The sequence below is a fragment of the Parasphingorhabdus sp. genome, from assembly GCF_048269915.1.
Lineage (GTDB): Bacteria > Pseudomonadota > Alphaproteobacteria > Sphingomonadales > Sphingomonadaceae > Parasphingorhabdus.
Window position 1 is genome coordinate 701,355 of record NZ_JBLWTY010000001.1, and the last position, 113,150, is coordinate 814,504.

Sequence of the window (113,150 nt, forward strand, 5' to 3'; positions counted from 1 at the left end):
GAGCGACGTGTCGGATGAACTGTCCAGCCGGGCGACGGTGCAGATCATCGAGGCCAATCCTGAAATCCGGGCTCGCCAGGCTGCTGCTGCTGCCGCACGATTGCGCCGCTTGCCGTTAATTGAGGAGGTCCGCCTATTGCCGCCCGAGGAGATTGAGGCGCTCATCGAGCCCTGGCTTGGCGCGCAGAATCTGTCGGAGGATATTCCGCTTCCCGCGCTGATCGATCTGAAACTCGCCCGCGCTGCTACCGAATCCGAATATCAATCAATGCGCAGCACGCTGCAAACCATTGCGCCGGCCGCGCGGGTCGAGCCGAGCAGCGGCTATATCGCACCGGTCATTTCGCTGGTGCGCAGCTTTCAATGGATTGCCTTTGGTCTGGTTGCCCTGCTGGCCCTGGCGACCGCCTCTGCGGTTATCATTTCGGCGCGTTCGGCGCTCAACACCCACGCTGAAACCATAGCGGTCGTCCATCTGCTCGGCGGCACGGACCAGCAAATCAGCCGTTTGCTCCAGCGGCGCATTGCCTTGGATGCGTTGCTCGGCGGTCTGATCGGACTGGTCGGGGGTGTTGTGATTATCTGGCTGATCAGCACACAACTCACCGCTCTGGGGTCGGGTCTGGTACAATCGGTCGGCCTCAACTGGTGGAGCTGGTTGATAATTGCTGCCATTCCGATATTGGGAATGTTCCTTGCCATGATGACTGCCAAATTCACGGTTATCGGCACCTTGAAAAAGATATTATAGCCACGCTGAATGATTTTGCGCCTGTTCTCTTTCCTGCTCCTGTTGTGGATCATCGGTTTTGCCTGGTTCGCTATCGATTTGCCGCGTCCGGCAGATGATGATGCTCATACCGGTTCGGTCGTCGTGTTGACCGGCGGAGCGGGTCGCATTGGTCGCGCGCTCGACATGCTCGAAGCGAAAGCGGCGGGCAGATTGTTGATCTCTGGAGTTGACCGGGATGTGAAGCCGGCGGAACTTGCCGCCGAATATGACCGTCCGGACGCCTTGTTCGATTGCTGTATCGATCTCGGGTTTCAGGCGGTGGATACACGCTCCAACGCCCTTGAAATTGCGCGCTGGGCGGCGCGTCGGGGTGACAAGTCGGTGCGTCTGGTGACCTCCGACTGGCACATGCGCCGTGCCCGGCTGGAGCTGGAACGAGCAATGCCGCCGGAAGTCCGAATCCTGTCCGACGCGGTGCAGACACGTCCGTCGCTGGGGACTTTGTTCACGGAGTATAATAAATATCTGATGCGCCGGTTGGCCGCTTTGGCGGGTGTCTGAGATGCTGGCTGTTATCCGGTCCCTGATCTTCATGCTGGTCTTTTATCTCGGCTCTGTGCCGATCATCATTGCGACGTTCATCGGCGCATTTTTCTGGCCCAAGACAATCTATCACATGGCCCAATATTGGAGCCGCTATCATTATCTGTGCGCGCGGCTCATTCTGGGTATCCGCGTCGAGGTCAAAGGTGAAATCCGCAACGAGCCTTTGCTTTATGTCTTCAAGCATGAAAGCATGTTTGAAACAATTGATCTGCTGAGGCTGTTCGACAGGCCTGTGGTCATTGCCAAACAGGAGCTTCTGGTCATTCCTCTATGGGGATGGATTGCGACAAAACATGGCTTGCTGGGCATTGACCGTGATGGCGGCGGGGCAGCGATGCGGCAGATTATCAAGCAGGCGAAAAAAGCCGTCGCGGAAGGGCGCCCGATCGTCATCTTTGCCGAAGGCAGTCGCGCCCATCATGGAGAGCGCCCCGAACTGCAAACCGGTTTTGCCGGTATTTACAAGCTGATGGGTATACCGCTGGTGCCAGTGGCCCTCAACAGCGGGATTGTCTCCCCCCGTGATACCTTTGTTCAGCAAAGCGGCGTTATTACCTACGAGGTGCAACCGGAGATTGAACCGGGCCTCGATCGCGATGATATTCGTGACCGGGTTCATGCCGCGATTAATGTGCTGAACGACTAGGCGTCACAGGTGGCGGAAATCTCCGCGACCTTCTGCCAGGGATAGCGGCCGGATTGATCTTCCGCCCACTGGTTCGGTTTGCCGGAATAATTGCATCGCACAGCCTGGAGCAAAACTACGGGAGATTACTTGGTTATTCTCGACCAGTGGCGGGTTATGTGAGTTCCGGATGATTTCGAACAGACGGGGATTATAATAGATGTCACACTATACTGGCTCTGCCGACACGAAAATCCGGCTGGCCCTGACCTCTTCGACAAGGGCTGATCGCAGGGACACCGGCATATTCCGGACCATCAATGCGCAGCAAATGCGTGGGTAACATGCGCCAACGCCGCCAACAAGGAAACAGAGGCGAGAACGAGGGTTGCAGGGCTCATGCAACCGTGCGATCCGACCATGCAGGGCCTGTTGCATCCGTTCCGGAAAGCGTCGTAGCGGCGATGGATGCTGCATTGGCAGATGAGCGCAACGCGGTCTTGAATTACCAGACGGTCCTCGACCGCTTTGGTCCGGTGCGGCCATTCGTCAATATTGCCGAAGCGGAGAAACGGCATATCAACGCGTTGCTCGCCCTCTATACAGCCTATAATATTCCGGTGCCGAAAAACGACACCATGGTCGATCCAATATTTGAAACTGCCGATCTGCAAACCCTGTGCGAACTGGGTGTGAAGGGCGAAATAGACAATGTACGGCTATATGATGAAGACCTGCTTCCAGCGGTTGCTGGCCATTCCAACATTATGACCGTGATGACGCGACTGAGAGATGCATCGGCGCAGCGACACAAACCAGCATTTGAACGCTGTTTGGCGCGCTTTGCCCAAGGCTGAAAAATTACAATGGAGGCGTGTTTTGCCTCCTTCACATGAAATCTGGAGAATCTGTCATGGCTGAGCAAAACATCCCCACCATCCGCGAAGCGGTTGGCGTCTTTCAATCTGAAGATACGCTGCAGGCTGCCGTTGACGATTTGCTGTGCCACGGATTTGACCAGTCCGAACTCAGTCTGCTCGCTCCGCTATCGGCGATCGAAAAGGAACTGGGCCATAGTTTCACTTCGGTGAAGGATCTGGAAGATGATGCGGCCGTCCCGACCACCGCCTATGTCTCGACGGAAACCATTGGTGATGCCGAAGGCAGTGTTTTCGGCGGGCTTATTTATGTTGGTGCGCTGTCCACATTGATGGCCGTGGTTGCGTCGGGCGGTGCAATTGGTGCTGCGATAATAGCGGCGGCTACTGGCGGCATTGGCGGCGGGGCGATTGGCGCTCTTCTGGCCAAGACGATCGGCCAGCATCATGCGGACTATATAGAAGATCAGCTGGAGCGCGGCGGCTTGCTTCTATGGGTTCGCACTTGGAATGCCGCAGACGAACAGCGCGCGGTCGAAATTCTGGCTGATCATTCCGGGTCCGATGTCCACGTGCATGATCTTCCCGTGACTCATGATGTTCTGGACAGGCGCTACAATGGCGAGAATTTTGACGGCGAACTGCTGAGTTATCGCGATGTGCCCTATTCTCATATCGCGGATAACGAATATTATGTCGCGGGAGAGCTTCTGCCCAGTGAACGTGACGTAAAAGCAAGGATTGACCGGGATATTTATGTGCAAATATTGCGATCCGAAGCGAGAGCACAAGGATGGGATGTCGAGACGCTGCTGGGCAATCCCGCTGGTCAATTTCAGACGCCGGCAAAGCTGCTGGCGACGAACCTGCCGGACAGCATCAAGGCGGATATTCTCAAGCGCTGGGCCTATGGAGAAAAGCAACTGGAAATTGCGTCTGATGATGGCATGGCCCCGAACAACAAGGGGGATCGTCTTCAGGAAATCAATCTGGCGCTCGAACGACTGCAAGCGGGCTGACAGTGGTTTCCGGACCGGATTAGTGGAAAATACGTACTTACACCGGCCGATTCATATTGTTTAGTCGGCGCATCGCTGCTGATGGACAGATGCCATGTTCCAACGATTCGTAGACATTATTTTGGAGTCCATATCATGAAAAAGACAATATCCACCCTTGGTCCTGTACTGGCCGTCATTCTAGCGGTTCAAGGCTGTAGCCCGAAAACAGAAACCGGAGACACGGCAGAATGCGGCACATCCGAAAATGAAGCGATGGATGACGCCAGACAAACTATGGATGATGCGAAACATGCTGCCGCCAGAGCCGCGCTGGAAGCGCAAAACGCCGCAAAAATGTCCGTGATAGCAGCCAAGCTGGCAGTCTGTTCTGAAGCGCAGAAGGATAAAGAGGCTGCAGCCCAAATGGCGGCGAAGGCGGAGGCCGCCGCCAAACAGGCACAAGTCAGGATCATCGAAGCCAATGCTGAAGTCGATATGGCAGCGAATGAAAATGCGCAGAAAGCGCAGAATTTGGTGAAAGCCGCGGTTGCCGCGACGGGTGAAGCCGTCCGCGAAACCAACGCGTCGCTCAGGGCAGGGCTGGAATCCGATACCATTTCAGCAAAAAATGCAGCGGAATCGGCGCAAAAAGCTGTCATCAAGGCTGCTGCTGCCGCTGCCGACGCTAGCAAGGCGGCCCAGATTGCGGCAAAGGAAACATGGGAAAAAGAAATGGCTGAAAGCGGCGAAGACGAATAGAAGGCGAATAAGCGCCTGACCAAGCAGGCTGATGGATAAATTGAAAGGAGCCGACCAAATGCAGGGGTTTGTCGACAATATCGAAGCTTTGACGGAGCAGAATGATGATTTTCGCCGGGTGCTTTACACGGGTCATAATTTACAGCTTGTGCTGATGACGCTTCAACCGGGTGACGAGATCGGCGAGGAAGTGCACGATGACCGGGATCAGTTTTTCCGTATTGAAGAGGGAAGCGGCGAAATCTGGATCGACGGCAAGGCCAATAACGTGAAATCCGATGACGGCATCATCGTGCCGCAGGGTGCCAGCCATAATGTCGTCAACACCGGCAAGGAACCGCTTCGGCTATACACCATCTATGGTCCGCCGGAACATATTGACGGTACGGTTCATGCGACAGCCGCCGATGCCCAGAAGGAACATGAACATTTTGACGGCAAGACAACCGAATAGCAGTCGAATTTGACTGCAACCTGGCTATTCGTGTGTCCGTCCGAAATCGGCGGCGGCGTCGTCCTGGCCTTCTTCAATAATCCGGCGGCGAATGGCGCGGGTCTTGCTGAACAGATCGAACAGTTCGTCGCCCTTGTCCCAGCGGATAGCGCGTTGCAGCGCGGTGAGATCCTCTGAGAATCGCTGGAGCATTTCCAGCACGGCTTCCTTGTTGGACAGGAAGACATCGCGCCACATCGTCGGGTCGGACGCCGCGATACGCGTGAAATCGCGGAAGCCGCCAGCGGAATATTTAATCACTTCGCCGCGGGTGACATCTTCCAGATCGGATGCCGTGCCGACAATCGTATAGGCAATCAGATGCGGCAAATGGCTGGTTACCGCGAGAACCAGGTCATGGTGCTTGGCATCCATGATCTCGACATTGGCGCCCAGCTTTTCCCAAAAGGCCTTGACCCGTTCGATATCGCCTTCCGCAGCGTCTTCGGGTGGTGTCAGGATGCACCAGCGCTCGTGGAACAAAGTCGCAAATCCGGCGTCGGGGCCGCTATTTTCTGTTCCGGCGACGGGATGGGCGGGGATGACCCGGGCACCGGGAAGAGCCGTCGTCAAGGCGGCCAGCACATTTTCTTTCGACGATCCGACATCGCTGATGATTGCATCGTCCGGCAGATCTGGTGCGATTTCAGTGGCAACATCGGCGATTACGCCGACCGGGACGCAGAGGATCACAAGATCGGAATCGATTACTGCAGCGCCGGCGCTGTCGCTGACATCGTCGCAAAAGCCGAGCTCAACGACCCGTGCCCGCACCGCCGGATCACTGTCGTAGCCGGTGATCCGCGCGCTGGGCATGGTGGCCCGCACTGCATGGGCGATCGAGGAACCGATCAGTCCCATTCCGATGATCGTGATATGGGAAAAAGGCAGCATCAGTTCGCGGCTTCCAGTATCTCGCGCAAGGCCCGGGCCAGTCCGCGTGTTTCTTCCTCGGTGCCGATGGTCATGCGCAGGCCGTTGACCAGCCCCTGTCCCGGAAGCCAGCGCACGGCATAGCCCTTGTCCATCAGCGCCGCATTGACCTGTTCTGCGGTAATTTTGCCCTCGAACAGCACCAGCAGGAAGTTGGTCTGGCTCGGGATGACCCTGAGGCCGTAATTGCCCAGCGCACCGATCTCGTCGCTCAGCCACTGCCGCCATTGGGCGTTATGTTCACGGCTGGTGGCGACAAAATCATCGGCGGCCAGCGCAGCGAGCGCGGCTTCCTGACCCGCTGTCGTCACATTGAACGGCAGTCTGATCCGGTTCATCGCATCGATGATCTCCGCCGAGGCATAGCCCCAGCCAATGCGTTCGGCGGCGAGCCCGTGGATTTTGGAAAAGGTCCGGGTGACCAGAACATTGGCCCTGGTTTCGGCCAGTTCCAGTGCGCCGTCGTCGGCGCCGGTCTCGAGATATTCGGCATAGGCACCGTCGAGCACCAGCAGCACATGGCCCGGCAGTGCGGCCTGCAGGCGGGCGATTTCTGCCCGGCTGGAGAATGTGCCGGTCGGGTTGTTGGGATTGGCGATGAAGATCACCCGGGTCCTGTCATTGACCTTGGCGAGGATCGCATCGACATCGGTGCCATAATCCCTGTCGTCGGCAATCACCGGGGTACCGCCATAGCGCCGCGCGGCGATGTCGTAGACGGCAAAACCGTAGCGCACATAAATAATCTCGTCGCCCGGCCCGCTGAACGCATTGGCAGCAAGGTGGAGGACGTCGTCGGAGCCGGTGCCGCAGATGATCCGCGCCGGATCAAGATGATATTTGGCGGCAATCGCCTCGCGCAATCTGGTCGAGCCCGGATCGGGATAGCGATCGACCAGGGCGGAAGCCGCGGTCAGGGCCTCGGTCGCAGCGGGACTGCAACCCAGCGGGTTCTCATTGGCCGACAGCTTGACCAGCTTGCGCCCGTCATCGCCGCTCGATTTTCCGGGGACATAAGGGGCGATGCCCATGATCCAGTCTTTTGGTTTTGGTGCGCTCATTGCCTTGACCCGCTTGTGAGGAGTGTATCTGTGTCGCCGGACTAGCCCTTGCGGCCTGTCAGTCAACAGCATTATCATTTGACGGTCGGGATTTCGCCGCTTAGCTCCCTTTCATCATGAATGAAGATACGCGATTTGGATTGGACAGGAGTGTTCGCCTGCTCGGACCGCTGCCGCTGGACAGCGGGGCAGAGCTTGCCCCTGTCGATCTCGCCTATGAAACTTACGGAACGCTCAACGCCGACGCGTCCAATGCGATCCTGATCTGCCATGCGCTGACCGGCGACCAATATGTCGCCTCGCAACATCCGATCACCGGCAAACCGGGCTGGTGGGTACGGATGGTCGGTCCGGGCAAGCCGGTCGACACGGACCGCCATTTTGTCATCTGCGCCAATGTCATCGGCAGCTGTCTCGGCAGTTCGGGTCCAGCGACGATCAACCCCGCCACAGAACAGCCCTGGGGCATGGATTTCCCGGTGCTGACCATCGCCGATATGGTCCGGGCACAGGCAATGTTGCTCGACCATCTCGGGATCGAACGGCTTCATGCCGTCGTCGGCGGTTCGATGGGCGGAATGCAGGCGGTCAGCTGGGCCGCGCTTTATCCGAAACGCGTCGGCTCGGCGGTCATCATCGCTTCGGCGGCCCGGCACAGCGCCCAGAATATCGCCTTTCATGAAGTCGGGCGGCAGGCGATCATGGCCGACCCGCGCTGGCGCGGCGGGGCCTATTATGCCGATGACGATCCGCCGAGCAGCGGCCTCGCCGTCGCCCGCATGGCGGCGCATATCACCTATCTCTCGGAAGCCGGCCTGACCGAGAAATTCGGCCGCCGGCTGCAGGATCGTGACGCCAAGACCTTCGGATTCGACGCGGATTTCCAGGTCGAATCCTATCTTCGCCACCAGGGGATCAGCTTTGTCGACCGCTTCGACGCCAACAGCTATCTCTACATTACCCGCGCAATGGACTATTTTGATCTCGCCGAATCCCATGGCGGCTCGCTGGCCAGCGCGTTCAAGGGGTCAAAAACCCGTTTCTGCCTGATCAGCTTCGACAGTGACTGGCTCTACCCGACGAGCGAATCGCGCGCGATTGTCCACGCGCTTAACGCAGCGGGTGCCGCGGTCAGCTTCATGGAATTGTCGAGCCCGTTCGGTCATGACAGTTTCCTGCTCGAAAACCCGGAAATGAACCGGATTGTCGACGGCTTTCTGAAGGCGGGAGAGGGGCGATGAGCAAGACCTCAGTCCTCGTCATGCTGAACTTGTTTCAGCATCCATTCCTCCGCTCGCACCGACAGTCAATTGACGCACCATGGACCCTGAAACGAGTTCAGGGTGACGAAGTGGGAGTGGCAGCATGACCAAACTCCGCCCCGACCTGCAGATCATCGCCGACAATATCGCCCCCGGCAGCCGGGTGCTTGATATCGGTTGCGGCGACGGCGCGCTGATGGCAGCGCTGCGCGATGAAAAGCGCTGCGACGCGCGCGGGCTGGAGATCAACCCGGTCAATGTTTCCAAGGCGGTCGCCAGAGGCCTGTCGGTGGTGCAGGGCGATGCCGACACCGACCTCAGCACCTATCCCGACAGCAGCTTCGATTATGCGGTGCTCAGCCAGACTCTGCAGACCACCCACCGCCCCGACATCATGCTCGACCAGCTGCTGCGCATCGGCAAACAGGCCTTTGTCAGCTTCCCCAATTTCGCCCACTGGCGTGTGCGCATGGCGCTGTTCTTTGGCGGGCAGATGCCGGTCACCCGGTTGCTCCCGCAACGCTGGTACGACACGCCCAATATCCACCATGTCACGATCGACGATTTCCGGGCGCTGGTGCAGGATGGTCGCTATACGCAGGAAGGCCAGTGGTTCCTGAGCGGAGACAAGCAGACCGGGCGCGGCATGGCGAACCTGCTGGCGGAACATGCGGTGTTCTTGCTCAAGAGGTGAGTCGCTTCACTCTTGGGTCCGCTGGACCTCTGCCAGGCCCCAAGCCGCCGATATCGCCAGCCCGCTCATCCCGGCCATGATCGCCAGCACCATTTCCCCGCCAAACCAGTTCGCCACCAGACTGAAAAGCCCGCCGGCGAGCAACAGCAGGCCGATAATCGTATTCGACAGCGCAGTATAGGCCGCACGCGTATCCTTGTCGGCCATATCGACGAGATGCGTCGACCGGCCGAGGCGCACGCCCTGATAGGCGATCATCAGCCCGAACAGCAGCACCGGCAAAATATAGCCGCCGCCCAATGTTCCGGCGAAGGCGAGCCAGCTGGTCGCCGCCAATATGATCGCCGCGACCGTCGCCGCAAATATCAGCACCTTGCGGCTGGACCGGTCGGACAGCCGCCCCCAGACAAAGCTGCTCAGCAGGCTGGCGAGGGCCGAGGCAAGCACCAGAAAGCCGAGCCTGCCATAGCCTTCCCCGGCCTGGCTCCCGACCGCGATCATGAAGGGCGGGGCCAGCGCGGTGGCGGTCAATAGTCCGCGGGTCAGGATGAAGCGGCGCAGCTGGTGATCGTCCCGGAGATAGGAAAAATTCTTCCACGCTTCCCGCAGCGCCGACTTGCCGCCCTCGGTGGCGCCGGCCTGTTCCTGCAAGGTTGCGAACAGCAGGGCACTGGCGATCCACGCCGCGCCGGCCAGAAACAGGCCGCCGGTCACCAATGTCATGCGGTCGAACAAGCTGGCGGACAGGGCGAGCGCGTAGATGATCACCGTCACCGAGGCGATCGATCCGGCCAGACCGGTGGCGGTGCCGCGGCGCGACTTGTCGATCGTCTTGCCGAGTACATCCTTGTAGCAAACCGAACAAATGCTGCGCGCCAGTGCCAATATCGCCAGCGCAATCACAATGGCCCAGCCCGCCGCGGCACCGGTCATGGTGATTGCGACAAGCCCGATGGTGGCAGCCGCCAGGCCTTGAACAAGGGAGCCGACCGCCCAGGCCCATTTGCGCCGCTGTAGCCGCCGTAGAAATCCGGCGGTCAGAAGCTGCGGCAGCAAAGCGCCTGCTTCCCTGACCGGGACCAGCAACCCGATCAGCGCCACCGGCGCGCCCAGCGATGTCATCAGCCAGCTGAGCACCAGCTTCGGATCAATCAGCCCGTCGGCGCTTTTGGTCAGCGCCAGCGCACCGACATGTTTGAAGAAATTACCTGGTTCCTGTTTGCACGCACTCTCGGGAATATCGGCGCAGGCGCGGCCTTCGTCGTCGATGATGATCGACTGGAAGGCTTTCTCGGTGGTGGATCGGGTGGTGGTGGATTGGGCGGTGTTGGATTTGCTGGCCATGACCCGATGCTAACCGATCACCGCTCCCGTGTCGCGCTGAACTTAAGGTCAGGATTGCGCTCTTCCTGATAGCCGACATCCCAGGCTGATTTGGCCATGAACACCAGATTGCCGTCGCGATCTTTTGCCAGCGAACTCTGGTTGATATTGGCAAAGGCGTTGAGCGTCGCGTCGTCGCCGCTGATCCAGCGGGCGGTTTCAAACGGTGCGGCCTCGAGATAGGCGTCGACCTTATATTCCGCTTCCAGTCGCGACACCAGCACCTCCAGCTGCAGCTGGCCGACGACGCCGATGATCCAGTTGGCGCCCAGTTCGGGATAGAAGACCTGTACGACGCCTTCCTCGCTGAGATCATCCAGCGCCTTGCGCAATTGCTTGGTCTTGGTCGGGTCGCGCAGGATCACTCGGCGCAGGATTTCCGGGGCGAAATTGGGCAGGCCGGTGATCCGTACCTGGTTTTTTTCCGACAAGGTGTCGCCGACCCTGAGCGTCCCGTGATTGGGGATGCCGATGATATCACCCGGCTCGGCGGTGTCGGCAATTTCGCGGTCCTGCGCGAAAAACAGGATTGGCGAGTGGATTGCAATCGGTTTGCCGAGCCCCGAAGGGATCAGCTTCATGCCGCGTTTGAACTCGCCCGAGCAGAGCCGCATGAAGGCGATCCGGTCGCGGTGCTGCGGGTCCATATTGGCTTGGATCTTGAAAATGAAACCGGTGACATCGTCGCTTTCGGGGTCGATCGGAGCCGGCTCGGCCGGTTGCGGGCGCGGCGGCGGTGCATAGTCCGCGATCGCCTCGATCAGCTCCTCGACACCAAATTGCTTGAGCGCCGAACCGAAATAGACCGGTGTCAGGTCCCCGCCCCGATAGGCCTCGAGATCAAACTGGCTATAGCCGCCCTGCGCTAGCTCGCCTTCGCTGGTTAGCCGCTCGAGCGCGCCTTCGCTGAGCACATCGGCCAGTTTCGGATCGTCGAGCCCGGTAAATTGCCGGACGACGCCATCATAGTTCTTGCTGTCGCCGGTTGGCTGGTGCAGCTGGTTCTTGACCAGATCATAGACGCCTTCAAACTGCCCGCCCATGCCGGTCGGCCAGCTCATCGGACAGACGTCCAGCGCCAGCTTGTCGGCCACCTCGTCGAGCAGTTCGAAGGGATCGCGGCCTTCGCGGTCGACCTTGTTGATGAAGGTGATGATCGGCACGCTGCGCATCCGGCAGACTTCGAACAGCTTCAGCGTCTGCGCCTCGATCCCGCTCGCCGCATCGATCACCATGATCGCGCTGTCGACCGCGGTCAGCGTGCGATAGGTATCTTCGGAAAAATCCTCATGGCCCGGTGTGTCGAGCAGATTGAAGACAATGCCGTTGCGTTCGAAGGTCATGACGCTGGAGGTCACCGAAATCCCGCGCTGCTGCTCGATCTTCATCCAGTCGGATCGCGCGCGTCTATTGTCGCCCCGGGCCTTGACCTCGCCCGCGAGGTGGATAGCGCCGCCTTTCAAAAGCAGCTTCTCGGTCAGCGTCGTCTTACCCGCATCGGGGTGGGAGATAATCGCGAATGTCCGGCGTGCTTTGGTCATATTAATATCTAACTCTCGTCATGCTGAACTTGTTTCAGCATCTCCATGTACTCGCTTGTCTCGAAAGATCCTGAAACGAGTTCAGGATGACGAATATTCTATCCTCTCAATTCAGCGCCCAATTTTGCCGCGTTTGTCACAACCTTGTCGGAGAGTGCTTTGAGGTCCTCTTCGGTCAACGTCGCTTCTTGCGGTTGCAACGTTATCTCTATCGCCAGCGACTTCTTGCCTTCGCCCACGCTCGGTCCCTCGAACAGATCGAAAATCCGCGCGTCGGTGATCAGCTTCTTGTCCGCACCCTTGACCGCGCGCACCAGATCGCCCGCTGGCAAATCTGCATCGACGATGAAGGCGAAATCGCGAGTCACCGCCTGTAGCGCAGGCGGGGCAAAGGCTTCGCGCATATGGCCCGACTTCTTCTTCAGCGGAATCGCATCGAGGAATATCTCGGCGGCAACGGCCGAGCCTTTGAAACCCATCGCCTTGATCGTTGAGGGGTGGAGCACACCATAAGCCGCCAATATTTTCTTTGGCCCGAGGCGCAACGTGCCCGACTGGCCGGGGTGATAATGATCGCCCGCCTCGCCAAAATCCATCAGCTTGTCGGTCGGAGCGCCGGCGGCCGCCAGGATCGCAAGCACTTCCGCCTTGGCGTCATAGGCATCGAACCGGGTCGCCCCGCCGCTCTGCCAGCTGCGCGCGCGATTTTCGCCCGCCAGCACCAGGCCGATGGTCGGATGCTCGCTGCTTTCCAGATAGCGGCGGCCGACTTCGAACAGGCGGATAGACGAAGCGCCGCGCGCGGCGTTGCGCTGGGCCGCGGCGATCAGACCGGGCAGCAGCGAGGGCCGCATCACCTTGAGGTCTTCGCTGATCGGGTTGGCGAGGCTCCATGAACCACCGCCGAAAGGCGCGGCTTCCTTGTCGGAAATGAAGCTCCAGTTGACGACTTCGTTGAGGCCGCGTGCCGCCGCTGCCCGCCGCGCCTTGCGCTCGGACATCTGTTCCGGCGAGGCCGTCGGTTTGGCCACGTCCGGTGCGCGCGGAAGCGGTGTCGACAAGACCTTGTCCAGCCCCTCGATGCGGACGACTTCCTCGACCAGATCCTGCCAGCCGGCGATGTCACGCCGCCATGTCGGCACGGTGACGGTCCATGTTCCCCGGCGAAGGCCGGGGTCCATCTCCCGCTCGTTATTCTTGGCGCCATCAGGAGATGGATCCCCGCCTTCGCGGGGACACAAGATCTCGAAACCGAGCGATTCGAGAATGGACTTCTGCCGATCCGCAGCAACATCTAGCCCACCGAGAGAGGCGCATTGGTTGGGATCATAGCTGATCACGCGCTGGTCCGTCGGCGCTTCGCCGGCGCGGGTGATTTCACTCGCCCTGCCGCCGCAGAGTTCCTGCACCAGCGCCGTGGCAATCGCGATTCCCTCTTCGAGGAACGCGGGATCGACGCCGCGCTCGAACCTTTGCCGGGCGTCGCTGGTCAGCATCAGCTTCTGCCCCGTACGCGCGATATGGGCGGGATCGAAATAGGCGCATTCGATCAGCACGTCCTGGGTGTTTGCGTCGGTGCCGTTGGTCGCGCCGCCCATGATGCCGCCAATCCCATGCGCGCCCGCCTGATCGGCGATCACGGTCATGGTTGCGTCGAGTATATATTCCTTGTCATTCAGCGCCATCAGCTTCTCGCCGGCCCGCGCCTTGCGCGCGACCAGACCGCCCTGCAACTTGGCCACGTCATAGACGTGCAGCGGGCGGCCGTGATCGAGCGTGACATAGTTGGTGATGTCGACCAGCGCCGAGATCGGTTTCTGTCCGGCCGACTTCAGCCGGGCCTGCATCCAGGCAGGGGACGCGCCATTGGTGACACCGCTGACGGTACAGCCATAGAAGGCGGGGCAACCTTCTGCATCCTCTATGGCAACTTCCGGACCACTTCCGCTGCGCTGCGCTGTCGGAATTTCGAGCGGCCGGAGCGTGCCCAGCCCGCTGGCGGCGAGATCGCGCGCAATGCCGCGGACACCCATGCAATCCTGACGATTGGGGGTGATCGCAACGTCGATCACCGGATCGTCGAGCCGGGCATAGTCGGCGTAGCTTTGTCCAACAGAATCCGCGGCGCTTTCCGGCAGCTCGATAATACCGTCATGGTCCTCGCCCAGTTCCAGCTCGCGCGCGCTGCACATCATGCCGAAACTCTCAACGTCCCGGATTTTCGCGGGTTTCAGCGTGAAATCGCTGCCCGGAATATAGGTGCCCGGAGGGCCGAAAACGCCGATCATCCCTGCCTTGGCATTGGGTGCGCCACAAACCACCTGCCAACGCTCGTCGCTGCCGTCGTCAACCTTTAGCAATTGCAGCTTGTCGGCATTGGGATGCGGTTCGGCTTCGATGACCTTGGCGACGCGAAATGGGCGCAGGGCATCGGCGGGGTTTTCCACCCCTTCCAGCTCCAGGCCGATAGCCGTCAGCTTGTCGGTGATTTCGGTCAGGCTTGCGTTGGTATCGAGATGGGCCTTGAGCCAGCTTAGGGAAAATTTCATGCGCCGACTCCTCCGCTCAATGTGGGGACGTCGAGCGCATTAAAGCCATAATGGTCGGCCCATCGCAAATCGCCGTCGAAAAAGGCGCGCAGGTCGTCCATGCCATATTTCAGCATCGCCAGCCGGTCGATGCCGCAGCCAAAGGCAAAGCCCTGCCAGACGTCGGGATCCAGCCCGCAATTGCGGATGACATTGGGGTGAACCATGCCGGAACCGAGTATCTCCATCCAGCCGCCCTCATTGCTGCGGGAATCGCCGCCGATAATCCGGCGGCCCTTTTCGACCGAGAAGCCGACATCGACTTCGGCGCTGGGTTCGGTGAACGGGAAATAGCTCGGGCGCAGGCGCAGTTCGATATCGTCGCGTTCGAAAAAGGCGCGGACAAACGTCTCCAGCGTCCATTTGAGATGCCCCATATGAATGCCCTTGTCGATCACCAGGCCTTCGACCTGATGAAACATCGGCGTATGGGTGGCGTCGCTGTCGCTGCGATAGGTGCGGCCCGGTGCGATCAGGTAAATCGGTTCGCCCGTTCCGCTGGTCCGCTTCGCAACATCCATCATCGTCCGAATCTGCACTGGCGACGTATGGGTGCGCAGCAATTTCGGCATGCCGTTTTCATCGGTCTGCGGGAAATAGAAAGTGTCGTGCATCGCCCGCGCCGGATGGGTGTCGGGGATGTTGAGCGCGGTGAAATTATGCCAGTCGTCCTCGATCTCGGGGCCGGTAGCGACCGAAAATCCGAGGTCGGCAAATATCTCGGCCAATTCGTCCATCACTTGTGAAACCGGATGGATGCTGCCTTTTGGTGCGGCAGGCGGCGGCAAGGTCAGGTCCAGCTTCTCAGTGGCGAGCTTGGCGTCGAGCGCGGCGGCTTCCATCGCCTCCTTGCGCGCGGCCAGCGCGTCGGCGACGGCCTGCCGCGCGCCGTTGATCATCGGTCCCTGTTCCTGTCGCTCTTCCGGCGTCATCTTGCCAAGGGTTTTCAGCAGCAGCGAAATCTCGCCCTTTTTGCCGAGCGCCGCGACACGGATCGCTTCCAGTGCATCGCCATCGGCAGCAGCGCCAATCTGCTCCAGATATTTGTCCCTGATCGCTTCGATGTTGCTCATCGCTCTATCCTGTTTTCCTGTGCCGCCCGTCTAGCAAGCCTTGCAAAAAACCCAATAAAAAAGCGCCGAGAGATTGCTCTCCGGCGCTTCTTTGAAAATCTGTAAACGCTTAGGCCTTGGCCAGTGCGTCCTGCGCCTGTTTGATGACGCCTTTAAACACGTCCGGCTCGTTCATTGCCAGATCAGCCATGACTTTGCGGTCGAGTTCGATGCCCGCCAGCTTGGTGCCGTGAATGAATGTGCCATAGGTCAGGCCTTCGGCGCGAACCGCAGCGTTGATCCGCTGGATCCAGAGGGCGCGGAACGCCCGTTTCTTAACCTTGCGGTCGCGATAGGCATATTGGCCAGCTTTCTCGACAGCCTGCCGCGCGATGCGGATGGTGTTTTTGCGGCGACCGTAATAGCCTTTTGCCTGCACCAGTAATCTTTTATGTTTCGTACGAGTGGTCGTACCCCGTTTTACACGTGCCATATTCTATATATCCTGTAAGTTTGAATGTCGCTGCGGCGGGATTAACCCAGGCCGTATGGCGCCCATTTCTTGACTGTCCGCGCATCCGCATCACACAATTTCTTGGTGCCGCGCTGCTGACGGATATATTTGCTGTTATGGCTCATCAAACGGTGGCGCTTGCCGGCTACGCCGTGCTTCACCTTGCCGGTTGCGGTGATCTTGAAGCGTTTCTTCACACCACTTTTGGTCTTCAACTTGGGCATTTTGGTCTCCTCTAGATGGTACCGTTACGGACACATGTGGCAGCCCAACACTGGCCAGTGCGTCACTTCGGAAGGGCGGCTTTAGCTAGATTCGCCCGAAATGCAAGCGTTATCGCGACAGAAAAGCCATCAATGATGGCAGGCAATAGCCTCCAGCACGTCGTCCACCCGTGCATGATCACCGATCGCCAGCACATGGCCGTCTGATTCCGCGTGGAGCGGTTCGCCGTTCCAGTCGCACATCATGCCGCCGGCACCGTCGACAATCGGGGCAAGGGCAGCGAAATCGTGGAGCATCAGGCCCGCTTCGCAAACCACATCGACATGGCCGCTGGCGACTAGGCCGTAATTGTAACAATCGCCGCCATAGATGATTTTGCGGGTTGCGACCTTGCCGGCCAGACCCATGAAATGGTCGGCGTCATGCTCGTCAAAAAGATGCGGCGACGTGGTGGCAAGGACGGCGTCGTTCAGATCGCGGCAGCGTGCCGCCTTGGCCGGTTCGCCGTTAAACAGGGTCTTGCGGCCGACAACCCCGACCCAGCGTTCGCGGGATATCGGCTGGTCGATAATCCCGATCAGGGGAAAGCCGTCCTGCATCAGCGCGATCAGGGTGCCGAAAATCGGTCGGCCGGCGATAAAGCTCGTCGTGCCGTCGATTGGATCGAGCACCCATTGCCGAGAAGCGCCTTCATTGCGGGGGCCATATTCCTCGCCGATAATCCCGTCATCAGGCCGCTCGGCTTCGATAATCGCCCGCATCGCCGCTTCTGCCGCCCGGTCCGCCTCGGTAACAAAGGTCGAATCGCTCTTTGCTTCCTGATCAAATTTGGCGCGAAAGAAAGGGCGGATGGCTTCGCCAGCAGCTTCTGCAAGCTTTTGCGCGAGATCGATATCTTTGGGTGTCATGCTTCTTCCGTCGACGGTTGGACAGGCCGCCAGGCCCATAGGTATAAAATCAGTCCGGTGATGATGAAAAGCGCGCAGCCGGACAGCACCCATGCGTTGGCATACCAATAGTCTCCCCAGGTAAATTCGCCGGCCATGATCTTTTTCCAGCCGTTGAAATGCTGCATCCCGGCGACGACCAGACCCAGCACCGCGAGGGTTGATGCTATCCAGCGGTTCAGCCAGTGCAGGGGGTTGGCGAGGAGCAGCAAGCCGAGGAGTCCGATGACGGTTCTTTGCGCGCGACAATAAGGGCAGACATACACCAACTCCGCCCATTCGGTGGCCCAGGCAAATAGCGAGATCAGAATCGCCAATATTGCGATATGGATACGATATTTCAGCAGAAGTTCGAAACCGGGCATTGACGTCTCCCCTGGGCGATGGCGACCGAATATCAGTCGAACAGGCTGCTGACCGAGCTTTCATCCGCGATCCGGCTGATCGCTTCGCCGAGCAATGGCGCAATGGGCAGGATACGGATTTTCGGCGAATCCAGTGCGGTTTGTGGAGCCCGAATGGTATCCGTAATGATCAGCTTGCGCAGCGAGGAATTGTTGACCCGCTCCACTGCCTTTCCGGAGAGTACCCCGTGGGTGATATAGGCCGCAACATCGGTCGCTCCTGCTGCAATCAGAGCGTCGGCAGCGTTGCACAAGGTGCCGGCGCTGTCGGCAATATCGTCGATCATGACACAGAAACGGCCTTCGACATCGCCGATGATATTCATGACTTCCGACACACCCGCCCGCTCGCGACGTTTGTCGACAATGGCTAGCGGGGCATTGTCCAGCCGCTTCGCTAGTGCGCGGGCGCGAACTACGCCTCCGACATCGGGGGAAACGACCATGATGTTCTTGTCCGCGTGGCGGGATTTGATATCTTCGCTAATCACCGGCGCGCCATAGAGATTATCGGTCGGAATATCGAAAAACCCCTGTATCTGTCCGGCGTGCAGATCGACCGTCAGCACCCGGTCCGCTCCCGCTTCGGTAATCAGATTGGCGACAAGCTTGGCCGAAATCGGTGTGCGTGGCCCTGGTTTCCGATCCTGCCGAGCATAGCCAAAGTACGGAATGACTGCCGTGATCCGTTTGGCCGAGGCGCGGCGCAGGGCGTCGATACTGATCAGCAATTCCATCAGATTGTCATTGGCAGGATGGCTGGTCGACTGGACGACAAACACATCCTCTCCGCGCACATTTTCATGGATTTCTATGAAAATCTCGTCATCGGCAAAACGCTTGACGCTCGCGTCGGTGAGCGGAATATCAAGATATTTGGCAATTTCTGCAGCAAGCGGCAGATTGCTGTTGCCCGACATGAGTTTCATTATTGCGTCCCCCGATCCAGTGGCCCGCTAGAATCGCCAGCGGCACCTCATGACAATTTCGTGACCCTGTTAGACAGATGGCGGTGGAATCAAAAGTCCGTATTTGCGTTAATTTCGATTGCTCCGCACAGTGGCCCTTTCTATCAGGGCGCGATGACGGAAAAGCTTACCATCACAATGGCGCAACTCACCCAGAGCGTGGGCGATCTGCGCGGCAATGCCGATGCAATGATTGCGGTGCACGGGACCAGGCCTGACAGCGACCTGATCGTATTCCCGGAGTTACAGCTGATCGGCTACCCACCGGAGGATCTGGTGCTGAAGCCGGCGGTCTGGGAGCGAGCCGAGGCGGAGCTCAACCGGCTGGCCGCTGCCACTGCGGGGCCGGGGCCGGCGATGCTCGTCGGGTCCGTCTTTCGCGAGGATGGCAAGCTCTTCAACGGAATCGCGCTACTTGCCGGCGGCCATATCCGGGAGATTCGTTACAAGGTCGAGCTGCCCAATTACGGGACGTTCGACGAAAAGCGGCTCTTTACCTCTGGTCCTTTGCCGGAACCGATTGAGTTCAAGGGCTGCAAAATCGGTTTGCCGATCTGCGAAGATGTCTGGTTCCCGACCGTGTGTGAACATCTGAAATCACGCGGCACGGAACTATTTATTTCGGTGCACGGCAGCCCTTATGAGATAGAGAAAGATGACGCGCGTTTGGGGCAGGTTGCCACCAGGCGGGTCAAGGAAACGGAAATACCGCTGTTGTTTCTGAACCGCGTGGGCGGGCAGGACGAGATTGTTTTCGATGGCGCCAGTTTCGTGCTCAATGGCGACGCCAGCGTGATGCACCAGCTGCCCGACTGGGACGAAACGATCGTCGATACTTATTGGTCACGAGAAGGCGGCAAATGGACTTGCGCACCTGGCGAAATCCATCAACTCGATGACCATCCAGCCGATATCTACAATGCCATGATTGTTGGCTTGCGCGACTATGTGAACCGCAACCGGTTTCCCGGGGTGTTGCTGGGTCTGTCCGGAGGTATCGACAGCGCCCTGTCAGCGGCCGTTGCAGTGGATGCGCTTGGCGCGGACCGGGTCTGGAATGTGATGATGCCGTCGCGTTTCACTTCGCAGGAAAGTCTCGACGATGCCGAGGGCTGTGCGCAAATGCTGGGCACAAGGCTGGACACGATCCCGATCAATCCGGCGGTCGAGGGCTTTGATGCGATGCTGGAAGACAGTTTTGCCGACAGCAATGTCGATATTACCGAGGAAAATATCCAGTCGCGGATTCGCGGAGTGACACTGATGGCGCTGTCCAACAAGTTCGGCCATATGCTGCTGACCACCGGCAACAAGAGCGAGATGAGCGTCGGCTATGCGACCATCTATGGCGATATGGCGGGTGGCTATTCGGTGTTGAAGGATGCCTATAAGCTGACCGTTTTCAAACTGTCCGCCTGGCGTAACCATAACAAGCCGAGCCTTGGTCTGGGCCCGGACGGTCCGGTCATGCCGGAGCGAGTGATTACCAAGCCACCCAGTGCGGAACTGCGAGAGGACCAGAAAGACAGCGACAGCCTGCCGGACTACGAGATTCTCGATCCCTTGCTGCACGGGCTGATCGAGGAAGAATTGTCGGTCAATGATATGGTCGCGCGCGGCTTTGACCGGGAAACCGTGGTGCGGATCGAACGGCTGCTCTATATCGCCGAGTATAAGCGTCGGCAGGCCCCGCCCGGCGTGAAGCTCGGCACAAGAAATTTCGGCCGTGACCGGCGCTATCCCATTACCAACGCATTCAGGACTGTATGACCATCAAAACCCGCTTTGCTCCGTCACCCACCGGCCATCTGCATGTCGGCAATATCCGGACTGCACTTCACAACTGGATGTTCGCCAGGAAATCCGGCGGTCGCTTCCTGCTGCGCTTCGATGATACTGATGCCGAGCGATCGAAAGACGAATATGTGGAGGCGATCCGGGCGGATCTGGCCTGGCTCGGACTGTCTGCCGATGAAGAGCAAAGACAGTCGACGCGCTTTGATCGCTACGAAGAGCAATTTGCCCGGCTGAAGGCAGAGAGCCGCGTATATCCCGCCTATGAGACCGCACAGGAACTGGACCTCAAACGAAAAATCCAGTTGGGCCGGGGCAAACCCCCAATCTATGATCGCGCGGCGCTGGAACTGACTCCGGAACAGATCGCTGCCTTTGAAGCGGAAGGCCGCAAACCGCATTGGCGCTTCAAGCTGGATCATGCCGCACCGATTACCTGGACCGACAAGATCCGGGGCGAGCAGCATTTTGATCCCGCATTGCTGTCGGATCCTGTCATCCGGCGCGAAGACGGCAGCTGGTTGTATATGCTCCCATCTGCCATCGATGATATTGATATGGGCATCACCCATGTGGTGCGCGGGGAAGATCATGTCGCCAATACGGCTGTGCAGATTCAGATGTTTCATGCTCTGGGCGCCGAACCGCCGGAATTTGCCCATGAAGCCTTGCTCGTCGGCACCGAAGGCAAGCTTTCCAAGCGGTTGGGGTCACTGGGCGTCAGCAGCTTTCGCGAGAAAAATATCGAACCGCAAGCCATTGTCGCCTTGCTGGCCCGGATCGGGACGAGCGACCCGGTGGAGCCAGTGGCTGATGTGCAGCCACTGATCGCTGGTTTCGACTTTGCCCGCTTCGGCCGTGCGCCGGCGCGGTTTGACGAGGAAGAGCTGGCCCAGCTCAACCAGAAGATCGTCCATTTGCTTGCCTATGCAGACGTGAAGGACCGTCTGCCGCAAGCCATGGATGCTGCGGCGTGGGAGGTTATTCGCCCGAACCTGCATGACATGGGTGATGTCGAACAATGGTGGCAAGTGGTGACGGGGCCAGTTTCGACACCCGAAATGTCTTTAGAAGATCAGGAGTTTCTATCCGTTGCTCATGGCAAATTGGAAGAATTGGAAACATCTTCCGAGCTCTGGAAAGAGTTGACCGGAGCGCTCAAGGAGGCGACGGGGCGCAAGGGCAAGCCGTTGTTCATGCCGCTGCGTCAGGCTCTGACCGGGCTTGACCATGGTCCGGACATGAACGCCTTGCTGCCCTTGATCGGGCGGGACGTCGCGCTGGCCAGACTGGCCAAAGCCGCCGCCTAACACCCGTTGGGCCGCCGACTTCTGGCCAGGGCACAGCCGCATTTGCAATGTTTAATGTTATAGTATAACATAACAAAGGACGGTGCGACCAGATAGTCAAACAGGCACGGGGCCGCTCCGCCATATCTGAGGATGGTTGAGAGGATAGGATCATGAGCTATGTTTCCGTTTACGAGAATAAGACACCGCGCTCAAAAGGTGTGATATTGGCCGGCGTCGTGCATGCGGCAATTGTCGCCGGGGTGATCGCGATGCCTGGGATCGAAATTCCGGATAAGTTTCCCGGTACCGTTATCGCCATTCCGATGCTGGCTCAGCAGCCCCCCGAACCGGTGATTGAAGAGACGCCGGAAATCAAAATTGCGGTGCAAACCCGTCAAAAGGTGCCGGATAAGCCGGTCATCGACCTGCCCCCGGCACCTCCGGTTCCGGTAGACAATTATTCCCACCTCAACCTCGGGGCGGGATCACTGGGCGAAGGGACCGCTATCCCGTTTGAAACCATTGAAGTTGGACCGGCTCCGGTGATTGTCGAGCCGCGCCTGAACCAGCGCTTCGCGCGCGACTTCCAGCCCGACTATCCCGCCGGACAATTGCGTCTCGAACAGGAAGCGGTGGTGAGCGTGCGCGTGCTGGTCGGCACGGATGGCCGGGTCAAGCGCATCACCCTGATCGATTCTCCGCACAGGGATTTCTGGGAAGCCACCCGCAAACAGGCGCTGAACAAGTGGCGTTTCATGCCCGGGAGCGAAGATGGCAAGCCGGTGGAAACCTGGATGACGCTGAAAGTCCGCTTTGAAATCAAGGGTTAATCAGCGCCTCGGATGATCTCCCCGGACCATGTTCATGCTATTTGACGGGAAGGGCTGGTCATCCGCCCGCGCGGAGACTATTTGGGCGCGATGGGAATGTTAAAAGATGTATCCGTGAGCGGCGGCTTTGGTGATCTGGTCGCCGTCTTTCGCCAGAGTGAACCGGGAGAGCGACTGCTTCCTGCGACACTGGCGATTGCCTGTACCGCATTCATTCTGCTCCTTTTCTATCTCGATCCCAAGGTTAACACGTACACTTATGTGCCGCAGGAGGTCATTTATGTCGAAAACTGGACAACTGACCGGACCGACGAGGAAATCCTCCAGGATCGCTGGCAGGTCCAGTGCCTCAAGGACAAGCTGGAAACGAAACGACGCGACGCGATGAAAGAATTGGGGCGGATGTCCGGCATGGATGTCGAGGAGATCGAACGCGAAGCCGAAGCGGACCGTCTGGCGCGCGGCATCGTCGAGGTCGAACGACCGGCTGGACTGCAATGTTAAATCCACACGGCGACGCGCAATTTATGGCTGCTGCTCTGGCGCTCTCGGAGCGCGGGCGCGGGCAGACGGGTGCCAATCCCAATGTCGGTTGCGTGATTGTGAAAAATGGCATGGTCATCGGCCGCGGCTGGACTCAGCCTGGCGGACGACCGCATGCCGAGGAAATGGCGCTCGCACAGGCCGGCCCATCGGCCAAGGGTGCGGACATATATGTGACCATGGAGCCCTGCGCCCATGAAAGTAGCCGGGGCCCGACCTGCAGCAACGCGATCATTGATGCAAAACCCAAGCGGGTGATCGTCGCCACGCTTGATGCCGATGAACGCACCCGGCGTCGCGGTATTGACCGGCTGGGTGATGCCGGAATTCCGGTTTCGGTTGGCATCCGCGAACCGGAAGCCCGCCGCGCAATGGCGGGCTTTTTGAGCCGTGTTGAAAAACAACGGCCCTTTGTCACCCTGAAACTGGCGATGTCGCTCGATGGTTGTATCGCTATGGCCGACGGCACGAGCCAGTGGATCACCGGCGAACGGGCGCGGGCGCACGCCCATCTCGAGCGCGCGCGCAGCGATGCGATATTGGTGGGAGCGGGAACGGCGAAGGCCGACCGGCCAGGGCTGGATGTCCGGCTTGACGGATTGACCGACCGTTCACCGCAGCCCGTATTGCTGGGCAATGATCCCGATATGCCCGCCCACTGGCTGCAGATTGCCGAGCCCGAAGCAATTGCCGGACTGGCCGATATCAACTGGCTGATGATTGAAGGGGGAGCACAAACCGCGGCGTCCTTTCTGCGGGCCGGTCTGGTAGACAGGCTTTTGCTCTATCGTGCGCCAATCATCATCGGTGGCGGAATGCCGGGCATTGCTGATATCGGACTGGAAAAGCTGGGCGATGCCCATGGCCATTGGCAGCGCATTGATCAGCGCGAATATGGGCAGGATATGCTTGAGATATACGAGCACGCCGCCTAGGTTCCGGTCATCGCACAATAAATAGGATCGCCCATGTTCACAGGCATTGTTTCAGATATCGGCACGATCGTCTCGCTCGATCAGCGGGGCGATCTGCGCGCGAAAATTTCCTGCAGCTATGCCATGGACCGTGTCGATATGGGGGCCTCGATTGCATGTGCAGGCATATGCCTGACGGTGGTTGACAAGGGGCCTGACTGGTTTGCGGTTGATGTGTCCGGTGAAACAATTGCATGCACTGCCCCCGGACAGTTTACCGAGGGGCGCCGAATCAATCTTGAGCGAGCCCTTAAAGTCGGTGACGAGCTTGGCGGCCATATCGTGACCGGCCATGTCGACGGTGTCGGCGAAGTGGTCTCGAGCCACGCGACTGGCGATTCCATGGAGGTAATCATTCGGGTTGGGAAAGACCTGGCGCCTTATATCGCGGCCAAGGGTTCGATCACCGTGGACGGTGTTTCACTTACCGTCAATGCGGTGTCGGATGGCGAAGCCGGGACTGACTTCACCCTCAACATCATTCCTCACACCGCCAAGGTGACCACTTTGGGCGAGCTGCAAGCGGGACGTCCGGTCAATTTGGAGATTGACGTTCTGGCGCGTTATCTGGCGCGCATGGAAAAGGTCCGTTCGGCGGCCTGAGCTGAAGGCGACCGACCGATAACCGGTCGGTCAGTTCGTCAGAATGGAAGCCACTTCTGCTTCTTGCTGAATTTCATATAACCGAGATTGGCGCCGAGCCGCAGGCCGGCACCCAGCCGCACAGGGATAAGCACCTTGTCGCCGCTGCGCAGATAGCTCACGTGGAAGCCGCCGATGAAATAGGCGGCAGCTTCGCCAGCGGGGAAACGCTGAAATAATTCCTCGGTATCATAGAGATTATAGACCAGTACGAAGGTGTTCGCCGCGTTGCCGCCAACATCAAACCCGATGGACGGCCCGGTCCAGTAGACCGGGCGTTCACCCTCTATCTTGTGGTAAAGCCTGCCCGAGCCATAGCGCAACCCGACAATAAACGCCCCACTGGCTTCGCGTCCGGCGATATAGGCGTTGGGCCGACCTTGCTTCTTCAATATATCCTCGATGACTTCGGCGAGGCCTTTTGCGCCCTTGCCGAAAACGCCTTCGGCCGCTCCAATCAGATCATCATCCTGATAGGTGGCGCTGTCATCGGCGGGATTGACCGCACCGGCAGTCTGGGCGGTGTCAGTGGTGGTTCCGTCGGGAGCCACAATATCCGCGTCAATATTACTGTCCATCGGCGCGTCCTCGACCATTGTCGGGCGCGCGCTGCTCGATTCAAAATTTCCGTCATAGTCGGGGGCCGCCAGATCCGCGTCGATCGCATCATTGGGATCGACGGTTTCAACCTGGGCAAATGCCGGCGACAGCGCTGGCGCAGTGGCAAGGGCCAAAACAGCAAAAAGGCCCAATGATTTTTTCATGCACAACCGTAACATGGGTAAGCTCCTTCCCGTTACCAGCCATTTGAGGCTCTCGGCCGACGGGCATGACCACGCAATGAACGGACGACGAAAGGAGTCGATTCTGCGGCAGTTCGAGTCCCCTCGCCGAAATTCGGCAATTTCCCGATTTGCTGGTGGCTTTTTAAGAGGTCCACTTTACCCGTTGCAGCAAGCGCTTTGCATGGTTATAGCGCCACCTCTGGCCAAGCTGCGTGGACACGTGGGTGAGCGGCTGAAACCACCTCCCTGCTAAGGAGGCAAGGGCCTCACGGTCCTTCGAGGGTTCGAATCCCTCCGTGTCCGCCATTTTTCTGCTATCCCGAAACGTCCCCCCTCATTCCGCATGGCGTGTCTTCATCGGCCAGGGGGGGAGTCATGCGATTTCTAGATATTCTTGATATGGACCTGTTCTCACGATCTGTATGGACTCTCTCGTGACAAATAGCGGGGACAAGCAATGCACAGAGAGACAGGATAAATTCGACAGCCGCGAAGATTCACTAATTAAAGGGGGCGCAATAAATTTTCGTGAGGAAGACGGATTCGCGACTGGTATCTCGGTGCCCGGCAACGCGACGGGGCTTTATGTGTGATGATCATGGTAAAATCTGTAATATCGCTACCGGCCCAATTGGGATTGTATAGCCAGAATCATCGTTTAATTCAAAGAACTTAGCTTTCAATCGAGCGCTGCTATACTATCGATAGCGATCCTATTTAGCGATTCAAAATCTTACTGAGATATCGTCCATAGTCATTTTTTTTGAACATCTCGATACGGGTTCTTAGCTGTTCGTCATCAATCCAACCATTGCCATGGGCAATTTCATCCGGAGAGCCGGCTTGCAGCCCTTGTCGGCTTTCGAGCGTACGAACAAAATTTCCGGCGTCAAGCAAACTACCGTGTGTGCCTGTGTCCAGCCATGCGAAACCCCGACCCATTAATTTTACATCCAGCTCTCCGGCATGAAGATAGTCTTCCAATAATGTGGTTATTTCCAGTTCTCCGCGATCCGAGGGTTTAACCGCGCGCGCTCTTTCCGACGCCTTGGAATCCAGAAAATATAATCCGGTGACCGCATAGTTGGACGGCGGATTGGCCGGTTTTTCGATGATTTGTACTGCGTTTCCGTCGTTATCCATATCCACGACTCCGTAACGCTCCGGATCGGAAACATGGTATCCGAACACCGTCCCGCCAGATTCACGGGCATCGGCTTCAGCCATTAATTTGGACAGGCCATGGCCATAAAAGATATTATCACCGAGAATCATCGCTGACGGAGCGCCGTCTAGAAACTCTTCGGTGAGCGTGTAGGCCTGGGCCAGTCCTTCGGGGGCTGGTTGAACAATATAACTGAGGGAAATTCCCCATTGCGATCCATCACCCAGCAAACCAATAAACTGGGCTTGATCTTCGGGAGTGGTGATAATAGCGATTTCCCTTATTCCTGCCAGCATAAGCACGGATAAAGGATAATAGATCATAGGCTTGTCATAAATTGGCAACAGCTGTTTGGAGATGCCAATTGTGATTGGGTAAAGGCGTGTACCTGAACCTCCTGCCAAAATAATACCCTTGCGTTGCTTGGTCATTCAACTGCTCCGATTTCCGTCAGGATTTTTTTAAGGCCCGCGCGCCAGTCTGGCTGCTTGATGTCATAGTCATTTTCAAGATCGCTACAATCCAGCAAAGAATTTAGCGGGCGTTCCGCAGGCGTAGGATATTCACTTGTTGGAATATCGTGCACTTTTATATCACGATTGGCCTGACGAAATATTTCGCGAGCAAAATCAGCCCAGGAACATCCAGGAGTACCGGAATAATGATATGTACCACTGTTCTTTTGTCCTTGTGCCAGTTGCTTTCCGATCGACAAACAGGTTGCTGCAATGTCTGCGGCAGGCGTGGGGCCGCCAATTTGGTCGTTCACCACGGATAGTTGGGACCGGTCTTCTGACAGGCGCAGCATTGTTTTGACGAAATTATTCCCAAATTGAGAGAACACCCAAGAGGTGCGAAGAATGACATGACATCCCCCTGCGTCACGGACGCCCTCTTCCCCCTTTAGTTTCGAAAGCCCGTACACGCCAACTGGATTGGCTGGATCCGATGGTCGGTGTGGGGAATCGCCTTTCCCGTCGAAGACATAGTCAGTGGATATCTGGATAAACGGTATTCCATTCTCGGCTGCTGCCGCTGCCATCGCTGCTGGCGCCGATCCGTTGACTGTCATGGCATCATGATAGTCGTTTTCGGCATTATCGACTGCTGTATAAGCCGCCGCGTTTATAATGAAACTGGCGGATGATTGCGCGATCAATTCCGCGCAATGGTCAGGATTGCGCAAATCGGCTGCGGTACGCGGCAATGATATGACGTCGGCATGTTTTTGAAGCTCGCGTGCAACTTGCCCAGATTGGCCAAATACTAATATTGTCACGCTTTGACGCCTAGCCTCCTACCCACGCCCTCACGGTTCTGTAAAGAACGCCACCACTGTTCATTGTCGAGATACCACTGCACGGTGAGATTAAGTCCCTGCTGCAGGGTAAGCGACGGTTTCCAACCTAATTCTTCGCGAATTCTAGAGGGGTCAATTGAATATCTCAGGTCGTGACCAGGCCGGTCGGTGACGTAGGTGATCTGGTCCTTATACGGCTTTTCTCCCGGGCGCTTTTGATCAAGCAGAGAGCAAATGGATTGCACGATCTCGATATTCTGCGCCTCGTTTTCGCCGCCAATATTATACGTCCGGCCGAGCTTCCCCTGCTTGGCGACAGTCAGAAGGGCGTCAGCATGGTCTTCGACATAAAGCCAATCCCGAACATTTTTTCCTTCCCCGTAAACCGGGATGGGTTCGCCGGCCAAAGCTTTTAAAATAACCACCGGAATGAGCTTCTCCGGAAACTGATATGGCCCGTAATTGTTTGAACAATTGGTAATGAGTACCGGTAATCCATAGGTTTCGTACCAAGCCCTCACCAAATGGTCGCTTGACGCCTTGGACGCCGAATAGGGCGAGCGTGGATCATAGGGCGTGGTTTCCGTAAACTGCCCTGTGTCTCCCAGGGCGCCGTAGACTTCGTCTGTCGAGATATGATGAAAACGAAAACCTTCTGGCTTGCCCGCGTTGACCCAATATGTACGGGCGGCTTCGAGCATATGAAAAGTGCCCATGACGTTGGTATCGATGAAAGTCGCTGGCCCATCGATTGATCGATCGACATGAGATTCCGCGGCCAGATGCATTACCAGGTCCGGCTTATGGTCGCTAAAAACTTCATCCAGCGTCGTTCGGTCACGAATGTCAGCGTTGACAAAATGATAGGAGTCACTTGCTTCCACTTCAGCGACATTGTCCAGGCAAGCGGCATAAGTAAGGGCATCGACGTTGACGACGGAATGACCTGCAGCGATAGCTTGTCTAACCACTGCTGAACCAATGAAACCGGCGCCGCCGGTTATTAGAAGCTTCATATATTATCCCTTAACAAATGAACGGGCTGTCAAATTCCTGAAAACTTTGCGCGTTGGCGTCTTTTTCTGAAATAGTGACATCCGATGCTCTGACACCCCAATCGATACCGATGTCCGGGTCGTCGAATCGCACCGAGCCGTCACATTCCGGAGCGTAATAATCACTGCATTTATACACAACTTCGCAGTTGTCTTCCAACGTCAGGAACCCGTGCAAGAACCCCTTTGGAACCAATAGCTGGCTTCCATTGTCCGCCGATAATTCTATTCCGGTCCACGACCCATAATTTGGTGAATTTTTTCGGACATCGACTGCTACGTCCAGTATCCGGCCACGACTCACCCGTACCAGCTTGTCTTGGGCGTGGGGCGGGGATTGAAAATGGAGTCCCCTGACGGTCCCGGCTTTGGCCGACAGCGAATGGTTGTCCTGAACAAATACTGTATCTATTCCATGCAGTGACAGGGCTGCAGCATTGTAAACTTCAGAAAAAAAGCCGCGAGCATCAGAAAATCGTTTGGGGGTAAGCAGTAGAACGCCCGGAAGAGTTGTTTCGTCAATCTGCACGATGCATTTTCCGCCTTGTTCCTCAATTCAGTGTCTCTGTACAAAGAAGGATATTGCATTACAACCGGGCCGTGCTGGTAAATTGGACGAGTTGCAAATCGTCCATGGTAGGAAAATCAATCTGCACCCAGGTATTTTTGGTTAACTATCTTGACAGATCAGCAGCAATCCTTAAGCGGGCAGTCGTCTTTTGCGAAGGAATATTTATGAACCCGTCACCGGCTGCAGACGCACAAGAAATCGCACGAAAGCTAGAAGAAAAAGAGTTTCACGATTCCCGCGAGCGCGATCGCAAAATCATGTCGGAAGACGAATTTTGGAAGAAATATTCGAATAAGAAATGGTATACAGTTTCTGCTAAAATCAAGGAAGACTTCCTCAATATCATTTCAAAGGCACCCAAGGGTTCAACATTCCTCGATTTGGGCTGCGGGCTTGGTGAGCAATCGCTAACGGCAGCCAAGGCGGGCCTGAAAGTGCATTCAATCGATATCTCGCCGGAAAGCGTGGAAGAAACCCGCGACTTGTTGACGCGTAACGGATTTACTGATTTTGAAGCGCAGGTGATGGATGCAGAGCACCTTACATTTGAAGACAATAAGTTCGACCTGATTGTCTGTTCTGGCGTACTCCACCATATGGATGTCGTTTCCGTGTTTCCTGAACTGGCAAGAGTGTTGAAACCGAGCGGAAAGATTATTGCTCTGGAAGCATTGGGCTATAATCCCTTCATTCAGGCCTACCGGCGGCTTACGCCAAAATTGAGAACCGCATGGGAGGCGGACCACATTATTACGTTCAAAGAACTTAGAATAGCAAAAGAGAGCTTTGAAAAAATCCAAACTAAAAATTATTTTCTTTTGTCTATACTTGCGGCGTGGTTTCATAAGCGTAGTTTCTTCAAGCCTATGCTCAAAACGCTATTGGCTATTGATGACGTAATCCTGAGAATCCCCGGTTTCAAACATATGAGCTGGCAGATTATGATCACGATGTCTGGTCCGAAGAAATAGACAGGACAAATATTTCACAATCGTTTGTTTGGACTGAAACCACTACATCCCGAATATCGCTTCATTAATCCCTGAGTATGGGTGAAAGACTACGGTATCTTGGATGCAGAGCAGGATTAGACAGTGATGACCAAAATTCTAGCTTTCTTTCTCCCGCAATTTCATGACGATCCTCTCAATAGCAAATGGTGGGGCAAGGGCTTCACAGAGTGGGTGAACGTCAAGGCGGCGAAACCTCTGCATGCAGGACACCGGCAGCCGCGGGTTCCTTTAAATGGATATTATGATCTCGAAACCCCGGAAGCGCTAAACGCACAATTCGACGAAGCGTCCGATCATAATATCGATGGTTTTGTTTTCTATCACTATTGGTCAAAAGGCACGCGTCTGCTGCGTAAACCACTGGATTTGCTGCTGGCGAATCCTGAGGTCGGAAAAAATCAGACATTTTCGCTCTGCTGGGCCAATCACGCTTGGACACGTTCTTGGAAAAATCGTTCGGGCGCGCTCGATGTTCTGCTCGAACAGGAATATGAAAGTTCGAAAGAAGAACGTGCAGAGCATATCGATTTTCTCGTCCGTTGTTTTTCAGACCCGCGATATTTGAAGACCAATGGGAAGCCCTTATTGTGCATCTATAGTCCAGAAATCATCCCCCAGCTGGACGCATTTATCGAAGAGCTGCGCGAAAAATGCATTCAGGTAATTGGTGCAGATTGCGAGATTTCGGGTGTTATCAAAAATTGGCAATCGGATTGGAGTTTCTTGTCTTTGCTGGATAGTGTGACTCTGGCCCAGCCCGCGTTGTCTCAGTACGCATCGCCCGACATTTTCGACAAGACCATCTCTGCCCGCAAGCTAATATTCTCTCCATCGGAAATTGCCCGAGGTCTGCCTGCTTGGGCGAAGAAATTGCTTTACCCTATACAAGATCGATTTTTTAATCGGGTGACCTTTATCGATTATGACAGTGCCTGGCAAAAGGGATTGGAGCAGATCAGGAGAGCTGTGGAATCAGACCGAAAAGTCCACGTAAGCACATTTGTAGATTTTGACAATACAGCCCGATATGGTCCGCGAGCCAAAATTTTCACAGGCTTTACGCTGGAGAAGTTTTCCGATTATTTCGAGAAAGCTTACAGATTGGCGCAAAAAAATACCGATTCAGGTTTGTTAATGGTCAACGCCTGGAATGAATGGGCCGAGGGAATGTACCTTCAACCCGATGAAGAATTTGGCAATGCTCGCTTGGAGATTATTCGTGAGATTGTCGCAAAGAACCGGAATGAAAAGTCGGCAGAATAGACGATCCTGGTCTAAATCAACCAGTCCCATCGACGTTGGTATGGCACAAGTCCTCGACCGTCCGCGCAAATTTTGAGTAAATCACTTTTTGCTCGAAATTTTTGTCAAACAGGGCTTTTACCCGTTCCTGCATCTCTTCGCGATCGTCGCGCTGCAATAGCTGATCAATGGCGGCTATGAAACCATGCTCATCACCAACATCGAAGTTGATACCGATCCGGTGCTCCATCAGAAAATCGGCAAATTCTCCTTCAAGTGAGGATATTATCGGCAGAGAGGCTGCCATATATTGGAACGGTTTGTTGGGGAATGTTCCGGAAACTGATTGCAACGGCATCATTCCGACGTCGGAACATCTTAGAAAAGCAGCGGTCTGGCTTGAGTTCAGCCACCCTAAATAAGAAAGATTGGAAAGTCGCTGTGCTGCATCTTCAACCAACGGCCGCTGCTCGCCGTCGCCGGCAACGCAAAAATGTATGTCAGTTTGGCCCAGCTCTTCGTAGTGGCGTGCGGCCTTGACAATAATATCAAGATCGTAGGATTTTCCGAAAGACCCCAAAAACGCGAAGATAGTTTTGCCAGACAGGTTGTCGAAGAGGCTGTTAAGTTCGGAATTCCCGAAATCTTGATCGCTGCTGTTATTTTGAGCGCCGATTGGATAAAATAAAAACTTCTTGTCCCCGCGCAGCTTTGCGGGTGTATTTTCCAAGCCCCACTGTAGATATTTCTGTGAAACAGCGGTGACGGCGGTGGCAACAGACAGTGCCTTTTTCAGATCACGCGTTTGCGCCGCCAGAAAAGGGCTTGCCAGAGAGGATAGAGTTTTGCCCAATTTGTCGATGAATACGTCGGGCCACAAATCCCTGATATCCAGAATGAATGGAATGTCGTTGTCCTTGGCATAGCGGGCCGCGGACGCCGCTGCTCCGGGAATGGGATATGCTGCCAGAATAAGATCTGGCTGGATCTCCAACTGGTTTAACCATGCGGTTATGCGTTTTGCAAACCGGCGATGATGCAGCAGTCGGCTGAACGATATGTTGCGTTGATAAGATCCGCATTCCAGCAAAACGACATCGTAAGCGGCTGAAACGTTGAAAATGCCGGGATTGTCGATTTTCTCTTTGAACTGATGTGACCAGGTTGTCGCCAACCATGTCACATGATGCCCGTCGGATACGAGTTGCGCAGCCAGACTACCGAGTCTTAAACAGGGGCTGTTTTCCTGAATAGGCAGAAGCTCGCCATCCTTGATGACAACGATGTGCTTTTTGCCATTGAGACGACTATCTTTTGCCAAATTTTCGAACCTCCCTGTCAATCTCTGTCCAGTCCATGTCACTGTTTAACAATGCAGCGGCCTGCATTAAGTCGGACAGATGGGTCCTCGATTTGATGCCGACCAGCGGAAGGCCGTTGGGCAGAGTCCTGGCAACCCACGCAGCGGCTATCGAAACCGGGGATATGTTTTCTTTTTGCATCAGCGCGATTAGCGGCCTCGTCAGCGCAATTTTTCTATCGCTGAAATTTGTATAATGTGATTTGGCGCGACGATCATTGTCTCCGAATGATGCGCGGTCGTTGTATTTTCCAGAGAGCAGGCCTTGTGCCAAGACGCCTGTCGCCAGGAACAGACAGGAAGGCACTATATTTACCATCGCATCAATTTGAGCCGCGCAATTTTGATGAACCATACTGAATTCTTCAGAATGGGACTGAAAATTCGGAAAGGATGCAAAAAAAGATTTTGATCGGCCCGACAGGTCAAGATTGGATACACCATAACCACCAATCTTTCCTTTCTCACAGCATCTCTCAAAAAAAGAAAATATGTCCTCGAGCGGGGTTTTTCTGTCCCAGTAATGTAGTTGATAGAGGTCTATAAAATCTGTCTTGAGCCGCCTCAAGCTGGCGTCCATCGCCTGTTCCAGCCAAGGTACAGAACAGTCATAAAAAACTTTCCCCTGACCGTCGAAACGTATGCCTCCTTTGGTGGAGATAAGTATGTTTTTCCGCAAGGGTCCCAGCGCCTGCGCGAGTTGCTCTTCTGATACCCCGCGTCCGTAAGCATCGGATGTATCGAAAAAATTGACCCCTTGTTCGGCGGCCAGGGTGGCAGCCTTGCGACACTCGACTATATCGACGTCGCCGAATCCGTGGACACCGAGAGGGCCACATCCAAAGCCCATGGGAAACAGATCATGGCCGAGCAGGGACATTGGCTGTTTTACCTCCATTATTTCTGGACCATTGCCTTGAGCATCGCGACCGGTGTTCTGACCAAAATCGAGAAATCTTTCAGCATGCTGCGTTCAGACACATATTGCAGACGCAATTGTTTTTTGCGCTCTAGTAATTTTTCAAGAATTTCATTTTCATTTTCCTTTCCGTCTGCGGCTAAGGAGCGCTGCAAGTCGGAAAATGCGAGGGTTCCATAGTCAATAATACCGGGTTTGACGGAAAGAATTATTTTGCGCTCTTCTGCACCATATTGATCAACAAACTCGCGCAATTCGGGGCGCGGGCCAACGATCGAAATCTGGCCCGAGAGAACGGAGAAAAATTGTGGCATTTCATCAATTTTCGTCAGCCGTAACATCCGTCCCAATGGAATGATGCGGCTATCTCCCAATGTTGTCACACCGGAACCGATCTGGTCAGCATTTTTCACCATCGATCGTATTTTCAGGATGGAAATATCCTTTCCATAACGACCTACACGGCGGCTGCTATAAAATGGATTGCCGGGAGAGACTACGAGGACGATGAATATGCCAATGAGCATCAGCGGCATCCAGACGGGAAGCGTCACCAACACAACGAGAAGGTCAAAAATTCGTTTGGCAAAATCGTAAATGGGGGAGGAGTGCATCAGAGCTCCACACCTGGCATTTTGGCGGGTGATATGGTGGCCTGGTGTTTTCGAATATAATATATCCCGAAAATAGGAGCAAGAATACCCAAGAAGAAAATGGTGAAGGCAGCAAAAGAGTATATTGCGGATTCTACATCAAATTTCGACTGCAACACTATTGGAACCGCAAGAATGCCGATCGATGCCAGTACGGATAGCCACCAAAGAGGTTCTTCGCCGCGAGCCCTAAAGTAATAACCCAGCGCGAAAAAAATCTGATTAAAGCAAGCCGCAATTGCATAGACTGTCAGCAGACTCAAACTCGGGAACCTGTCCACTATTGCAACATCGTAAAAATCCAAAACGAATACCCCCGACAAGATCAGCGCGCATGCCATGATCATCAGGGTTACTGTGAACAACAGAACTTTCAGGAAGTCCCGATTAAGTGACGCAAAATCGTTGTTCTTGGCCAAGTTTGTCCAGCTTTTAATATTATAAACCAAAAAAATATTCACTGATGTGTTCAGTGCCTGCAACACTTGCACTGCAATGCCCATTTTCCCTGCCTCAATTGGCCCCGCAAACCGATATAAAAACGGAATTTGCGACTGGAAAATAACATAGCCGGAAAGCCAGGTCATTGCGACTTTTGTTTGAAATGGCAGTATATCTTGAATCCATTTTATATCAGATGTTCGGGCAGCCAGATTTTGAAAGCTGCTCCTGATTTGTCGAGAAGAAGCCAGAAAATAGACGGCAGCGACCAGCAATGCGATAATTGCAGCAAATACCATGCTGATGATACCGAATCCCATGGCCGCAAAGATATAAAGGCTGACGATGTTAACGAAGCTCTGAATCGAGCGGCTTAGCGCCGCTTCGACAACGAAGCCAACGCCTTCGAACATACGAAGAAACAGATGAAATATCATGGTGAATGAGATGAACAGGACATAAACCAGCCAGATATTTGTAAGATAGGCTGCGTCAGGGCCGCCATCCGAGAAAAGCAGATATCCGACGATGCCCAGAATACCAATAAGGACAGTGCCGGCGACAGCAGACCACCGCAAGGCAAAAACAATAACTGGTTTTAGCTTCTCAAATGACTCGACGTGCATGTCGTGGGGGTCATCAGACCCGGCATCCGCCATTTCCCGACCCGCGATATTTGCCAGAACAAACCCTGCTCCTAGATCGAAGAAAAACTGTGCCGCAGCGAGGCTAAGGAACGTATAGAATTGTCCTTGTTCCACTTCGGAAAGAACACTGGCCGCGACGTATACAAGCAAAAGCCCAGAAACCAGACTCCAGACCCTAGCGGCAAAAACAACATGGATTTTGCGATATTTGGCGAAAATAGAAATGGGTTGTTTCTTTCGGACTTCTATTTTTTCAGTGCAGAAAAAATAGTGTGGGGTGGAACGTCTGCACGCACGGTTGTGTTGGCTGCGATGATAGCGCCTTCTCCTATTGTGACGCCGCCCAATATGATGACTGAATCCCCGATCCAGACATTGTCACTAATTATTATGGGGCCTTTTGTCGTCAGCGGCCTGTCTCTGGGAGGTGTTCCGTTTTTTAGCGCAATATCTTTCGAAGGCGATCCGTGATTATGATCGACCAGTAAAATGTTGCTTCCGCCCAGTACGTTTGCCCCGACCGAAATTTTTTCAATTGAACCGGCGTGGAAATAGTCGCCAAAACTGGTGTTTTGTCCAAAAATGATAGTCCCAGTAACATTTGTTTCAGGATTCAAATAGCACTCAATCCGAGGCGCGCGACCAAAGCTTACATTTCGCGAGAAGAAAATGCGTTTTGAGTTGACAAATTTTCCGGAACTTGAGAATCCTATTTTTCTCGACGAACCTTTGGCGAAGAAGCCAGAAAAATAATATATGTTCCCGCGCAATCGCAAAGTTCCCGCGCGGAAGGCACGGATCAAAAAATTCGCTACAGACTCGTTACTGAAATCTCTAGGCACTTATTACACCCTTCCCACAACGTTCTAACCAACGTTCTCAAATTGCATGTTACGACCCAGTCCGGCTAAATTTTCTTCGCGTGGTCCACCAGCATAACGGGAACATTATTGATGATCGGGTAAGCTAATTCTGCTTGTTCGGAAATGTAGGCGCTATCATTTTTTGAGTAGACAAGGTCCGATTTTGTTAACGGACAAACTAGGATGTCATCGAGACGAATTGGTTTCTTGTTCCTGCTACTCTTCCATTTTCTAGCCAAGCCTCCAACCAGACTGTTGGCGTTGCTGCCACCACCATGGCTGTTGTTGTCCATCTCCCCCTGCTCAACAAATCCGGCAGGAGGATCGTTAAACCAATCAAGAGATAAATCCTGATCGACTCGTTCAAAATCTATATGGCCCTGCCATTTAAGACAAACATGGAACGCTTCTGGATGTAGCGAAAAAAACTGTCGCCACTGCTTGTTATCTTGAAAAACATCCAGCGATGACAAGAAGGCGTCATGGACGGCATCTGATTTATTCCGAATAAGCAATTTGTTTTTAGAGAGCGCAACTTCAGTAACATGAACATCAAAAGGGTGAAGCCGCTCGTAAAACACGTTCGGCGTTTCAATATATCCTGCTTTCGAAACTCTCATCAATTCCGAAAGAAATTTTTCTGGTTCCTTGACATGTTCCAGCACATGATAGGCAAGAGAATAGTCAAAGCTCCCTGTTCGAAATGGCATTTGGCATGCATCGGCCAACACCGCTTGACGGTCTAACTTGACGCTGCGAAGGCGATGGCCATTATCAATGAACTTTTCGAGAAGAATATCTGCATAGGGGTGTGGATTCCCACCGGATCCAACTTCAAGCACAGAATCTCCTGCACCAATTGGCAGCCTCAGTTTCCGGGAACTCCAATAAACTCTCTTGGCCAGTTTTCTTATCACCAGTGATGTTCCTCAGACAAAAGTTCGGTCGGCATTTCCCATATGTCTCGTTTGACCATCTTGGGAAACGAAGGCGCCAATAATCGTAGGAGCCATACCTAAAAAAACAATAATAGCAAATGGACCCAGGGAGAATATATTGCCGTAGTAAAGATACATGGCGAGAATTAAAGCAATGAAATTGAGAGGGAGTTTCAAATCCTCAGATACCCTGGAGATGCGATATTCTATCAGGTAAAAAAGCGCCCCGATCAAAATTCCTGCCAAGAATATAAAGCCTGAACCAAGGTTTCTGTAAAGGTCGCCAACCACACCTACCGGCGCTACATATTGAGCAAAAGCATCCCGGCTACTAATATAGTCCCCACCCCACAAAATGCTTATCCGCGAGAATTCAAGATATAATGGCTGCTGCATAATATCGAATATCCATGTTTGAGCCATTTTCACCGGACTTAGGACAATGCGGTTTATTAGAATGGCTTCAACCGTATCCGTTACTTCTGAGAAGCTAAAGTCTGTTTGATTATATTGCAGAAAGGTAAAAACTGCGCCAATAAAGCCTAAGGCGACGATACTAATAGCGCCAACCATCAATTTGAAAAGGTTGCTTGAGCTGCTACTGTACAAGTAAAACGCAACCAATACAATGAACATCAATATAGGGCCACGGTCAAGGTTGACGATCGAAACCGCAAGGAACACGATAATAAGAAATGACAGTACAAGGTGTTTCGGTTGGCTGCTGTAGATATTGAGTGACAAGATCGACAGGATAGCGAAGGGCAAGATCAAACGCCGTGACAGCTCCATCAGCGAAGGAAGAATACCCTCAATATCTTCCATCCCCATATACCGGAAATCGACAGAGTCGATCGCACTTCCCAGCAACATGATTTTTTCATATCCTCCATCCGCGACATAGAGAATTGAAAAAACAGCTGCGACGACGCCCAAGACGCTGATCGCCGTTCGCATCTGATTGATCATGCTCTCAGACAGAGTTTTTATAGGGGGCGCCCTGCTGGCAGGGTCTGATTTTGCAAGAGACTTGAAAAAAACCATCAGTGTTAGTCCGGCAACGCTTAGGCCAGCAACGAACAACAGATAGACTTTGACATGCTCCGTGACACGATAGTCAAAAAACGGATATTCGCCCGACAGAATCAACCAGCTTAAACCAATGCCGTACATGACCATCGGGATAAAAAGGAAATACCGGAATATCATGAGATCGGGCTAACCGCTCTGAACATTGTCTTGCGCAATCTTGAACACATGATCGGCAGACATTTTATACTCGTTCCGGAGAAATTCCTGATCGCCTACTACCGACGGATAAATATCCTTTAGTCCGATCTTCGCGAATTTTGCGGGCCTGACGTCATGTTCCAAACAGATATCGGCAATTGCCGAGCCCAAGCCGCCGACAATATTATGTTCTTCGAGCGTCAGTATCACGCGCGATGACGATAAGGTTGCAGCAATTGCAGATTCATCCAGCGGCTTCAAGCAATTCAGAATAACCACGCTTGATGCAATGCCCGTTTCGGCAAGCCGCTTTTGGGCAACCAATGCTTCGTGGGCAATTGCGCCAATCGTTACAATGGTAATATCTTTGCCTTCGCCCACGACGCGGTGCCTGCCGAGCTGCAGGGAGCCGGTGTCGTCCGGCAAGCCTGCGCAACCCTTGTCGATTCGGAGATATTTCGGCCCGGGCCGATCTGCCATTTGCCGGGTCAGCTCTGCGGCCTCCCAGGGGTCGGCTGGCGCAACAACTTCCATATTGGGCAGCGCACGCATTATTGCCAAATCCTCTGTCGCGAAGTGCGACATACCTAGTGAGCCATAAGAGAATCCGGCACCAACCGAAACAATCGTCACATTGGCATCATGATAGCATATATCGTTTCGAATCTGCTCCAAGCAGCGCAAGGTCGGAAAGTTGGCAATGGAATAGGTGTAGGTTTTGTAACCTTCCAGAGCCATTCCGCACGCTATTGCGGTCATATTTTGTTCGGCCACACCGGCGTTGATATATTGTGATGGAAAACGATCGGCAAAATCTGTCAGCACCCCGAAGCCCAAGTCGCCTGTGATCAGCACGATTGACGGATCGACTTCTGCGAGATCAGTCAATGCTCTGATAAACGCATCACGCATGATCGGTGTGCCTCCCGTTTTCCAATTCTTTGATCGCCGCCTTATACTCATCGCCTTGCGGTGTTCGATAATGCCACAAGACGCTGTTTTCCATGAACGAGACGCCTTTTCCTTTGGTGGTGTGACACAGCACAACCGATGGCTGGTCAGGTGTCGTGCGAGCGGTCTCATATGCAGCCGCCAAGGCGGGGTGATCATGCCCGTCAGCTTCGATCACCTGCCATCCAAAAGCTGCCAATTTATCGACAAAAGGTTCTAAATTTAACGTATCGTGGGTTGAGGCCAAGGATTGAATCTTGTTGTAATCGATGGTTGCCGTAATATTCCCCAACCGATGATGGGCGGCAAACATAAATGCTTCCCAGTTAGAGCCCTCGTCACATTCGCCGTCAGAAAGCAGAACATAAACGCGGTGGCTTTCGTTTTTCAACTTGGCCGCCTTCGCCATACCAACGCCTACTCCGAGGCCATGGCCTAATGAACCAGTCGAAAATTCGACGCCGGGAACACCCTTGTGTGACACATGTCCGGAAAAGATCGATCCGTTCTGATAATGTTGCGTTAGCAATTCCGTGTCGAAAAAACCTGTTTCCGCGAGTGCGGCATAAACGCCTGCTCCGGCATGTCCTTTCGAAAGGATGAACCGATCGCGAGCCGGATGCTTTGGATTTTCAGGATATATATCCATTACTTGGCCGTATAATACGGACAATATATCGGCGATCGACAAGATTGATCCGATATGGGAGCTTTTGCCTCTGGACGTCATGTTTACGGCATGAAGTCTGATACGGGCAGCCAATTCTGCTGTCGAAAGTTTGTTTTCTGGCATTGATCTAGTCTAGCACCGCGAAACCGATATAGGGGTCAAAATCGAGACGTTCGATACGCAGCCGCCGCTGCGCATGTGTTTCGAGCATTGCCAATGTCTCGCCTGGCCACAAAGGATTGTCCAGCTCATCAAATGCGAGAACAGCTCCCTTTGGCATCCGCGGCAGAAAATGTTCAAGAGCGACCTTTGTTGGCTCATAAAGATCGAAATCGAGAAATAGCAACGAGACCACAAGATGTGGATTTTTCTCAATAAAATCAGGTATTGTGTTGGTCGCATCGCCTTTGATGAAGTTGACTTTGTTTACATGCCCAAGAAAGCGCGATGAATCATAAATATCGACCAATGAAGTCAGCTCGCCCAATACGTCGGCTGCCAAATCGCCCTTTTTGACATGGCCGGAATGTTGCGATTTATCGCTTTCACTTACCGATGGAAAGCCTTCGAAAGTATCAAAGCCATAAATGCGTCTGGTAAGGTTAACAGGTTCAAGAATGGCTGAAAACTTCGCCCAGCTCATCGTTCCAAAGCCGTGATTGACGCCGCATTCGACGATTGAGCCTTTAACTGGCTTGATCAGTTTGAAAATTTCGTACAGCGCAAGAAAACGAGTTAGATTCTGGCGGCGTACATATTTGGGGAAATTTTCCATCTTCGTTTCCCACGATTCCGGACTTTGATGGAAGATATCTTCATTCCGCTTTCCCTCCTCGCTTTCTGCCGAAGTACGCAGGCCTCCTGATACATTAACGGTCCCATTGCTCATTTGATGCTCCGTTCAGTTAGACCGAAGGCCTGGATTCAACCTGACGTTCGATAATATTGTGGTTTATTGAAACAAGAAACTAAAGTAAAATATCCTCAAAGCGCAACTAATCGATTGTCCGGGGGTATATCCGCATTTCGAAACAAGCCCTTTAAATCCATGATTACCGGCTTGCCGCTACACAGCTCGGACAGTGCGTTCAACCCCATTTCAGCAAAAGCGGAATGGGCAACGCTTACCAGAACGGCATCATAATTTTCTTTCATCGGTTCGACCAATTCTTTGCCGATCAATTTTTTCGCCTCATTTGCATCTGCCCATGGATCCGCAACATCAACCTTACAGCCAATTTGTTGCAGTTCGGCGATGATATCGACAACCCGCGTGTTCCTGACGTCCGGGCAGTTTTCCTTGAACGTTAGTCCCAATATCAAAATGCGGGCGTCCTTGATCAGAATGTCATTGTCGATCAACGCACGAATCAGCCGGTTGGCGACATAAGCACCCATGCCATCGTTAACCTTGCGTCCCGACATCATCACCTCCGGGTGATAGCCGAGCGATTGAGCCTTGCTCGCCAGATAGTAAGGATCCACACCGATACAGTGGCCGCCGACCAAGCCGGGTCTGAAGGGTAGAAAATTCCATTTGGTGCCGGCCGCTTCCAGAACGTCCAGTGTGTCAATATCCATCAAATCAAACATGACGGCAAATTCATTTACCAGAGCGATGTTTACGTCACGCTGGGTGTTTTCGATAACTTTGGCGGCCTCGGCAACTTTGATTGAGGGAGCCAGATGTGTACCGGCGGTGATTATCTTTCGATAAATATTATCAACTTTTCGTCCAATTTCCGGTGTGGAGCCAGAGGTTATCTTCATTATTGAAGGCAGTCGGCGTTCTTTGTCTCCAGGATTTACACGTTCAGGGCTATATCCGATGAAAAATCCCTCGTTCATCTTTAGGCCAGAGACTTCTTCCAGCACAGGAACACATTCTTCTTCAGTGGCACCGGGGAACACAGTACTCTCATAAATAACCAGATCACCCTCGGACAATAGAGAGCCGACATTGCGCGAGGCTTCTCGAAGCGGGGTAAGGTCGGGTCGTTTATAACTATCAATTGGTGTTGGAACGGTAATGATATAGACGTTACAAGATGCCAGGTCGTCGGCGTTGTTAGTAAATTGCAATAGTTTGGCATCTGCCAGCTCCATCGCGGATGATTCAAGCGTATTATCTATACCGTTACGCAACTCGGATATTCGCTTTTCGTCCAAGTCAAAGCCGACAGTCGGCCAATGTTTGCCAAACTCCAGAGCAAGAGGCAGCCCCACATACCCGATGCCAATAATAGCTATGTGTAAATCCTTCAATTCATTCATATCCATTGAATCATCCTGTGTTCTTTGATTATCGCAAGTGAAGGAAGGGAAGGCAGGGGATGCAATTCACTATATCCAATAACTAGTTTAGTGCAATCAAGCTGTTATGCTCAACTCTTCTTTTGAACGGCAATTTGGCGGATCGACAGATCAATGCCCTCGCCCTGACCATTATCCATGACGCTAACTTCTATCCAGAAAAACTCACATGGGTTCGGAGGTACAGCAAAACTCTCGTCAATATTCGACGTTTGGATGAGCTTTTCAAGCACGACATCCTTTGGCATGAGTTTCTCCGCGCAACGAATAACCACTTTCCAGAGAGGCTTTGTGGGACCTTCCAGATCGGTAGATTTAACAGTTAGGCCATACAAGCCACTGTCCATGCGAAATAGCTGACGAGCTACCAAGCCTTGCGTCTTTGGCAATGCGCTAACAAGAAGGGCACCTGAGCTGTCGTCAATAACCGCGCCATATTCGCCAGATGAAAATATCTCCCAGTCGAAAGGCGGGTATTCTGAAGATTCTCCGAATGACTGATTTTGAAGTGCCGCTTTGGAGTTGGAAGGCCTGGTCGTTGTCAAAGCGGTAAAAAATTTATGTGCTTGCTCCCACTTTCCATTGGCAACCAGCAGCTTGATAATGGCTGCATCATTATCGGCTGGGTTGGCCATGCCATCCTTCTGTTGAGCCATCCTCAGAAGGCTTGCGTTTTCAATTGAATCGGGGCTTCGCGCAAGCCGGTGCCAGAAGTCCGGTGCCCATGGCGGGTTTAGTGATAGCATCTGCTTAAATGGATCGATCGCCTTCTTCTCCGTTAAAGCTTGCGCCATCAACGGAAACAGGAGGTTTGCACTCTCGGCATTTGTGCGTAGCGCCAGATCATAATAATGCAGGACTGATTTCAAATCGCCCTTTTCGCCATAGTCAGTCACGAACCACATGTTCGCGACCCTGTCTCTTTTGGTTAGTCGAACCGTATTTTGCATAAGTTTTCTGGCATCGTTTTCTCGCTCCCTACTCGCGAGGACAAAGGCCATGAAACGGACTGCTTGATAAGCCGTCGGTTCATGCTGGAATGCGGTCTTGGCCAGGGTCAGGCTTGAGGCGTCAAAACTTCCCGGCACAATGCCATTATTTTCAATGATTTCCTGCTGGAGGATAACCTGCGTTTGCGATGCCAAAACCAGACCATTTTGCGAACCCATTGCGATTGCGGCCGCAGGGTTTTTATTTTTGGCGACGCCGCTAACGGCAGAAAAGGCGGCCAGGCCAGCAATCACAAATGAAAGAACCCAAATTATAAGGGACCTCATTAGCTTTTTTCATCCCGCTTTCCATAATGGTATCCGTAGCCATGCCCGTCGTCATAGCCATAAGCACTGTTGCGTGAATCGAGTTTTGTTACAATCGCGCCAAACACCCGTGCGCCTGTTGATTGCACTCGATCCAATGCAGTCTGGATAGTTCGCATTTTCGCCCCATTGGCCTGAACAACATATAGCACTCCTTCTACTGCCCTAGACAGAAGAGGAACGTCCGCAATAGCCAAAACCGGCGGAGCGTCGACAATGACATGATCATATTTGCTATTCAGCTCTGCTATTAGAGCAGAAAATCTATTGCCACTCAGCAACTCTGCGGCATTTGGCGGCGTCGGTCCGGCGGGCATGATCGAGAGGCTCGCATTTTCCGTCGGGAGGATCAGGTCATCCAGATTGTCATAACCCACCAGATAATTGCTCAGTCCTCGCTCGTTGGCTTCTTCAGTTATCATGTGGATGGACGGATTGCGCATATCCGCGTCCAGCAGAAGAACATGCTTGTGGGTTCGGGCCAATGCAGATGCCAGAGCAAAGGCTGAGGTGCTCTTTCCTTCGTTGGGCTGCGTGCTCGTCAGCAGAAAGGATTTTGGTGCGCCATTTTCGGTCAGAAATGATAAATTTGTTGCGATTGAAAAATAGGCCTCGGAAGGCATGGATTTTTTATCTTTCAGCGCGTGAATCAGATCCACATTTTGCGCGTCGGGAACGGACCCTAGTGGGGCGAGACCAAGCACCGTTTTTGCGTCTGAAGGATCTTTCAGACTCTGGTCAAGCTGTTCTCTCAGCAAGACGTAGGCAGCAGCAGATCCAATGCCGAATAATAGGGACAAGGCAAGGTTGAGTGCTAATTTAGGGCTGGATGGATCGCTGGGAAGTTTTGCTTTGTCGACAATCGCAACATTGTTGTTGCCAACGCCCGCAACACCAATTTCTTTATATCGCTGCAACAGGCCGTCATAAAGCTCCCGATTGGTGTCCACTTCACGTTGATAGATGTTATACTGAATTGAATCACTACGCTGACGGCCATATTGCCCTTTCAGTTCAGCAACTTTTTCACGTAAATCCTGCTCCTGCCGGAGAGCACGATTATAATCTTCGCGGGTGGTTGATCTAGCGCGCGCGTCTTCCGAAGCAATGCTGCTATCGAGAGCATTTAATTGGGAGGTAAGGGCTTTGACCGCAGGATATTCCGATTCAAACTGGGTCAACAGCTTGGCCCTTTCCGATGCTATTTCAGCGCGTTTCTGGCGCAGGCCATTCGCAGCCAGGCTCGACAGGTTATTGTTGTTGTCAGCTCGCTGGTTTCCGAGCGCGCTAGCCGCTGCGATTCTCTCAGCTGTCGCTTGCGAAAGGGCTGTGTTCAGGGCCTCGAGGTCAGCAGAAACGAGCGTCCGGCCAGATGTGGTTCGGCCGGATGCATCCTGATTGGAGGACAGTGATACAATCGCCTTTTGCGATGCATAGTTCACAAGCCGTCTTTCGGATTCTTCAAGCCGTTCGCGCAACTGGGCCAACCGTGTCTCCAAGAATTTTCTGGCATCCGCAGTTGAAGCGAAACGTCGATCAAGATTGGATTCAATAAACTGGTCAACCCAGGCATTTGCAACCTTCGCTGACAATGCCGCATCGGGGCTAGTATATTTTATATCGACCAGACTAGAGCCGCGAATAGGGGCAATGGTGATGTTGTCCAACAGGATTTGCGAAGCCAGTTTCAACCGCTGCTCTCGCTCGGCAGCGCTGAGCGTAGCATTTTTTCGTTCGCTGATGATATTATCGCCCTGAACAGAGACGTCGTTAATCTCAAAAAACCTATCATCCGAAGAAAGGCCCAATTTTCGAGCGACGCGCTCGGCCAGAGATTCGACCTGCAGCAATGCATATTGCGTCTGATAAAATTCCAGGGTTTGACCTGCATCATCTGGCTGGACGCCCTCGACATTGGTGACGTTGTCTTGCTTCCGGTTGATCTCGATACGGGATTCGGCGGTGTATAGCGGCGTCGTCAGCAGTGTTACGATGAGACCAGCAATCAAAAATGCTGCGACGATTGCTCCTATGGCGAGCAAATGCGTTTTGAGGGCGTTTGAATATTTTTCAAAAAGGGATATCGTGTTCACCCGTAAACCTTCTTTGGAAATTTGTCCCGCAACGCCGTCGATATTGATCGTCTCACCGGATGTAAACTCTGAGTTCATAGATAAAAACCTAAATATTTATCGGGTGAGAAGGATGAGAGGTGCGGTGATTAAAGCCGAGCCGGCAATAACGTCTTTCAACAGACGTCTTGCCTGCGAATCGCCGACGACTATTACATCGTTCGCGAATACTTCCGGGTCAGAATAATTTCCGCGCCGGACTGCTTTAAGATTATAGACACCGGCCATTTGCTGCCCGTCGACATTCCTGAAAATGATAACATCCTGTAACTTTGCGAATTCCCCTGCGCCGCCGGCAGTCGCAACCGCGCGCATTAACGTCATCCGACCGATCACGGGATAGAGGCCCGGTCGATTCACTTGGCCATCAACCGTGATTACTTGGCTCACCGTCTCTTCCAGATTGACGGTAACTTGAGGATTTCGAACAAACCGGTCACGCAATCGCTGTTCGATTACAGATGCCAGTTCGCCAGGGGTTTTTCCGGAAGCTTCAATGACGCCGATCAGCGGAAAGGACAAGCGGCCACTTGCATCAATCTGAACGCTTTTATTCAACTCTTCGATTCCGAAAACATCTATTTTGAGCTTGTCGAATGGTCCGATCAAATATGGGCGGGTGCTCGCGGCCAGATCGCCGCGCGAGGGGACAGGGAGGTCCTGGGATTCGACGACACTGATATTCGAACCAAGTCCGACAGGGCTGGTTGAAGCACAGGACGATACGGTCGTTAACGCAAACAATGCAAAAACCCACCGACAAAATGTTTTTGTCATATACTCCATCCCGATACTTTTCGAACTCATCCTAGGCGGACTGTCGCTTACAGCATCCCTTTCTGAGGGTAAACCATAAACATATATGAACGAATGGCCTAACTGAGCGACTAAGCTTTCACGCTTCTGGCACCGCTTTTCTTGCGCCTTCCTGCTGCTAGTATGGCGCATGAAACGGAAAACAAAAGCATTACACTCGGGACACGCATGGGATAGTCAACCAAGCTTGCAACAATGCAGGCCAAAATGATAAAAAGAGCCATGACTTCTCTGGCATGAGAATTTCTAGCCCGATTTTTGACCACAAGCGCGGTCTTTCGGGCGAGCCATATTAGAAGAACCAAAACCAGGATTGTGGCCGGCAGGCCTCCTTCAATTACAATTTGCAGCCAATCGTTATGTGCTTGGTTGAGATAACGTGGATTGAGCAGCTCCATTTTTTCGAATTGCGGATAAACACGCTCAAACGACCCAAAACCAGAGCCAAATGGAAAATATGCCCAGCTCATATCAATTAGTACAGGCAGCAATTTTGCACGAAGGCCCTCCAACGGACTTTGCGACACCAGTTGATCAAGGGCTGCAGATCTCGAAAAGACCACCGCCAGGGCAATCATAAAAATTGAACCCATCGCGCCGACCGCCCAAATAACCTTATGAATTCCTTTGCTTCCAATGCGGTGCAAACCGCCTAGCGGTGTCGAAGCTACAGCAATTGATCTGCTGAAAAGATAAAAGACCGTCACCAATGCGGCAGCCCCAAGCAACAGACCGGCTCTTGAACCTGCGACAAATATCAAAGGTATCAATGCCATCAATGATAATATTGATAGCAGTAATTTCCATTTGGTGGACGGATCGTCGAACGGAAGCCGCGACATAAACCATCCCAGCATGACCAATGTACATACCAGCACCAGAGCGTGATGATTCTGGTTTGCAAAAAGGCCGACCGGTTGGCCGACATTGGTTACTTTGTATAAAAAGAATATACTGTCATCCGGTCCGACAACCTGAAGAAAGCCAAAGGCCGCGCTCACCAATCCAGCGCCCATCAAAACAAATATTATAGCCCGCTGATACTTCGCGGATTGGATAGCGAAAAGCAACATTGCAGCGAGAGGCACGAATAGCGAAAACAGGCTATTCCATGTCTTGGACGGTGATAGCGATAATGGCCGCGAAAATTCACCCATTTCGGCTACCTTAGCGATTTCGATATATATTTCACGTTGCGGCAATTGGCTCCACACTGAGAATGGCAAGGGGACCAATTGCGCCAGCATCAGCATCATCAAAAGCACTAGCAAGGCAAAAGGGAGGCCGAGCCTTTTCAGTTGGTCCTTGTTGATTCCCGTCAGCGCATAAGCGCAAAACAGGACTGCAACCGGACGCAAGATAACAAGCGATTCAATATCATCCCGAGAACCGCCACCCATGAAAAAAACCACGAAAATGAATATAGTGAAAGCGGCAAATCGGCCTCTTTCTGAATAAAGATGGTCGGCGAATAATTTACCTTTTGACATCAGTTACCTAACTCAACAAATCATCATAGAGAGAACTTAGAAATTATCTGTCCAGCAGTCCGCCAGATTATATTACATTAATATTGTCGAGGCTTGATCGTATGACAGCGGTATACACAGTTTCGAGGCGTTAGAGAATTATGGTGAGCAATCCAAATAGATATTGCTTGAATTTCCGAATTCTTGCGCCGGATTGTCAAAAATGATCGGCCTCAACATAATGTTGGACTGGAGCCCATGCGACTTGATGATCGGCAAAACGCCTTGTGACCAGAGGAGCTGCGTCAACGACAATACGCCCTAGTCGATACTCGCCGCGATCCCCATCTTTATCGCCAATCACGCCGCTGGCATCGCCTAGCAATGCTAAAAATACCTAGCCGATCACTCTCCGCCGCACACCTTTCGCCGGCGGTGTTTCCGGTGCGCCAGCGAAACATTGGGCGATTTCCATCCATTGGCGGGCGGTATCGCCAGCCGTCTCCAGCGCCGTATCGTCAATATTGCGGGTCTGGGTCACGACCTGGGCAAATTCGACTGCATTGCCGCGCACCAGATTGTCGTCCTGCGGATCATTCCATTCCCAGATTGCACCTGATGGTGCGGTCAGCTGGACGAAGGGTTTCGGTGCGGGCGGTTCAAGGCGGCGGTTGCGGAAGGTCCAGCCATAGGTAGTCACGCCGAGATGCGCGATATTGCGGACGCGGTCACCGTCTTTGCGCTCCTCGCCCAATATGTCGAATATCTCCTGCCCGTGCGACCAGGTTTCCATCTGCCGCGCGATGATCTTTGAGCGCGTGGTCATGTCGGGTCCGGCCCAGGCCACGCGGGCTTCGGGGTCGGCCTCGCCGTAGGCGGCGGCCAGTTTTGGATAATAATCGCAATAGGCGTCAAACAGGGCCCTGCCGCGTATTCCGCCGGCATGTTCGTCAATCCATTCATATTGCGCTTCAACGTGATTTTTCCCGGCCTTGAATGCGCCCATGATGTTGCTGAGGAACCGCTGGAAGGCCTGCGGTTCCTGGAGCGTCATCAGGGCTGCGAGGTTCCAGATATGCAAATGACCGATGACGTCCTCGATCGTCCAGTTCTTGAACTGGGTAACCGTGGACAATAGATCATCATCCGCATGGGCGAGCAGGGTGGCCAGCGTGTCGCTTTCGTCTTTAAAATCCTGGGCTTCCTGCATCATCGAGATTGTCCTTTTTGATCATCTAGCTTTTCCGCCAGTGCAGCCGGTATCAAAACCGGATGGGCGAGCAATATCTGGCCATAGCCCTTGCCCTGAGCATCATTTCTGATGCTCGCCACACCGCCGCCGCCAAGCACCGCATCGATCAGGAAGTTGATCGCGTTGGAGCCAGGCAGAAAATATTCTTCCACTTTAGCGGCATTGGCCCCGCCTTCGATAAAATGGCCGAAACGTTGTGCCACGGATTCAGGCGTCAAAGCCGCCCAGATAAAGGGCAGATAGGCCGGGTCACGCGCGATCACCCCGATATTGGCCTTGTTGCCCTTGTCGCCGGAGCGGGCCCAGGCCAGCTGAACCAAGGGCACCGTGACCCCGCTATCCTGCTCGTCCGGCGCTTGCGGAGGCTGAGGGCGTTCGATGGCGGCGATATCGAACGCCGCGCCTTCCATATCCGCAAATGCGATCTTCTTACCATCGACATCAATCTGGATAGCCAAAGCGTTTTTCGGTGTCAGATAGGAAAACAGCCGCACGACAGGAGAGGGTTTGGCGCGGGCACCGGAAAAACCACTCAGCCCCGGTGGTGTCGCGAGGCCCAGTCCGGTTAGCTCGCGTAACAATATTCCGATTGCCGCCGCCTCGCTATGTTTGGCGGCGATTTTTGCGACCACTTCGCGGGGCTTGCAGTCGGTTGCAAATGCTCCGAACTGGCTTTCCGCACCGATGATCTCGACACTGGTTTCGCTATAGTCTCCGAGATTGTGACCGCGCACGATCCGGCTGGCGCGGGCAAAGACATTGTCACAGAATTTCTGCGCCTTGCGGGCAGCGTCAAAACCGTAAAAACTGACATAGGTTCCGCCCCGATATCCGTCGCCATAGGTCAGGCAGGTTTTATAATGGTCGGATGCCGGATAACCTTTTGCCGGCGAAACCTGCACCGTGTCAGGCCCTGTTTGAACAATTTCGACTTGCGAAAAATCGCAAGCCACGTCGGGCAGGATATAGGCCTGTGGATCCCCGATTTCATAGAGCATTTGCTCCGAAACCGTGCCGACCGTGACACAGCCTCCGGTTCCTTCGGGCTTGGTGACTGTGAACGATCCATCGGCTGAGACCGCGCCGACAGGATAACCGATATTGGCAATATCGCCAGCCTCTTCCCAGTCGGTAAAATTGCCGCCAGTCGCCTGCGGACCGCACTCGAGTATATGTCCTGCCAGACTGCCGCTGGCGAGCAGATCATAGTCGCTCGCGGACCAGCCAAATTCATGGATGCAGGCACCGAGAGTCACCGCGCTGTCGACGCAGCGCCCGGTGATTACGATATCCGCGCCTTCCGCCAGCGCCCGGGCGATTGGAAAGGCCCCGAGATAGGCGTTGATGCTGGCGATTTTATCCTTGTCCGGAAAGGCTGCGCCGGTGAACATTTCGGTCGGGGCCGCGGCGGCGATGGCATCCCTCTCGGCCAGCAGATTGTCGCCGGTAATCACCGCAACCTTGAGGTCCAGCCCCAGCGCCTTGATCAAGGCCTGCGCCGCTTCGCCGCAGGATGCAGGATTGACACCGCCCGCATTGGCAATGACTTTTACCCCTTGCTCGGCAATCGTCCGGGCGTGGGGTTTCAGGACAGCGCTGATGAAATCGCCAGCATAGCCTGCCGCCGGATCTTTTGCGTGAGCCCGAGCCATGATCGACATCGTGATTTCGGCGAGATAGTCATAAACCAGATAATCGACGCCGGCACCGAGCAGCTGCGGCGTAGCCATCGCGCTTTCACCCCAGTATCCGCTGGCACCGCCGATGCGGATAGTCCTGTCTGTCATTTATCTCAATCCATGCGGTGCAGGGCGCACAGCTTGTTGCCGTCGGGATCGCGCAGATAGGCGAGATAGAGATTCATCCCCGGATTCTCTCTGACGCCCGGCGGGTCTTCAATCGCGGTGCCGCCGGCTTCCAGGCCAGCCTTGTGCCATGCATCAGCCTGATCGGGACTTTCCATGGCAAATCCAATGGTCATGCCATTACCACAGGTTGCCTCTGCACCGTCAATCGGTGGTGTGACCATGAAAATTCCGTCATTATGCACGTAAACCAGCCGACCTTTTGGATCGACCATCGCTTCCCTGCCACCGACGCTTTTGAACAAGTTGTCATAGAATTTTTTCGAGCGGTCCATATCATTGGATCCGACCATCATGTGACTGTACATTTTTCTCTCCTTTGTTCCGGGCCAGGCGTTTGGGAGCGCCATGGCCCGCAGGCAATCTTGCCCTTGTTCTAGCCGGTTTGCATCTTTAAGCGAGTGATTAATTTATTCAAGCGGGACAAGATCAAAATGGATTTGAAAGACAAGATTATCGTCATCACCGGCGGCGCCAGCGGCATAGGGGCAGCCATGGCGCGCCGGTTCGCAGCAGAAGGCGCAAAGAAAATCATCTGTGCTGACCGTGATCTTGTCGGCGCACAGGCGGTTGCGGATGAAATTGGTGGTGTTGCGATCAAAACCGATGTGTCGCTGGCAGAGGATATTCGCAATTTAATCGAAACGGTCGAATCCGACATCGGCCCGATCGATCTGTTTGTTTCCAATGCCGGCATCATAACCAGTGGCGGTGTCGAAGTGGATGATGCGGTTTGGCAGAATTTCTGGGAAATCAACGTTCTGTCCCACATTCAGGCTGCAAGGATATTGGTGCCCAAGATGCTGGCGCGTGGCGGTGGCTATTTGCTCAACACAGCATCGGCGGCCGGGCTGCTGGCGCAAATTGGCTCTGCGCCGTATTCGGTGACCAAACATGCTGCGGTGAGCTTTGCCGAATGGCTCGCCATTACCCATGGTGCGGAAGGGTTGAAGGTTTCTGTTCTATGTCCGCAAGGAGTCGACACACCGATGATCGCGGGCGTCGATACGGCCACGGTCGCCAAGGATGGCATCATGAGCGCGGAGCGGGTTGTTGATATTTGTGTCGAGGCGATTGGAGACGAACGCTTCCTGATTCTGCCCCATTCGGAAGTCAGCGAGTATGTCAGGCAAAAGGGGGCCGATCCCGAACGCTGGATTTCCGGTATGCAGCGCTGGCAGGCGATGCTGGCGGATCAGGCTTCCTGAACGCCCAGCGAATTCGCAGACTATCGTGTCGAAGGGGCGCGCGCTTTGCTGCAGTTATCGCTGCAGGGTCGCACTTCCCAACCCGGTTCAGGCAAGCATGCGTTCGATAAACCAGTAGGTTGCGATAATCCCGATGCCATAGGCCGTGGCGGTTTTGGTTGGCCGGACCCAGCTCAACTTGAATTGCCGGAGCCCGTGCAGTATCGCCAGTGCAATCGCTACAATGGTCAGCTGGCCGATTTCGACACCGAGGTTGAATGTCAGCAAAGCCAGGGGAACGTCGCCTTCCGGCAAGCCTATTTCGGCAAGGGCGCCGGCAAAACCGAAGCCGTGGAGCAGGCCGAACAGAAAGGCCACGATCCACGGGAACCGCTCCGAGAGCCGAAGATCATCCGGTCTGGCTTTCACGACCTCGACGGCCAGAAAGACGATCGACAGCGCGATAACGGCTTCAACCGGTTGTGACGGCAGCGATAGCCAGCCGAGCGTCGTTCCAATCAATGTCAGGCTATGTGCGACTGTGAAAGCGGTTACGGTCTTGGCCACGAGCCACCCCCCCTTGAGCAACAAGACAAGCGCCAACACGAAAAACAGATGATCAAACCCCAGCAAGATATGCTCGATGCCAAGGATCGTATAGGTCGCCGCGACATTGGAGATTACCGACGGCGTGGCCAGGATGGCCGAGGGCTGATCCGGGGTCAGGCGGAGAGTCTGCATGGCGCTGTCCATCGGGGCGATGCGAACCAATGCATCGGTGGATGATAACGCCAGGCCCTTGAGCCCTATAGTCTGACCCTGCAATGATCCATTGCATTGCAGCGCGAGACGGGTGAGAATATTGCTGCCAGCGAATTCGCGCTGTCGCTCGCCTTCAATCACGCAATTGTCCGGTATTTTGATTACTCCGCTGCGGCCAAGGCGCGAGTTGGCCGAGGCCTTCCACAGCAGCGACCATTGGCCGGGCGTTTGTTCAGTCATTTCAATATAGGCCGGGCGCAGTTCGTCGGCTCTGGCATTTGTGGGCCACAGAACGAGGCCCAGCAAAATCCACAGGGCGGCGCGCCAGCAGGTCATGGTCGATCAGCAACCGTGATGTCATATTGCGCCCGATATCGGGAAAGGGTTTTTTCCTTCTGTACAGTCTGCCGGGCTGCACGCCAGTCGTTCGTCACCCGTTGTCGTATATCATCGAGCTTGGCCGTTTTGCCGGGAACTTTTGCGGTGATTTTGACTGCATGGTTGCCAAAACCCGAGCGGACCGGACCGCGCCAAGTGCCAGTCTGGAGGCTCTCTAATTGTTCGGCAAAACGATCACCAAACTGGCGCGTAATCTGTGCGGAACTGGCACGCGCGAGAGAGGGGGGAAGAGACAGGGATTGTGCATAAGCGGAGGGTGCAGCCCCCTTATTCAGTCGATCGATCCGGTCGCGGGCCTCTTCCGCGCTGATTTGGCCAAGATAGATTTGGTCGAAATCATAGAGTGGCGACAGGGTATATTTGCCGGGATTCTTGGCCATCCAATCCTGCAGGTTGGCATCTGTTGGTGCGGAATTTTCCGTTTCATCGCCATCGACAAAGCGCATTTTCGTGAAAAGCCTGCGCCGAATGACGGGATCATTCTTGTCCAGCCCCAGCCGTAAGGCTTCGCGATAATAGATTTCCTCGGTAATCTCCTGGTCAATCAGGCCATCGAGTTCAGCCTGGGTTGGTGCGCGGCGAAAATTCTGTATCCAGTCCGAGTTCAGCCTGGCAATATCCGATTCATCGATGCTGATCTGATAGTCCGCCGGGTCACGTCCCGTGCCAGTGGCCCAGAAAAAAGCGAAAATGAGCAGCGCGCCGCCGAGAAAATGGACCAGTGGTTCTCGGAAAAACTTGTTCGACATATGATGTGTAACCCATGATGATCAGCCGCAGCCTGTCAAACCATTGCGGCGATGGTTGGACAATTGGCTCCTGCCGAACGTGAAGACCGAACTACGCTGCCGGCGTATACCAGATCGGCGAGCTATAGGCGCGTTCCTGTTGAATCTTGATGACGGAATCGGGCAGCGTCAGGTTGAATTTCAGCGCATCATAAACCGGCCAGGTCGGAGTCGGAATTTCCAGTACGCGGACATAATAGAAGGCGTGCTGTGTGGCGTCGAAATCCGGATCCTGCCAAAAGGTCACCAGCTCTGGTGCACCGGTGGCGTTATCCCAGGTGCCCTTGGTCAAATCGACCGTATTGGGTACCGGACTCAGTTTGCCATCCGCTCCCAGCTTGCGTGTCTCGGTATCGCTCCAGCTGACATTGTAGATTTTTTCCTGGCTTTCGCCGGTCGCGTCGACCCATCCCTTGACCACCTGAATGCGATCCAGACTGGCGCTTTCCGGATCCATCAGCGCGCTGATCAGGAACTTCGGTGCTGCACCGCCGTCGCCGTTCAGGTCTCCACCCATCGGTACGCCTTTGGCATAGCCGCTTTTGACCAGATCATCGGTGTCGTCCGCGGTAAAATCAAAACCGCCAAAGAAACGGACCTGCATACGCGGACCGGTTGTCGCGTAAACCTCGCGGCGCATCATGGCGTCGAAAATGGCCTCCCGCGTGTTGCTGGTCGCCCAGACGGCCGCATAGCCACTGGAGAGATAATGCCAGCCGAACCGGCCTTCCCGCGTTCCCAGATTTTGTGGTTCCAGCGCGCGATCCTTGTTATTCGCCTCGTTGGCGCTGTGCTTGCCAAAGAAATTATTCTCGTCCGCAGTTGCCAGCGACGTATGGCTGTCGGTCGAACCGATCATGCCGAATTTGAAGGGATTGGCACCCACCGCAAGAGTCAGTTCCAGACCGCGTTTCAGCGCTTCGCGGGCATAGCTGCCAGCGTAGCTTTCGGGCGGCATATCTTTCGTGCAGCTCAAATTGCATTTGTCCCAGCCGGCGACGCCGAAATCAGCGAACTCGTCATTGGGCGAAAGAAATGGATGGGCCTCGCTGTCACCCTTGATCTGGGTAACCTCGACGATCGGTTCGCGCAGCGCCCGGGTTTTTACATAAGCGGCATCAATCGGACTGCCGTCAAATTTGTTCATCGCGAACATCCGGCCGTTGGACACATTGCTATTGTGCGGGATGGCCAGCACCTTGCCGCCGGTTTTTTTCTCATAGGCGTCCATATAGGCCCAGAGCTTTTCCGGGTCCTGTGAACCCAGCGCGCCATAAGGAATAGTATCGCCCATTTTTTTCGGACTGTCGCGGAACATCACAACCCGGTGAAGATTGTCGCCATCCGGCATCGGCGTATATTCAAAACCCATGAAGGCCGTGAATTTTCCCGGCTCGTTATACTGGTCTATGGTTTCTCCGTGTTTTTCCCAGAGGTCCGTGGTGCGTTTTTTCGTTTCCGCGGGGTCGGTCAGCGACTTCGGCAATGTATTTTTTGCCGCGCCGTCGATAAGCTCGGCGGTCACCCGCAACGAGCCCTCATCGCTCTCGTTCATCATGTCATGCCAGCGGAGCAGGAATTTGTTGGTGAGCAGAGCAATACGCGGCGCCTCCATGATCGCTTTGGTCGCGCCCATTGCATCGCTGTGATCGGCAATCACCAGAAAATCGAGCGGGCGCGACAATTTTGCCTTGGCACCTTTGGTTGCGGTGACTTCTTCGCCGCGGGCAAATCTCAGGGCCGCCTGGGCGTCCAGCCTGTTGCCAAAGCCGAATGCGTCGATGCTATTGTCTGTATGCAGATGGGTGTCGCCCCAGAATACTTGCTCGGGATAGGCGGTGTCGGTGACTTTTGCGCTGTCATTGTCGTCATCCTTCACCTTCGAGCAGCCCGACAAGGCTAAAGCAGCCGTACAGGCCACCAACAGCAGTGGTTTGCGCATATTATATCTCCCCATCCCGATTGATGGAAACTATCCCGCTCGCGGCCCGGGCGCAATAGCCGCCCCATTTGCCCAGGCCGTCGTAGCGTCAGCGGCTTCACCGGGTATGTTCCGGAAAGATGCCCTTGGCTATATTGTGGTCCCGTGCGCGCCTGATCTGGCCCGCTTTGTCTTTCGTTACCCGCTGCCGGCTAGCGGGTTTGTGCAAATGAAAACGGGATGATAGGTCCGGGGGGGAATCCGCATCAGAAATAAAGGAAGATTTGGGATGAAATATTTATTGCTCACCGCCGCGTCGGCTCTCGTTGTCGGCTGTGCCGCCGTTCAGCCTGTCAGTCAGGCGCAAGCTGACCCGGTTGCTGCCCCTGTTTCAGCCCAGGCCGAGCAGGATGTCGACGCGCACCTCTCCTCGTTCTTCAAAGACTATGATGATCGGGAACTTTCCCACTCTCCCTTGTCCAAATCCTATCGCGGGATTCGGGATGGCGATTATGGGCAATGGGATGATCCGAGTGAAGCCGCCGAGATCGCGAACTATGAACGCGGTCAGGCAGCGCTTGCCGCAATGGAAGCAGATTTCGACAAAGGCCAGCTCAATGACGCCAGCCAGCTGAGCTATCGCCTGTTCCAGGCGCGGGCAGAACGGGCGCGAAAGGCCTTTCCGTTCCGCCGCAACCATTATATTTTTGATCAGATGAACGGCGCGCAAAGTCAGATTCCGGCCTTCATGATCAACATCCACCGGGTGGCCAATCAATCCGATGCCGAAGCCTATGTCGAACGCCTTGCCGGTGCCGGAACGATGATCGAGTCGCTGGTTGCCCAGTCGGCCGAGCGGGCTGATGACGGGATCATCGTGCCCGATTGGGTTTTCCCTTATGTGATCAGCGATGCAAAAAATGTGATCAGCGGCGCGCCGTTCGGCGAGGGCGCGGATTCGCCTGTTTATGCAGATCTGAAAAAGAAGGTGGGCGCGCTGGACATTCCGGATGCAGAGAAGGCCGACCTTATTGCGCGGGGAAAAAAGGCGCTGACCGGTAGCCTGAAGCCCGCCTATGAGAAACTGATTGGCGAAATGGAGCGCCAGCAGGCGATGGCGGTTGACGGCGATGGTATCTGGCGATTCAAGGACGGACCGGCTTATTATGCCGAGCGTCTGCAAAATTATACCACCACAGACTTGTCGGCTGACGAAATCCACCAGATCGGCCTCGACAATGTTGCGCGCATTCACGGTGAAATGCGAAAAATAATGGAGAAAGTGGGTTTCAAAGGGAGCTTGCGGGAATTTTTCACGCATCTCAGAACCGGTGATCAATATTTTTTCACCAGTCGGGAAGATTATCTGGCGGAAGCCCGTACCAAGCTTGGCGCCATGGAACAGAAACTGCCCGAGTTTTTCAATACGCTGCCGAAAGCACCGTTGGTGATCAAGCCGGTCGAGGCCTTTCGCGAAAAATCGGCTGGCAAGGCCTTTTACCAGCGTCCTGCACCAGATGGTTCGCGGCCAGGCACCTATTATGTCAATCTCTATGATTTGAAGAGCATGTCCAAGACAGAGCTCGAGGCGCTGGCTTATCACGAGGGGTTGCCCGGGCATCATTTGCAACTGGCGATCCAGACCGAACTGGGTGATCTGCCCGCGTTCCGGAAATTCGGCGGTGTCACAGCCTATTCCGAGGGCTGGGGTCTTTATACGGAAGAGCTTGGCAAGGACATGGGCTTTTATCAGGATCCCTATAGCGATTTTGGCCGGCTCGGGATGGAGTTGTGGCGGGCCTGCCGCCTGGTGGTTGACACGGGCATCCACCACAAGCGCTGGAGCCGCGAAGAAGCAATTCAGTATCTCACGGAGAATACGCCCAATCCGGAAGGCGATATTCGCAAGGCGATTGAGCGCTATATTGTCTATCCGGGACAGGCCACGGCCTATATGATTGGCAAGCTGAAAATTCTTGAGCTACGGGCACGGGCGCAGGATGCCCTCGGTGACACATTCACTATGGGCGATTTTCATGACGTGATTCTGAAAAGTGGTCCGGTACCGCTCGATATCATGGAAGAGCGGGTCGATGCGTGGATCGAGGCTGGTCGGTGAGGCGCACCGTCAATCGGCGACCATGTCCTAAATTGTCAAAGAGTCGGGTGAAATCTGTCGTATTTGTCCAATGAATCGGAGTCCTTTTGGGTGCATAAGGGTATTGCGACCCGAAGGGCTCCTGCCATCCTATTGCGATGGCATCTGAGTTCTTTTCCTTATCGGCCTGACCATTTATTTGGTCAGGCCTTTTTTTTAACTATGTTTTTCACCTATAAAAGCGCATCCATATGGAATCTGAACCTGGGGGAGGGGCAGATCAAGGGGTCGTAATTTGGTAAGTTTGAGATATTTCGCGCCAGCAGAAGATATCCGGGACCTGGTCTCGGTCTATTATCTTTTCGAGGTAGATGAACCGTGCTTTGCCGATAATGAGCGGGCGGCCATCGCCCAGCTACGCTTCCTGCTGGAAGGAAATGCTGTGATTGGCTTTTCCGATGGAAGCAGTTTTCCGGCATCCGATGCGATGTTGCAGGGGCCGTCGACCGGTTCAATGCATTTTGAAGTGAAAGGCCCGTTCCGGATGTTTGGCGTCGGCATATTGCCCGCCGGATGGGCGATATCCACCCGTAAATCTGCGGCTGACTATACCGACCGGGCGGTGAACGCCGCGGAGGTGTTTACCCAGGAAATTGACAAGAATCTGGAATATTTGCGCGGCTGCCAGACTCCCGAGGAAATGGTGGCCTGGGCGGACAAGGTCTATCGGTCCCTCAAACCCCGACTCAAGCCGGAAACGGCCGATTTCACCAGGATGGTCGATGAGTGGCTGTCCTCCGAGCCCTCGCCCCCGGTCAGCAGACTGATGGAACGCTCGGCGCAAAGTTCGCGGCAGGTGCTGCGCACGGTCAACAAGCTATATGGCATGCCGCCAAAATATCTCGCGCGCAAATATCGCGCCTTGCGGGCGGCGCGGGCCTATGCCGAGCATAATGAGGAAGAATTGCTCGAGCTTGTCGATGCCTTTTATGACCAGTCACACATGATCCGCGAGGTAAAATTCTTCGCTGGCGTGACCCCGACCCAGCTGAGAGTGGGCGAGGGTGAAACCGCGCGGCTGATCGATCAGCGTGGGGAGCTGAAAGGCAAGATCGCTTCGCTGACATCGGACACCTGATTGGAAAAATTGGAAACATGTTTGCCTTTTGCGGATTTTTCGCCATGCAATTGATTTCCAATCCATAACCTTCCCGCTTCTTGCAATATTGGATAAATGAGACTAAATCAGTCTTGTTTAGAGATTCAACCCTAGCGATTCGAGAAAATGCGTCTTTCCAACTTCGCCGACTATGCTGTTGTCCTGATGTCCGCTGCGGCGCGCCATTGTGGTGCGGCGCTGCTTGCGGAAGGCAAGCTCAACGCGGCAAAGCTGGCGCAGGAAACCGGCGTTCCGCTGCCGACCGCGAAGAAGCTGGTCAGCAAGCTGACGGCGGCGGGCCTTTTTGAATCGACGCGCGGAATCGGCGGCGGTATTCGCCTGTCGCGCCCGCCGGCCTCGATCAGCCTGGCCGATATTATCGAGGCGGTCGAAGGGCCGCTCGCGATCACCAGTTGCACCATCGACGGCAATCATGATTGTGCGCTGGAAACCGGCTGTACGGTGAAGCCCCATTGGGGCGTGGTCAATCGCACGATCAGAAATGCCCTGGATGATGTCAGTCTGGCCAGCCTGTCGGATTTGCCTTCAAAAAACACGATTCACCGTTCCTCTCGAGCGAAGTCGAGAGACGGTGATAGCGGGCGAACTGTCTCGACTGCGCTCGACACGAACGGAATAATGGCGGGATAATGCTATGAGTGAACAAGTGAAAACCGAAGCAATGGACGAGCGTAAGGAAATGAACGCCGAGGCGCAGGAAGCGGTCGACAAGGCGAGCACTTACGAGTTCGGCTGGTCGTCGGACATCGAACAGGATTTCGCGCCCAAGGGTCTCAATGAAGACACGGTGCGCTTCATTTCCGACAAGAAGGGCGAGCCCGAGTGGATGCTGGAATGGCGTCTCAAGGCGTTTCGCCAGTGGGAGAAAATGGAATCGCCGGACTGGGCGAAGCTCGACATCCCGATGATCGACTATCAGGATGCCTATTATTATGCCGAGCCCAAGGCGAAGGAGAAAATTGGCAGCCTCGACGAGGTCGACCCGGAAATCCTGCGCGTCTATGAGAAGCTCGGCATTCCGATCGAGGAGCAGAAGGTGCTCGCGGGCGTCGAGGGCGCGCGCAAGGTTGCAGTGGATGCGGTGTTTGACAGCGTGTCGGTGGCGACAACCTTCCGCAAGGAACTGGAAGACGCGGGCGTGATCTTCCGCTCGATCAGCGAGGCGATCAAGGAATATCCCGATCTGGTCAGAAAATATCTCGGCAAGGTTGTGCCGATGCATGACAATTATTTTGCCACGCTCAACTGCGCCGTGTTCAGCGACGGCACCTTCGTCTACATCCCCAAGGGCGTCCGCTGCCCGATGGAGCTGAGCACCTATTTCCGGATCAATGCGGAAAATACCGGCCAGTTCGAGCGGACGTTGATCGTCGCCGAAGCAGGCTCTTACGTCTCCTATCTCGAAGGCTGCACCGCGCCGATGCGCGACGAGAACCAGCTGCACGCCGCCGTGGTCGAACTGGTCGCGATGGATGATGCGGAGATTAAATATTCGACCGTCCAGAACTGGTATCCCGGCGACGAAAATGGCAAGGGCGGCATCTATAATTTCGTCACCAAGCGCGGCCTGTGCCAGGGCAAGAACAGCAAGATCAGCTGGACCCAGGTCGAGACCGGCAGCGCGGTGACGTGGAAATATCCAAGCTGCGTCCTCAACGGCGAAGGCAGCGTTGGCGAATTCTATTCGGTGGCGCTGACCAACAATTATCAGCAGGCCGATACCGGCACCAAGATGATCCACAACGGCAAGAACACCCGTTCGACGATCATCTCCAAGGGTATTAGCGCCGGTCATAGCGACAATACCTATCGCGGCCTGGTGCGGGTTGGCCCCAATGCCGAAAATGTCCGCAATTTCACCCAGTGCGACAGCTTGCTGCTCGGCGATCAGTCAGGCGCGCATACTGTGCCCTATATCGAGGTCAAAAACCCGACCGCGACGATCGAGCATGAAGCAACCACCAGCAAGATCAGCGACGACCAGATGTTCTACGCCCAGCAACGCGGCCTCGACGAAGAGGCAGCGGTGAGCCTGATCGTCAACGGCTTTGCCAAGGAAGTTCTGAAGGAACTGCCGATGGAATTTGCGGTCGAAGCGCAGAAACTGCTGGCGATCAGCCTTGAGGGGAGTGTGGGGTGAAAACGATCGTTGCTTTGATTTTGTCTTTGGTTCTCGGGTTGAGCCGTGGTTCGGCCTTTGCTCAAACTGGTGGAATGGAATTTCTAGGCAAACACCAAGCCTGTCTAACTGGTGAGGTTGGCGCTAATTTGTTTGCGGATGTGAAGCCAGAAATCTTGATCGACAATGCTGTAGCAAGTTGCGATGCCGAGCTTGAAGAATTGCTAGAAGATACCGAAAATCCGCCACCATATGCAAAAGCTTTTGCGGAAAATGCAACCAGTCGTTTCAAGCAAACAGCAATAGCCGACATCGAAACTACACGGCAGAACCCTCAACAATTTCATTTTCAGAAAAAGTATCTTGGTGATTGTCTTCTTGGCGTTTCCGTGAACAACCCTCCGATGCAAGAGCTGAACGACCTAGAAATGACTACAGAGTTGCGCCAGCGGTGTCCGAGGGAAACTCAAGCCTTGGAGCAGGCGCTGATTTCTGTTGAGCCGAATATTAGTAGCGCTGATGATGCGGGGCCGAAGCTACGGCCAATAATGCTGCGGCTATGGCAAAACTTGGAATTTGTGCGATAAACTGGATTATTTTTTATGCTAAAAATTGAAAACCTCCACGCCACCGTCGGCGACACCGAAATCCTCAAGGGGCTTTCGCTCACCATCAACGCGGGCGAGATCCATGCGATCATGGGCCCCAATGGCGCCGGCAAGTCGACGCTGGCCTATGCGCTGGGCGGCCGGCCCGGCTATGAAGTGACCGCTGGGTCGGTGACGTTTACGCGTAGAGCCGTTAGTGGTGAGCCTGTCGAACCACGCCTCTCGGACGAGACGCGCCCTTCGACAAGCTCAGGGCTAACGGATTCTACGGTGGACCTCCTCGCCCTCGACCCGCATGAGCGGGCTGCGGCAGGCATCTTCCTCGGCTTCCAATATCCGGTCGAAATTCCCGGCGTGTCCAATCTGCAATTCCTGCGCGAAAGCCTGAATGCCCAGCGTGCGGTTCGCGGTGAAGAGGCGTTGACGGGCGCGGAATTTATCAAGCTGGCCAAGGAAAAGGCGGCGCTGCTGAAGATGGACATGGATATGCTCAAGCGTGCGGTCAATGTCGGCTTCTCCGGCGGCGAGAAGAAGCGCAACGAGATGGTGCAGATGGGGATTTTGAATCCCAAGCTGGCGATCCTCGACGAGACCGACAGCGGCCTCGACATCGACGCGCTGCGCACCGTGGGGTCCGGCATCAACGCGATCATGCGCAAGCCCGACAAGGCGGTGTTGCTGATCACCCACTATCAACGCCTGCTCGACGAAGTGAAGCCGGATTTTGTTCATGTTCTGGCAGCTGGCCGGATTGTGAAGACGGGCGGGCCGGAACTGGCGTTGCAGCTTGAGAACGAAGGCTATGAAGCGATCGCGGAGGCGGCGTGACCACAATGCTGCCTCTACCCACAAAACGCGATGAAGCGTGGCGCTATGCCGACCTCAAGGCCCTCGAAACCGTCTGGCCGAAACTGGCCGGTCCGGAGCAGATCACTGTGCCCGCAGGCGAAACCGTCTCGCGCCAGATTGCCGAATTGCCGGTGATCGACGGTGTCGGCATGGTCAATCTTGATGTTACCATTGGCGACAAGGCGAGTTTTGTCCTGCATGTGCTGGCCAGCGGGGCTGACTATGGCCGGATTCAGGTCAGGGCGACGCTCGGCAATGGCTCCCATTTCGAACTGGGTGGCGCGATTCTCGGGTCAGGCAAGCAGACGCTGGAAATCGTTACCGAGACGATCCACGCCGAGCCCAATGCGACTTCCAACCAGGTGGTCCGCTCGGTGCTGGCGGATACGGCTACCGGAAGCTTCCTCGGCAGTATCAATGTTGCCCGCCACGCCCAGAAAACTGACGCGGCGCAGTCGGTCAAGGCGATGCTGCTGGATCGCGGCGCGACCGCGAATGCCAAGCCCGAGCTGGAAATTTTCGCTGACGACGTGAAATGCGCCCATGGCGCGACCGTTGGCGAACTCGACAAGCAGGCGCTCTTCTATCTCGCCTCGCGCGGTTTGCCGCCGGCGCAGGCGAAGAAGCTGATGCTGCAGGCGTTTATTGCCGATGCTTTTGTGTCGGTTGATGATGATGCCGTGCGGGATGCGATCGAGGGCAAGGCGCTTGAGGTATTGGAGGCTTTGTCGTGAGCGAGAGCAGCTCTCTTCCGTTCGCTTCGAGCGAAGTCGAGAAGCCGGTTGTGGCCGATAGTGGTGTCTCGACTGCGCTCGACACGAACGGAATTGCGCCGTCCCATCGCGCCGACTTCCCCGGCATAGCCGCTGACTGGCACTATCTCGACACCGCCGCCACCGCGCAGAAACCCAAGGCCGTGCTCGACGCCATCGCCCGCGCTTATGGTCCGGACTATGCCACCGTGCACCGCGGCGTCTATGCGCGGTCGGCCAATATGACGATCGCCTATGAAGCCGCGCGCAAACGGGTTGCGGGTTTTCTGAATGCCGCGTCCGAGAATGAAATTGTCTTCACAAGCGGCGCGACCGACAGTATCAATCTGGTTGCGGAAAGCTGGGGCAACAAGTTTATCGCAAAGGGCGACCGCATCATGCTGTCGCAGCTTGAGCATCATTCGAATATCGTGCCGTGGCAGATGCTGGCCGAGCGGGTTGGCGCGCATATTGATGTCGCGCCGCTGACCGGTGATGGCCAGATTGATCTCGACTGGATCGAAGAGCATCTGAGCGAACAGCATAAACTCGTCGCGCTGGCCCATGTTTCCAATGTGCTCGGATCCTTGCTCGACGGCAAACGGGCAGCGGCAATCGCGCACAAGGTTGGCGCAAAGTTGCTGCTCGACGGCTGTCAGGCCGCGCCGCGCCTGCCGGTCGATGTGCAGGACCTGGGCTGCGACTTCTATGTCTTCTCGGGCCACAAGATTTACGGGCCGACTGGCATCGGCGCTTTGTGGGCGCCTTACGACGTGCTTGAATCCATGCCGCCCTGGAAGGGTGGCGGGTCGATGATCGACCGCGTGTCCTTTGACGGCACGACTTATGCACCGCCGCCGGGCCGCTTTGAAGCGGGGACGCCGCATATTGTTGGCGTGGTCGGGCTGGATGCCGCGATCCAATATGTCGAGGGCATCGGTCTTGACGTGATTTCGGATCATGAAAACGCTACCCTGGCCAAGGCACGCGAGGCCCTGTCCGGGATCAACTCGGTGCGGGTCTTTGGCCCCGACCAGAGCATGGGCATTTTGAGTTTCGCGGTCGGCGACGTGCATCCGCATGATGTCGCCACTATATTGGATGAAGGCGGGGTTGCGATCCGCGCCGGCCATCATTGCGCGCAGCCCTTGATGGACTATCTCGGCGTGGCGGCGACGGCGCGGGCGAGTTTCGGGATTTACAGTGACGACAAGGATGTCGCCGCCCTGGTGGACGGCATCAATCGGGTCAGAAAGATTTTCGGATAAGGTGACGATATGAACGAAGAACGCAAGATATTGGTCGAGGAAGTCGAATCGGTCGAGAAGCCGAAGCTGGCGAAGGTCGAGGATGCGGTGGACGACAGTCCGTTCGTCTCGAGCGAAGTCGAGAGACCGGATGACAGCGGGCAAAGTGTATCGACTAAGCTCGACACGAACGGCAAAGCGGCACCCGTCATCGCACCTTCGCCCTATGAAGCGGAAAGCGATGCGGCCAAGCTCAATCGCAAGAAGGACTATCTCGAAGGCTTTCTGGCGCAGAAGCCGACCGAGGCTGCGGCCGGCGAAGCGGGCGGCGATATCTATGAAGCGGTGATCGATACGCTGAAATCGATTTTTGATCCGGAAATTCCGGTGAATATCTATGACCTCGGCCTGATCTACGGCGTCGAGATCACGCCGGATAATCACGCGATCGTGACGATGACGCTGACCACGCCGCATTGCCCGGTTGCCGAATCCATGCCCGGCGAGATCGAACTGCAGGTCGGCAGCGTCCCCGGTGTCGGCCATGCCGAGGTCAATCTCATCTGGGATCCGCCCTGGGACCCGCAGAAGATGAGCGACGAGGCGAAGCTTGAACTGGGGATGTTGTGAGCGAAGGAAAGAATTTAATCCGTTAGTCCTGAGCTTGTCGAAGGACGCCTATCGTCGAGAAACGTGGTTCGACAGGCTCACCACTAACGGTTTTGGAGCAAGAATATGACCGACACGAAAACCAAGACACGCGAAATACCCGCAGCGATCAACCTGACGCCCGCCGCGGAACAGCGCATTGCCGACCTGATGGCCAAGGCGCCCGCCGACGCAATCGGCGTCAAGCTCTCCACCCCGCGCCGCGGCTGCTCGGGCCTCGCTTACTCGGTCGATTATGTCACCGAGGAAGTCGCGCTCGACGAAAAAATCATCACCCCCGGCGGTGTGTTCTACGTCGACGGCGGATCGGTGCTCTATCTGATCGGCAGTACGATGGACTGGGTGGAAGATGATTTCACCGCCGGGTTCGTGTTCGAGAATCCCAATGCCAAGGGCGCTTGCGGGTGTGGAGAGAGTTTTACGGTTTAGTTCCACGAGTCCGTGCAGAAGCAAAGAATTACGTTGCCGCAATTGTTCCAGCGCTAGGAGGACGACAGTTTAGCGTTGCTGTACAGCGCACGCATTTGGTCTATCCGATCAAGGACGCGCCGGGTTAGATGCCGCCGTTGGTTGATGATATGGCCGGAGCGAGGGCGCCTTTTGAGGTGGGGGCGATCGAAAATCCTAGCCGCCTAGATACGCAAACCACGCGACTAGACGTAAAAATTATCGAAACAAGGATGGGTGCCCATAGAGGGTACGATCGGTGATAGCGTGTTAGACGGTATTCGTAGGATGGCATCTAATGGCGCATTCCATCACCCAGCCATGCATCCCCTCTGAGATCGCCGAATTGAGCCATAAACGGCTCAATTCGGCGTATGATTTGATTTTTCCAGCACTGTAATTGAAATTGATCATCCGCTACTGTGAGCATTTCATCAAGCGCAAAAAAAGCGCGTAGGCGCCCAAATCGGCGCGTGCTTATGTGAATGATATAAGCGAAGGGAATGCGTCAAAAAATAACGAGTTCCTTAAAAACATCATTAAATATATGAAATACAACGATAAAAAAGATCAAAATCTATGTGTTTCACGTGAAACATAGATAAAGATGACTATACCTAAGAAATATCACCTCTTCGCTTGACGGCCTGATGGCGCGCGGCTAATGATGCGCAAAGACAAATTGAGAAGAGGGAATAAAAAATGTCAGCTTTGGAGAACGACACCGCAAGCAGTGATCGTACAAAGTTTTTTTTGAGCAAGAACGAACTTCGTATTGAAGGGCGAGAAGCTTTTGTCGAAAGCCTGATCGAAAATCTGAATCTAGCTGATTTGGTGGCAAAAATGGATTTTGCGACGTTGCCAGATAAAAATCTAGACGAGCCGGTTAATGGAGATCAGGAAAAGTTGCTGATGCTACCATCATCGAATGATTTATTTGCAGAATATGATGAAGTATACGCAGAGACTTCAGATGGTTTTAAAATCATCGCGAATGTTGAAGAAAATACGATTGCAAATACTGCTCGGAATGTGATGCTACTACAACTCTATGGCCTTCACCTTATGGGAAGAGCTGACACTACTGACGATGAACTGCGGGCTGTATGTGAATACCATGCATGTTATGATCCCGGAAATTTTTCTTATCATGTTAAGGGACTTGGAAGCAAAGTAGTCCGTAGCGGTTCTTCACGAAGTTATACCCTCAAACTAACTGCTCCCGGCCTTCGTGCTGGAAAACAATTTGCATTAGAGATTCAGAAGCGAGCTGAAAAAGGCGGTTGATCAGAAACCAACCGCCTTCAATACTTTCAATGACTTGCTGACTGCTTTGGTCGGCGACAGCAAGTCGAAAACGCTTAGAGAAAGGAGTATCCCATGTGGCAAACCGCCTTCAGACACTAAGCCGTGTAGGCGGGGTTTAGGCCCCGCTTCCACGGCTCCATTAGTAGTATCATATTTACAAACTGTCAAAACAATGGAGTTTTATCATGGCTAAGAAGCCCACAAAACAAACCTCTCCGAAAGTTTCTTCTTTGGCGTCTGGCGTACTCGCTGGTCGTATCAAGCCAACGCAGGCGCAAGTAAAATCACTTGCTGCTACTGCGCTTGGACAAGATGAAACCAAGGGTCAAAAACGCCGCTAAACGCGGCAACGAAAAACCCCAGCCTATCGGCAGAGATAAGCTGGGGTTTTTTAATCGCCATGCTGAACTAGATTCAGCATCCTGAGCCTAGTTAGATTACCCGTGTTACTGGTCTCTCTGGGCCCCGGATCCGGTCCGGGGTGACAATGTTTACAGCTTCCCGGTCAACTCCGGAACCGCATCAAAAAGATCAGCCACAAGCCCGATATCGGCGATCTGGAAAATCGGCGCGTCTTCGTCCTTGTTGATCGCGACGATGGTCTTGCTGTCCTTCATGCCGGCGAGATGCTGGATCGCGCCGGAGATGCCGATGGCGATATAGACTTCCGGAGCGACGATCTTGCCGGTCTGGCCGACCTGATAGTCGTTCGGGACATAGCCCGCGTCGACCGCAGCGCGCGAAGCACCGATGCCGGCGCCGAGCTTGTCTGCCAGTGGCGTGATGACTTCCTCGAATTTTTCGCTCGAACCGAGAGCGCGACCGCCGGAGACGATGATCTTGGCGCTGGTCAGTTCGGGGCGTTCGGACTTAGCAATTTCTTCGCTGACGAAGCTGGACAGGCCAGCGTCGCTGGCGCCGCCAACGGCTTCGACCGTACCGGAGCCGCCTTCGGCCGCAGCCTTGTCAAAAGCCGTACCGCGAACGGTGATGACCTTCTTGGCATCGGAGGATTTGACCGTGGCAATCGCGTTGCCGGCATAGATTGGCCGGGTGAACGTGTCTTCGCTTTCGACCGAGAGAATGTCGCTGATCTGCATGACGTCGAGCAGGGCGGCGACGCGCGGGGCGATATTCTTGCCGGTGGTGGTTGCGGGCGCGAGGAACGCGTCATGCGTTTCCATCAGGCTGGCGATCAGCGGCGCGGCATTTTCCGCCAGCTGGTTGGCGAGCGAGGCATCGTCGGCGACGTGGACGGTGCTGACACCGGCGACCTTGGCTGCCTGTTCGCCGACGCTGGCACAGCCGGAGCCGAGTACCAGAGCGTGAACTTCGCCCAGTTGCGACGCGGCGGTGACAACAGCCAGCGTCGCGTCTTTCATGGTGGTGTTATCATGTTCTACGAGTACGAGAGTTTTCATTATATGGCTCCCACAGCTTTGAGTTTGGCGACCAGCGCATCGACGTCTTCGACCTTTTCACCGGCCTGGCGAACAGGAGGTTCGGTGACCGTGATGGTGGTGAGACGCGGGGCAATGTCGACGCCATAATCGGCGGGCGTTTTTTCATCCATCGGCTTTTTCTTCGCCTTCATGATGTTCGGCAGCGACGCATAGCGCGGTTCGTTAAGGCGCAGGTCGGTGGTGACCACGGCGGGCAGGTTCAGCTTGACCGTCTGCAGGCCGCCGTCGATTTCGCGTTTCACTTCGATGCTGTCGGCGCCGAGGTCCACCGTATTGGCGAACGTGCCCTGGCCCCAGCCGAGCAGCGCTGCGAGCATCTGGCCGGTCTGGTTCGAATCATCGTCAATCGCCTGCTTGCCGGTGATGACCAGCTGGGGTGCTTCTTCCTCGACGATTTTGGCCAGAATTTTGGCAACGCCCAAAGGTTCGACTTCCTCGTCGGTGACCACCAGGATCGCGCGGTCTGCGCCCATGGCAAGCGCGGTACGCAATGTTTCCTGCGCCTTTTGCGGGCCAACCGAAACGGCGATGATTTCTTCCGCCTTGCCGGCCTCTTTCAGGCGAATGGCTTCTTCGACGGAGATCTCGTCAAACGGGTTCATCGACATTTTGACATTGGCGAGATCGACGCCGCTGCCGTCGGACTTGACCCGCGGTTTCACATTATAATCAATGACCCGTTTTACGGGCACCAGGATTTTCATTGCTGTTTCCTTTTCCTAAATTCTCAAGCTCATTAGCTTACGTTCACGTAAACGTCAAATAGTCGCGCTGCGGTGCAGCATTTCCAAGTGACGGCTATCCGCTCCCCCGGGGGAGGAGCGGCAATTTGGTTCAGGCGGCTTGCTTTACCTGCGCGACAATCTTCTTCGCGGCATCGCCCAGATCATCGGCCGACACGATCGGCAGGCCGCTATTGGCAAGAATTTCCTTGCCTTTCTCGACATTGGTTCCCTCGAGGCGAACGACCAGAGGCACCGACAGGTCCACTTCCTTGGCCGCGGCAACAATGCCCTCTGCGATGATGTCGCATTTCATGATGCCGCCGAAGATGTTGACGAGAATGCCTTCCACTGCGGGATCGGCGAGGATGATCTTGAACGCTGCGGTAACTTTTTCCTTGGTTGCGCCGCCGCCTACATCGAGGAAATTGGCGGGAAAAGCACCGTTCAGCTTGATGATGTCCATCGTCGCCATGGCCAGGCCGGCCCCATTGACCATGCAGCCGATATTGCCGTCGAGCTTGATATAGGCGAGGTCGGATTTGCTGGCCTCGACTTCCGCCGGGTCTTCCTCGGTCTCGTCACGCAGCGCGGCAAGGTCGGGGTGGCGCATCAGCGCGTTGCCATCGAAGCTCATCTTGGTGTCGAGGACAATCAGCTGCTGGTCCTCGGTGACCACCAGCGGGTTGATCTCGACCATTTCGCAATCCATCGCCAGGAACGCGTCATAGAGTTTCTTGCCCAGTTTCTGTGCCTGCTTGTTGAGGTCGCCTTTCAGCTGCAGCGCGAAGGCGATGGCGCGGCCGTGGTGCGGCATGAAGCCCTGGGCCGGATCGATCGTAATGGTACGGATTTTTTCGGGAGTCGAATGGGCGACTTCCTCGATGTCCATGCCGCCTTCGGTGGAAACCACCATAGCGACGCGGCCACTGGCCCGGTCGACCAGTATCGAGAGATAAAATTCCTTTTCGATATCAACGCCGTCGGTGACATAGAGCCGGTTGACCTGCTTGCCAGCATCGCCGGTCTGAATGGTGACGAGTGTATTGCCGAGCATTTCTTCCGCATTGGCGCGGACTTCGTCGATCGATTTCGCCAGCCGCACGCCGCCTTTGGCATCGGCTCCGAGTTCCTTGAACTTGCCCTTGCCGCGCCCGCCTGCGTGGATTTGCGCCTTGACCACATAAAGCGGTCCGGGGAGTTTCTCGGCAGCGGCGACCGCTTCGTCAACGGTGAGCGCGGCATAGCCGGCAGGAACGGCGATGCCGTGTTTGGCAAGCAGTTCCTTGCCCTGATATTCATGGATGTTCATGGAAAGAGATAAAGCCTTTCATCAAGCGGAAAAATGGTCTCGCAGAAGATGCGAGTCTTGCGTGCGGCTTAAGCACAGATGGTGGGTGATTTCCACCCTGATTCACGATAATTGTCGGTTGTCCGGGTTGGCAGGTCAACTATCGGTTTCGAACGAAACTATCGGCAGTTGGCGCATTACCAGAATTGGAAGGAATTACGCTATGGCGATGAAAAAAGCAGTCCTGATTGTGGCGCTGCTCGGTTGTCTCACAGGCTTCGCACCCGACCGGGCAAAGGCCCGGGAACGCTCCTCCGTAGAGAGTCATGATGAATTTGGCCTGTATCTCGACGATTTCCGGAAAGCGAATCAAATCCGGGCGCTCACGGCGGTAATCGTCAAAGATGGTAAAATTGTGTGGGAACTCGCGCTCGGAACATCGGATGACGAAGGCGAAATGGCCACGACGATGGACACTACGTTCAGCATCGCATCCGTGACCAAGCCCATTGCCGCCACCGCGATTTTGAAGGAAGCATCGGACAACCGGGTGTCGCTTGACCTGCCGCTGTCCAACGATCCGGGCTGGGCCGGATTTTGTGACTGGTTTTCCGCCTCATCCATTGTCTTCGGCGGCGGCGGACTGGCTGATGACGGAACCCGGATTGCGCCCGTCGACTGCGCCAGGAAATTAACCCTGTCCGACATATTGAACATGCGGGTCAACGGAAAGCCAGGCGCGCGCTTTGTTTATAATCCGATGACATATGCCCGCATCGACCGGGCAATCGAAGGTGCGGGCAAAAGACCGTTGCGCGCCATTGTCCGTGACAATGTGCTGAAGCCTGCAGGGATGGAAAATGTAGCGCTCGGATGGCATGACCCTGACGGGGGATCGGCTTTGCGCTTGTTGGCACCACCATTTGCCATCAATGCAGAGGGCCGGCTGGAGAAAAACAGCTTTTCGGATGATGATTTCCGCGCTGCGGCCGGAATCAAGGCCAGTGCGCGGCATCTAGCCCAGTTTGATATCGCGCTGGATGCGGGCAAGCTGCTACCTGCAGACTGGATGAAACGCGTTTTCAGTGACGATGCTCTGCCGCCGGTTGGCGATTATCGGTGGGGCTGGTTTGTCCAGGATTGGCACGCGCACCGGCTATACTGGCATTCCGGCTGGGATCCGGACCGCTATTCCGCAATCTATCTGAAAATTCCCGACCAGAAACTGACCCTCATCCTTCTGGCGAACAACGACCGGCTATGGTGGGACAATTCCCTGATCCGCGCTGAAATTCACAATAGTCCGGTCGTCGCGACTTTTCTGGCGGCATTCGTTCAATAGTGGGCGGCGTTATTGCACGGCGCAGATGACACCCGATGATGTGACGACACCGATGATTTCGGGATCCTGGAGCGACCGGGTTTCCTTGACAAACTGGTTGAACGTCACATCGCCGGGTTTGCGTTTTCTGAGCTTGCCGAGGCTATTGAGCTTGTTAAGCTGACCGAGCGACAGTCGATCCACCATCCGTCCCGCCATGCAGTAAGAGACCGGTTTGGACAGGCCGATGCTCATCAGGCCGTTGCGGACACGGGTTTCGGGCGTTGCGCAAGCGGCGAGGGCGGCGGTGAGGCCCAGCCCCAAAACCGCCATCCGCCTGATCATTGCCGTTGCGCCAGTTCGATCGCTTCCAGCGTAACGCGCCGGGCTTCGTCGGCGTCTCCCCATTTGCCAACCCGCACCCATTTTTCGGGTTCGAGATCTTTATAGTGGGTGAAGAAATGCTCGATCTGCTGCATCACGATTTCGGGGAGATCATTGCCCTGGTCGATCTTGCGATAATAAGGAAATGTCGCGTCGATCGGTACGCAGAGCAGCTTTTCATCGCCGCCATGTTCGTCTTCGAGATTGAGAACCGCGATGGGGCGGCAGCGCACAACGCAGCCCGGCATGAACGGGGACCGTGCGACGACCAAGGCATCGAGCGGGTCTCCATCGGGCGACAATGTGTGCGGGATGAAGCCGTAATTGGCCGGATAACGCATCGGTGTGTGCAGGATGCGGTCGACGAACAATGCACCGGATTCCTTGTCAAATTCATATTTTACCGGTTCGCCGCCGACCGGCACTTCGATGATGACGTTCAGGCTTTCGGGTGGATTGTCGCCAATCGCGATTTTGCTAATATCCATGGGAAAAGGTGGTCCTTATGTGGTTTTCGACTGAAGCAGCCGGTCTATGCCGGCTTCTTGTGCAACACCCTCTCCGGTGATTTTTTCGAGCGCCGGATAGCGCAGGCCGCCGGAATGGTCGACCATAAAATTATGATAGGCTTCGCCATTTTTCGCAAAAATATCGATGGGGCCTTCGGCCCCGCGATTTTCCTCGATTGCCTGTTTGAGCGCCTCGTCGCTATAGGCCTTGCCGTTGACCGCCGATATAGTGAGGCCGGATTTCAGGCCGGCCTTGAATGCCGGGCTGTCCCAGACCACCGATTTTATCATCCCTTTGCTGCCCATGATCAGGCCAATGCTGTGGCTCAGGTCCAGCTGTTTGCGGCGTTCGTCATTGGCGAGAATATACGCGCTCGGCCTATCGACATAGACGAGCTGGTAGCCGCCTAGGACAAGGCCTGCCTTGGGCGCTTCGGTGCCGGTGCGGTAAACCCGCTCTTCGATGAACCCGTCCCAGTCATAAGGCTGGACCTTGCCGAGTGCCTCGATCACATCCTCTTTTTCATAAGTGACCACGCCCCAGTCACCATTGTCGCCGCGGAAAAAAGCCCGAGCGAAGTCTTCGAGTGATTTTCTGCCGTTTGATTCGCGGCGGATGATCTGGTCGGCTTCGAGCCAGATCAGCAGGCCTTCGTTGTAATAATCCTCGGCTCGCTGCCAGCTGGTCCAGGGTTTGGGGCGGCGCGCCGCGATTATCGGATCATGGGCTGTGTCAATCAATGGCCGCCATTCCCGTCCGACCCGCTGGTCCATGTCCGCTGCGATGGCGGCGAGGGCATCGAGCGTGTCCTGTTTCGAATAAAGTCCCGATCGTGCGCCCAGCACATAGCCCCAGAATTGCGTCTGCCCTTCATAGACCCATAGTAAATTGTCGCGCATCGGTTGCCGGAAATCGGGTGTCCACATGCCTTGCGGGCGGCGATATTTGCCGTTCCAGGCATGGGTGAGCTCGTGCGGCAGCAGATTGCGGCGACCGGGTCCGTCATCCCAGCCGGTGAAATATTCGCGGTTCACTCCATTTTCGGATGAGCGATGATGTTCCAGCCCGATGCCGCCCATTTCGTCGGTCAGCGCGAGCAGAAAATCATAGCGGTCATAGGGGTGGCTGCCGAAAAGCGCTTCCGCTTCCTTGACCAGCTTTATATGTGGCGCGATATGCCCCTTTTCGGGTCGTAAATATTTCGCGTCGTCGGAGACGATATTGAGATGCGCACGGCTGGTCAGCTGTACCGTCTCGAAATATTGTCCGGCAAAAACCGGGCTGTCGACCAATGTGTCATAGTCGGTTTTTTCATAAACAATTTTGCCGCCAGCCTGTGATTTTTGGCGCAACGCACTCGCGGCTTGCCAGCCTTCGGGATAGATGGCGGTCGCCTGGACCGGAATCTGGCGCACGAAATAGCCCGCCGGATACAGCGAAACCTGATGCCAGCGCAGATTGAGCATCGATGGTGCCATGACGATGCGTCCCTGGCCGGCGGTGGTCGCCGAGACAAATTCGAATTTCACTGTGATCTGGGAAACGCCTTCCGGCACGGTCAGGTGAAACGCATAGACATCGACATCATCACGCACCCAGGCAAGTTCTTGTCCATTTGCGGTGAATTTCAGCCCCGTGATTTTTTCGATCTCGCCACGCGGGGCATGATTGCCGGGCAGCCATTCGGGATAGAGAAGGGTCAAGCGTCCGGCTTTGGCCACCGGTATCGTCTGTGTGACGCGGAATATGCCCTGATCGTGATCGCGGGCATCGACCTCCAAACTCATGGTGCCGGGATAGGCAATATCCCGCGGCGCCGGGATGGTTTCCTGCGGCGCGACATAGTCCGGTTTGCTAAGGCGGTCCGGCATCGCTGCCGCTGTTGAAGAAATGGAGAGGGCCGCAACCAGACCCAAAATGCCAACCAGACGCATATTCAGAAAATCCCTATGATGCCGAACGCGTCCAGATGAAGGTTTTTGCGACTTTCGTCCAGAGCCTTGGTGGAAATAAGCCACTTCCGCTTTGTCGTTTCTCTGGCTAAAGCGCTCCGCATGGCAAAGATACAAACACCCCAGCCGGTGCGCGGCACGCAGGATATATTTGGCGAGGACCAGGAGCGGTTCAGCCATGTCGTCGAGACGTTCGAGCGCGTGCGGCGACTCTATGGGTTCAAAGGTGTCGAAATGCCGGTCTTTGAACCGACAGCGGTCTTTGCCCGCTCGCTCGGCGAGACGACCGACGTGGTCTCCAAGGAAATGTATAGTTTTGAGGATCGCGGTGGCGACAGCCTGACCTTGCGCCCGGAATTTACCGCCGGGATTTCGCGGGCGTTTCTCACCAATGGCTGGCAGCAGCATGTACCGTTGAAGCTGTCCGCGCATGGGCCGCTGTTCAGATATGAGCGGCCGCAGAAGGGGCGCTACCGGCAGTTTCACCAGCTTGATGCCGAGATTATCGGTGCAGGGGAGGCGGCAGCGGATGTCGAACTGCTTTGCTTTGCGGACCAGCTTTTGAACGAACTTGGCATTGCGGACGGCGTGACGCTGCAGCTGAACACCTTGGGCGATGCCGAAAGCCGCGACGCCTGGCGCGATGCTCTGGTCGAACATTTTCAGGCGCACCGCAAGGAATTGTCTGAAGACAGCCAGGACCGGCTGGAACGCAATCCGCTCAGGATTCTCGACAGCAAGGAACGGCAGGACCGCCCGATCGCCGACAGCGCGCCGGATATCGACGCCTATCTGTCGAGCGAGGCGAAGGAATTTTTCGCTCAGGTCACCGAAGGGCTCGATGCCTGCGGCGTCGCGTGGACGCGCAACAGCCGGCTGGTGCGCGGGCTGGACTATTATCGCCACACGGCCTTTGAATTTGTCACCGACCGGCTGGGTGCGCAGGGCACGGTGCTGGCGGGCGGGCGCTATGACGGTTTGATCGAGGCGCTAGGCGGGCCGGTGACGCCGGCTGTCGGCTGGGCTGCTGGGATCGAGCGGCTGGGCATGTTACTGGAGCACCCGGCAACAAGGGGCCCTGACGCTATATTCATTCCGCTGGGCGAGGGCTGTGAAGCCGCAGCGATGAAGCTGATGGGCGACTTGCGTCGCGCGGGCGTCAGCTGCGAAATGGCCTATAAGGGCAATATGAAAAAACGGATGCAAAAGGCCAATGCGGCGAGAGCCGCGCATGTCGTCATCATAGGCGAAAATGAACTGACCAACGGCGTGGCTGCGGTTAAAAATCTGGAAACGGGCGATCAGCGAGAGATTGTCTTGAGCGGGTTGGTACAGGCTCTGACAGCATGACCACCATCACCCCCCAGAGACTGGCGCAAATCGAGGCGCGCTTTGCCGAGCTGCAGGCGATGATGGCGTCCGGCAATCTCGACGGCGACAAATTTGTCGAAGTGTCCAAGGAATATGCCGAGATCGAGCCGGTAGCCGAAGCGGCTGCGCGGGTCAAAAGTCTGCGTGACGAGCGGGAAGGTCTGGCCGAAATGCTCGCCGGTGACGATGCCGAAATGAAGGCGATGGCTGCCGACGAGGTGGATGGCGTCAAGAAGGCGCTGGAAAAGGCGGAACACGCGCTGGCGCTGCAATTGTTGCCCAAGGACAGCGCCGATGATCGCCCCGCGATGCTGGAAATCCGCGCTGGCACTGGTGGCGACGAGGCCGCGCTTTTTGCGGGCGACCTTTTCCGCATGTACACCCGCTATGCCGAGCTGCAGGGCTGGAAGGTCGAGATGATCTCCGCCAATGCCTCGGAAGTCGGCGGGTTCAAGGAAGTCGTTGCCAATATCCAGGGCAAGGGCGTGTTCGCCAAGCTGAAATTTGAATCGGGCGTCCACCGGGTCCAGCGCGTGCCGGAAACGGAGAGCGGCGGACGGATCCATACCTCTGCGGCAACCGTGGCGATTCTGCCCGAGCCGGAGGAAGTCGACGTCCAGATCCGCAACGAGGATCTGCGCATCGACACCTACCGGGCGAGCGGCGCGGGCGGCCAGCATGTCAACAAGACCGACAGCGCGATCCGGATCACCCACTTGCCAACCGGGCTGGTGGTACAATGCCAGGACGGCAAGTCGCAGCACAAGAACAAGGCGCAGGCGATGAAGGTGCTGGCGGCGCGGCTCTATGAGCAGGAACGCGATGCGGTGCAGAGCGAGGAAGCCGAAGCGCGCAAGTCTATGGTCGGCAGCGGCGATCGCAGCGAGCGCATCCGCACCTATAATTATCCACAGGGCCGGGTGACCGACCACCGGATCAACCTGACGCTGCACAAGCTGCCGGAAATCGTCGAGGGCGGTGCGCTCGGCGAACTGATCGACGCGCTGATCGCCGAGGATGAAGCCAGCCGGCTGGCCAATCTGGATGGCTGACGCCGCTGCTGCTGCGTTGCGCGAGGCAGCGCAGGCGCTGTCCGGGATATCAGACAGTCCCCGTCTCGATGCGGAATTGCTGATGGCCCATGCCTTGCAGATCGAGCGATCGGACTTGCTGCTCAAACTGCCGGACTTGGCAGTTCCGGCTGAATTTGCCGCGCTCGTCGAGCGGCGGCGACAATCCGAGCCCATTGCCCATATTGTCGGCAAGAAAGAATTCTGGGGCCTCGATTTTCTGGTGACGCCTGATGTTCTGATCCCCCGTCCCGACAGCGAGCTGCTGATCGAGGAAGCCATCCGCGTATCCGCGTCCGGTTCACCGCAGCGGATACTCGACCTGGGTACCGGCAGCGGTGCGCTTCTGCTCGCGGCTTTGCATGAATTTCCAGATGCCGAAGGCTGGGGGATTGATGCCAGCGCTACTGCCTTGCAGATTGCTCATAATAATGCCGATGCACTTGGACTGGCCGATCGCGCCGGTTTCCTGTTGCTCGACTGGACGCAGCCTGAGTGGACAAATATTCTCGAACCCGGCTTCGATCTGATCCTTGCCAACCCGCCCTATGTTGCGACCCGTGCGCGATTGGCCAAGGATGTAGCCGATTATGAACCCCATCAAGCCCTGTTCGCGGGAGAAGACGGGCTGGATGATTATGAAATCATCATTCCGGCGCTGACAAAATTGCTTGCGCCGAACGGGATAGCGTTGCTTGAGATCGGCTTTGACCAGGCAAAATCGGTTTCCCAAATAGCCAGAAAAAGTGGTTATCATATTGAATTAAAACAGGATTTGGGCAGCAATGATCGTTTGCTGATCCTCCATCGTTAAAAAGGGCTTGGTTTTGACCGAGCGAGTCGCTAAGACTTGTTCAGGCCCAGACGATTTCTGGCTTTTTCCCAAAATCACTGGCCTGCCCCCAACTCGATAATGTTGCTGGTTTTCGGCGCTAATTTGTCTTGTATGGGCCGCCGTGGACAGGTTGTTTGCGGCGCAACCGCCGCCAAAGTGTGGCTATGACTTGAGGAAGAGCAAGTTTATTAAGGTATAAGGATACCCGAAATTTGATGAACAATCGTCAGCCTGGCCGCCGTGGGCGCGGTCGGAACACCAATAATAATAACCGCAATCAGGGCAACCGCGGTGGTGGAATGGATCGCGACAATCGGATTGATAATCGCGCGCGGGGCAATGCCGCTCAAATGCTCGATAAATACAAGAAAATGGCACAGGACGCACAGGTCAATGGTGACCGTGTCCAGGCGGAATATTATCATCAATTTGCCGACCATTATTTCCGTGTGAACGCCGACACGCAGGCCCGCCGGGAAGAACAGCGAATGGCCCGCGAAGAGTCGCGTGGCGATCAGCGCGGCCAGGGTCAGGATGACAGCAGCGATAATGACGGCGACAGCAGCCGCGGTCGCCCGCAGCAGAAGCGTCAGCAACGCGAAGATCGCAGCGAGAAGGTTGCGGATGATGCTGTGGAAGAGAAAAAACCCGTTCGCAGCCGGCGTCCCCGCAAGACTGAAAACGGGGATGGTCGGACCGAATCGGCAGAAAAAAATGGTGACACCAACAGCCTCGATGCTAGCGCCCTGCCGCCGGCAATTTCGACATCAGCGGCTGTCGAGGTCGAAACCAAGCCTGCGCGCAAGAAACGGGTGATCAAGCCGAAAGCGATTGAAGAGAGCGACGCCGCCTGATTCTGCTCGGCCACTTCATCGGAGCGACGGCCATTGCCGCTGCTAGATCGCTTTTTCCAGCCATGCGGGCAGCTTCAGGCCGTGAAGATCGTTTACACGCCGATGTTCTACCGATAGCCCGTAAGCGGGATAGGCGATGCGCTGACGTTTTTCGTCAGCCTCGCCGATCGGGACCACAGCCATCCTCCGATTGACCTTTTGCCGGTAGTTCATCCTGGCTGTATTTTCCTGCCCGACATAACAGCCTTTGGTGAAGCTCACACCATTGAGTTCCGCTGCATTGCATTCGAGCCACAGGGTCTTGTCGCTGCCTAGCTCGGCGATCCCCTCGGTCACACCCAGGGACAGGCGATGCTTCCGATAGTCTTCGACCGCGCTACCACCCGCGTCGGGATCACCCAGCCAGCGATGGCCTATAGCCGGCAGACGGGGATCGAACGGCCGGTCATTGGCAGCCTGTGCCCAGTGAACGCCAATCGAATCATCGGATGCAATCTCGATCTTTCGCCGCAAGCGATAAAGTTTCAGCCGTTTGAGCAGCGCTTCAACCTGTTCCTTTTCGCAGTCGATCAGGATGTCATTGCCATCTGCCCAAAGAAAAAAATCGAACAAGGCTTTGCCCTGCGCGGTGAGCAGCGCAGACCATTGGGGAGCATCTGGTGCGATTGCCATCATGTCCTGGGTAACCAGTCCCTGCAGGAACTGCCGGACGTCCTCGCTGGCCTCGGTCGCAGAAAGACGAATGATGGCGCGGTCATTAAGTCTGGTTTCGGTCATGGCATTTAGGTAGGGGGTACGGAAGGAAAAACCAAGCCTGACGCGGAGCTATATGATCGACACCCTTACCATCCGTCGCCCAGATGACTGGCATGTCCACCTTCGCGATGGCACAATGCTCGAGGCGGTTGCCCCCTATACTGCCCGGCAATTTGCACGCGCGATCATCATGCCAAATCTTTCGCCACCGGTGACCAGTGCCGCCGCCGCGGCTGCTTATCGGAAACGGATCATGGCTGCATTGCCGACCGATTCAAATTTTACGCCTCTGATGACCTACTATCTCACCGATGATGCGGATGCCGATGATATCGCCAAGGGGCATGCAGATGGTATTTTTACCGCGGCGAAACTCTATCCCGCCAATGCCACGACCAACAGCGCGCATGGCGTGACCGATGTGGCGAAAATCATGCCTGTGCTGGAGCGGATGCAGGAAATCGGCATGCCGCTGCTGGTGCATGGCGAGGTGACCGATGGCGACATTGATATATTCGATCGCGAGGCAGTGTTTATCGACCGGGTGCTTGACGGGCTTGTCCGGGCGCTGCCGGACCTGAAGATCGTGTTCGAGCATATCACCACCGATCAGGCCGTCCAGTTCGTCGCCAGCACCGGCCCCAATATCGGGGCCACCATCACGCCGCATCATCTCCACATCAATCGCAACGCGATGCTGGTAGGGGGTATTCGTCCGCATGCCTATTGCCTGCCTGTAGCAAAGCGGGAACAGCACCGGCTCGCGCTGCGCAAGGCGGCGACGTCCGGGTCTCCGAAATATTTTCTGGGAACCGACAGCGCGCCGCATGAAATTCACGCCAAGGAGTCTGCCTGCGGCTGTGCCGGGATTTTCAACGCGCCCTATGCGCTGGAAAGCTATGCGGCAGTGTTCGACGAGGAAGGCGCGCTCGACCGGCTGGAGGGCTTTGCCTCGCTATACGGACCTGATTTTTATGGATTGCCGTATAATGACGAGCGGATCACTCTGGCGCGGAGCGTTTCACCGGTGCCCGAACATCTTGATGGCTCCGGCACCAAGCTGGTTCCTTTCCATGCAGGATCCAGGCTGCAATGGTCCATCGTCCCGTCTTGACGGCTTGTTGCTTTTTTCGATCCTGTTTCCTCACCGCTTGCACTGGATAACCGGGCCCAGTCGCAGCGTCAGCTTGGCCGACATGCTGACGAAAGCCGTCAGGCCAACTGGGTTTTCCGGGCCGCTTTACCCGTCAGATAGGAATCGGTCGAAAAGAGGGCGAGGCTGATCCATATCAGTATGAAGCAAATCATGTGGGAGGGCGTCAGGGGTTCATTGTAGACGAACACGCCAACCAGAAACTGGATCGTCGGCGCGAGATAATTGAGCAGGCCGATCGCGCTGAGCGTCATTTTCTTGACCGCGGCGGCGAATAGCACCAGCGGGATGGCGGTGACGATCGAACCGCCAATCAGCAACAGGTCAATCGTCCGGTCATCGCCAAGATGCTGGCTCGATGACGAGGGTGGCATGCCGAAGCTCAGCCAGATCAGAAACAGCGTGAAAGGCAGAAACAAGATGCCGGTCTCTGCCGTCAGCCCCACTATCGGGCCAATGTCAGCGAGCTTGCGGACCAGTCCGTAGCTGCTCCACGAAATCGCCAGCGCCAGGCTGACCCAAAGCGTGTCGAGTGCCTGAACCGCCAGCACCGAAACGCCCAATGCTGCTATTGCAATGGCAATCCACTTGTTGCGGGAGAGCGTCTCACCCAGAAAAACCCTGCCCATGAAGACGCTGAGCAGCGGGCTGATAAAATAGCCCAGACTGGCCGCGAGAATATGATCCTCGTGCACGGCCCAGACATAGATCAGCCAGTTGGCAGCGATGAGGGAAGCGCTGGCCAGCATGGCCAAGCGCAACTTGCCGTTCGTAAGCGCGGTGCCCAGACTGGCGAGGTTTTTCCGGAAATAGAGGATGATGAGCAGCAATGGCACGGACCAGATGATGCGATGGGCGACAATTTCCAGTGCGCCGACGCTTTGCAGCAGCTTGAAATAGACGGGCATCAGCCCCCAGAAGACGCACGCGACTAGCGCCTGAATCAAGCCAATTCTACTGGGGGATAGTGCGCTGAACATTCTCCAGCGATTAGGCTGTGCGCTCGCGCCGGGCAATCAAGAAATCCTATGGTCCGGGAAACCCGGCTTCAGGGTCAGATGATACCGCCGCCGATCCACAGCCTCAAGGCGCAGATAGCCATGACAATCATACAGAAATACATGCCGCTGGTGCGCGACGAGATCAGCCCGAACAGCGCACCGACGCCGGCAATCGGCAGGATCAGCCAGTTGGTCCAGCCGAGCAGGGGGACCAAGCCGATGAAGGACAGGATGAGCGCAATGACGCCGATGAATATTGAGATCAGATTAAACATAGCTGTATTATATGCATATATCACCAGTTTTTCAAGCGATTGTCTTATGAATCACAAAATGGCAAGTCGGAGAGAGGGAGAGCAATGATGACAGACTTGACTTCGCTACGCATTGAAACCGACCGTTTGATTTTGCGCCCGCCTAATGGGAGTGATTTCGACGAATGGGCGGCATTTCAGGCGGATGAAGCCACGATGACTTATCTGGGCGGCGTCAAAAGCCGCGCGGAAAGCTGGCGGGACTTATGCGCCATGGTCGGCGCCTGGCAGGTTCGCGGCTACGCAATGTTCTCCCTGATCCTCAAAGATAGCGGCAAATGGATTGGCCGCATCGGTCCCTGGTATCCCGACAGCTGGCCGGGTACGGAAGTGGGCTGGGGCGTGGCACCGGACTATGCTGGCAAAGGCTATGCACTGGAAGCGGCGGTAGCCAGCATGAACTATGCGGTCGATAGGCTCGGCTGGAGTGACATCTGTCATACGATTGATCCGGACAATCTTGCGTCGATTAAACTGGCCGAGCGGCTTGGCTCGACCAATCGCGGGCCGACAAAGCTTCCCGCACCCTATCAGGATGCATGGGTTGACGACTGGGGACAATCGCGCGAACAGTGGCAAGAGAATAGAAAACAATTTCAGTAGGAGAGCAGGCCATGGCCGAAGATCGTTATCTTGATCCCACACGTGAAAGCTTTGACGCATTCAAGGCACTGCCGCGCGATGTGCCGATTAATATGCTCAATCTGCTACGTTTCCACGGTGATGCGCAATATCCTGCAGATCACCCCAACGCCGCCAAAGGCTGGACCGGCGCACGCGCTTATGCCGAATATGGAAAGACAAGCGGCCCGATTTTTGAGCGGGTTGGCGGTACGATTCTCTGGCGCGGACAGATGGAATGCACCGTCATTGGGCCGGAAGACAGGCAGTGGGATTCCTCGTTCATTGCCCGTTATCCCAATAGCGCTGCGTTCATGGAAATGGTGACGGATCCGGAATATCAGAAAGCCGTGATCAACCGCCAGGCTGCTGTCCTGACCTCCCGCCTGATCCGCTTTGGTGAGATTGACGGGCCGGATACTTTCGGTTGAAATCCCGGAACGGGACAAAAGGTTAACAAATTGTAACCAGATTAACTCATTTCCCTAACGAAATATTAACGCTTTTTGGTGCATGCATTCCGGTAAATTCAGGAGCAAATCGCATGTCTCACTTTTCCCGTTCGCTAGGGCTGTCCGCCGCGGCTTTTGCGCTGCCCTTGACGCTGGCAGCCTGTGGCAGCAACGAAGGCAATGAGGAAGAACTGGCAAAGCTGGATGACAATCTGACTTCTGACCCGGCGATGAAGGATGCTCTGGAAGACGCGATCCTTGTCGACCCGAATCTTACGGAGCAAGCCAACCGCAATGCCATTCGCGGCGCCAATGGTGCGGCAGACGGCTCGGTGCCCCCGGGGGCTGGTGAAGACGGAAGAGCCGCTGCAAAGGCCGCGCTTGGTGGAAAAATGCTTACTGCGCCAAAACCCCGGCAGATGACGTCGGACGATGAAACCATGACGTTGGGGGATAAAGCCGAGCTGCAAACGGCGCGCCAGAACAAGCCCGCCTGCAAGGAAAAACTGACCTACGATATGGGCTGGGCCAACAGGATGCCGCCGGAATTTGCGGTCTATCCAAAAGCGAATGTGCAGGAAGCGGCTGGCCAATGCGACCTTCGCGTGGTCAGTTTTACCACCGCTACGCCGATCAAGAGCATTGTCGATTATTATTATACCAAGGCAAAACGTGGCGGATATGACGCCGAATATCTGTTGCGGGGCAGCGAGCATGTTCTGGGCGGCTCAAAACCGAATAAAAATAGTGCCTATGTGATCACCCTGAACAAACGCTCGGGCGGCGGTACGGTTGTCGATATTGTTGCCAGCAACGGTAGCTAGTTTAGAAAAGACAGTGCCGGATGTCGCATTGCACCTTGTCCGGTAGCTAGAGATGGTCCGCTCCGGACAGCTTTTTTCGCACCTATTATTCGCTGTGGCTACCGCCGCGACGACAAGCTTCCATAAATGCTAGCGAGAGTGGCTCAATCGCCGCTGATCCGTTCGATATCCGCGCCGACCGCTGCCAGCTTTTCTTCGAGCCGTTCATAGCCACGGTCCAAATGATAGATACGCTGCAGCCTGGTCTCGCCTTCTGCAGCCAGTCCGGCAATTGCGAGGCTCATCGAGGCGCGCAGATCGGTTGCCATCACGGGCGCGCCGGTCAATTTCTTGACTCCGCGCACCACGGCGGTGCGACCTTTGGTTTCGATGTCCGCACCCATCCGGTTGAGTTCGGGCACATGCATATAGCGGTTTTCGAAAATCGTTTCGGTCAGAACGCTAGCCCCATCGGCGAGACACAGCATCGCCATCAATTGTGCCTGCATGTCGGTGGCCAGGCCTGGATAGGGGGCCGTGGACAGGGTCAGCGGTTTGAGCTTGCCATCGGAAGCCACCCGGATGCCCTTGGCGTGCGGTTCGATGGACAGGCCGGCTTGCCGGAGCGCGTCCAGCGTTGCTTCCATTTCTTCCGCCTTGGCGGCCAGCAGGTCGACCTCGCCCCCGGTTATGCCAACGGCGCAGGCATAGCTGCCCGCTTCGATTCGGTCCGACATGACGCGGTAGGTACAGCCGTGCAGCCGATCGACGCCGGTAATGGTGAGTGTCGACGAACCGATGCCCTCGATCTCGCCGCCCATCGCGACCAGCATATTGCACAGGTCGACAATTTCCGGTTCGCGCGCAGCGTTTCTGAGGATGCTGGTGCCATTTGCCAATACCGCTGCCATCAGCGCATTTTCCGTGGCACCAACCGAAACCACCGGGAAAGTGAAATCCCCACCCGGCAAGCCGCCATCGGGTATGCGTGCGATCACATAGCCGCTGGTCGTTTCGATGGTGGCACCGAGGGCTTCAATTGCCTTCAAATGAAGGTCGATCGGGCGATTGCCGATCGCACAGCCACCGGGCAGCGATACCCGGCATTCTCCGGCGCGGGCCAAAAGGGGTCCCAGCACCAAAATCGACGCCCGCATTTTCCGGACGATATCATAGGGCGCTTCGGTCGATGTGATCCTGCCGGCCTTGAGCGTCATCACCCGACCAAAATCTTCCGGCCTTGCTCCCTCGATGGTGGTGGAAACGCCCAGCTGGTTGAGCAGATGGCCGAAACTGTCGACATCGGCCAGTCGCGGCAGATTGCGCAGAGTGACCGGTTCATCGGTCAGCAGGGCGCATGGCAGCAAGGTCAGTGCGCTATTCTTTGCTCCCGAAATGGGAATGGTGCCAGACAGCTGATTGCCGCCGCGTATCGAGATAATATCCATGGTCTAGCATTTACCGAAAATGGGGATTCAGGCAAGTCTATTGCGTCGGTTGCAACCGGGCATGGTTGTGAAGCGTCCTAGTTTCGCAGTAGTCCGAGAGCAGCATAGGCGGCCTCTACCGTCGGCCGTGCCATCGCCGAGGCTTTCTCCGCGCCGTCGCGCAAAATTGTGTCAATCGCGGTTTGATCCTTGCGCAATTCTTCGAACCGCTGGCGGATTGGCGACAATTTGCTGACTGCCAGATCGGCGAGCGCGGGTTTGAAGTCGCCAAAGCCCCTGCCCGCATATTCGGCGAGCACGGCCTCTTGAGGCTGATCGGCCAGAGCTGCGTAGATGCCGATCAGGTTTTGTGCTTCCGGACGATCATTGAGCGCCTCCATATTGTCGGGCAATGGCTTGGGATCGGTCTTTGCCTTCTTTAATTTCCGGGCAATGGTCTCGTCATCATCGCTCATGTTGATCCGGCTGAGATCAGATGGATCGGACTTGCTCATCTTCGCGGAGCCGTCGCGCAGGCTCATGATCCGTGCTGCGGTCTTGCCGATAAATGGTTCGGGCAGGGTGAAGGTTTCGGTCTTGGTATCGTTGTTGAACTTTGTCGCAATATCACGAGCCAGTTCGAGATGCTGTTTCTGGTCTTCGCCCACCGGGACGTGCGTAGCCTGATAGACCAGAACATCCGCCGCCTGGAGCACCGGATAGCCATAAAGGCCGAGCGAGGCCCGTTGTTTGTGCTTGCCCGATTTTTCCTTGAACTGGGTCATCCGGTCGAGCCAGCCCATTGGCGTGTTGCAGATCAGCAACCACGCCAGTTCGGGATGGGCGGGCACGCGTGCCTGATTGAACAAAATCGATTTGACGGGGTCGACTCCGGCGGCGACGAGCGCCGCTACCATTTCCCGGCAATTGGCGGCCAGTTCGGCGGGGTCATTCTGGACGGTGATGGCGTGGAGGTCAGCCAGAAAGAACAGACACTCCCCCTCGTCCTGCATCTTCACCCAGTTCTTGATTGCGCCCAGATAATTGCCGAGATGGAGATTGCCCGTTGGCTGGATGCCCGATACCGTCCGCATTTTTGACGACATAGTCTAAGTCTCCTCCGTCGGGATTGGCTTGCGCTTGACCAGCGCGATGATTCTCTGCTTGTCGACCGCCCCGACCATGAATCCGACGACAGCATAAACGGCACCACCGGCGGTCACAAGCACCGCCAGCGACCAGATCCGTGCCCAGACATCGGCGGAAAAATATGGGGTCAGCCAGTCCATCAAAACCCATAAGATAGCGACCATTGCCGCGGTTGCGATCAACTGGCGGACAATCCGGGACGCCAGTGCCGCGGTGAAGTGGAAAAATCCGCGTCTGTGGAGAATGGTATAGAGCAGGATACAGTTCAGCGTGGCCGAGGCCGCCGTAGCCGCAGCCAGTCCGACGATACCGTAGCCTGCGTACATGACGACATAGATGTTGAGCGCAATATTGACAATCAGTGCGGCCAGAGCCGTAAAGACCGGCGTTTTTGTATCGGACCGGGCGAAAAACCCCGGTACCAGAATTTTGATGATCACATAGGCGGGCAGGCCGGCGACCAGCGCGACAACGATGTTGGACATCAATGCGCCGTCCGCCGCGGTGAACTTGCCGCCAACGAAAAATGCGCTGGTAAAGGCGGGTGCGCAGACAGCGAGTGCAGCGGCAGCCGGCAAGGTCAGCAAGGTCGCCATCTCGAACGCATCGGCCTGCAGGCGCTGCGCGAGAGCCTGATTGTCATTCTGGATGTGGCGCGAAAGCATCGGCAGAATGGCGGTGCCGAGCGCAATGCCCACAATGCCGAGCGGCATCTGGTTCAGGCGGTCGGCCATTTTCAGAAGGGTCAAGGACCCCTGCGGCAGGGAAGTGGCAAAAAACGTGTCTACAAATTGGCTGACCTGATAGATTCCGGCGCCGAATGTCGCGGGCAGGATTACCATGCCCAGTCGCTTGATTTCGGGTGTCAGCCGTGGACGCCTGATCTCGAGTTTCACATCAGCGCGCTTAACCGCCCACCATAAATAGATCAGTTGGACGAGGCCCGACAGAGCGACGGCCGCGCTCAGTATTTCAACGACAATCACGTCATTCTCGGTATCGCCGCGAACATAATAGCCGATCAGGATGGCGCTGATCAGCGTGATGTTGAACAACACCGGGGCAATAGCACCGGGCGCAAAATGTGAACGGGCGTTTAGCAGGCCCGACAACATCGCGACCAGACTGATGAAAAACAGATAAGGGAAAGTCATCCGGCTCAGAAAAACGGCCAGTTCAAACTTGCCCGGTTGTGACTGGAATTCCGATGCCAGGCCGTAAACGATCAATGGCATGGCGAGCATTGCTAGTGCAGAGAAGACGAGCAATATCCAGATAAATACCGATAACACGTCATCGGCAAATTCTTTCGCTCTTGCTTCGCCATTTTCGTCGGCAAGCCGGCGGCTGTACATGGGTACGAAGGCGACCGAAAAAGCGCCCTCGGCAAAAAGCCGCCGAAAGGTATTGGGCAGGGTAAACGCCAGCTGATAGGCATCGGCTGCGAGCCCCGCACCAAGCACTCTCGCCAGCAGCATATCACGGACAAAACCGAATATCCGGCTGACGATTGTAAATCCAGCAATCGTGCCAGTGTTTTTGACCAGGCCCATTTCAAGCCCTCAATTGCTGAAAAACCAGCTCAGGCATTCCCAACCGGTTGATCGCCTGTCTGCTGTGCCGCCATCTGCTCGCGCTGCTGCATATAAAGTGCTGTAAAATCAATCGGTTCTAGCAACAATGGCTGGAATCCGGCATCGCGCACAGCATCCGAAATAATTGCCCGGGCAAAGGGGAAGAGCAGCCGCGGTGCTTCGGCAAACAGGAAGGGATGCGCCTGTTCTTCGGAAATATTGCGAAGCCCGAAGAGGCCGCAATAGAGCAGCTCAATTGCGAAGGCGACGCCCTCGTCGGCTTTTGCGGTAACGTCGATCTTCAATTCTACTTCATGAACCTCGTCGGAAACTTTGGAAGATCCGATATTGAACTGCACATCAATTTGGGGCTGCGCATTCCATTGATACACATCCGGTGCATTCGGATTTTCAACCGAAAGATCTTTCACATATTGAGAAATCACACCAATTTGCGGCTGGGTATCTGCGCCATTGGCGAGCGGATCCGGGGTGGTCACATTTCCGGTTGGTTCCGTGCCGGTTTCGTTTTTTTCATTCTCATCAGCCATCGGGCCTGTCCTTTCGGAAAATCAGTCAAACATGTCCTGTGGCGCATATCGCTGCGCCATTCGCAGCGCGCCTAGCAGGGGACGGAACCGAGGGCAATGAAAGAGTAAACCGGGTGTTGCAGAGCCAGGAAATTCAGCAAATTTGTAAGCGCGGGTTCACAAATTGGTCTTTAGAAGGGGCTGGCCGATTGCGGCATACCGGCTTTTTTCGCTAATGCCATTTGAAACCGGCCCTTTTTCTGCCTATGTATAAAGTGATAGAAAAGATTGGATTCTGAAGTGACCATCGAAATCGTATTATTGGCCATGGTAGCGGCTTTTCTCGGCCTGCGCCTATATTCCGTACTGGGTAAGCGCACCGGACATGAGCAGGAACATATGCCGCGGAACATAGAGCCGCGCGCCAATGAACGCAGAACCTTGGATGATACCAAGCCGCATGTTCCGGACGTTGTTCCTGCCCCGGCAGGCACCCCTGCGATGATTTATGACAGCAGCGCCGAAGCGGGCATGCGCGATATTCTGAGTGCCGATCGCAATTTTGATGTCGGCCGGTTTGTCGACGGTGCGCAGACCGCTTATGCGATGATTCTGGAAGCCTTTTGGAACGGCGACAAGGAAGAACTAAAGTCCCTTTGCGATGATGATGTTTATGAAAGCTTCGCCGAAGTCATAAACGCGCGTGAAAAGCGGGGTGAGGTTCTGGAAAACCAGCTGGTTCGAATCGACAACGCCCGGATTTCGGCAGCAGAATATAATCGGCCTGTGGCTCGCATTACGGTGCAGTTCGATGCCGATATCGCGGCCGTGGTCAAAGACAAGAAAGGCAAGCTGATCGGTGGCTCACTATCCGACGCAGTGGAAACACACGATGTCTGGACGTTCAGCCGCGATCTTTCGAGCGCTGATCCCAATTGGCTGCTCGACGAGACCGATGAGGCCTGATCCTCGGTCGCCAGGGAATATTATCATGAAAATAGGGGCGCTTTCCGGAGCGATGGCGTTGCTGAGCGCCTGTTCCATGACGATTATCCCGCAAGGGGCTGCGCAAAGCCGCTCCCCCCAGCAGGAGAGCGAGCGCGTATCGGGCAATGATCCCAATGCCCCCGCTCCGCCGCTCGCCGCCCGTGGAAATAGGGATGCGACTTTCCAGCCCGCTGACCCTGCCCAGTTGACGAAAATTGGCGACGATATCACGCGCGCGCTTGGAACGGGGATTGCTGCCGGTCCAGACATCGCCACCCTCAACCTGTCACCGTCCAAGGCCACCTCTGCCCTGCAATCCTTTCGTACCAGTTGTTCTTCTCTGGTGCGGCGGGAGGACAATAGCGGGCTGACAACCGGCGCGGACTGGCAAATATCGTGTGATGCTGCCCAGGCTTGGCCGGAAGACGACGCTGCGCGCTTTTTTGTATCCTATTTCGAAACCGTCCAGATTGGCGATGGCAAAGCCTTCGCAACCGGCTATTTTGAACCGCAGATTCGCGGCTCCAGGGTTAGAAATGCCCGCTATCCAGTGCCTGTTTATCGGCGACCGGCCAACCTGATTGATGTCGATCTCGGCCTGTTTTCCGAAGAGCTGAAAGACAAGCGCGTCCGCGGCAAGGTCGACGGCACCAAATTGGTCCCGTTTGAAGACCGGGCTGCCATTGACGACGGTGCTATCGCCGGTCAGGGACTCGAGTTCGCCTGGGCGCAGGATTATATCGACCTGTTCTTCCTCCAGATTCAGGGCAGTGGCCGTCTCGAGCTGCCCGATGGTTCGATCATGCGGATCGGCTATGCCGGGCAAAATGGTCATGATTATACCGGCATTGGGCGAGTGATGCGCGAACGCGGTTTGCTGGCTGATGGCAAGACCAACATGCAAGGCATTGTCGAATGGCTGCGCGCCAATCCCGAAGAGGGAATGCGGATCATGCGCGAGAACAAAAGCTATGTCTTTTTTCAGGAACTGACCGGTCCGGGCCCCTTGGGTGCGATGGGGCATCCCGTGGTCGCGGGAACTTCGGTTGCGGCGGACCGTATGTTTGTCCCCCTGGGCGCGCCGGTCTTTCTCGACATGGAACATGATATTGCCGACGGCCTCTGGGTTGCCCAGGATAGTGGCGGGGCGATCAAGGGCGCGAACCGGTTCGATACATTCTGGGGTGCTGGTGAAGAGGCTGCGCGGATAGCGGGCGGCATGTCTTCGCGGGGCCAGGCTTTGATCTTCCTCCCCAAGGGCAGTTTATCCCGGCTTTTGGCATTTCAGCCTGCTCTGGGAAAATAAGCCATGTCTGACCGGCCTCTTACCGCCGGTGAAAAGGCGCTGTGGCAGAAATTTGTGGAGAGCGTGGAGCCGCTCGACCGCAACCGGTTAAAGCGGGTCCAATCGCTGCCCGTTGCAAAAAAGCTGCGCAATATTGCCGGACCAATCACGGCGGAAGATTTTGGGGGTCAAGCTGCCAAGTCTGTCCCTTTGCGCGAACAAAAACCGGTTCCAACCCGCCACGGTCTCGACGGAGGCTGGGATCGCCGATTGGCCAAAGGCATGATTCAGGCCGATGTCACCGTCGACTTACACGGTTACACACTGTCATCGGCGCATGGCCGTCTCGACAGCGCGCTGGAATTGAGTATCGCGGCGGGCCATCGGGCGATTCTGTTGATCACCGGCAAAGCGCGAAGTGAAGAGGAACGCCGCCGGGCTGGCGGACGAGGCGCGATACGCTCGGCCATCTCCGACTGGCTCGCGGCCTCGCGCCATGCATCGCATATCGCTGCCGTGCGCCGGGCCCATCCACGTCATGGCGGGGCCGGGGCGCTTTATATCATTTTGCGCCGTCGCCGCTGATCATATCCGCTTAAGCCATTTTTGGGCCTTGGTCAGCGCAAGGCCTGCTCGACAATCAGAGTATAGATTTTGGACAATTGCTCCAGGTCATCGATCGCCACCGCTTCGTCCAGCTTGTGCATGGTTGCATTACACAGTCCAAATTCGACCACCGGCATGATCTTTGCCAGGAAGCGCGCGTCGGAGGTTCCGCCGGATGTGGACAGTTCCGGCTCGACGCCGGTCACCGAACGAATCGCGTCTGCGATGATGGTCGAAAATTCGCCGGGCGGCGTCAAAAATGGTTCACCGGAAATGATCGGCTTCAATTCGCCGCCATGCCGTTCGACGACTTCCCTGACCAAGGCGCCGAGGCTTTCGCCGCTGTGCCGGTCATTGAACCGGATCGACAGGCGCCCCTCGGCCTTCGCGGGAATAACATTATGCGCGGGATTGCCGACATGGAGATCGGTAAACTCGATATTGCTCGGCTGGAACCAGTCGGTACCCTCGTCGAGCTGAAGCGCGTCAATCTCGGTCAATATCCGGCCGAGTTTGGTGATCGGATTGTCGGCGTTATGAGGATAGGCGACATGACCCTGCATGCCTTTCACGGTGATCCACATATTGACCGATCCGCGTCGCCCGATTTTCATCATGTCGCCGAGCCGGTGGACTGATGTTGGCTCGCCGACGAGACACAGATCGGGGGTGATAGCGCGCTCCGCCATATGGTCCATGATCGCGACCGTACCAAAACGGGCAGGGCCTTCCTCGTCGCCGGTGATGATCAGGCTGATCGTACCGATATCTTCGGGCAATTCATGCAGGGCACTGACAAAGGCGGCGATGCTGCCCTTCATGTCGACGGCGCCGCGGCCGTAGAGCAATTCACCGCGCACTTCCGGAACGAAGGGATCGGTTTGCCACCCCTGGCCAGGAGGGACGACATCAAGATGACCGGCATAGGCAAAATGGCGCGAGCCAGCGGGGCCTTTGCGAATGGCAAAGAGATTCTCGACCGGCCCCCCCTGCTCTGCATCTTCGGGCGCATCGCCGGCGATGAATCGCGATATTTCAAACCCCAGGGGCAGGAGCATGGCCTCCATCTCGTCAAACACGCTACCGGTTGCAGGTGTGATGCTGGGCTGTGCAATCAGCCGCTTCGCATAGTCGATTACGGTTGCTCTAGTCATAAATGGCCAATCAGGCTTCCGCCGCTTTCGGTTGCTCGAGGCGTTCAATCACCCATGGCTCGTCCTCGGCCGCTTCCATCCACTGTGCGGTCCATTCATGGTCTAGAATCGTCTGCATATAGCTGGTGGCAAAGCCGGGCAGCCGGAATCCATAGGTTTGAAAGCGCGAAACCACCGGTGCATACATGATGTCCGCAGCGCCATAGGTACCGAACAGAAATGGGCCGCCACGACCGAACCGGGCCCGCGCCTGCGCCCAGAGTTCGATGATCCGCGCGGCGTCTGCCATGACGTCGTCGCTGAAGGACAGGCCTTCATATATTTTCCGCGTGTTCATTGGGCATTGCCGGCGCAGCGCCATAAAACTGGAATGCATTTCCGCTGCCATTGAACGGGCCATGCCGCGTGCCGTCTCGTCTTTTGGCCAGAAGCGGTCGCGGTGGGTTTTGTCGGCGAGCCAGTCGATGATCGCCAGGCTATCCCAGACCACGGTTTCGCCATCCCACAATATTGGCACCTTGCCGCCTGAGGGCGCAAAATTTTCGCTTTCCCGAACATGGTCCCAGTCATCACCGAATAACGGCACGGTCAGCTCTTCGAAGGATAGTCCCGACTGCTTGCAGGCAAGCCAGCCGCGCATTGACCAGCTGGAATAGGCTTTGTTTCCGATTATCAGTTTCATATTCTGTCCCATAACCAAATATGCTTATCTGTGTATAGATAAAGGATCGTCAGGGAGAATGGCTTTGGACAGATCAGTCCTGTACCGCGTCGAGCACTGCGCGCCGAAGCTCATCAATACCCTGTTTCTTTTCTGACGACGTGAGCAGCAGTTCGGGATGCGCTGCCGGATGTTTCTTGGCGATCGCGGCGACTTTGTCCGCGGTGACATCCAGTTCGGCCTGCTTTACCTTGTCTGTCTTGGTCATCACGATACGATAACTGACCGCAGCATTGTCGAGCATTTCCATCACTTCTTCGTCCACCGGCTTGATGCCATGGCGCGAGTCAATCAGCACGAAAGTCCGTTTTAGAACAGCCCGGCCGCGCAGATAGTCATTGATCAAAAACCGCCATTTCTGGACTGTTTTCGGCGGTGCCTTGGCAAAGCCGTAACCCGGCATGTCGCAGATCCGGAAGATCAGCGGATCGCCGACATCGAAGAAATTAAGCTCCTGGGTTCGTCCCGGAGTGTTTGACGTCCGGGCGAGACCATTGCGATTGGTGAGGGCGTTGATCAGCGACGATTTGCCGACATTGGAGCGACCGGCAAAGGCAATCTCCGGGACCTTTGGGTCCGGTAAAAATTGCAGCTGCGGTGCACTTTTCAGAAAGCTGATCGGACCGGAAAACAGTTTCGGGTGGAGCGGGGCCGTCATCTATGCATCATCCCGGCGAGCGGAATGGCGGCACTAATGCCAAGCGGGTCAATCATGCGCGGTTTCATGCCTTGGCCTTGTCGGCTTCAGCTTTTCGCGCTTTTTCCTCGGCCTCCTTGGCCATCATCTCTTTCATCTGAGGATGGCGAGAATAGAGCCACTTCTGCTGTGCGATGGTGAGAATGTTGGACACCGTCCAGTAAAGCTGCAGACCGGCAGCAAAAGGAGCCATGATGAATACCAGCATCCATGGCATGAAGCTGAATATTTTCTGCTGCATCGGATCCATCTGGGCCGGATTCAGCTTGAACTGCAGGTGCATGGTGATGCCCATGAGGATCGGCAATATACCAACGGCGAGAAAGGTGGGAGGATCAAATGGCAACAGGCCAAACAGGTTGACCGGCGTCAGCGGATCGGGTGCGCTCAGATCCTTGATCCACAGGGCAAAGGGCTGATGGCGCATTTCGATCGAAAGCATCAGCACCTTGTACAGGGCGAAGAAGATCGGAATCTGCAGAAAGATAGGAAGACAGCCGGCCAGCGGATTGACCTTCTCGTCCTTGTACAGCTTCATGATTTCCTGCTGCTGCTGCTGCTTGTCATCCTTATGCTTCGCCTGAATTGCCTTCATTTTAGGCTGCACGGCGCGCATTTGTGCCATGGATGCAAATTGTTTCTGGGCGATCGGGAACATGATTCCGCGCACAATGAAGGTCATCAGGATGATTGCTACGCCGAAGTTTCCAACCAGTTTGAACAACCAGTTGAGCAGATAGAAAAGCGGTTTTTCGAACCAGTAGAACCAGCCCCAGTCAATAGCGCGATCAAGATTCTTGATACCAAAGTCGGTTTCATATTTCTCGAGAAGTGCGTTTTCTTTGGCTCCGGCAAAAAGACGGGTCGTGGTTTTCAGCACTTTGCCGGGGGCAACGATCTGGGCACTTTTTTTCGCAATTTCAGCCTGGAAGATATCGCTGCCGCCAGAACGAAATTTTGCATCGACTTGAGTGATATTCTCCGGGATCAACGCGCCCAGCCAATATTTGTCGGTAAAGCCCAGCCAGCTGACTTCCGTGTCGTAGGAATTGGTTCCGGCTACCGCAGAGGTGCCAAATAGCCGGGAGAAGAAACTCGGCTCTTCACCGGCAAGATTTTTATAGTCGACATCGTAATTTGCTGCGCCTTCAAACACGCCCATGGGGCCGGAGTGAATGGTCCAGGTACTGGCTTCGCCGGGCGGAATATTGTTCAGATCGCGTTTCCGGTTGATCAGGCCATATGGTCTTAGCGCAATTGCGTTTTCACCGCGATTAGTGACGCTCTGTTCGGCGGTGATCAGATAATTCTCGTCGATCGATAGGGTAATCGCATAGACCTGTCCCGTCTCGTTGGACCAGCGGAGCGTGACCGGTGTTTCCGGGGTGAGTTTGCTTTGATCGGCGGACCAGACGGTATTGTCGTCCGGCACGGCAACCCCTTCGCCCACCCAGCCGAAGCGACTAAAATAGGCATTCTGGGTGCCGGAAGGCGAAAACAGCCGAACAGGGTCACTATTCTTGCTCATGTCAACGGTATGATCGGTAAGCGTCAGGTCATCAATCCGTCCGCCCTTTAGATTGATCGAACCCTTTACGCGCGGTGTTTCGATCAGGACGCGCGGGTTCTCGCGCAATACCGTGGACAGTGGCCGAATCTTGTCGGATGGTGCTGCGGCCGCAATATTGGTGCCTTCACTGCTCGTTCCGGTCGCCGGAGTTGTCAGGTTGCCAGTTGCTTGATCGTTCGCCGGCGCATTGGCCTGTTCAACAATCTCATTCTTGTTGGCCATGTCCGGAAAAAATCGTTCCATCAGCATTGGCCAACCAAACAGAATGATACCGGTGAGAAGCACCGCCATGATAATATTACGCTTGTCGTCCACTATGTCGTCCTGTTTTCGGCCATTTGTTGCAAATAGGATCGGTGTATGAGGGTATCAAGGCACCGGGTCATAACCCGAGCCTCCCCAAGGATGGCAGCGCAATAGCCGTTTCGTCCCCAGCCAGCTACCCCTAATTGCACCATGTTTCTCGATCGCCTCGATCGTATAGGCGCTACAGGTCGGCAGATAGCGGCAAGTGGGCGGCAATATCCGCGACGGACCCCATTGCCAGCATCGCACGAAGAAGATGAAAACCGGCTTCAGCATTTCTCCCCCAGTTTTTTGGCGAGATATGTGAGGCCCTTTTCCAAATCCGCCTTGATTGCGGCGAAGTCAGCTTCTTTGTCGGTTTTGCGGCCGATCAGGATATGATCGACACCGGCGATACCATAAGCAGGCAATGTCTGTGCCAGCAATGCCCGAAAACGGCGCTTCAAGCGATTGCGTGCAACAGCATTGCCAATTTTCTTGGTAACGGTGATTCCATAGCGGACCGTATCCGCAGAGACGGCGTGGTTGTCGCGCCGTCTATGAGCCAGCAAGACGAAATTTGGTGTGGCGAATCGCTTGCCGCGATTGGCGGTCAGGAAATCTGTGCGCTTGCGAATCACTTCGATCGGCCGGTTTGAATCGGCTGCCACCGAATCAGCCGAAGCGTGTTTCGATTTCAAATGATCTGGCGATAGACGTGCTTCGACAGGCGCAGCACGAACAGTCAAATTGTTTTTAGGCAGAGAGCTGCTTGCGGCCACGGGCACGGCGGGCAGCCAGTACTTTGCGGCCGCCAACAGTGGCTTTGCGGGCGCGGAAACCATGGCGCCGTTTACGGACCAGGCGGCTCGGTTGAAATGTGCGCTTCATCGCGATTATCCTACGTCAAAATGTCGATAAAAAAGGCCGCCAAAAGCTGCGACCGATACGTTGTCGCTGCGATTAGGCAGGCAGGCGCGGAAAGTCAAGCGTTTGCGCTAGACTTTCTTGTCACGATTGCCGGTTTTCACCTTGCCAAAAATCGGCAGTTCAAAATCTTCGGGAAGCGTCTTGTGATGCCTTCTGCGCATCGCCCAGTCGGTCCATTTGCCATAATGCGGGAATCGCCGCTTGAAATCGACATAGCGTTTCTTCGCCCAGCGTGAGTTTTGCAGGACCAGAGCGAGACCGATCGGAAATACGATAATGAATCCCGGGCCGGGGATCGCGCCAATGATCGGCGAGACCAGAATCAGCATGAATCCGATAACCGCGAGCACGAATCGTGACCCCGACGTATATTTCCAACGCTTTTTATCCGATTTGTCGTCCATCATATTCCACTTGGTGCTTCGCGAAGGGAGTCGCAAGCGCGCTATCGCAAATAAAGCGCGCGAATGTGATTATCGTTCCCACAGATGCACGAAGCGTGAACGGGGAGATTTGATGGAAAGCGCCTAGTGGACGAACTGAAAGCGGGCCATGTCGTTGCGGGACAGCCGCAATTGGTCGGAAAAGGGCACGCTGTTGGTCAGCGCATAAAACGCTTGTGCCGTCGGCTCCGGAACGCCCATTTCTTTGTAATAATCGAGATACTCAGCGTGGACCGGATCACTGGGTGGATAATCATTTGCTTCCCGGCCATCTTCATCCATCCAGCTGTGCACGATGAATTCCGAATCGGGATGCGCGGTTCTGCGCGCACCAGCCAGAAAAAGCTCTACCGCGCCGGAGCGAATCGAACCACCGGCCGGCACATGGGTGCTGATTCCGGCGCGGCGGATCATACGGGCGAGATTGAGGTTGGCTTCCTCGTCCACGGACCCGTCGCAATCGAGCATTTCAATCCGTTTGATTCCGGGAAAATGATTCAGCATCTGGCGGAAAGTTGCGGGTGTATAACTGTCCACCGTACCGGTCATTTCGACGGTGTCGGCTGCGATTACGCGAAAAGGACCATATTGACCGAAAGCGGCTTCTGCGGGTTTTGCCGCTGTTTCTGGCTCGAATAAATCATATTCGAAAATCTCGACCGTCTCGGTGACGATATAGCTGCTAGCGCTGTGCGCAGGCTGTGCCGGAAATAACAGCAGCGCGACAAGCAGGAAGGCGCTGACGAAGAAGCCGCCCTTCGAACCCGTCGAAGCGTCTCGAAATTGTGAAATATCGGTTTGAGTACCATTTCGCATGGCAACCATTTGGACGGGGCGCGCTTGCCAGAAGGTATCGGGGCTTGGTTACTCAATATTAACTAGCTACTCTGCGGAAATCGCATGGGTTTTGACGGTTGCGGCCAAGTGATGGTTGTTGCTCGACTCCATCGCCTGGCACAGCCAGTGTTCCGGACATGAAATTGGGGCAGCCATGATGGTGGCGCTGGTTCAGACGGTGGCCTATCTCGGTCTGGAAGCGCGGAATGTGGAAGTGCAATGTCAGGTTGCACCGGGCCTGCCTGCATTCAATGTCGTCGGCTTACCCGACAAGGCGGTTGCGGAAAGCCGGGAACGGGTACGCGCTGCAATTGCAGCGATGGGATTGTCGCTTCCGCCAAAGCGCATCACCGTCAATCTGTCGCCCGCTGATATGCCCAAGGCCGGCTCCCATTATGATCTGCCGATTGCGCTGGCCCTGTTAGGTGCAATGGGGATTATCGATGCTGAGACTCTGGCAAGCTATGTCGTAGTGGGAGAATTGTCACTCGATGGCCGATTGGCGGCGACGCCGGGCGTTTTGCTCGCGGCTCTCCACGCATCGGGTCAAAGCCTGGGCTTGATCTGCCCGGCACCGCAGGGGTCTGAAGCGGCGTGGGCCGGCGATGTTGAAGTGTTGGCACCGTGCGACCTGCTGTCACTGCTCAATCATTTCAAGGGGCAGGCGATATTGACACCACCGGAAACCGGTGCGGCGCCCGAACCGGAATACGGGCCAGATCTCAAAGATGTCAAAGGACAGGAAACCGCAAAGCGGGCGTTGGAGATCGCCGCAGCCGGCGGACACAATCTTCTGATGAATGGTCCGCCGGGATCGGGCAAATCACTGCTGGCGTCCTGTTTACCAGGCATATTGCCTCCGTTATCGCCCTCCGAAGCGCTGGAAGTGTCGATGGTGGCTTCGGTCGCCGGGACGCTCGAAGGCGGCCAGATGTCGCGTCAACGGCCATTTCGGGCACCGCATCACAGCGCGTCAATGGCGGCACTGGTGGGCGGCGGCCTGAAGGTTCGTCCCGGCGAAGTCAGCATGGCGCATCTTGGCGTATTGTTTCTTGATGAACTGCCGGAATTCCAGCGGCCGGTGCTCGATTCGTTGCGCCAGCCGCTTGAAACCGGAGAAGTCAGCGTAGCCCGCGCCAACGCGCATGTGACCTTTCCGGCGCGCGTTCAGATGGTCGCAGCGATGAATCCCTGCCGCTGTGGCCATCTCGGCGATGCCACTCTGGCCTGTTCGCGGGCGCCGAGATGCGCGGCGGATTATCAGGCGAAGGTCTCCGGGCCACTGCTCGACCGTATTGACCTGCATATAGAAGTCGAAGCCCTGTCTGCTGCGGATCTCACCATGCCACCGCCAGCCGAGAGTTCTCGGCGGGTGGCCGAACGGGTTGCGAGAGCGCGGTCGATCCAGCGTCAGCGCTTCGCTGATCTGGAAGCACGGACCAACACTGAAATCGAAGGCGATGCGTTGGAGAAATATGCAACGCCAGACGAGCCCGGGCAGGCATTGCTGGCGCAAGCCGCAGAAGCGATGCGACTATCGGCGCGGGGCTATACAAGGGTTCTAAGAGTATCTCGATCGATCGCGGATTTGGCGGGCGCCCAGGAAATTGGCCGTCTCCATGTCGCGGAGGCGCTCAGCTATCGGAGACAGGCCCCTCGCAACTAGCTCCGGAATATCTCTTTACAACGCCAGAGGCTGTTTCCACAATGAACGACGGTAATTTGAAGGCCGGACCGTTCCTCCCTGATCAAGCTGCCCTGTCGCCTTCCGTCAGCTCTAGCGGCATGGCCATTTCACTCTTATTTATCGTCGATTTGGCGAGATTCGGGCCCCTGTCGCTGCGGTGCTTGAACTTGCCGTCGACGTGACCGCCTTGCTCAATGGTCACATTTTCATAGGTGATGTCACCGCCAATGCGAGCGGTTGAGGCGATGGCGAGGTCTCCGGCGTCGATCGATCCCTCGACCGCGCCCGACAGGCTGGCGTTCTGGGCAATGATGGCACCCTTGATCTTGCTTGACGGGCCCTGAACCAGAGACAGGCATTTGACGTCGCCAATCACTTCGCCGTCGATATGCAGATCGACCTTCGATTCGATATTGCCCGTAATGATGATCCCGTCGCCGATGATCGAAAAACTCGATCCGCTGCTGCCGTTGTTTCTAGCCACGGCTGGTGCCTGACTCGGCGCGCTTGGGCGTGCTGGCACGTTGTCGTGCGATGGCTTTGACCTTGAGAACATCTGTGTTCGCCTCCAAAAATGGCCGGGGGTTAATTGCCTTGCCGTTCAACCGCACCTCAAAGTGCAGATGCGTCCCGGTCGAGCGTCCCGTGCTTCCCATAGCCCCCAATTGTAGTCCCTGTTCAACCTTTTGGCCAGCCGTCACACCAATCCGCGACAAATGCGCATAACGCGTCATCAATCCGTTGCCATGCGTGATTTCCACAGTCTTGCCATAGCCGGACTTCCATCCAGCATGGGTGACCTTGCCGCCGGCAGCAGCCAGAATAGGCTGGCCGTGCGGCCCCTTGAAATCCATGCCACTATGCATTGCTCCGCCGCCGGTGAACGGATCGCGGCGATAACCATAGCTGCTCGACATCATCCCTGTGGTGGCGGGTCGCCCGGACGGGATCGCGATCAACGTCCGTTCCAGCGCATCCATCTTTTGAAGCGCGAGGGAAAGCCGTTCGAGCGTGGGGTGCAGTTGCTGTTTCTTGTCATTGAAGAACGGAATGAATGGACCACCCATGGCATCGGTAGAATTTTTCGTCAATTTTTCGGGATTCAGACCGAATTTGCGAATCGCCGCAGCCGCCTGTTCGGTGCGTCGAACGGCCACTGTCGTCAAGCGCCGGGCAAAGGCAATCTGACGCGCTTCGAGCCGGGCAAGCTGTGCAGCTTCTGGAAAAGCAGCGCTGATTTTCCGGGTATTTTCCGACAGCTGTTCGTCGGATTGATTGATTTCTGTTGTGCCATCCGCGCCCGGCTGCTCGCCAATAAACTGCTCGGTCATCTGGTCGAGCACGTCCTGGCGCTGCTTCAGATCAGCGGCGACGCCGTCGATCGACTGTTTATAGCTGGCGACGCGGTTCTCGGTGCTGTTCACCTCTGCTTCTTTTTGGGCGAGGGCCAGGCGTTCGCCGGTAACGGTAAGCTGATTGATCATCATTGCCAGGGTGATCAGCAGCCAGACAGCCAGAGCCGCCGCGACAGAATATACTACGCGTTTCTGCAATATTGCCGATATCGTGAGAAAACGGACCTGCCCGTGCGATCGCATAAAAAACTCGCGATCCGTAAACATATGGTCCAGCCGGGCTTTAAGCCCCTGTCTGGTTTTTTCTTTGTGCATGACCCGCCGTTACTATTCGTAATCCCCGACAATCGGCTAGCAGACAGCGGCGAAAGTGGCGAATCGCAAGCGAGCAACTCGTGACGAGTCGAATGAGTCGTACGATGAATTGCGGAATTCATCGAAAATTTACCGCGATATAATCGTTTGAGTCGAATCGGTTATTGCCCGCACAGCATTGCGATTATGGGTTAAATTGCTGACCTCTCCATGCTAGCAGCCGCTTATGAAAAAACCTGAACAGCTGATCACCGAAATGGGACAGAAGGCACGCGCTGCCTTCACCAGACTTGCCGGCGTGAGCGATGCGCAGAAGTCTGCCGCTCTTGTCGCCGCGGCCCGACATTTGCGCACCGGCCAGGCCGCAATACTTGAGGCCAATCGTCGAGATATGGAAAGCGCACGCGATCGTGAGCTCAGTGAAGCCATGCTTGACCGGTTGATGATTGACGGGGAACGGCTGGAAGCCATTGCCGCGGCGGTCGAACAGGTTGCCGGCCTTCCGGATCCCGTAGGACAAGTAATCGACCGTAGCGAGCGGCCCAATGGTCTGGTGATGGAGCGCGTCCGCGTTCCGCTGGGCGTGATCGGAATTATTTACGAAAGCCGGCCCAATGTGACCGCTGATGCGGCAGCGTTGACGCTGCGGTCTGGCAATGCGGTTATCCTGCGCGGCGGTTCGGAGGCGACAGAAAGCAACCGGGCGATATTTGACGCCATGGTGGCCGGGCTGGTCGAAGCAGGCCTTCCCGAAGATGCCATTCAGCTGGTTCCGACCACCGACCGGGCAGCGGTTGGCGCGATGCTGACAGCCAGCGGGCTGATCGACATCATCATTCCGAGGGGTGGCAAGTCGCTGGTCAAACGCGTGCAGGATGAAGCGCGCGTACCCGTGCTCGCGCACCTCGACGGCATTTGTCATACCTATATCGGCAAGGATGCTGATCCGGACAAAGCCCTGGCCATTGCGGTCAATGCCAAGATGCGGCGGACCGGGATTTGCGGCGCGATGGAGACATTGTTGATTGATCAGGATTATCCGGCACCCGGGCCATTGGTGCGGGCGCTGATCGATGCTGGCTGCGAAGTGCGCGGCGATGATGCCATACTCGAACTGGACGAGCGCATTGTATCCGCCGATGACAAAGATTGGGACACAGAATATCTCGCGCCGATCGTGTCGGTGGCGATGGTCGACGGGGTGGATGAGGCGCTGAAACATATTGCCGAACATAGTTCGCACCATACCGATGTGATCGTCACCGAGGACACCGCAATGGCGGAAAAATTCATCCAGCGTGCCGACAGCGCGATTGTCATGCACAATGCCTCGAGCCAGTTTGCCGATGGCGGCGAATTTGGACTGGGCGCAGAGATCGGTATTTCCACAGGCCGCATGCACGCGCGCGGTCCGGTCGCGCTGGAAGGGTTGACGACCTATAAATGGGTCGTCCGGGGAACCGGGCAGGTGCGACCTTGAGCATGACCGGATGAAAGCAACCGGCCTTCTCGGCGGATCGTTCAACCCGGCCCATGGCGCCCATCGTTCGATCAGCCTGTTCGCGATGGACGCGCTTGATCTCGACGAATTCTGGTGGCTCGTTTCGCCGGGAAATCCGCTGAAGGCAGGTGCCAAGGATATGGCACCATTGCCGGCTAGGCTTGCGTCGGCAAAAAAGTTGACCCGGCGTACCAGGATCCAACCCACTGCAATTGAACAGGATTTGGGTACCCGCTACACATATGACGGCTTGCGCAAGCTGGTTCGCCGCTATCCCAAAAGGCAATTTATCTGGATCATGGGAGCGGATAATCTGGCCCAGTTCCACCGTTGGAAAGACTGGCGAAAAATTGCTCGGCTTTTGCCGATTGCAGTTATTTCAAGACCCGGCTATGATGATGACGCCTTTGCGGCTCCCGCAATGGCCTGGCTGCGGCGCTTCGTCCACCCGGCAAGTCAGCGTGGTAACTGGACCAACTGGAGTACGCCAGCGCTGACATTCTTGCGCTATCGTCCCGACCCCCGCTCGGCCACCGCGATCCGGATGGCTAGGCCCCATTGGCACAAAGACTATGCAAAGCGCTGCGTTCGCGACGCAGTGACGCACCGGTTGATTTGCCCCGAAGAATAGGACCTGTTTTGAAAGAATCGAATGTGAAAGCCCTGAAGCCAGCGACATCCGAAATCGGAAGGGCCGAATCCGCCGCCCTCCATGCTCTGGTGATGAAATCGCTCGATGATGATCAGGCACAGGATATTGTTTCCATCCCGCTTGAGGGAAAGAGCAATATTGCGGACCATATGGTGATCGCCGAGGGGCGTTCGACCAGGCAGGTTGCATCTATTGCCCAGAAACTCGCCGAGCGGATCAAACAGGCCGGTGGCACCGCCCGAGTCGAAGGGCTCGCCAATGCCGACTGGGTGTTGATTGATGCCGGCGACGTAATTGTGCATTTGTTCCGGCCCGAAGTGCGCAGTTTTTATAATCTCGAACGGATGTGGGCCGTCGACGAGGAAGGTGACGCGGCGGACGTCGTCGAAGCCTGAATTCCTGGGCGATGAGATTGCATATTGTCGCCCGCGGAAAAATTGGCCGCAGCCCGGAAGCAGAAATCGTGGATCGCTATGCGAAGCGGGTGAGCTGGGATGTAAAAATTAGCGAGCTCCCCGATCAGGGCGGAAAATTCCCGAAGCTGGATGGCGTGACAAAGATTGTCGCGATGGACGAAGCGGGTGAAAACTGGACCTCAAAGAAATTTGCGAACTTGCTCTCGGCGTGGCGTGATGATGGCGTACGCGAGACGCGTTTTCTGATTGGTGCTGCGGATGGCTTGAGTGCGGAGGAACGGTCCAGCGCTGATCATCTATTCTCTTTTGGCAAGGCGACCTGGCCGCATATGATGGCCCGGGCGATGCTCGCAGAACAGCTGTTCCGCGCCACATCAATCCTTGCCGGCCATCCCTATCACAGAGAAGGATGAGCGGAATGTTGCGTTCCATTCTCTTTATCTTCAGCACCGTCTTTCTGGCAGCGGCCGGTACGGCTTTGCTATCCGCGCAGGCTCCGGAACCGAGCCTTTCGGAGCAACAGCGCGGCCTGTTGTCGGCGCGCGAGCAATCCGAGCGCGCCCGGCAGCGCAGCGAGGCCTTGCGACGGCAGGCGGAAACGGCCAGCAGCGATGCCGAACGGATGGCCAGTGAAGCTGCCGCCCTTGCTGCCCGTATTCAGGCAGCCGAAGCTGACATCAAGGCTGCGCGCACCCGGATCGCCATTGTTAGCCGGCTGCAGGAGCGCCAACGGGCGCGACTTGCAGAAAAACAGGGTCCTCTGGTACGGTTGACCGCTGCACTCCAGATGATGACGCGGAAGCCGACGGCGCTCGCTCTCGTGGAACCGCGTTCACTTGATGAACTGATCTACATGCGGTCGATCCTGTCAGCCGTGTCGCCGGAAATCGAACGGCGGACCGCCAGCCTCCGTGACGAAGTCAGGCAAGGAGAACAGCTCCGGCTGCAAGCCGTCCGGGCGATTGCCTCGCTCGACGAAAGCGAGCGGCGTCTGGCCGATCGGCGGCGGCAACTGGCCAGTCTCGAAGCCAGCGAACGGATCGAAGCTGCGCAATATTCCAATGATGCCAATCTGGAACAGGGGCAGGCGCTGGCGCTGGGCGAGCAAGCACGCGACATTTTGGACCTGATGGACCAGATTCGTGAAAGCGGCGCGATCCGCGAGTCGCTTGCGGAACTGGAGGGACCCTTGTTGCGGCCCGGTCAGGCGCGTGACCGCCAGACTAGCGCGTCGCCGCGAAACAAGAATGTTGCCGATGCCTATCGGTTGCCGGTGATCGGAGAGATTGTCACCGGCCTCGGTGAAATTTCCGATAGCGGCTATCGCTCGCGCGGCCTGACCATCGCCGTCGATCCCGGTGCGCAGATTGTTGCGCCCGCAGCGGGGCGCATCGCTTATTCCGGCCGCTATCGCGGTTATGGGAATATCCTGATCATCGAACATGACGCGGGCTGGACCAGTTTGATCACCAATATGGCGACGAGCAAAGTCGCCGTCGGAGACCAGGTGACGCAGGGCGCGCCGGTCGGGCAATCGGGGTCGGATGATCCTACGATTACCGTTGAGTTGCGCCGCAATGGCAGGCCGATCGATATCGCAGCCCTGATTGGCTGAAATCAGGCAAGGCTCGAGAAAAATTGCCGTTCGTCGAAGGCTTCCATCATTTTTGGTTAAGCTGCTTTGCTTTAGTGGCCATTCCAGCCTATATTTGGTTCCGCTCTAGACCTACAGGATAGCATTGATGAAAAAGCCCGTATTGCAAGCCGCCGCCCTTGTTTTGACCGTCGCGCTGCTGCCGGCCACAACCTCGGCAATTTCCGCCGTGGATGCAAATACCTATCGCGAGATGGAACAATTCATGAGCGTCTTTGAGCGGGTGCGGAATGACTATGTCGATCAGGTGGATGATGCTGATCTGATCAAGGGCGCGATCGAGGGTATGCTGGGCAGTCTTGATCCGCACAGCAGCTTTCTTGACGCGCGCGATTTTGACAATTTGCGGACCCAGACAGATGGTAACTATGGTGGTCTGGGCCTTTCGGTAACGCTGGAAGATGGCGCAGTGAAGGTCATCGCTCCGTTTAAGGATACGCCTGCCGACAAGGCTGGCGTGAAAGCGGGCGATTATATCACCCATATTAATGGTGAACTGATCTACGGTGGCACGCTGGATGAAGCGGTTGAGGAAATGCGCGGCAAGCCCGGCACACCGATCACGATCACGATTGTCCGGCCCGGTCGCGACAAGCCTTTCGATGTGACGATGGACCGCGCGATTATCGATCTCAAACCTGTCACCTGGGAGATCAAGGATCAGATTGGGGTGATCAGCATCAACAGCTTTTCCACCGCTACCGGTGCTGATGTAGCTGCGGCAATTGCAGGCATAGACCAGGCTCTGGGCAAGAAACCACTCGGCTATGTTCTGGATCTGCGATCCAACCCGGGCGGTTTGCTCGATGAAGCCGTGTCGGTCTCCGATGTTTTCCTGTCGCGCGGCGAAATCGTCTCGCAGCGCGGGCGCGACAAGTCCGATATTGAACGCTATTTTGCGAAAAGCGGCGATGCGACCGGTGGTTTGCCGATCATTGTCCTGATCGATGCGGGGTCGGCGTCGGCTTCGGAAATCGTTGCCGGTGCCTTGCAGGATCATCACCGCGCCCTTGTGATGGGTGAGCGCAGCTTTGGTAAGGGCTCTGTGCAGACCCTGCTGCCGCTTTCCAATAGCACGGCTTTGCGCTTGACCACTGCGCGTTATTACACGCCCTCGGGTAAATCGGTGCAGGAGGGCGGTATCGAACCCGATATCACTGTGCCCCAGCTATCCGATCCGGACTATAAGACCCGGCCACGCTTCCGGGAATCGGATTTGCGCCGTCATCTGATCAACGAGGTCAAGCTGGAGGACGAGGTGCTTGAGGAGGACAGCAAGGAGGATCCGCGTTTCACCCAGACTGCCGAAGAATTGAAGGAGCAGGGTGTTACCGATTTTCAACTTCACTATGCGCTGGAGACCATCGGTCGTCTCGGTCCTGACGGTTTGAAAATGGCGATCAGCAAGGCGGCCAAAAAGCCCGCTAAGAAAACCCTGGCAGCGAAAAATTAGGGCTTTCTGATGGCAGCCCCCCGCCCGGCCAATTGGCTAGCTTTCCTGTTGCCATCCGCTTTGTTGGGTGGCGCATTGATCGGCCAATATGGCTTTGGCCTTTATCCTTGCGAAATGTGCATGTGGCAGCGGTGGCCACATCTCGCCGCTATAATCTTGGCCCTGACTGCGCTGATCATCCGGTCGAAAGCGCGGTCGACGCCATTGGTGATTGCAGCGGCCATGGCAATTTTGATCAGCGGGATGATCGGTGGCTTTCACGCGGGGGTGGAATATGGCTGGTGGGAAGGATTGACCGCCTGCGCCACCAATATGCCGGCGGGCGGCGACATGCTTGATTCGATCATGAATGCACCACTGGTCCGCTGTGATGTTGCCCCATGGACTCTGTTTGGTATTTCCTTGGCCGGTTTTAATTTTCTCTTGTCAGTCGGCGGTGCCATCCTCATCTTGATCACGGTGGCGACCGGACGAAAGGGTGCCATATATGGCTGAGAAAAAATTGGGACAAACACGAACCGATATCGCCTCCATGATTCGTGTCAATCAGGCCGGCGAATATGGCGCGGCACAAATCTACAAAGGCCAGCTGGCGGTGATGGGCGATGATGCGCCGCAAAGCAGCGAAATCCACCATATGGCCGAGCAGGAGCAGCGGCATCTTGACGCCTTTGACCAGATGATCGCCGAGCGCGGAGTCCGGCCCACTGCCCTGCAACCCTTCTGGAAAATTGCCGGCTATGCGCTGGGCGCTACAACCGCGGCGCTCGGTCCCCGGGCTGCCATGGCGTGTACGGCTGCGGTGGAAACCGAAATCGACCACCACTATCAAGAACAGCTGGACGCGCTTGAAACGGAAAATGATCCCGAACTGACCCGTATGATTGCGGAGTTTCGCGAAGAGGAATTGGAGCATAAAGCAACTGCAATTGCATCGGGAGCGGAAGATGCGCCCGGCTATCCGGTTTTGAGTGCAGCAATCCGGCTGGGCTGCCGGGTTGCGATAGGATTGTCGAAACGAATTTAGGAAGCGTAACCCGCTTCAGCGCCGGTTCAGACCGGGGCGGACAAAGGAACTGTTATGATGAAGAAAATTTTGATTTCTGCCGCCGCACTGTCAAGCGCTGGCTTACTGGCTTTTCCAGCGCAGGCCCAGGATCAGGCAGGAGACCGGGTCAATCAACTGGTTATCTATGGCGATGACCCTTGTCCGCCGAGCAGCGACGAAGAAATTGTTGTCTGCGCGCGCAAGGATGAGGGCGAGCGGTATCGCATTCCCGAAACCCTGAGAGGCGGTAGTCTGGGCGACGCCAAGAATCAGGCTTGGTCGGAACGCGTCCGCTCCTATGAATATGTCGGAAAGTCAGGAACCAACAGCTGCTCTCCCACTGGGCCAGGCGGTTTCACCGGATGTACGCAGGCACTGCTCCGTCAGGCTTATGCCGAAAAGGGCATTGATGACACGGTCAACTGGGGGCAACTTATAGAAGAGGAACGGCAGAATCGGCTGGCCCGGATTGACGCGGAGGCCGAGGCGGTGGAAGAGCGGTTGCTTGAAATCGAAGCCCAGCGCGAAGCACGGGAAGCCGCCGCAGAAGCCGCACGCGAGCGGCTGGACGCAAAGGACACGGAAGCGATGGAAGCCACCAGCGATCTGACTGTACCGCCGGGAGCTGAGGAAGCGCCGCCAAAAGACGACTGAACTTGGCGGGGCGGTCGGGCTAGTTACCTTCTTCCAGCAAGTTGCTGATGCTGTCGTCTATTTTGAAACTGGTGATGACCCATCCGGATGAACGCTGGTAAAATGAGAGTTCGAGTCGCGTTGCAAATTCATTTTGGAAAATGACGTAACTATTCTCGATAAATCTGTCGGAAGCGGATTTTGTCTTGACCAGTTTCCATCCTTCAACAGGCCCGTAAACATCCAGCAAAGTCTGGATATTCGTCTTTATTTGCGCTTCGAGCGTTGTGGTCTTGTCGAGCAATGGAGAAGCGGTGACGAGGTTTGTGAAGGCTTCGGCATTGCCTTGCTGATAGGCAATGATAACATCCTTGGCTAATGTATCAGGCGTCGCTTGCGCGTAAAGCGGTGGAGTTATTACCGTGATAGCGACAATGGCCAAGGCTGCCCGAACCGTTCCAATAATTTTCATAGCATTCCCTTATACAATATTGCGCCCAACAAGCCGGACTTGGTATTCCGCAAATATGCGGTCGATCGTGTCCCGTACGAGTCAGCTGGCCTTTCTGGCTTCAATCCACCGGTTCACCTGCGCTTCGAGCATATCGAGCGGCACGGCTCCCTGTCCCAGCACGACATCGTGGAACGCGCGCAGGTCGAATTTGTCGCCTAGCTCGCTGGTCGCCTTGGCGCGTAGCTCACGGATTTTCAGTTCGCCCATTTTATAGGCCAAAGCCTGACCGGGCCAGCTGATATAGCGGTTCACTTCCGCTTCGATATTGGCCTCGCTGAGCGCCGTATTGTCGGTCATGAAGTCGATCGCCTGCTGCTTGCTCCAGCCCTTGCTATGGATACCGGTATCGACGACCAGCCGACAGGCCCGCCACATTTCATAGGACAGCCGCCCCATATTCTTGGCCGGCGTGTCGTAAAGTTCCATCTCGATACCGAGTCGTTCCGAATAGAGGCCCCAGCCTTCGACAAAGGCGGTGAAAAATGCACCATGTTTGCGGAAGTCCGGCATGTCGAGTTCCTGCTGCAACGCGATCTGCTGGTGATGGCCGGGTACGGCTTCATGAACGCTCAGCGCAGGAATTTCCCAGAAGGGCCGTTGGTCGAGTTTCGATGTGTTGACATAATAATAGCCGGCAATGCCGACATCGGGCGAGCCGGGATTATAATATGCGGTGGTTGTGCCTTCCGCGGTTTCCGCCGGAATTTCCTTGATGCCATAAGGCAGCCGCGCGAGCTTGCCGATAATCGAAGGCATCTTGCCATCAATGATCTTGTTCACCCGGGCGACTTTTTCCATCAGCTCTTCCGGCGTTTTGGCATAATATTGCGGATCGGTACGAAGATGCTCGATAAACGCCTCGCGCGAATCATAGCCCGCCTCCTTGGCGACCTCCACCATCTCGGCCCGGATCCGCGCCACTTCGCTCAGGCCAATATTGTGAATCTCGTCGGCAGTCTTGTCGGTCGTCGTCATCTGCCGGATGCGAAAATCATAATATTTTGCACCGCCGGGCTGCGCCGAAACGCCTGGGGCCTTTGCGCAGTTGGGGGCATAATCCTTGGTATACCAGTCGAGATGTTTCTTGACCGCGGGGTTGATGATAGTGGTGATGGTTCCGGCCGCGTCTGCGGCCAGCCCGTCGAAGGTTGCTGGATCAATATTCTCAGGCCGTTTGCGCGTGAACGGCTGATAGAAACGTGACTGCTTGGGATCATCGGTTATCAGACCGGAAATGCTGGTTTCATAGCCCACCATCGAAACGCAGGGCTGGACATAACCGCCAGCCAATGCCTTGTTGGCGACCGTGATCGACTGGTCGTTGATCTTGGCATATTGTTTCAGCCGGTTGATATAGGTGCGATAATCCTGTGCGTTGCGGAACGGCAGATTGTTCTGCATGCTGGCGAAATTCTGGTGCCAGCCGCCGCGATTGGTGAAATTGATGGTGCGCTGGCCATAGCTGTTCGCTTCAATTTGTTCGGCGAGCGACCGGCGCAAGATGCCATAGTTGGTCTTGTCATCCTCGCTCAGCGCATGGGTGTCGATAGCGTCCAGTTGCGCCAGCCAGGCCTTTGCCTTTGCGACGCGGCTGTCTTCGGCCTCGAGACTGGCATCGCTGACCCGGCCGACCGGATCGTCAACCCCGAGCGACGATGCAAATTCGGGATATTGTTCCAGCTGATAGTCCCAATAGACATCGATAATGGCATGGAGAGCGGTCGCATCCTGCTTGTCATCCGCTTGTGCCTGAACCGGCACATGGAGCAGCATCGCCAGCGGTGCCAGCATGGCTAAACTTGTTCTGCGCATCATTTTCTCTCCGAAACAATCCCGATAATATCTCTGGCAACTATCGTGAATGATCAGCATTTTTAGTCAAGCTTGATTTTGGGCGGCAAACAGCCGGGTGCGCAATAGCATCGCGCTCTGAAAGGGAATATCCATGATCTTCAGCGGCGTGATCGCCGAGCCTCCGGCGATGCCGATAGTGACCGTCGCCAGATCGAGCGGATGGTCGAGCGGCGACTGGCTGACTTCGACACTCTGGACCTTGCGGAGCGGGAGAATGGTCAGCTTCCGTCGCCACCAGCCCGACCGGACGAACAACTGGCTGTCGGCCAAAGCATATTGATGATGCCGCCAGTTGAGGAAGAGAATCGATATGACCGGTATTATTAGCAAGCCGATTGCCAGAAAAGCGCGATGCAGAAAAATTCCGGTGCCGAGGGCAATGCCGGCAAGCGCTAGTCCGGCGAGGATGGCGCGGCGCCACCAAAAGGCTGAACTGACCTGCTGAAAGGCGAGATCGGCACTCGCCTGGTCGATTGCGCATTCCGCGAGAATCGGTTCAATCTCTGCCAGGCTTGCACAGGGGGCCGCGCTATGGTCGGTTTCTCCGCCAGCATCTCCCGCCAGCGAAGTGAATTTGAGATGATACCAGCCATAGCGTTCGCGCACCGGACCGGTTTGCACGATGGCGGCCTGAACCCGGTGGATCGGCATCACCATGTCGGTCAGGGTGAACAGCCCGCGCCGCCGCCGGAATCCTGGCTGTCCGGTGTCCACCCGATCAAGGCGGAAACCATATTCGCGAACGAACGTCCGGACGATACCGCTGACAAAACCGATCGTCACCAGCGAAAATATTGCCGCCAGCGCTCCGACGATCCGTATCCCCGAACTGATGCTATCGAGGGTTTCCTGTTCCGGCAGGGCCTCGATCCAGTTGCGTGGATCGAAAAAGCCGTCCGGCAGCAGGAAGTCAAGATTTTGGGCGACGGCACCCAAAATGGCGAGCAGGACGAAGGAA

At 55.7% G+C, this 113,150-nt stretch carries 117 protein-coding genes, 1 tRNA gene and 1 pseudogene (2 of these 119 cut by a window edge); 54 read left to right on the forward strand and 65 right to left on the reverse strand.

Annotated elements, in window-relative coordinates; genetic code table 11:
• The 7 genes from ACN0WX_RS03300 to ACN0WX_RS03330 form a co-directional block, all read left to right on the forward strand.
• Positions 1-751 carry the 3' portion of a cell division protein FtsX gene (locus tag ACN0WX_RS03300; protein ID WP_417620846.1) on the forward strand. Its footprint begins 146 nt before the window's first position, so only the last 751 of its 897 coding nucleotides appear in the window; its start codon lies beyond the left edge, outside the window; the stop codon is at positions 749-751.
• 9 nt (positions 752-760) lie between these two features.
• Positions 761-1,294 carry a YdcF family protein gene (locus tag ACN0WX_RS03305; RefSeq protein ID WP_417620847.1) on the forward strand — a complete coding sequence of 178 codons (534 nt, stop codon included), beginning with the start codon at positions 761-763 and terminating at the stop codon, positions 1,292-1,294.
• Between the two features lies 1 nt (position 1,295).
• A complete protein-coding gene (locus ACN0WX_RS03310; protein ID WP_417620848.1) occupies positions 1,296-1,985 on the forward strand; it encodes a lysophospholipid acyltransferase family protein in 690 nt (229 codons plus the stop codon).
• A gap of 386 nt (positions 1,986-2,371) precedes the next feature.
• Positions 2,372-2,821, forward strand: coding sequence for a ferritin-like domain-containing protein (locus ACN0WX_RS03315; RefSeq protein WP_417620849.1), 450 nt, complete (start codon positions 2,372-2,374; stop codon positions 2,819-2,821).
• 56 nt (positions 2,822-2,877) lie between these two features.
• Entirely contained in the window at positions 2,878-3,861 is a 984-nt protein-coding gene (locus ACN0WX_RS03320) for a hypothetical protein (RefSeq protein ID WP_417620850.1), read from the forward strand.
• Between the two features lie 135 nt (positions 3,862-3,996).
• Positions 3,997-4,602, forward strand: a complete 606-nt coding sequence (locus ACN0WX_RS03325) for a hypothetical protein (RefSeq protein ID WP_417620851.1) — start codon at positions 3,997-3,999, stop codon at positions 4,600-4,602.
• Positions 4,603-4,633: 31 nt separating this feature from the next.
• Positions 4,634-5,056, forward strand: a complete 423-nt coding sequence (locus ACN0WX_RS03330; protein WP_417620852.1) for a cupin domain-containing protein — start codon at positions 4,634-4,636, stop codon at positions 5,054-5,056.
• Between the two features lie 24 nt (positions 5,057-5,080).
• Here ACN0WX_RS03330 and ACN0WX_RS03335 read toward each other — a convergent pair whose 3' ends face one another.
• A complete protein-coding gene (locus ACN0WX_RS03335; RefSeq protein ID WP_417620853.1) occupies positions 5,081-5,989 on the reverse strand; it encodes a prephenate/arogenate dehydrogenase family protein in 909 nt (302 codons plus the stop codon).
• Complete coding sequence (gene hisC / locus ACN0WX_RS03340; protein WP_417620854.1) at positions 5,989-7,089, reverse strand: histidinol-phosphate transaminase; 1,101 nt, start codon at positions 7,087-7,089, stop codon at positions 5,989-5,991. The genes ACN0WX_RS03335 and hisC overlap by 1 nt, the downstream gene beginning before the upstream one ends.
• A 116-nt stretch (positions 7,090-7,205) precedes the next feature.
• Here hisC and metX point away from each other — a divergent pair, with 116 nt between their 5' ends.
• Genes metX through metW form a run of 3 tightly spaced genes read left to right on the forward strand, consistent with a single transcriptional unit; the run spans position 7,206 to position 9,045 of the window.
• Positions 7,206-8,330: a homoserine O-acetyltransferase MetX gene (metX, locus tag ACN0WX_RS03345; protein ID WP_417620855.1), complete on the forward strand. Its 1,125-nt coding sequence runs from the start codon at positions 7,206-7,208 to the stop codon at positions 8,328-8,330.
• On the forward strand, positions 8,327-8,458 hold the full coding sequence (locus ACN0WX_RS03350; RefSeq protein WP_417620856.1) for a hypothetical protein: 132 nt from the start codon (positions 8,327-8,329) through the stop codon (positions 8,456-8,458). The genes metX and ACN0WX_RS03350 overlap by 4 nt, the downstream gene beginning before the upstream one ends.
• Complete coding sequence (gene metW / locus ACN0WX_RS03355) at positions 8,455-9,045, forward strand: methionine biosynthesis protein MetW (RefSeq protein WP_417620857.1); 591 nt, start codon at positions 8,455-8,457, stop codon at positions 9,043-9,045. The genes ACN0WX_RS03350 and metW overlap by 4 nt, the downstream gene beginning before the upstream one ends.
• Positions 9,046-9,051: 6 nt before the next feature.
• Here the strand turns inward: metW and ACN0WX_RS03360 are convergent, their stop codons facing one another.
• The 9 genes from ACN0WX_RS03360 to ACN0WX_RS03400 all read right to left on the reverse strand — a co-directional run bounded on the left by ACN0WX_RS03360 (position 9,052) and on the right by ACN0WX_RS03400 (position 18,628).
• Positions 9,052-10,389: an MFS transporter gene (locus ACN0WX_RS03360; RefSeq protein WP_417620858.1), complete on the reverse strand. Its 1,338-nt coding sequence runs from the start codon at positions 10,387-10,389 to the stop codon at positions 9,052-9,054.
• Positions 10,390-10,406: 17 nt separating this feature from the next.
• Positions 10,407-11,969, reverse strand: a complete 1,563-nt coding sequence (locus ACN0WX_RS03365) for a peptide chain release factor 3 (protein WP_417620859.1) — start codon at positions 11,967-11,969, stop codon at positions 10,407-10,409.
• A 98-nt stretch (positions 11,970-12,067) separates the two neighbouring features.
• Positions 12,068-14,518 carry a phenylalanine--tRNA ligase subunit beta gene (gene pheT / locus ACN0WX_RS03370; protein WP_417620860.1) on the reverse strand — a complete coding sequence of 817 codons (2,451 nt, stop codon included), beginning with the start codon at positions 14,516-14,518 and terminating at the stop codon, positions 12,068-12,070.
• Positions 14,515-15,630, reverse strand: a complete 1,116-nt coding sequence (gene pheS, locus ACN0WX_RS03375) for a phenylalanine--tRNA ligase subunit alpha (RefSeq protein ID WP_417620861.1) — start codon at positions 15,628-15,630, stop codon at positions 14,515-14,517. Before pheS ends, pheT begins: the two co-directional genes overlap by 4 nt.
• 109 nt (positions 15,631-15,739) lie before the next feature.
• Entirely contained in the window at positions 15,740-16,102 is a 363-nt protein-coding gene (gene rplT, locus ACN0WX_RS03380; RefSeq protein ID WP_417620862.1) for a 50S ribosomal protein L20, read from the reverse strand.
• A 41-nt stretch (positions 16,103-16,143) separates the two neighbouring features.
• Positions 16,144-16,347: a 50S ribosomal protein L35 gene (gene rpmI, locus ACN0WX_RS03385; protein ID WP_417620863.1), complete on the reverse strand. Its 204-nt coding sequence runs from the start codon at positions 16,345-16,347 to the stop codon at positions 16,144-16,146.
• Between the two features lie 129 nt (positions 16,348-16,476).
• A complete protein-coding gene (gene hisN / locus ACN0WX_RS03390) occupies positions 16,477-17,256 on the reverse strand; it encodes a histidinol-phosphatase (protein WP_417620864.1) in 780 nt (259 codons plus the stop codon).
• Positions 17,253-17,660, reverse strand: a complete 408-nt coding sequence (locus ACN0WX_RS03395; protein WP_417620865.1) for a hypothetical protein — start codon at positions 17,658-17,660, stop codon at positions 17,253-17,255. The genes hisN and ACN0WX_RS03395 overlap by 4 nt, the downstream gene beginning before the upstream one ends.
• 32 nt (positions 17,661-17,692) lie before the next feature.
• The gene (locus ACN0WX_RS03400) at positions 17,693-18,628 is read right to left on the reverse strand and encodes a ribose-phosphate pyrophosphokinase (RefSeq protein WP_417620866.1); all 936 of its coding nucleotides are present in this window, start codon (positions 18,626-18,628) and stop codon (positions 17,693-17,695) included.
• Between the two features lie 153 nt (positions 18,629-18,781).
• On the opposite strand from ACN0WX_RS03400, the gene ACN0WX_RS03405 reads away from it, so the two are divergent.
• From ACN0WX_RS03405 to ACN0WX_RS03430, 6 genes are all read left to right on the forward strand, one after another.
• The gene (locus tag ACN0WX_RS03405; RefSeq protein WP_417620867.1) at positions 18,782-20,437 is read left to right on the forward strand and encodes an NAD+ synthase; all 1,656 of its coding nucleotides are present in this window, start codon (positions 18,782-18,784) and stop codon (positions 20,435-20,437) included.
• Complete coding sequence (gene gltX, locus ACN0WX_RS03410) at positions 20,434-21,771, forward strand: glutamate--tRNA ligase (RefSeq protein ID WP_417620868.1); 1,338 nt, start codon at positions 20,434-20,436, stop codon at positions 21,769-21,771. The genes ACN0WX_RS03405 and gltX overlap by 4 nt, the downstream gene beginning before the upstream one ends.
• 152 nt (positions 21,772-21,923) lie before the next feature.
• Complete coding sequence (locus tag ACN0WX_RS03415; protein WP_417620869.1) at positions 21,924-22,583, forward strand: TonB family protein; 660 nt, start codon at positions 21,924-21,926, stop codon at positions 22,581-22,583.
• Between the two features lie 96 nt (positions 22,584-22,679).
• Complete coding sequence (locus ACN0WX_RS03420) at positions 22,680-23,087, forward strand: hypothetical protein (protein WP_417620870.1); 408 nt, start codon at positions 22,680-22,682, stop codon at positions 23,085-23,087.
• On the forward strand, positions 23,081-24,061 hold the full coding sequence (gene ribD / locus ACN0WX_RS03425) for a bifunctional diaminohydroxyphosphoribosylaminopyrimidine deaminase/5-amino-6-(5-phosphoribosylamino)uracil reductase RibD (protein ID WP_417620871.1): 981 nt from the start codon (positions 23,081-23,083) through the stop codon (positions 24,059-24,061). The genes ACN0WX_RS03420 and ribD overlap by 7 nt, the downstream gene beginning before the upstream one ends.
• 33 nt (positions 24,062-24,094) lie before the next feature.
• Entirely contained in the window at positions 24,095-24,703 is a 609-nt protein-coding gene (locus ACN0WX_RS03430; protein ID WP_417620872.1) for a riboflavin synthase, read from the forward strand.
• 38 nt (positions 24,704-24,741) lie between these two features.
• On the opposite strand, the gene ACN0WX_RS03435 is transcribed toward ACN0WX_RS03430, so the two are convergent.
• Positions 24,742-25,521, reverse strand: coding sequence for a DUF1134 domain-containing protein (locus tag ACN0WX_RS03435; protein WP_417620873.1), 780 nt, complete (start codon positions 25,519-25,521; stop codon positions 24,742-24,744).
• 220 nt (positions 25,522-25,741) lie between these two features.
• Between ACN0WX_RS03435 and ACN0WX_RS03440 the strand changes: the two genes are divergently transcribed.
• Positions 25,742-25,833: transfer RNA gene (locus tag ACN0WX_RS03440), tRNA-Ser, on the forward strand.
• A 411-nt stretch (positions 25,834-26,244) separates the two neighbouring features.
• On the opposite strand, the gene rfbA is transcribed toward ACN0WX_RS03440, so the two are convergent.
• The 4 genes from rfbA to rfbC are packed head-to-tail and all read right to left on the reverse strand — an operon-like array spanning position 26,245 to position 29,576.
• Entirely contained in the window at positions 26,245-27,123 is an 879-nt protein-coding gene (rfbA, locus tag ACN0WX_RS03445; RefSeq protein WP_417620874.1) for a glucose-1-phosphate thymidylyltransferase RfbA, read from the reverse strand.
• Entirely contained in the window at positions 27,120-27,971 is an 852-nt protein-coding gene (gene rfbD, locus ACN0WX_RS03450; protein WP_417620875.1) for a dTDP-4-dehydrorhamnose reductase, read from the reverse strand. The genes rfbA and rfbD overlap by 4 nt, the downstream gene beginning before the upstream one ends.
• A complete protein-coding gene (gene rfbB, locus ACN0WX_RS03455; protein WP_417620876.1) occupies positions 27,968-29,008 on the reverse strand; it encodes a dTDP-glucose 4,6-dehydratase in 1,041 nt (346 codons plus the stop codon). The genes rfbD and rfbB overlap by 4 nt, the downstream gene beginning before the upstream one ends.
• 10 nt (positions 29,009-29,018) lie before the next feature.
• Positions 29,019-29,576, reverse strand: a complete 558-nt coding sequence (gene rfbC / locus ACN0WX_RS03460; protein WP_417620877.1) for a dTDP-4-dehydrorhamnose 3,5-epimerase — start codon at positions 29,574-29,576, stop codon at positions 29,019-29,021.
• 206 nt (positions 29,577-29,782) lie between these two features.
• On the opposite strand from rfbC, the gene ACN0WX_RS03465 reads away from it, so the two are divergent.
• The gene (locus ACN0WX_RS03465) at positions 29,783-30,589 is read left to right on the forward strand and encodes a class I SAM-dependent methyltransferase (RefSeq protein ID WP_417620878.1); all 807 of its coding nucleotides are present in this window, start codon (positions 29,783-29,785) and stop codon (positions 30,587-30,589) included.
• Between the two features lie 126 nt (positions 30,590-30,715).
• Positions 30,716-31,894, forward strand: coding sequence for a glycoside hydrolase family 99-like domain-containing protein (locus ACN0WX_RS03470; protein WP_417620879.1), 1,179 nt, complete (start codon positions 30,716-30,718; stop codon positions 31,892-31,894).
• A gap of 16 nt (positions 31,895-31,910) precedes the next feature.
• Here ACN0WX_RS03470 and ACN0WX_RS03475 read toward each other — a convergent pair whose 3' ends face one another.
• From ACN0WX_RS03475 to ACN0WX_RS03565, 19 genes and pseudogenes are all read right to left on the reverse strand, one after another.
• The gene (locus ACN0WX_RS03475; RefSeq protein ID WP_417620880.1) at positions 31,911-33,194 is read right to left on the reverse strand and encodes a glycosyltransferase family 4 protein; all 1,284 of its coding nucleotides are present in this window, start codon (positions 33,192-33,194) and stop codon (positions 31,911-31,913) included.
• Positions 33,181-34,113, reverse strand: coding sequence for an aldo/keto reductase (locus ACN0WX_RS03480; protein ID WP_417620881.1), 933 nt, complete (start codon positions 34,111-34,113; stop codon positions 33,181-33,183). The genes ACN0WX_RS03475 and ACN0WX_RS03480 overlap by 14 nt, the downstream gene beginning before the upstream one ends.
• Positions 34,114-34,130: 17 nt before the next feature.
• Positions 34,131-34,766 carry a sugar transferase gene (locus ACN0WX_RS03485; protein WP_417620882.1) on the reverse strand — a complete coding sequence of 212 codons (636 nt, stop codon included), beginning with the start codon at positions 34,764-34,766 and terminating at the stop codon, positions 34,131-34,133.
• Positions 34,766-36,007, reverse strand: a complete 1,242-nt coding sequence (locus ACN0WX_RS03490; RefSeq protein ID WP_417620883.1) for a hypothetical protein — start codon at positions 36,005-36,007, stop codon at positions 34,766-34,768. The genes ACN0WX_RS03485 and ACN0WX_RS03490 overlap by 1 nt, the downstream gene beginning before the upstream one ends.
• A gap of 131 nt (positions 36,008-36,138) precedes the next feature.
• Positions 36,139-36,735 (reverse strand): acyltransferase, encoded by a 597-nt coding sequence (locus tag ACN0WX_RS03495; RefSeq protein WP_417620884.1) that lies wholly within the window; start codon positions 36,733-36,735, stop codon positions 36,139-36,141.
• Positions 36,736-36,800: 65 nt separating this feature from the next.
• Positions 36,801-37,673 carry a methyltransferase domain-containing protein gene (locus tag ACN0WX_RS03500; protein ID WP_417620885.1) on the reverse strand — a complete coding sequence of 291 codons (873 nt, stop codon included), beginning with the start codon at positions 37,671-37,673 and terminating at the stop codon, positions 36,801-36,803.
• A gap of 12 nt (positions 37,674-37,685) precedes the next feature.
• A complete protein-coding gene (locus ACN0WX_RS03505) occupies positions 37,686-38,903 on the reverse strand; it encodes a hypothetical protein (protein WP_417620886.1) in 1,218 nt (405 codons plus the stop codon).
• Positions 38,904-38,912: 9 nt separating this feature from the next.
• Entirely contained in the window at positions 38,913-39,836 is a 924-nt protein-coding gene (locus tag ACN0WX_RS03510; RefSeq protein WP_417620887.1) for a transketolase family protein, read from the reverse strand.
• Positions 39,829-40,668, reverse strand: coding sequence for a transketolase (locus ACN0WX_RS03515; RefSeq protein ID WP_417620888.1), 840 nt, complete (start codon positions 40,666-40,668; stop codon positions 39,829-39,831). Before ACN0WX_RS03515 ends, ACN0WX_RS03510 begins: the two co-directional genes overlap by 8 nt.
• Positions 40,669-40,672: 4 nt before the next feature.
• Positions 40,673-41,434 carry a class I SAM-dependent methyltransferase gene (locus ACN0WX_RS03520; protein WP_417620889.1) on the reverse strand — a complete coding sequence of 254 codons (762 nt, stop codon included), beginning with the start codon at positions 41,432-41,434 and terminating at the stop codon, positions 40,673-40,675.
• Between the two features lie 95 nt (positions 41,435-41,529).
• Positions 41,530-42,825: a nucleotide sugar dehydrogenase gene (locus ACN0WX_RS03525; RefSeq protein ID WP_417620890.1), complete on the reverse strand. Its 1,296-nt coding sequence runs from the start codon at positions 42,823-42,825 to the stop codon at positions 41,530-41,532.
• Positions 42,826-42,929: 104 nt separating this feature from the next.
• A complete protein-coding gene (locus ACN0WX_RS03530) occupies positions 42,930-44,135 on the reverse strand; it encodes a tetratricopeptide repeat protein (RefSeq protein WP_417620891.1) in 1,206 nt (401 codons plus the stop codon).
• Positions 44,135-45,355: a polysaccharide biosynthesis tyrosine autokinase gene (locus ACN0WX_RS03535; RefSeq protein ID WP_417621196.1), complete on the reverse strand. Its 1,221-nt coding sequence runs from the start codon at positions 45,353-45,355 to the stop codon at positions 44,135-44,137. Before ACN0WX_RS03535 ends, ACN0WX_RS03530 begins: the two co-directional genes overlap by 1 nt.
• Before the next feature lie 684 nt (positions 45,356-46,039).
• Positions 46,040-46,345: pseudogene (locus ACN0WX_RS03540) on the reverse strand (Wzz/FepE/Etk N-terminal domain-containing protein); the annotation flags it as partial.
• A gap of 18 nt (positions 46,346-46,363) precedes the next feature.
• Complete coding sequence (locus ACN0WX_RS03545; RefSeq protein WP_417620892.1) at positions 46,364-47,083, reverse strand: polysaccharide biosynthesis/export family protein; 720 nt, start codon at positions 47,081-47,083, stop codon at positions 46,364-46,366.
• Between the two features lie 110 nt (positions 47,084-47,193).
• On the reverse strand, positions 47,194-48,612 hold the full coding sequence (locus ACN0WX_RS03550) for an O-antigen ligase family protein (protein ID WP_417620893.1): 1,419 nt from the start codon (positions 48,610-48,612) through the stop codon (positions 47,194-47,196).
• A gap of 376 nt (positions 48,613-48,988) precedes the next feature.
• A complete protein-coding gene (locus ACN0WX_RS03555; RefSeq protein ID WP_417620894.1) occupies positions 48,989-49,804 on the reverse strand; it encodes a TIGR03084 family metal-binding protein in 816 nt (271 codons plus the stop codon).
• Positions 49,801-51,630, reverse strand: coding sequence for an acyclic terpene utilization AtuA family protein (locus tag ACN0WX_RS03560; protein ID WP_417620895.1), 1,830 nt, complete (start codon positions 51,628-51,630; stop codon positions 49,801-49,803). The genes ACN0WX_RS03555 and ACN0WX_RS03560 overlap by 4 nt, the downstream gene beginning before the upstream one ends.
• A gap of 5 nt (positions 51,631-51,635) precedes the next feature.
• Positions 51,636-52,016, reverse strand: a complete 381-nt coding sequence (locus ACN0WX_RS03565) for a VOC family protein (RefSeq protein ID WP_417620896.1) — start codon at positions 52,014-52,016, stop codon at positions 51,636-51,638.
• 126 nt (positions 52,017-52,142) lie between these two features.
• Here ACN0WX_RS03565 and ACN0WX_RS03570 point away from each other — a divergent pair, with 126 nt between their 5' ends.
• Positions 52,143-52,916, forward strand: a complete 774-nt coding sequence (locus ACN0WX_RS03570; protein ID WP_417620897.1) for an SDR family NAD(P)-dependent oxidoreductase — start codon at positions 52,143-52,145, stop codon at positions 52,914-52,916.
• An 87-nt stretch (positions 52,917-53,003) separates the two neighbouring features.
• Here ACN0WX_RS03570 and ACN0WX_RS03575 read toward each other — a convergent pair whose 3' ends face one another.
• The 3 genes from ACN0WX_RS03575 to ACN0WX_RS03585 all read right to left on the reverse strand — a co-directional run bounded on the left by ACN0WX_RS03575 (position 53,004) and on the right by ACN0WX_RS03585 (position 56,786).
• Entirely contained in the window at positions 53,004-53,993 is a 990-nt protein-coding gene (locus ACN0WX_RS03575) for a HupE/UreJ family protein (protein ID WP_417620898.1), read from the reverse strand.
• Positions 53,990-54,805 carry a peptidyl-prolyl cis-trans isomerase gene (locus ACN0WX_RS03580; protein ID WP_417620899.1) on the reverse strand — a complete coding sequence of 272 codons (816 nt, stop codon included), beginning with the start codon at positions 54,803-54,805 and terminating at the stop codon, positions 53,990-53,992. Before ACN0WX_RS03580 ends, ACN0WX_RS03575 begins: the two co-directional genes overlap by 4 nt.
• 91 nt (positions 54,806-54,896) lie before the next feature.
• Complete coding sequence (locus ACN0WX_RS03585; RefSeq protein WP_417620900.1) at positions 54,897-56,786, reverse strand: DUF3604 domain-containing protein; 1,890 nt, start codon at positions 56,784-56,786, stop codon at positions 54,897-54,899.
• 268 nt (positions 56,787-57,054) lie between these two features.
• Here ACN0WX_RS03585 and ACN0WX_RS03590 point away from each other — a divergent pair, with 268 nt between their 5' ends.
• The 12 genes from ACN0WX_RS03590 (at position 57,055) to ACN0WX_RS03645 (ending at position 68,383) form a co-directional block, all read left to right on the forward strand.
• Positions 57,055-58,884 (forward strand): DUF885 domain-containing protein, encoded by a 1,830-nt coding sequence (locus ACN0WX_RS03590; RefSeq protein WP_417620901.1) that lies wholly within the window; start codon positions 57,055-57,057, stop codon positions 58,882-58,884.
• Positions 58,885-59,158: 274 nt separating this feature from the next.
• Positions 59,159-60,001, forward strand: coding sequence for a DUF6597 domain-containing transcriptional factor (locus tag ACN0WX_RS03595; protein WP_417620902.1), 843 nt, complete (start codon positions 59,159-59,161; stop codon positions 59,999-60,001).
• A gap of 147 nt (positions 60,002-60,148) precedes the next feature.
• On the forward strand, positions 60,149-60,673 hold the full coding sequence (locus ACN0WX_RS03600; protein WP_417620903.1) for an SUF system Fe-S cluster assembly regulator: 525 nt from the start codon (positions 60,149-60,151) through the stop codon (positions 60,671-60,673).
• A 31-nt stretch (positions 60,674-60,704) separates the two neighbouring features.
• A complete protein-coding gene (gene sufB, locus ACN0WX_RS03605) occupies positions 60,705-62,183 on the forward strand; it encodes a Fe-S cluster assembly protein SufB (protein ID WP_417621197.1) in 1,479 nt (492 codons plus the stop codon).
• Positions 62,180-62,749, forward strand: coding sequence for a hypothetical protein (locus ACN0WX_RS03610; protein ID WP_417620904.1), 570 nt, complete (start codon positions 62,180-62,182; stop codon positions 62,747-62,749). The genes sufB and ACN0WX_RS03610 overlap by 4 nt, the downstream gene beginning before the upstream one ends.
• A gap of 15 nt (positions 62,750-62,764) precedes the next feature.
• Positions 62,765-63,598: a Fe-S cluster assembly ATPase SufC gene (gene sufC / locus ACN0WX_RS03615; RefSeq protein WP_417620905.1), complete on the forward strand. Its 834-nt coding sequence runs from the start codon at positions 62,765-62,767 to the stop codon at positions 63,596-63,598.
• Between the two features lie 5 nt (positions 63,599-63,603).
• A complete protein-coding gene (locus ACN0WX_RS03620; protein WP_417621198.1) occupies positions 63,604-64,353 on the forward strand; it encodes a SufD family Fe-S cluster assembly protein in 750 nt (249 codons plus the stop codon).
• 50 nt (positions 64,354-64,403) lie between these two features.
• The gene (locus ACN0WX_RS03625) at positions 64,404-65,639 is read left to right on the forward strand and encodes a SufS family cysteine desulfurase (RefSeq protein WP_417621199.1); all 1,236 of its coding nucleotides are present in this window, start codon (positions 64,404-64,406) and stop codon (positions 65,637-65,639) included.
• 9 nt (positions 65,640-65,648) lie between these two features.
• The gene (locus tag ACN0WX_RS03630) at positions 65,649-66,248 is read left to right on the forward strand and encodes an SUF system Fe-S cluster assembly protein (protein ID WP_417620906.1); all 600 of its coding nucleotides are present in this window, start codon (positions 65,649-65,651) and stop codon (positions 66,246-66,248) included.
• 105 nt (positions 66,249-66,353) lie between these two features.
• A complete protein-coding gene (locus ACN0WX_RS03635) occupies positions 66,354-66,716 on the forward strand; it encodes a HesB/IscA family protein (protein ID WP_417620907.1) in 363 nt (120 codons plus the stop codon).
• 720 nt (positions 66,717-67,436) lie between these two features.
• Positions 67,437-68,021, forward strand: coding sequence for a hypothetical protein (locus ACN0WX_RS03640; RefSeq protein ID WP_417620908.1), 585 nt, complete (start codon positions 67,437-67,439; stop codon positions 68,019-68,021).
• A gap of 206 nt (positions 68,022-68,227) precedes the next feature.
• Positions 68,228-68,383, forward strand: coding sequence for a hypothetical protein (locus tag ACN0WX_RS03645; RefSeq protein WP_417620909.1), 156 nt, complete (start codon positions 68,228-68,230; stop codon positions 68,381-68,383).
• Positions 68,384-68,533: 150 nt separating this feature from the next.
• Here the strand turns inward: ACN0WX_RS03645 and ACN0WX_RS03650 are convergent, their stop codons facing one another.
• The 3 genes from ACN0WX_RS03650 to sucC all read right to left on the reverse strand — a co-directional run bounded on the left by ACN0WX_RS03650 (position 68,534) and on the right by sucC (position 71,539).
• Positions 68,534-69,463 (reverse strand): electron transfer flavoprotein subunit alpha/FixB family protein, encoded by a 930-nt coding sequence (locus ACN0WX_RS03650; RefSeq protein ID WP_417620910.1) that lies wholly within the window; start codon positions 69,461-69,463, stop codon positions 68,534-68,536.
• The gene (locus ACN0WX_RS03655; protein WP_417620911.1) at positions 69,463-70,209 is read right to left on the reverse strand and encodes an electron transfer flavoprotein subunit beta/FixA family protein; all 747 of its coding nucleotides are present in this window, start codon (positions 70,207-70,209) and stop codon (positions 69,463-69,465) included. Before ACN0WX_RS03655 ends, ACN0WX_RS03650 begins: the two co-directional genes overlap by 1 nt.
• 130 nt (positions 70,210-70,339) lie before the next feature.
• On the reverse strand, positions 70,340-71,539 hold the full coding sequence (sucC, locus tag ACN0WX_RS03660) for an ADP-forming succinate--CoA ligase subunit beta (protein ID WP_417620912.1): 1,200 nt from the start codon (positions 71,537-71,539) through the stop codon (positions 70,340-70,342).
• A 202-nt stretch (positions 71,540-71,741) separates the two neighbouring features.
• Here sucC and ACN0WX_RS03665 point away from each other — a divergent pair, with 202 nt between their 5' ends.
• Entirely contained in the window at positions 71,742-72,860 is a 1,119-nt protein-coding gene (locus tag ACN0WX_RS03665; RefSeq protein ID WP_417620913.1) for a serine hydrolase domain-containing protein, read from the forward strand.
• 9 nt (positions 72,861-72,869) lie between these two features.
• On the opposite strand, the gene ACN0WX_RS03670 is transcribed toward ACN0WX_RS03665, so the two are convergent.
• From ACN0WX_RS03670 to ACN0WX_RS03680, 3 genes are read right to left on the reverse strand one after another with little or no spacing between them, the layout of a single operon-like run.
• The gene (locus ACN0WX_RS03670) at positions 72,870-73,172 is read right to left on the reverse strand and encodes a hypothetical protein (RefSeq protein WP_417620914.1); all 303 of its coding nucleotides are present in this window, start codon (positions 73,170-73,172) and stop codon (positions 72,870-72,872) included.
• Positions 73,173-73,180: 8 nt separating this feature from the next.
• Positions 73,181-73,711: an inorganic diphosphatase gene (gene ppa, locus ACN0WX_RS03675; RefSeq protein WP_417620915.1), complete on the reverse strand. Its 531-nt coding sequence runs from the start codon at positions 73,709-73,711 to the stop codon at positions 73,181-73,183.
• Between the two features lie 15 nt (positions 73,712-73,726).
• The gene (locus ACN0WX_RS03680) at positions 73,727-75,667 is read right to left on the reverse strand and encodes a M61 family metallopeptidase (RefSeq protein ID WP_417620916.1); all 1,941 of its coding nucleotides are present in this window, start codon (positions 75,665-75,667) and stop codon (positions 73,727-73,729) included.
• A 120-nt stretch (positions 75,668-75,787) separates the two neighbouring features.
• Here ACN0WX_RS03680 and hisS point away from each other — a divergent pair, with 120 nt between their 5' ends.
• The 4 genes from hisS (at position 75,788) to ACN0WX_RS03700 (ending at position 79,815) form a co-directional block, all read left to right on the forward strand.
• Positions 75,788-77,035 carry a histidine--tRNA ligase gene (gene hisS, locus ACN0WX_RS03685; RefSeq protein WP_417620917.1) on the forward strand — a complete coding sequence of 416 codons (1,248 nt, stop codon included), beginning with the start codon at positions 75,788-75,790 and terminating at the stop codon, positions 77,033-77,035.
• A complete protein-coding gene (gene prfA / locus ACN0WX_RS03690) occupies positions 77,032-78,108 on the forward strand; it encodes a peptide chain release factor 1 (RefSeq protein WP_417620918.1) in 1,077 nt (358 codons plus the stop codon). Before hisS ends, prfA begins: the two co-directional genes overlap by 4 nt.
• Positions 78,101-78,940: a peptide chain release factor N(5)-glutamine methyltransferase gene (prmC, locus tag ACN0WX_RS03695; RefSeq protein WP_417620919.1), complete on the forward strand. Its 840-nt coding sequence runs from the start codon at positions 78,101-78,103 to the stop codon at positions 78,938-78,940. Before prfA ends, prmC begins: the two co-directional genes overlap by 8 nt.
• Before the next feature lie 233 nt (positions 78,941-79,173).
• Positions 79,174-79,815, forward strand: a complete 642-nt coding sequence (locus ACN0WX_RS03700) for a DUF4167 domain-containing protein (RefSeq protein ID WP_417620920.1) — start codon at positions 79,174-79,176, stop codon at positions 79,813-79,815.
• A gap of 42 nt (positions 79,816-79,857) precedes the next feature.
• Here ACN0WX_RS03700 and ACN0WX_RS03705 read toward each other — a convergent pair whose 3' ends face one another.
• Positions 79,858-80,592 carry a YgfZ/GcvT domain-containing protein gene (locus ACN0WX_RS03705; protein ID WP_417620921.1) on the reverse strand — a complete coding sequence of 245 codons (735 nt, stop codon included), beginning with the start codon at positions 80,590-80,592 and terminating at the stop codon, positions 79,858-79,860.
• A gap of 52 nt (positions 80,593-80,644) precedes the next feature.
• On the opposite strand from ACN0WX_RS03705, the gene pyrC reads away from it, so the two are divergent.
• On the forward strand, positions 80,645-81,685 hold the full coding sequence (gene pyrC, locus ACN0WX_RS03710) for a dihydroorotase (protein WP_417620922.1): 1,041 nt from the start codon (positions 80,645-80,647) through the stop codon (positions 81,683-81,685).
• 98 nt (positions 81,686-81,783) lie between these two features.
• Here the strand turns inward: pyrC and rarD are convergent, their stop codons facing one another.
• Both rarD and ACN0WX_RS03720 read right to left on the reverse strand, forming a co-directional pair.
• A complete protein-coding gene (rarD, locus tag ACN0WX_RS03715) occupies positions 81,784-82,671 on the reverse strand; it encodes an EamA family transporter RarD (protein ID WP_417620923.1) in 888 nt (295 codons plus the stop codon).
• A 107-nt stretch (positions 82,672-82,778) separates the two neighbouring features.
• The gene (locus tag ACN0WX_RS03720; protein WP_417620924.1) at positions 82,779-83,000 is read right to left on the reverse strand and encodes a hypothetical protein; all 222 of its coding nucleotides are present in this window, start codon (positions 82,998-83,000) and stop codon (positions 82,779-82,781) included.
• 84 nt (positions 83,001-83,084) lie between these two features.
• Here ACN0WX_RS03720 and ACN0WX_RS03725 point away from each other — a divergent pair, with 84 nt between their 5' ends.
• The 3 genes from ACN0WX_RS03725 (at position 83,085) to ACN0WX_RS03735 (ending at position 84,936) form a co-directional block, all read left to right on the forward strand.
• Positions 83,085-83,642 carry a GNAT family N-acetyltransferase gene (locus ACN0WX_RS03725; protein WP_417620925.1) on the forward strand — a complete coding sequence of 186 codons (558 nt, stop codon included), beginning with the start codon at positions 83,085-83,087 and terminating at the stop codon, positions 83,640-83,642.
• A gap of 11 nt (positions 83,643-83,653) precedes the next feature.
• On the forward strand, positions 83,654-84,091 hold the full coding sequence (locus ACN0WX_RS03730; protein WP_417620926.1) for a DUF1330 domain-containing protein: 438 nt from the start codon (positions 83,654-83,656) through the stop codon (positions 84,089-84,091).
• A gap of 113 nt (positions 84,092-84,204) precedes the next feature.
• Positions 84,205-84,936 carry a hypothetical protein gene (locus tag ACN0WX_RS03735; protein ID WP_417620927.1) on the forward strand — a complete coding sequence of 244 codons (732 nt, stop codon included), beginning with the start codon at positions 84,205-84,207 and terminating at the stop codon, positions 84,934-84,936.
• Between the two features lie 143 nt (positions 84,937-85,079).
• Here the strand turns inward: ACN0WX_RS03735 and murA are convergent, their stop codons facing one another.
• From murA to secB, 4 genes are all read right to left on the reverse strand, one after another.
• Positions 85,080-86,363, reverse strand: a complete 1,284-nt coding sequence (gene murA / locus ACN0WX_RS03740) for a UDP-N-acetylglucosamine 1-carboxyvinyltransferase (RefSeq protein ID WP_417620928.1) — start codon at positions 86,361-86,363, stop codon at positions 85,080-85,082.
• A gap of 77 nt (positions 86,364-86,440) precedes the next feature.
• Positions 86,441-87,436 carry a tryptophan--tRNA ligase gene (gene trpS, locus ACN0WX_RS03745; protein WP_417621200.1) on the reverse strand — a complete coding sequence of 332 codons (996 nt, stop codon included), beginning with the start codon at positions 87,434-87,436 and terminating at the stop codon, positions 86,441-86,443.
• 15 nt (positions 87,437-87,451) lie between these two features.
• On the reverse strand, positions 87,452-89,044 hold the full coding sequence (gene murJ / locus ACN0WX_RS03750; protein WP_417620929.1) for a murein biosynthesis integral membrane protein MurJ: 1,593 nt from the start codon (positions 89,042-89,044) through the stop codon (positions 87,452-87,454).
• Between the two features lie 29 nt (positions 89,045-89,073).
• Complete coding sequence (secB, locus tag ACN0WX_RS03755; RefSeq protein ID WP_417620930.1) at positions 89,074-89,616, reverse strand: protein-export chaperone SecB; 543 nt, start codon at positions 89,614-89,616, stop codon at positions 89,074-89,076.
• A 306-nt stretch (positions 89,617-89,922) separates the two neighbouring features.
• Between secB and ACN0WX_RS03760 the strand changes: the two genes are divergently transcribed.
• The 3 genes from ACN0WX_RS03760 to ACN0WX_RS03770 are packed head-to-tail and all read left to right on the forward strand — an operon-like array spanning position 89,923 to position 92,452.
• Positions 89,923-90,561: a Tim44/TimA family putative adaptor protein gene (locus ACN0WX_RS03760; protein ID WP_417621201.1), complete on the forward strand. Its 639-nt coding sequence runs from the start codon at positions 89,923-89,925 to the stop codon at positions 90,559-90,561.
• A 25-nt stretch (positions 90,562-90,586) separates the two neighbouring features.
• Positions 90,587-91,888 (forward strand): murein transglycosylase A, encoded by a 1,302-nt coding sequence (locus tag ACN0WX_RS03765; protein WP_417620931.1) that lies wholly within the window; start codon positions 90,587-90,589, stop codon positions 91,886-91,888.
• Positions 91,889-91,891: 3 nt separating this feature from the next.
• Positions 91,892-92,452, forward strand: coding sequence for a Smr/MutS family protein (locus ACN0WX_RS03770; protein WP_417620932.1), 561 nt, complete (start codon positions 91,892-91,894; stop codon positions 92,450-92,452).
• Positions 92,453-92,484: 32 nt separating this feature from the next.
• Here ACN0WX_RS03770 and dapE read toward each other — a convergent pair whose 3' ends face one another.
• The 9 genes from dapE to ACN0WX_RS03815 all read right to left on the reverse strand — a co-directional run bounded on the left by dapE (position 92,485) and on the right by ACN0WX_RS03815 (position 99,089).
• Entirely contained in the window at positions 92,485-93,627 is a 1,143-nt protein-coding gene (dapE, locus tag ACN0WX_RS03775) for a succinyl-diaminopimelate desuccinylase (protein ID WP_417620933.1), read from the reverse strand.
• A gap of 10 nt (positions 93,628-93,637) precedes the next feature.
• On the reverse strand, positions 93,638-94,309 hold the full coding sequence (locus ACN0WX_RS03780; protein ID WP_417620934.1) for a glutathione S-transferase family protein: 672 nt from the start codon (positions 94,307-94,309) through the stop codon (positions 93,638-93,640).
• Positions 94,310-94,382: 73 nt separating this feature from the next.
• Complete coding sequence (gene yihA / locus ACN0WX_RS03785) at positions 94,383-95,006, reverse strand: ribosome biogenesis GTP-binding protein YihA/YsxC (protein ID WP_417620935.1); 624 nt, start codon at positions 95,004-95,006, stop codon at positions 94,383-94,385.
• A gap of 64 nt (positions 95,007-95,070) precedes the next feature.
• The gene (yidC, locus tag ACN0WX_RS03790) at positions 95,071-96,930 is read right to left on the reverse strand and encodes a membrane protein insertase YidC (protein WP_417620936.1); all 1,860 of its coding nucleotides are present in this window, start codon (positions 96,928-96,930) and stop codon (positions 95,071-95,073) included.
• A gap of 54 nt (positions 96,931-96,984) precedes the next feature.
• On the reverse strand, positions 96,985-97,197 hold the full coding sequence (gene yidD / locus ACN0WX_RS03795) for a membrane protein insertion efficiency factor YidD (RefSeq protein WP_417620937.1): 213 nt from the start codon (positions 97,195-97,197) through the stop codon (positions 96,985-96,987).
• On the reverse strand, positions 97,191-97,571 hold the full coding sequence (rnpA, locus tag ACN0WX_RS03800; RefSeq protein ID WP_417620938.1) for a ribonuclease P protein component: 381 nt from the start codon (positions 97,569-97,571) through the stop codon (positions 97,191-97,193). The genes yidD and rnpA overlap by 7 nt, the downstream gene beginning before the upstream one ends.
• 85 nt (positions 97,572-97,656) lie before the next feature.
• Entirely contained in the window at positions 97,657-97,791 is a 135-nt protein-coding gene (gene rpmH, locus ACN0WX_RS03805; protein WP_417620939.1) for a 50S ribosomal protein L34, read from the reverse strand.
• 107 nt (positions 97,792-97,898) lie between these two features.
• Entirely contained in the window at positions 97,899-98,237 is a 339-nt protein-coding gene (locus ACN0WX_RS03810; protein WP_417620940.1) for a PGPGW domain-containing protein, read from the reverse strand.
• A 120-nt stretch (positions 98,238-98,357) separates the two neighbouring features.
• Positions 98,358-99,089 carry a hypothetical protein gene (locus ACN0WX_RS03815; RefSeq protein WP_417620941.1) on the reverse strand — a complete coding sequence of 244 codons (732 nt, stop codon included), beginning with the start codon at positions 99,087-99,089 and terminating at the stop codon, positions 98,358-98,360.
• Positions 99,090-99,267: 178 nt separating this feature from the next.
• Between ACN0WX_RS03815 and ACN0WX_RS03820 the strand changes: the two genes are divergently transcribed.
• A complete protein-coding gene (locus tag ACN0WX_RS03820) occupies positions 99,268-100,776 on the forward strand; it encodes a YifB family Mg chelatase-like AAA ATPase (protein ID WP_417621202.1) in 1,509 nt (502 codons plus the stop codon).
• 82 nt (positions 100,777-100,858) lie between these two features.
• On the opposite strand, the gene ACN0WX_RS03825 is transcribed toward ACN0WX_RS03820, so the two are convergent.
• Positions 100,859-101,281: a bactofilin family protein gene (locus tag ACN0WX_RS03825; RefSeq protein WP_417620942.1), complete on the reverse strand. Its 423-nt coding sequence runs from the start codon at positions 101,279-101,281 to the stop codon at positions 100,859-100,861.
• On the reverse strand, positions 101,274-102,467 hold the full coding sequence (locus ACN0WX_RS03830) for a M23 family metallopeptidase (protein WP_417620943.1): 1,194 nt from the start codon (positions 102,465-102,467) through the stop codon (positions 101,274-101,276). Before ACN0WX_RS03830 ends, ACN0WX_RS03825 begins: the two co-directional genes overlap by 8 nt.
• A 226-nt stretch (positions 102,468-102,693) precedes the next feature.
• On the opposite strand from ACN0WX_RS03830, the gene ACN0WX_RS03835 reads away from it, so the two are divergent.
• The 9 genes from ACN0WX_RS03835 to ACN0WX_RS03875 all read left to right on the forward strand — a co-directional run bounded on the left by ACN0WX_RS03835 (position 102,694) and on the right by ACN0WX_RS03875 (position 109,845).
• Complete coding sequence (locus ACN0WX_RS03835; RefSeq protein ID WP_417620944.1) at positions 102,694-103,947, forward strand: glutamate-5-semialdehyde dehydrogenase; 1,254 nt, start codon at positions 102,694-102,696, stop codon at positions 103,945-103,947.
• Between the two features lie 10 nt (positions 103,948-103,957).
• On the forward strand, positions 103,958-104,599 hold the full coding sequence (locus tag ACN0WX_RS03840) for a nicotinate-nucleotide adenylyltransferase (RefSeq protein ID WP_417620945.1): 642 nt from the start codon (positions 103,958-103,960) through the stop codon (positions 104,597-104,599).
• Positions 104,600-104,622: 23 nt separating this feature from the next.
• The gene (rsfS, locus tag ACN0WX_RS03845) at positions 104,623-105,015 is read left to right on the forward strand and encodes a ribosome silencing factor (protein WP_417620946.1); all 393 of its coding nucleotides are present in this window, start codon (positions 104,623-104,625) and stop codon (positions 105,013-105,015) included.
• A gap of 11 nt (positions 105,016-105,026) precedes the next feature.
• Positions 105,027-105,449, forward strand: a complete 423-nt coding sequence (locus ACN0WX_RS03850; protein ID WP_417620947.1) for a 23S rRNA (pseudouridine(1915)-N(3))-methyltransferase RlmH — start codon at positions 105,027-105,029, stop codon at positions 105,447-105,449.
• Positions 105,450-105,454: 5 nt separating this feature from the next.
• Positions 105,455-106,651 (forward strand): murein hydrolase activator EnvC family protein, encoded by a 1,197-nt coding sequence (locus ACN0WX_RS03855; RefSeq protein ID WP_417620948.1) that lies wholly within the window; start codon positions 105,455-105,457, stop codon positions 106,649-106,651.
• Between the two features lie 127 nt (positions 106,652-106,778).
• Positions 106,779-108,143, forward strand: coding sequence for a S41 family peptidase (locus tag ACN0WX_RS03860; protein ID WP_417620949.1), 1,365 nt, complete (start codon positions 106,779-106,781; stop codon positions 108,141-108,143).
• A 9-nt stretch (positions 108,144-108,152) separates the two neighbouring features.
• Positions 108,153-108,638 carry a disulfide bond formation protein B gene (locus tag ACN0WX_RS03865; RefSeq protein ID WP_417620950.1) on the forward strand — a complete coding sequence of 162 codons (486 nt, stop codon included), beginning with the start codon at positions 108,153-108,155 and terminating at the stop codon, positions 108,636-108,638.
• The gene (locus ACN0WX_RS03870) at positions 108,631-109,170 is read left to right on the forward strand and encodes a demethoxyubiquinone hydroxylase family protein (RefSeq protein ID WP_417620951.1); all 540 of its coding nucleotides are present in this window, start codon (positions 108,631-108,633) and stop codon (positions 109,168-109,170) included. The genes ACN0WX_RS03865 and ACN0WX_RS03870 overlap by 8 nt, the downstream gene beginning before the upstream one ends.
• 54 nt (positions 109,171-109,224) lie before the next feature.
• Positions 109,225-109,845, forward strand: a complete 621-nt coding sequence (locus tag ACN0WX_RS03875) for a hypothetical protein (protein WP_417620952.1) — start codon at positions 109,225-109,227, stop codon at positions 109,843-109,845.
• A gap of 19 nt (positions 109,846-109,864) precedes the next feature.
• On the opposite strand, the gene ACN0WX_RS03880 is transcribed toward ACN0WX_RS03875, so the two are convergent.
• The 3 genes from ACN0WX_RS03880 to ACN0WX_RS03890 form a co-directional block, all read right to left on the reverse strand.
• Positions 109,865-110,296 (reverse strand): hypothetical protein, encoded by a 432-nt coding sequence (locus tag ACN0WX_RS03880; protein WP_417620953.1) that lies wholly within the window; start codon positions 110,294-110,296, stop codon positions 109,865-109,867.
• Between the two features lie 81 nt (positions 110,297-110,377).
• Complete coding sequence (locus ACN0WX_RS03885) at positions 110,378-112,153, reverse strand: DUF885 domain-containing protein (RefSeq protein WP_417620954.1); 1,776 nt, start codon at positions 112,151-112,153, stop codon at positions 110,378-110,380.
• 63 nt (positions 112,154-112,216) lie between these two features.
• Positions 112,217-113,150, reverse strand: the 3' portion of a protein-coding gene (locus ACN0WX_RS03890; RefSeq protein ID WP_417620955.1) for a PH domain-containing protein. It continues 581 nt past the right edge of the window; only the last 934 of its 1,515 coding nucleotides appear in the window; the start codon falls outside the window, past its right edge; it ends in the stop codon at positions 112,217-112,219.

Coding starts and splice junctions, on each gene's coding strand:
- ACN0WX_RS03505 (WP_417620886.1), bottom strand. CDS start 38,903: ATGATATTCCGGTATTTCCTTTTTATCCCGATGGTCATGTACGGCATT.
- ACN0WX_RS03510 (WP_417620887.1), bottom strand. CDS start 39,836: ATGCGTGATGCGTTTATCAGAGCATTGACTGATCTCGCAGAAGTCGAT.
- ACN0WX_RS03330 (WP_417620852.1), top strand. CDS start 4,634: ATGGATAAATTGAAAGGAGCCGACCAAATGCAGGGGTTTGTCGACAAT.
- ACN0WX_RS03860 (WP_417620949.1), top strand. CDS start 106,779: ATGAAAAAGCCCGTATTGCAAGCCGCCGCCCTTGTTTTGACCGTCGCG.
- ACN0WX_RS03525 (WP_417620890.1), bottom strand. CDS start 42,825: ATGGATATGAATGAATTGAAGGATTTACACATAGCTATTATTGGCATC.
- hisC (WP_417620854.1), bottom strand. CDS start 7,089: ATGAGCGCACCAAAACCAAAAGACTGGATCATGGGCATCGCCCCTTAT.
- ACN0WX_RS03530 (WP_417620891.1), bottom strand. CDS start 44,135: ATGAGGTCCCTTATAATTTGGGTTCTTTCATTTGTGATTGCTGGCCTG.
- ACN0WX_RS03465 (WP_417620878.1), top strand. CDS start 29,783: ATGAACCCGTCACCGGCTGCAGACGCACAAGAAATCGCACGAAAGCTA.
- ppa (WP_417620915.1), bottom strand. CDS start 73,711: ATGGATATTAGCAAAATCGCGATTGGCGACAATCCACCCGAAAGCCTG.
- rpmI (WP_417620863.1), bottom strand. CDS start 16,347: ATGCCCAAGTTGAAGACCAAAAGTGGTGTGAAGAAACGCTTCAAGATC.
- ACN0WX_RS03430 (WP_417620872.1), top strand. CDS start 24,095: ATGTTCACAGGCATTGTTTCAGATATCGGCACGATCGTCTCGCTCGAT.
- ACN0WX_RS03630 (WP_417620906.1), top strand. CDS start 65,649: ATGAACGAAGAACGCAAGATATTGGTCGAGGAAGTCGAATCGGTCGAG.
- ACN0WX_RS03650 (WP_417620910.1), bottom strand. CDS start 69,463: ATGAAAACTCTCGTACTCGTAGAACATGATAACACCACCATGAAAGAC.
- ACN0WX_RS03770 (WP_417620932.1), top strand. CDS start 91,892: ATGTCTGACCGGCCTCTTACCGCCGGTGAAAAGGCGCTGTGGCAGAAA.
- ACN0WX_RS03855 (WP_417620948.1), top strand. CDS start 105,455: ATGTTGCGTTCCATTCTCTTTATCTTCAGCACCGTCTTTCTGGCAGCG.
- ACN0WX_RS03565 (WP_417620896.1), bottom strand. CDS start 52,016: ATGTACAGTCACATGATGGTCGGATCCAATGATATGGACCGCTCGAAA.
- ACN0WX_RS03810 (WP_417620940.1), bottom strand. CDS start 98,237: ATGATGGACGACAAATCGGATAAAAAGCGTTGGAAATATACGTCGGGG.
- rfbB (WP_417620876.1), bottom strand. CDS start 29,008: ATGAAGCTTCTAATAACCGGCGGCGCCGGTTTCATTGGTTCAGCAGTG.
- murA (WP_417620928.1), bottom strand. CDS start 86,363: ATGGATATTATCTCGATACGCGGCGGCAATCAGCTGTCTGGCACCATT.
- ACN0WX_RS03835 (WP_417620944.1), top strand. CDS start 102,694: ATGAAAAAACCTGAACAGCTGATCACCGAAATGGGACAGAAGGCACGC.
- prfA (WP_417620918.1), top strand. CDS start 77,032: ATGACCACCATCACCCCCCAGAGACTGGCGCAAATCGAGGCGCGCTTT.
- ACN0WX_RS03665 (WP_417620913.1), top strand. CDS start 71,742: ATGGCGATGAAAAAAGCAGTCCTGATTGTGGCGCTGCTCGGTTGTCTC.
- ACN0WX_RS03305 (WP_417620847.1), top strand. CDS start 761: ATGATTTTGCGCCTGTTCTCTTTCCTGCTCCTGTTGTGGATCATCGGT.
- ACN0WX_RS03655 (WP_417620911.1), bottom strand. CDS start 70,209: ATGAAAATCCTGGTGCCCGTAAAACGGGTCATTGATTATAATGTGAAA.
- murJ (WP_417620929.1), bottom strand. CDS start 89,044: ATGGGCCTGGTCAAAAACACTGGCACGATTGCTGGATTTACAATCGTC.
- ACN0WX_RS03730 (WP_417620926.1), top strand. CDS start 83,654: ATGGCCGAAGATCGTTATCTTGATCCCACACGTGAAAGCTTTGACGCA.
- sucC (WP_417620912.1), bottom strand. CDS start 71,539: ATGAACATCCATGAATATCAGGGCAAGGAACTGCTTGCCAAACACGGC.
- ACN0WX_RS03875 (WP_417620952.1), top strand. CDS start 109,225: ATGATGAAGAAAATTTTGATTTCTGCCGCCGCACTGTCAAGCGCTGGC.
- rpmH (WP_417620939.1), bottom strand. CDS start 97,791: ATGAAGCGCACATTTCAACCGAGCCGCCTGGTCCGTAAACGGCGCCAT.
- pyrC (WP_417620922.1), top strand. CDS start 80,645: ATGATCGACACCCTTACCATCCGTCGCCCAGATGACTGGCATGTCCAC.
- hisS (WP_417620917.1), top strand. CDS start 75,788: ATGGCAAAGATACAAACACCCCAGCCGGTGCGCGGCACGCAGGATATA.
- sufC (WP_417620905.1), top strand. CDS start 62,765: ATGCTAAAAATTGAAAACCTCCACGCCACCGTCGGCGACACCGAAATC.
- ACN0WX_RS03580 (WP_417620899.1), bottom strand. CDS start 54,805: ATGTCGAACAAGTTTTTCCGAGAACCACTGGTCCATTTTCTCGGCGGC.
- ACN0WX_RS03725 (WP_417620925.1), top strand. CDS start 83,085: ATGATGACAGACTTGACTTCGCTACGCATTGAAACCGACCGTTTGATT.
- ACN0WX_RS03435 (WP_417620873.1), bottom strand. CDS start 25,521: ATGTTACGGTTGTGCATGAAAAAATCATTGGGCCTTTTTGCTGTTTTG.
- pheS (WP_417620861.1), bottom strand. CDS start 15,630: ATGAGCAACATCGAAGCGATCAGGGACAAATATCTGGAGCAGATTGGC.
- ACN0WX_RS03520 (WP_417620889.1), bottom strand. CDS start 41,434: ATGAGCAATGGGACCGTTAATGTATCAGGAGGCCTGCGTACTTCGGCA.
- dapE (WP_417620933.1), bottom strand. CDS start 93,627: ATGACTAGAGCAACCGTAATCGACTATGCGAAGCGGCTGATTGCACAG.
- metX (WP_417620855.1), top strand. CDS start 7,206: ATGAATGAAGATACGCGATTTGGATTGGACAGGAGTGTTCGCCTGCTC.
- yidD (WP_417620937.1), bottom strand. CDS start 97,197: ATGCTGAAGCCGGTTTTCATCTTCTTCGTGCGATGCTGGCAATGGGGT.
- ACN0WX_RS03555 (WP_417620894.1), bottom strand. CDS start 49,804: ATGATGCAGGAAGCCCAGGATTTTAAAGACGAAAGCGACACGCTGGCC.
- ACN0WX_RS03485 (WP_417620882.1), bottom strand. CDS start 34,766: ATGCACTCCTCCCCCATTTACGATTTTGCCAAACGAATTTTTGACCTT.
- ACN0WX_RS03600 (WP_417620903.1), top strand. CDS start 60,149: ATGCGTCTTTCCAACTTCGCCGACTATGCTGTTGTCCTGATGTCCGCT.
- hisN (WP_417620864.1), bottom strand. CDS start 17,256: ATGACACCCAAAGATATCGATCTCGCGCAAAAGCTTGCAGAAGCTGCT.
- ACN0WX_RS03320 (WP_417620850.1), top strand. CDS start 2,878: ATGGCTGAGCAAAACATCCCCACCATCCGCGAAGCGGTTGGCGTCTTT.
- ACN0WX_RS03590 (WP_417620901.1), top strand. CDS start 57,055: ATGAAATATTTATTGCTCACCGCCGCGTCGGCTCTCGTTGTCGGCTGT.
- ACN0WX_RS03680 (WP_417620916.1), bottom strand. CDS start 75,667: ATGCGTCTGGTTGGCATTTTGGGTCTGGTTGCGGCCCTCTCCATTTCT.
- yihA (WP_417620935.1), bottom strand. CDS start 95,006: ATGACGGCCCCGCTCCACCCGAAACTGTTTTCCGGTCCGATCAGCTTT.
- ACN0WX_RS03395 (WP_417620865.1), bottom strand. CDS start 17,660: ATGCCCGGTTTCGAACTTCTGCTGAAATATCGTATCCATATCGCAATA.
- ACN0WX_RS03310 (WP_417620848.1), top strand. CDS start 1,296: ATGCTGGCTGTTATCCGGTCCCTGATCTTCATGCTGGTCTTTTATCTC.
- ACN0WX_RS03765 (WP_417620931.1), top strand. CDS start 90,587: ATGAAAATAGGGGCGCTTTCCGGAGCGATGGCGTTGCTGAGCGCCTGT.
- ACN0WX_RS03575 (WP_417620898.1), bottom strand. CDS start 53,993: ATGACCTGCTGGCGCGCCGCCCTGTGGATTTTGCTGGGCCTCGTTCTG.
- sufB (WP_417621197.1), top strand. CDS start 60,705: ATGGACGAGCGTAAGGAAATGAACGCCGAGGCGCAGGAAGCGGTCGAC.
- ACN0WX_RS03880 (WP_417620953.1), bottom strand. CDS start 110,296: ATGAAAATTATTGGAACGGTTCGGGCAGCCTTGGCCATTGTCGCTATC.
- ACN0WX_RS03515 (WP_417620888.1), bottom strand. CDS start 40,668: ATGCCAGAAAACAAACTTTCGACAGCAGAATTGGCTGCCCGTATCAGA.
- ACN0WX_RS03405 (WP_417620867.1), top strand. CDS start 18,782: ATGACGGAAAAGCTTACCATCACAATGGCGCAACTCACCCAGAGCGTG.
- gltX (WP_417620868.1), top strand. CDS start 20,434: ATGACCATCAAAACCCGCTTTGCTCCGTCACCCACCGGCCATCTGCAT.
- trpS (WP_417621200.1), bottom strand. CDS start 87,436: ATGCGGACGGTATCGGGCATCCAGCCAACGGGCAATCTCCATCTCGGC.
- ACN0WX_RS03365 (WP_417620859.1), bottom strand. CDS start 11,969: ATGACCAAAGCACGCCGGACATTCGCGATTATCTCCCACCCCGATGCG.
- ACN0WX_RS03360 (WP_417620858.1), bottom strand. CDS start 10,389: ATGGCCAGCAAATCCAACACCGCCCAATCCACCACCACCCGATCCACC.
- rfbA (WP_417620874.1), bottom strand. CDS start 27,123: ATGACCAAGCAACGCAAGGGTATTATTTTGGCAGGAGGTTCAGGTACA.
- ACN0WX_RS03640 (WP_417620908.1), top strand. CDS start 67,437: ATGTCAGCTTTGGAGAACGACACCGCAAGCAGTGATCGTACAAAGTTT.
- ACN0WX_RS03350 (WP_417620856.1), top strand. CDS start 8,327: ATGAGCAAGACCTCAGTCCTCGTCATGCTGAACTTGTTTCAGCATCCA.
- secB (WP_417620930.1), bottom strand. CDS start 89,616: ATGGCTGATGAGAATGAAAAAAACGAAACCGGCACGGAACCAACCGGA.
- ACN0WX_RS03720 (WP_417620924.1), bottom strand. CDS start 83,000: ATGTTTAATCTGATCTCAATATTCATCGGCGTCATTGCGCTCATCCTG.
- ACN0WX_RS03645 (WP_417620909.1), top strand. CDS start 68,228: ATGGCTAAGAAGCCCACAAAACAAACCTCTCCGAAAGTTTCTTCTTTG.
- rplT (WP_417620862.1), bottom strand. CDS start 16,102: ATGGCACGTGTAAAACGGGGTACGACCACTCGTACGAAACATAAAAGA.
- ACN0WX_RS03865 (WP_417620950.1), top strand. CDS start 108,153: ATGGCAGCCCCCCGCCCGGCCAATTGGCTAGCTTTCCTGTTGCCATCC.
- ACN0WX_RS03560 (WP_417620895.1), bottom strand. CDS start 51,630: ATGACAGACAGGACTATCCGCATCGGCGGTGCCAGCGGATACTGGGGT.
- ACN0WX_RS03885 (WP_417620954.1), bottom strand. CDS start 112,153: ATGATGCGCAGAACAAGTTTAGCCATGCTGGCACCGCTGGCGATGCTG.
- ACN0WX_RS03735 (WP_417620927.1), top strand. CDS start 84,205: ATGTCTCACTTTTCCCGTTCGCTAGGGCTGTCCGCCGCGGCTTTTGCG.
- ACN0WX_RS03635 (WP_417620907.1), top strand. CDS start 66,354: ATGACCGACACGAAAACCAAGACACGCGAAATACCCGCAGCGATCAAC.
- ACN0WX_RS03830 (WP_417620943.1), bottom strand. CDS start 102,467: ATGCACAAAGAAAAAACCAGACAGGGGCTTAAAGCCCGGCTGGACCAT.
- ACN0WX_RS03480 (WP_417620881.1), bottom strand. CDS start 34,113: ATGTCCCTGCTCGGCCATGATCTGTTTCCCATGGGCTTTGGATGTGGC.
- ACN0WX_RS03570 (WP_417620897.1), top strand. CDS start 52,143: ATGGATTTGAAAGACAAGATTATCGTCATCACCGGCGGCGCCAGCGGC.
- ACN0WX_RS03470 (WP_417620879.1), top strand. CDS start 30,716: ATGACCAAAATTCTAGCTTTCTTTCTCCCGCAATTTCATGACGATCCT.
- ACN0WX_RS03850 (WP_417620947.1), top strand. CDS start 105,027: ATGAGATTGCATATTGTCGCCCGCGGAAAAATTGGCCGCAGCCCGGAA.
- prmC (WP_417620919.1), top strand. CDS start 78,101: ATGGCTGACGCCGCTGCTGCTGCGTTGCGCGAGGCAGCGCAGGCGCTG.
- ACN0WX_RS03335 (WP_417620853.1), bottom strand. CDS start 5,989: ATGCTGCCTTTTTCCCATATCACGATCATCGGAATGGGACTGATCGGT.
- ribD (WP_417620871.1), top strand. CDS start 23,081: ATGTTAAATCCACACGGCGACGCGCAATTTATGGCTGCTGCTCTGGCG.
- ACN0WX_RS03780 (WP_417620934.1), bottom strand. CDS start 94,309: ATGAAACTGATAATCGGAAACAAAGCCTATTCCAGCTGGTCAATGCGC.
- metW (WP_417620857.1), top strand. CDS start 8,455: ATGACCAAACTCCGCCCCGACCTGCAGATCATCGCCGACAATATCGCC.
- ACN0WX_RS03815 (WP_417620941.1), bottom strand. CDS start 99,089: ATGCGAAATGGTACTCAAACCGATATTTCACAATTTCGAGACGCTTCG.
- ACN0WX_RS03620 (WP_417621198.1), top strand. CDS start 63,604: ATGCTGCCTCTACCCACAAAACGCGATGAAGCGTGGCGCTATGCCGAC.
- ACN0WX_RS03870 (WP_417620951.1), top strand. CDS start 108,631: ATGGCTGAGAAAAAATTGGGACAAACACGAACCGATATCGCCTCCATG.
- pheT (WP_417620860.1), bottom strand. CDS start 14,518: ATGAAATTTTCCCTAAGCTGGCTCAAGGCCCATCTCGATACCAACGCA.
- ACN0WX_RS03420 (WP_417620870.1), top strand. CDS start 22,680: ATGTTAAAAGATGTATCCGTGAGCGGCGGCTTTGGTGATCTGGTCGCC.
- ACN0WX_RS03705 (WP_417620921.1), bottom strand. CDS start 80,592: ATGACCGAAACCAGACTTAATGACCGCGCCATCATTCGTCTTTCTGCG.
- ACN0WX_RS03840 (WP_417620945.1), top strand. CDS start 103,958: ATGAAAGCAACCGGCCTTCTCGGCGGATCGTTCAACCCGGCCCATGGC.
- ACN0WX_RS03550 (WP_417620893.1), bottom strand. CDS start 48,612: ATGTCAAAAGGTAAATTATTCGCCGACCATCTTTATTCAGAAAGAGGC.
- ACN0WX_RS03415 (WP_417620869.1), top strand. CDS start 21,924: ATGAGCTATGTTTCCGTTTACGAGAATAAGACACCGCGCTCAAAAGGT.
- ACN0WX_RS03820 (WP_417621202.1), top strand. CDS start 99,268: ATGGTGGCGCTGGTTCAGACGGTGGCCTATCTCGGTCTGGAAGCGCGG.
- ACN0WX_RS03760 (WP_417621201.1), top strand. CDS start 89,923: ATGGTAGCGGCTTTTCTCGGCCTGCGCCTATATTCCGTACTGGGTAAG.
- ACN0WX_RS03325 (WP_417620851.1), top strand. CDS start 3,997: ATGAAAAAGACAATATCCACCCTTGGTCCTGTACTGGCCGTCATTCTA.
- ACN0WX_RS03670 (WP_417620914.1), bottom strand. CDS start 73,172: ATGGCGGTTTTGGGGCTGGGCCTCACCGCCGCCCTCGCCGCTTGCGCA.
- ACN0WX_RS03585 (WP_417620900.1), bottom strand. CDS start 56,786: ATGCGCAAACCACTGCTGTTGGTGGCCTGTACGGCTGCTTTAGCCTTG.
- ACN0WX_RS03545 (WP_417620892.1), bottom strand. CDS start 47,083: ATGACAAAAACATTTTGTCGGTGGGTTTTTGCATTGTTTGCGTTAACG.
- ACN0WX_RS03400 (WP_417620866.1), bottom strand. CDS start 18,628: ATGAAACTCATGTCGGGCAACAGCAATCTGCCGCTTGCTGCAGAAATT.